The 114331-nt window shown below is 53.7% G+C and carries 123 protein-coding genes, 3 tRNA genes and 1 other RNA gene (1 of these 127 cut by a window edge); 86 read left to right on the top strand and 41 right to left on the bottom strand.

Annotation, left to right across the window (positions count from 1 at the left end):
* Positions 1–165: 165 nt before the first annotated feature.
* The 5 genes from PHN51_03055 to PHN51_03075 all read right to left on the bottom strand — a co-directional run bounded on the left by PHN51_03055 (position 166) and on the right by PHN51_03075 (position 3523).
* Complete coding sequence (locus tag PHN51_03055) at positions 166–1458, bottom strand: ABC transporter substrate-binding protein (GenBank protein ID MDD2817759.1); 1293 nt, start codon at positions 1456–1458, stop codon at positions 166–168.
* A gap of 169 nt (positions 1459–1627) precedes the next feature.
* Entirely contained in the window at positions 1628–1987 is a 360-nt protein-coding gene (locus tag PHN51_03060) for a hypothetical protein (GenBank protein MDD2817760.1), read from the bottom strand.
* Between the two features lie 94 nt (positions 1988–2081).
* Positions 2082–2157, bottom strand: a tRNA-Arg gene (locus PHN51_03065).
* 109 nt (positions 2158–2266) lie between these two features.
* The gene (locus tag PHN51_03070; protein ID MDD2817761.1) at positions 2267–2410 is read right to left on the bottom strand and encodes a hypothetical protein; all 144 of its coding nucleotides are present in this window, start codon (positions 2408–2410) and stop codon (positions 2267–2269) included.
* 255 nt (positions 2411–2665) lie between these two features.
* Positions 2666–3523 (bottom strand): 3-methyladenine DNA glycosylase, encoded by an 858-nt coding sequence (locus PHN51_03075; protein ID MDD2817762.1) that lies wholly within the window; start codon positions 3521–3523, stop codon positions 2666–2668.
* A gap of 64 nt (positions 3524–3587) precedes the next feature.
* On the opposite strand from PHN51_03075, the gene PHN51_03080 reads away from it, so the two are divergent.
* Together PHN51_03080 and PHN51_03085 are read left to right on the top strand one after the other, a co-directional pair.
* Positions 3588–4340, top strand: a complete 753-nt coding sequence (locus PHN51_03080) for a potassium channel family protein (protein MDD2817763.1) — start codon at positions 3588–3590, stop codon at positions 4338–4340.
* A 22-nt stretch (positions 4341–4362) separates the two neighbouring features.
* Positions 4363–4512 (top strand): hypothetical protein, encoded by a 150-nt coding sequence (locus PHN51_03085; GenBank protein MDD2817764.1) that lies wholly within the window; start codon positions 4363–4365, stop codon positions 4510–4512.
* Positions 4513–4521: 9 nt separating this feature from the next.
* Here the strand turns inward: PHN51_03085 and mscL are convergent, their stop codons facing one another.
* Positions 4522–4899: a large conductance mechanosensitive channel protein MscL gene (mscL, locus tag PHN51_03090; protein ID MDD2817765.1), complete on the bottom strand. Its 378-nt coding sequence runs from the start codon at positions 4897–4899 to the stop codon at positions 4522–4524.
* A 10-nt stretch (positions 4900–4909) separates the two neighbouring features.
* On the bottom strand, positions 4910–5368 hold the full coding sequence (locus PHN51_03095) for a hypothetical protein (protein MDD2817766.1): 459 nt from the start codon (positions 5366–5368) through the stop codon (positions 4910–4912).
* A gap of 461 nt (positions 5369–5829) precedes the next feature.
* Here PHN51_03095 and PHN51_03100 point away from each other — a divergent pair, with 461 nt between their 5' ends.
* Both PHN51_03100 and PHN51_03105 read left to right on the top strand, forming a co-directional pair.
* Positions 5830–6219 carry a CrcB family protein gene (locus PHN51_03100; protein MDD2817767.1) on the top strand — a complete coding sequence of 130 codons (390 nt, stop codon included), beginning with the start codon at positions 5830–5832 and terminating at the stop codon, positions 6217–6219.
* The gene (locus PHN51_03105) at positions 6216–6581 is read left to right on the top strand and encodes a CrcB family protein (GenBank protein MDD2817768.1); all 366 of its coding nucleotides are present in this window, start codon (positions 6216–6218) and stop codon (positions 6579–6581) included. Before PHN51_03100 ends, PHN51_03105 begins: the two co-directional genes overlap by 4 nt.
* On the opposite strand, the gene PHN51_03110 is transcribed toward PHN51_03105, so the two are convergent.
* Positions 6562–7158 carry a 5-formyltetrahydrofolate cyclo-ligase gene (locus tag PHN51_03110; protein MDD2817769.1) on the bottom strand — a complete coding sequence of 199 codons (597 nt, stop codon included), beginning with the start codon at positions 7156–7158 and terminating at the stop codon, positions 6562–6564. The two genes, PHN51_03105 and PHN51_03110, sit on opposite strands and share 20 nt — an antisense overlap.
* 41 nt (positions 7159–7199) lie before the next feature.
* Here PHN51_03110 and PHN51_03115 point away from each other — a divergent pair, with 41 nt between their 5' ends.
* The 3 genes from PHN51_03115 to PHN51_03125 all read left to right on the top strand — a co-directional run bounded on the left by PHN51_03115 (position 7200) and on the right by PHN51_03125 (position 9536).
* Positions 7200–8096: a UTP--glucose-1-phosphate uridylyltransferase gene (locus PHN51_03115; protein MDD2817770.1), complete on the top strand. Its 897-nt coding sequence runs from the start codon at positions 7200–7202 to the stop codon at positions 8094–8096.
* Positions 8093–8695: a GNAT family protein gene (locus PHN51_03120; GenBank protein ID MDD2817771.1), complete on the top strand. Its 603-nt coding sequence runs from the start codon at positions 8093–8095 to the stop codon at positions 8693–8695. Before PHN51_03115 ends, PHN51_03120 begins: the two co-directional genes overlap by 4 nt.
* A gap of 85 nt (positions 8696–8780) precedes the next feature.
* Positions 8781–9536 carry a hypothetical protein gene (locus tag PHN51_03125; protein ID MDD2817772.1) on the top strand — a complete coding sequence of 252 codons (756 nt, stop codon included), beginning with the start codon at positions 8781–8783 and terminating at the stop codon, positions 9534–9536.
* Positions 9537–9542: 6 nt separating this feature from the next.
* Here the strand turns inward: PHN51_03125 and PHN51_03130 are convergent, their stop codons facing one another.
* Entirely contained in the window at positions 9543–11087 is a 1545-nt protein-coding gene (locus tag PHN51_03130; GenBank protein MDD2817773.1) for a phospholipid carrier-dependent glycosyltransferase, read from the bottom strand.
* 33 nt (positions 11088–11120) lie between these two features.
* Here PHN51_03130 and rsmI point away from each other — a divergent pair, with 33 nt between their 5' ends.
* From rsmI to PHN51_03155, 5 genes are read left to right on the top strand one after another with little or no spacing between them, the layout of a single operon-like run.
* Entirely contained in the window at positions 11121–12002 is an 882-nt protein-coding gene (gene rsmI / locus PHN51_03135; protein MDD2817774.1) for a 16S rRNA (cytidine(1402)-2'-O)-methyltransferase, read from the top strand.
* 10 nt (positions 12003–12012) lie between these two features.
* Positions 12013–13620, top strand: a complete 1608-nt coding sequence (metG, locus tag PHN51_03140; GenBank protein MDD2817775.1) for a methionine--tRNA ligase — start codon at positions 12013–12015, stop codon at positions 13618–13620.
* Positions 13617–14459, top strand: coding sequence for a TatD family hydrolase (locus PHN51_03145; GenBank protein MDD2817776.1), 843 nt, complete (start codon positions 13617–13619; stop codon positions 14457–14459). Before metG ends, PHN51_03145 begins: the two co-directional genes overlap by 4 nt.
* Positions 14453–15301, top strand: a complete 849-nt coding sequence (gene rsmA / locus PHN51_03150) for a 16S rRNA (adenine(1518)-N(6)/adenine(1519)-N(6))-dimethyltransferase RsmA (protein ID MDD2817777.1) — start codon at positions 14453–14455, stop codon at positions 15299–15301. The genes PHN51_03145 and rsmA overlap by 7 nt, the downstream gene beginning before the upstream one ends.
* 37 nt (positions 15302–15338) lie before the next feature.
* Positions 15339–16250, top strand: a complete 912-nt coding sequence (locus tag PHN51_03155; GenBank protein MDD2817778.1) for a 4-(cytidine 5'-diphospho)-2-C-methyl-D-erythritol kinase — start codon at positions 15339–15341, stop codon at positions 16248–16250.
* On the opposite strand, the gene PHN51_03160 is transcribed toward PHN51_03155, so the two are convergent.
* Both PHN51_03160 and PHN51_03165 read right to left on the bottom strand, forming a co-directional pair.
* Positions 16247–16972 carry a TetR/AcrR family transcriptional regulator gene (locus PHN51_03160; GenBank protein MDD2817779.1) on the bottom strand — a complete coding sequence of 242 codons (726 nt, stop codon included), beginning with the start codon at positions 16970–16972 and terminating at the stop codon, positions 16247–16249. The genes PHN51_03155 and PHN51_03160 overlap by 4 nt on opposite strands.
* Before the next feature lie 2 nt (positions 16973–16974).
* Positions 16975–17967 carry an acyl-CoA desaturase gene (locus PHN51_03165; protein MDD2817780.1) on the bottom strand — a complete coding sequence of 331 codons (993 nt, stop codon included), beginning with the start codon at positions 17965–17967 and terminating at the stop codon, positions 16975–16977.
* 119 nt (positions 17968–18086) lie between these two features.
* Here PHN51_03165 and PHN51_03170 point away from each other — a divergent pair.
* The 20 genes from PHN51_03170 to PHN51_03265 all read left to right on the top strand — a co-directional run bounded on the left by PHN51_03170 (position 18087) and on the right by PHN51_03265 (position 39886).
* A tRNA-Gln gene (locus PHN51_03170) sits at positions 18087–18157 on the top strand.
* 26 nt (positions 18158–18183) lie between these two features.
* Complete coding sequence (locus tag PHN51_03175) at positions 18184–19005, top strand: alpha/beta hydrolase (GenBank protein MDD2817781.1); 822 nt, start codon at positions 18184–18186, stop codon at positions 19003–19005.
* A 51-nt stretch (positions 19006–19056) separates the two neighbouring features.
* The gene (gene glmU, locus PHN51_03180) at positions 19057–20511 is read left to right on the top strand and encodes a bifunctional UDP-N-acetylglucosamine diphosphorylase/glucosamine-1-phosphate N-acetyltransferase GlmU (GenBank protein MDD2817782.1); all 1455 of its coding nucleotides are present in this window, start codon (positions 19057–19059) and stop codon (positions 20509–20511) included.
* Entirely contained in the window at positions 20508–21509 is a 1002-nt protein-coding gene (locus PHN51_03185) for a ribose-phosphate diphosphokinase (protein MDD2817783.1), read from the top strand. Before glmU ends, PHN51_03185 begins: the two co-directional genes overlap by 4 nt.
* Positions 21510–21619: 110 nt before the next feature.
* Complete coding sequence (locus PHN51_03190; GenBank protein MDD2817784.1) at positions 21620–22036, top strand: 50S ribosomal protein L25; 417 nt, start codon at positions 21620–21622, stop codon at positions 22034–22036.
* Between the two features lie 12 nt (positions 22037–22048).
* Positions 22049–22630 carry an aminoacyl-tRNA hydrolase gene (gene pth, locus PHN51_03195; protein ID MDD2817785.1) on the top strand — a complete coding sequence of 194 codons (582 nt, stop codon included), beginning with the start codon at positions 22049–22051 and terminating at the stop codon, positions 22628–22630.
* A 1-nt stretch (position 22631) separates the two neighbouring features.
* Positions 22632–23450: a hypothetical protein gene (locus PHN51_03200; protein MDD2817786.1), complete on the top strand. Its 819-nt coding sequence runs from the start codon at positions 22632–22634 to the stop codon at positions 23448–23450.
* The gene (gene mfd / locus PHN51_03205; protein ID MDD2817787.1) at positions 23447–26995 is read left to right on the top strand and encodes a transcription-repair coupling factor; all 3549 of its coding nucleotides are present in this window, start codon (positions 23447–23449) and stop codon (positions 26993–26995) included. The genes PHN51_03200 and mfd overlap by 4 nt, the downstream gene beginning before the upstream one ends.
* A complete protein-coding gene (locus PHN51_03210; protein MDD2817788.1) occupies positions 26992–27591 on the top strand; it encodes a SurA N-terminal domain-containing protein in 600 nt (199 codons plus the stop codon). The genes mfd and PHN51_03210 overlap by 4 nt, the downstream gene beginning before the upstream one ends.
* Positions 27592–27651: 60 nt before the next feature.
* The gene (locus PHN51_03215) at positions 27652–28314 is read left to right on the top strand and encodes a MazG family protein (protein MDD2817789.1); all 663 of its coding nucleotides are present in this window, start codon (positions 27652–27654) and stop codon (positions 28312–28314) included.
* A complete protein-coding gene (locus tag PHN51_03220; protein MDD2817790.1) occupies positions 28311–29939 on the top strand; it encodes a DUF885 domain-containing protein in 1629 nt (542 codons plus the stop codon). Before PHN51_03215 ends, PHN51_03220 begins: the two co-directional genes overlap by 4 nt.
* 2 nt (positions 29940–29941) lie before the next feature.
* Positions 29942–31081 (top strand): exonuclease SbcCD subunit D, encoded by a 1140-nt coding sequence (locus tag PHN51_03225; GenBank protein ID MDD2817791.1) that lies wholly within the window; start codon positions 29942–29944, stop codon positions 31079–31081.
* 1 nt (position 31082) lies between these two features.
* Positions 31083–33818 (top strand): SMC family ATPase, encoded by a 2736-nt coding sequence (locus tag PHN51_03230; GenBank protein ID MDD2817792.1) that lies wholly within the window; start codon positions 31083–31085, stop codon positions 33816–33818.
* Positions 33819–33827: 9 nt separating this feature from the next.
* Positions 33828–35105: a phosphopyruvate hydratase gene (gene eno / locus PHN51_03235; GenBank protein ID MDD2817793.1), complete on the top strand. Its 1278-nt coding sequence runs from the start codon at positions 33828–33830 to the stop codon at positions 35103–35105.
* Positions 35106–35136: 31 nt separating this feature from the next.
* The gene (locus tag PHN51_03240) at positions 35137–35586 is read left to right on the top strand and encodes a septum formation initiator family protein (protein MDD2817794.1); all 450 of its coding nucleotides are present in this window, start codon (positions 35137–35139) and stop codon (positions 35584–35586) included.
* Positions 35576–36988, top strand: coding sequence for a DUF501 domain-containing protein (locus PHN51_03245; GenBank protein ID MDD2817795.1), 1413 nt, complete (start codon positions 35576–35578; stop codon positions 36986–36988). The genes PHN51_03240 and PHN51_03245 overlap by 11 nt, the downstream gene beginning before the upstream one ends.
* Positions 36989–37043: 55 nt before the next feature.
* A complete protein-coding gene (locus tag PHN51_03250) occupies positions 37044–38060 on the top strand; it encodes a LacI family DNA-binding transcriptional regulator (protein MDD2817796.1) in 1017 nt (338 codons plus the stop codon).
* Between the two features lie 35 nt (positions 38061–38095).
* Positions 38096–38169, top strand: a tRNA-Leu gene (locus PHN51_03255).
* A gap of 73 nt (positions 38170–38242) precedes the next feature.
* Complete coding sequence (locus PHN51_03260; GenBank protein ID MDD2817797.1) at positions 38243–38959, top strand: SDR family NAD(P)-dependent oxidoreductase; 717 nt, start codon at positions 38243–38245, stop codon at positions 38957–38959.
* A gap of 69 nt (positions 38960–39028) precedes the next feature.
* Positions 39029–39886, top strand: coding sequence for a Bax inhibitor-1/YccA family protein (locus tag PHN51_03265; protein ID MDD2817798.1), 858 nt, complete (start codon positions 39029–39031; stop codon positions 39884–39886).
* Between the two features lie 3 nt (positions 39887–39889).
* Here PHN51_03265 and PHN51_03270 read toward each other — a convergent pair whose 3' ends face one another.
* From PHN51_03270 to PHN51_03280, 3 genes are read right to left on the bottom strand one after another with little or no spacing between them, the layout of a single operon-like run.
* On the bottom strand, positions 39890–40198 hold the full coding sequence (locus PHN51_03270) for a hypothetical protein (GenBank protein MDD2817799.1): 309 nt from the start codon (positions 40196–40198) through the stop codon (positions 39890–39892).
* 2 nt (positions 40199–40200) lie between these two features.
* Positions 40201–40734, bottom strand: a complete 534-nt coding sequence (gene msrA, locus PHN51_03275) for a peptide-methionine (S)-S-oxide reductase MsrA (protein ID MDD2817800.1) — start codon at positions 40732–40734, stop codon at positions 40201–40203.
* 19 nt (positions 40735–40753) lie between these two features.
* Positions 40754–42040: an MFS transporter gene (locus tag PHN51_03280; GenBank protein ID MDD2817801.1), complete on the bottom strand. Its 1287-nt coding sequence runs from the start codon at positions 42038–42040 to the stop codon at positions 40754–40756.
* Between the two features lie 24 nt (positions 42041–42064).
* Between PHN51_03280 and PHN51_03285 the strand changes: the two genes are divergently transcribed.
* Positions 42065–42571 carry a TIGR04338 family metallohydrolase gene (locus PHN51_03285; protein MDD2817802.1) on the top strand — a complete coding sequence of 169 codons (507 nt, stop codon included), beginning with the start codon at positions 42065–42067 and terminating at the stop codon, positions 42569–42571.
* Positions 42561–43346 (top strand): DUF2786 domain-containing protein, encoded by a 786-nt coding sequence (locus PHN51_03290; GenBank protein MDD2817803.1) that lies wholly within the window; start codon positions 42561–42563, stop codon positions 43344–43346. The genes PHN51_03285 and PHN51_03290 overlap by 11 nt, the downstream gene beginning before the upstream one ends.
* Here the strand turns inward: PHN51_03290 and greA are convergent.
* Positions 43343–43834, bottom strand: coding sequence for a transcription elongation factor GreA (gene greA / locus PHN51_03295; protein ID MDD2817804.1), 492 nt, complete (start codon positions 43832–43834; stop codon positions 43343–43345). The two genes, PHN51_03290 and greA, sit on opposite strands and share 4 nt — an antisense overlap.
* A gap of 41 nt (positions 43835–43875) precedes the next feature.
* A complete protein-coding gene (locus PHN51_03300) occupies positions 43876–44340 on the bottom strand; it encodes a DUF4307 domain-containing protein (GenBank protein MDD2817805.1) in 465 nt (154 codons plus the stop codon).
* A 68-nt stretch (positions 44341–44408) separates the two neighbouring features.
* On the opposite strand from PHN51_03300, the gene mca reads away from it, so the two are divergent.
* From mca to PHN51_03325, 5 genes are read left to right on the top strand one after another with little or no spacing between them, the layout of a single operon-like run.
* Positions 44409–45272, top strand: coding sequence for a mycothiol conjugate amidase Mca (mca, locus tag PHN51_03305; GenBank protein ID MDD2817806.1), 864 nt, complete (start codon positions 44409–44411; stop codon positions 45270–45272).
* A complete protein-coding gene (locus PHN51_03310) occupies positions 45272–45490 on the top strand; it encodes a hypothetical protein (GenBank protein ID MDD2817807.1) in 219 nt (72 codons plus the stop codon). The genes mca and PHN51_03310 overlap by 1 nt, the downstream gene beginning before the upstream one ends.
* The gene (locus PHN51_03315) at positions 45450–46226 is read left to right on the top strand and encodes an SURF1 family protein (protein ID MDD2817808.1); all 777 of its coding nucleotides are present in this window, start codon (positions 45450–45452) and stop codon (positions 46224–46226) included. The genes PHN51_03310 and PHN51_03315 overlap by 41 nt, the downstream gene beginning before the upstream one ends.
* A gap of 10 nt (positions 46227–46236) precedes the next feature.
* A complete protein-coding gene (locus tag PHN51_03320; protein ID MDD2817809.1) occupies positions 46237–47151 on the top strand; it encodes a carbohydrate kinase in 915 nt (304 codons plus the stop codon).
* 9 nt (positions 47152–47160) lie between these two features.
* On the top strand, positions 47161–47532 hold the full coding sequence (locus PHN51_03325; protein ID MDD2817810.1) for a DUF3817 domain-containing protein: 372 nt from the start codon (positions 47161–47163) through the stop codon (positions 47530–47532).
* Here the strand turns inward: PHN51_03325 and PHN51_03330 are convergent.
* Positions 47525–48202 carry a uracil-DNA glycosylase gene (locus PHN51_03330; GenBank protein ID MDD2817811.1) on the bottom strand — a complete coding sequence of 226 codons (678 nt, stop codon included), beginning with the start codon at positions 48200–48202 and terminating at the stop codon, positions 47525–47527. The two genes, PHN51_03325 and PHN51_03330, sit on opposite strands and share 8 nt — an antisense overlap.
* Positions 48203–48322: 120 nt before the next feature.
* Between PHN51_03330 and PHN51_03335 the strand changes: the two genes are divergently transcribed.
* Positions 48323–49162 carry a MaoC/PaaZ C-terminal domain-containing protein gene (locus PHN51_03335; GenBank protein MDD2817812.1) on the top strand — a complete coding sequence of 280 codons (840 nt, stop codon included), beginning with the start codon at positions 48323–48325 and terminating at the stop codon, positions 49160–49162.
* A gap of 4 nt (positions 49163–49166) precedes the next feature.
* Here the strand turns inward: PHN51_03335 and PHN51_03340 are convergent, their stop codons facing one another.
* Positions 49167–49790, bottom strand: a complete 624-nt coding sequence (locus tag PHN51_03340; protein MDD2817813.1) for a LysE family transporter — start codon at positions 49788–49790, stop codon at positions 49167–49169.
* Positions 49791–49833: 43 nt separating this feature from the next.
* On the opposite strand from PHN51_03340, the gene PHN51_03345 reads away from it, so the two are divergent.
* The 4 genes from PHN51_03345 (at position 49834) to PHN51_03360 (ending at position 54840) form a co-directional block, all read left to right on the top strand.
* Positions 49834–51852 (top strand): thioredoxin domain-containing protein, encoded by a 2019-nt coding sequence (locus tag PHN51_03345; protein ID MDD2817814.1) that lies wholly within the window; start codon positions 49834–49836, stop codon positions 51850–51852.
* 9 nt (positions 51853–51861) lie between these two features.
* Positions 51862–52623 carry an isoprenyl transferase gene (locus tag PHN51_03350; GenBank protein ID MDD2817815.1) on the top strand — a complete coding sequence of 254 codons (762 nt, stop codon included), beginning with the start codon at positions 51862–51864 and terminating at the stop codon, positions 52621–52623.
* Positions 52624–52769: 146 nt separating this feature from the next.
* Positions 52770–54092, top strand: coding sequence for a PhoH family protein (locus PHN51_03355; GenBank protein MDD2817816.1), 1323 nt, complete (start codon positions 52770–52772; stop codon positions 54090–54092).
* Positions 54093–54291: 199 nt separating this feature from the next.
* The gene (locus PHN51_03360; protein MDD2817817.1) at positions 54292–54840 is read left to right on the top strand and encodes a hypothetical protein; all 549 of its coding nucleotides are present in this window, start codon (positions 54292–54294) and stop codon (positions 54838–54840) included.
* Here the strand turns inward: PHN51_03360 and PHN51_03365 are convergent.
* From PHN51_03365 to PHN51_03385, 5 genes are all read right to left on the bottom strand, one after another.
* Entirely contained in the window at positions 54837–56504 is a 1668-nt protein-coding gene (locus tag PHN51_03365; GenBank protein MDD2817818.1) for a fumarate hydratase, read from the bottom strand. The genes PHN51_03360 and PHN51_03365 overlap by 4 nt on opposite strands.
* A 31-nt stretch (positions 56505–56535) precedes the next feature.
* Positions 56536–58479: an alpha-amylase family protein gene (locus tag PHN51_03370; protein ID MDD2817819.1), complete on the bottom strand. Its 1944-nt coding sequence runs from the start codon at positions 58477–58479 to the stop codon at positions 56536–56538.
* 50 nt (positions 58480–58529) lie between these two features.
* Positions 58530–59561 (bottom strand): class II fructose-bisphosphatase, encoded by a 1032-nt coding sequence (gene glpX, locus PHN51_03375; protein MDD2817820.1) that lies wholly within the window; start codon positions 59559–59561, stop codon positions 58530–58532.
* 82 nt (positions 59562–59643) lie between these two features.
* Positions 59644–60420 (bottom strand): YhjD/YihY/BrkB family envelope integrity protein, encoded by a 777-nt coding sequence (locus tag PHN51_03380; protein MDD2817821.1) that lies wholly within the window; start codon positions 60418–60420, stop codon positions 59644–59646.
* Between the two features lie 4 nt (positions 60421–60424).
* Complete coding sequence (locus tag PHN51_03385; protein MDD2817822.1) at positions 60425–60682, bottom strand: TM2 domain-containing protein; 258 nt, start codon at positions 60680–60682, stop codon at positions 60425–60427.
* A 102-nt stretch (positions 60683–60784) separates the two neighbouring features.
* Between PHN51_03385 and PHN51_03390 the strand changes: the two genes are divergently transcribed.
* A complete protein-coding gene (locus tag PHN51_03390) occupies positions 60785–61339 on the top strand; it encodes a DUF4245 domain-containing protein (protein ID MDD2817823.1) in 555 nt (184 codons plus the stop codon).
* Here the strand turns inward: PHN51_03390 and PHN51_03395 are convergent.
* Complete coding sequence (locus PHN51_03395; GenBank protein MDD2817824.1) at positions 61314–61523, bottom strand: exodeoxyribonuclease VII small subunit; 210 nt, start codon at positions 61521–61523, stop codon at positions 61314–61316. The two genes, PHN51_03390 and PHN51_03395, sit on opposite strands and share 26 nt — an antisense overlap.
* Positions 61520–62677 (bottom strand): exodeoxyribonuclease VII large subunit, encoded by a 1158-nt coding sequence (xseA, locus tag PHN51_03400; protein MDD2817825.1) that lies wholly within the window; start codon positions 62675–62677, stop codon positions 61520–61522. The genes PHN51_03395 and xseA overlap by 4 nt, the downstream gene beginning before the upstream one ends.
* A 50-nt stretch (positions 62678–62727) precedes the next feature.
* On the opposite strand from xseA, the gene PHN51_03405 reads away from it, so the two are divergent.
* Positions 62728–63687 carry a 4-hydroxy-3-methylbut-2-enyl diphosphate reductase gene (locus PHN51_03405; GenBank protein ID MDD2817826.1) on the top strand — a complete coding sequence of 320 codons (960 nt, stop codon included), beginning with the start codon at positions 62728–62730 and terminating at the stop codon, positions 63685–63687.
* Between the two features lie 25 nt (positions 63688–63712).
* On the opposite strand, the gene PHN51_03410 is transcribed toward PHN51_03405, so the two are convergent.
* Together PHN51_03410 and PHN51_03415 are read right to left on the bottom strand one after the other, a co-directional pair.
* Positions 63713–64561: a hypothetical protein gene (locus tag PHN51_03410; protein ID MDD2817827.1), complete on the bottom strand. Its 849-nt coding sequence runs from the start codon at positions 64559–64561 to the stop codon at positions 63713–63715.
* 16 nt (positions 64562–64577) lie between these two features.
* Positions 64578–65675 carry a DNA recombination protein RmuC gene (locus PHN51_03415; GenBank protein MDD2817828.1) on the bottom strand — a complete coding sequence of 366 codons (1098 nt, stop codon included), beginning with the start codon at positions 65673–65675 and terminating at the stop codon, positions 64578–64580.
* Positions 65676–65730: 55 nt separating this feature from the next.
* On the opposite strand from PHN51_03415, the gene ychF reads away from it, so the two are divergent.
* The 7 genes from ychF to typA all read left to right on the top strand — a co-directional run bounded on the left by ychF (position 65731) and on the right by typA (position 72452).
* Positions 65731–66804 carry a redox-regulated ATPase YchF gene (ychF, locus tag PHN51_03420; GenBank protein MDD2817829.1) on the top strand — a complete coding sequence of 358 codons (1074 nt, stop codon included), beginning with the start codon at positions 65731–65733 and terminating at the stop codon, positions 66802–66804.
* A gap of 32 nt (positions 66805–66836) precedes the next feature.
* Positions 66837–67076, top strand: a complete 240-nt coding sequence (locus PHN51_03425) for a DUF5652 family protein (protein ID MDD2817830.1) — start codon at positions 66837–66839, stop codon at positions 67074–67076.
* A complete protein-coding gene (locus tag PHN51_03430; protein MDD2817831.1) occupies positions 67073–67477 on the top strand; it encodes an NUDIX domain-containing protein in 405 nt (134 codons plus the stop codon). Before PHN51_03425 ends, PHN51_03430 begins: the two co-directional genes overlap by 4 nt.
* 68 nt (positions 67478–67545) lie before the next feature.
* Positions 67546–67890 carry a DoxX family protein gene (locus tag PHN51_03435; GenBank protein ID MDD2817832.1) on the top strand — a complete coding sequence of 115 codons (345 nt, stop codon included), beginning with the start codon at positions 67546–67548 and terminating at the stop codon, positions 67888–67890.
* Between the two features lie 107 nt (positions 67891–67997).
* Positions 67998–70160: a catalase/peroxidase HPI gene (katG, locus tag PHN51_03440; GenBank protein MDD2817833.1), complete on the top strand. Its 2163-nt coding sequence runs from the start codon at positions 67998–68000 to the stop codon at positions 70158–70160.
* An 18-nt stretch (positions 70161–70178) separates the two neighbouring features.
* Entirely contained in the window at positions 70179–70541 is a 363-nt protein-coding gene (locus PHN51_03445; GenBank protein ID MDD2817834.1) for a DUF1801 domain-containing protein, read from the top strand.
* A 51-nt stretch (positions 70542–70592) separates the two neighbouring features.
* Positions 70593–72452 carry a translational GTPase TypA gene (gene typA / locus PHN51_03450; GenBank protein MDD2817835.1) on the top strand — a complete coding sequence of 620 codons (1860 nt, stop codon included), beginning with the start codon at positions 70593–70595 and terminating at the stop codon, positions 72450–72452.
* Positions 72453–72472: 20 nt separating this feature from the next.
* Here typA and PHN51_03455 read toward each other — a convergent pair whose 3' ends face one another.
* Positions 72473–74572 carry an alpha/beta fold hydrolase gene (locus tag PHN51_03455; GenBank protein ID MDD2817836.1) on the bottom strand — a complete coding sequence of 700 codons (2100 nt, stop codon included), beginning with the start codon at positions 74570–74572 and terminating at the stop codon, positions 72473–72475.
* 23 nt (positions 74573–74595) lie between these two features.
* Here PHN51_03455 and mshB point away from each other — a divergent pair, with 23 nt between their 5' ends.
* From mshB to PHN51_03490, 7 genes are all read left to right on the top strand, one after another.
* Positions 74596–75474 (top strand): N-acetyl-1-D-myo-inositol-2-amino-2-deoxy-alpha-D-glucopyranoside deacetylase, encoded by an 879-nt coding sequence (gene mshB / locus PHN51_03460; GenBank protein MDD2817837.1) that lies wholly within the window; start codon positions 74596–74598, stop codon positions 75472–75474.
* Positions 75471–75857, top strand: coding sequence for a DUF6113 family protein (locus tag PHN51_03465; protein ID MDD2817838.1), 387 nt, complete (start codon positions 75471–75473; stop codon positions 75855–75857). Before mshB ends, PHN51_03465 begins: the two co-directional genes overlap by 4 nt.
* Positions 75858–75963: 106 nt before the next feature.
* A complete protein-coding gene (locus tag PHN51_03470; protein ID MDD2817839.1) occupies positions 75964–77817 on the top strand; it encodes a VanW family protein in 1854 nt (617 codons plus the stop codon).
* A gap of 65 nt (positions 77818–77882) precedes the next feature.
* Complete coding sequence (locus PHN51_03475) at positions 77883–78209, top strand: ferredoxin family protein (GenBank protein MDD2817840.1); 327 nt, start codon at positions 77883–77885, stop codon at positions 78207–78209.
* A 2-nt stretch (positions 78210–78211) separates the two neighbouring features.
* On the top strand, positions 78212–79297 hold the full coding sequence (dapC, locus tag PHN51_03480) for a succinyldiaminopimelate transaminase (GenBank protein ID MDD2817841.1): 1086 nt from the start codon (positions 78212–78214) through the stop codon (positions 79295–79297).
* 74 nt (positions 79298–79371) lie between these two features.
* Positions 79372–80655, top strand: a complete 1284-nt coding sequence (locus tag PHN51_03485; protein ID MDD2817842.1) for a citrate synthase — start codon at positions 79372–79374, stop codon at positions 80653–80655.
* A gap of 195 nt (positions 80656–80850) precedes the next feature.
* Positions 80851–81330 (top strand): DUF1775 domain-containing protein, encoded by a 480-nt coding sequence (locus PHN51_03490; GenBank protein ID MDD2817843.1) that lies wholly within the window; start codon positions 80851–80853, stop codon positions 81328–81330.
* 1 nt (position 81331) lies between these two features.
* On the opposite strand, the gene dapD is transcribed toward PHN51_03490, so the two are convergent.
* The gene (gene dapD, locus PHN51_03495) at positions 81332–82300 is read right to left on the bottom strand and encodes a 2,3,4,5-tetrahydropyridine-2,6-dicarboxylate N-succinyltransferase (GenBank protein MDD2817844.1); all 969 of its coding nucleotides are present in this window, start codon (positions 82298–82300) and stop codon (positions 81332–81334) included.
* Here dapD and dapE point away from each other — a divergent pair, their 5' ends adjacent.
* Positions 82301–83368: a succinyl-diaminopimelate desuccinylase gene (gene dapE, locus PHN51_03500; GenBank protein MDD2817845.1), complete on the top strand. Its 1068-nt coding sequence runs from the start codon at positions 82301–82303 to the stop codon at positions 83366–83368.
* On the opposite strand, the gene PHN51_03505 is transcribed toward dapE, so the two are convergent.
* Positions 83369–83914, bottom strand: coding sequence for a YceI family protein (locus tag PHN51_03505; GenBank protein MDD2817846.1), 546 nt, complete (start codon positions 83912–83914; stop codon positions 83369–83371). It abuts the gene before it with no gap.
* A 97-nt stretch (positions 83915–84011) separates the two neighbouring features.
* Here PHN51_03505 and PHN51_03510 point away from each other — a divergent pair, with 97 nt between their 5' ends.
* Positions 84012–84557 (top strand): TIGR00730 family Rossman fold protein, encoded by a 546-nt coding sequence (locus PHN51_03510; GenBank protein ID MDD2817847.1) that lies wholly within the window; start codon positions 84012–84014, stop codon positions 84555–84557.
* Positions 84558–84623: 66 nt separating this feature from the next.
* Here PHN51_03510 and PHN51_03515 read toward each other — a convergent pair whose 3' ends face one another.
* Positions 84624–85163 carry a hypothetical protein gene (locus tag PHN51_03515; protein ID MDD2817848.1) on the bottom strand — a complete coding sequence of 180 codons (540 nt, stop codon included), beginning with the start codon at positions 85161–85163 and terminating at the stop codon, positions 84624–84626.
* Positions 85164–85275: 112 nt separating this feature from the next.
* Positions 85276–86154 carry a dihydropteroate synthase gene (folP, locus tag PHN51_03520; GenBank protein MDD2817849.1) on the bottom strand — a complete coding sequence of 293 codons (879 nt, stop codon included), beginning with the start codon at positions 86152–86154 and terminating at the stop codon, positions 85276–85278.
* A gap of 68 nt (positions 86155–86222) precedes the next feature.
* Here folP and PHN51_03525 point away from each other — a divergent pair, with 68 nt between their 5' ends.
* From PHN51_03525 to PHN51_03540, 4 genes are all read left to right on the top strand, one after another.
* Positions 86223–86450, top strand: coding sequence for a DivIVA domain-containing protein (locus tag PHN51_03525; protein MDD2817850.1), 228 nt, complete (start codon positions 86223–86225; stop codon positions 86448–86450).
* A complete protein-coding gene (locus PHN51_03530) occupies positions 86447–86911 on the top strand; it encodes an SRPBCC family protein (protein ID MDD2817851.1) in 465 nt (154 codons plus the stop codon). The genes PHN51_03525 and PHN51_03530 overlap by 4 nt, the downstream gene beginning before the upstream one ends.
* Before the next feature lie 72 nt (positions 86912–86983).
* Complete coding sequence (locus PHN51_03535) at positions 86984–87151, top strand: DUF3117 domain-containing protein (GenBank protein ID MDD2817852.1); 168 nt, start codon at positions 86984–86986, stop codon at positions 87149–87151.
* Between the two features lie 179 nt (positions 87152–87330).
* On the top strand, positions 87331–89274 hold the full coding sequence (locus tag PHN51_03540; protein MDD2817853.1) for an FAD-dependent oxidoreductase: 1944 nt from the start codon (positions 87331–87333) through the stop codon (positions 89272–89274).
* Between the two features lie 97 nt (positions 89275–89371).
* Here the strand turns inward: PHN51_03540 and PHN51_03545 are convergent, their stop codons facing one another.
* Entirely contained in the window at positions 89372–89947 is a 576-nt protein-coding gene (locus PHN51_03545; GenBank protein ID MDD2817854.1) for an O-methyltransferase, read from the bottom strand.
* Positions 89948–90106: 159 nt separating this feature from the next.
* Between PHN51_03545 and PHN51_03550 the strand changes: the two genes are divergently transcribed.
* Complete coding sequence (locus PHN51_03550; protein ID MDD2817855.1) at positions 90107–91264, top strand: trypsin-like peptidase domain-containing protein; 1158 nt, start codon at positions 90107–90109, stop codon at positions 91262–91264.
* Positions 91265–91282: 18 nt separating this feature from the next.
* Entirely contained in the window at positions 91283–91597 is a 315-nt protein-coding gene (locus tag PHN51_03555; protein MDD2817856.1) for a twin-arginine translocase TatA/TatE family subunit, read from the top strand.
* 18 nt (positions 91598–91615) lie between these two features.
* Here the strand turns inward: PHN51_03555 and PHN51_03560 are convergent, their stop codons facing one another.
* From PHN51_03560 to PHN51_03575, 4 genes are read right to left on the bottom strand one after another with little or no spacing between them, the layout of a single operon-like run.
* Positions 91616–92749, bottom strand: coding sequence for a P-loop NTPase (locus PHN51_03560; protein ID MDD2817857.1), 1134 nt, complete (start codon positions 92747–92749; stop codon positions 91616–91618).
* A gap of 24 nt (positions 92750–92773) precedes the next feature.
* The gene (locus tag PHN51_03565) at positions 92774–93313 is read right to left on the bottom strand and encodes a DUF1003 domain-containing protein (protein ID MDD2817858.1); all 540 of its coding nucleotides are present in this window, start codon (positions 93311–93313) and stop codon (positions 92774–92776) included.
* Positions 93306–94553 (bottom strand): CBS domain-containing protein, encoded by a 1248-nt coding sequence (locus tag PHN51_03570; protein ID MDD2817859.1) that lies wholly within the window; start codon positions 94551–94553, stop codon positions 93306–93308. The genes PHN51_03565 and PHN51_03570 overlap by 8 nt, the downstream gene beginning before the upstream one ends.
* A complete protein-coding gene (locus PHN51_03575; protein ID MDD2817860.1) occupies positions 94550–94930 on the bottom strand; it encodes an ATP-binding protein in 381 nt (126 codons plus the stop codon). The genes PHN51_03570 and PHN51_03575 overlap by 4 nt, the downstream gene beginning before the upstream one ends.
* Positions 94931–94967: 37 nt before the next feature.
* Between PHN51_03575 and PHN51_03580 the strand changes: the two genes are divergently transcribed.
* Complete coding sequence (locus tag PHN51_03580) at positions 94968–95720, top strand: ParA family protein (GenBank protein ID MDD2817861.1); 753 nt, start codon at positions 94968–94970, stop codon at positions 95718–95720.
* Here PHN51_03580 and PHN51_03585 read toward each other — a convergent pair whose 3' ends face one another.
* Both PHN51_03585 and PHN51_03590 read right to left on the bottom strand, forming a co-directional pair.
* Positions 95721–97298: a DEAD/DEAH box helicase gene (locus PHN51_03585; protein ID MDD2817862.1), complete on the bottom strand. Its 1578-nt coding sequence runs from the start codon at positions 97296–97298 to the stop codon at positions 95721–95723.
* A gap of 79 nt (positions 97299–97377) precedes the next feature.
* On the bottom strand, positions 97378–97599 hold the full coding sequence (locus tag PHN51_03590; protein MDD2817863.1) for a DUF3107 domain-containing protein: 222 nt from the start codon (positions 97597–97599) through the stop codon (positions 97378–97380).
* A gap of 68 nt (positions 97600–97667) precedes the next feature.
* Between PHN51_03590 and PHN51_03595 the strand changes: the two genes are divergently transcribed.
* The 13 genes from PHN51_03595 (at position 97668) to smpB (ending at position 107356) form a co-directional block, all read left to right on the top strand.
* Entirely contained in the window at positions 97668–98558 is an 891-nt protein-coding gene (locus PHN51_03595; protein ID MDD2817864.1) for an alpha/beta fold hydrolase, read from the top strand.
* A 102-nt stretch (positions 98559–98660) separates the two neighbouring features.
* On the top strand, positions 98661–99917 hold the full coding sequence (locus tag PHN51_03600; GenBank protein MDD2817865.1) for an ATPase, T2SS/T4P/T4SS family: 1257 nt from the start codon (positions 98661–98663) through the stop codon (positions 99915–99917).
* Positions 99917–100774, top strand: coding sequence for a type II secretion system F family protein (locus tag PHN51_03605; GenBank protein ID MDD2817866.1), 858 nt, complete (start codon positions 99917–99919; stop codon positions 100772–100774). The genes PHN51_03600 and PHN51_03605 overlap by 1 nt, the downstream gene beginning before the upstream one ends.
* A 2-nt stretch (positions 100775–100776) precedes the next feature.
* On the top strand, positions 100777–101673 hold the full coding sequence (locus PHN51_03610) for a type II secretion system F family protein (protein ID MDD2817867.1): 897 nt from the start codon (positions 100777–100779) through the stop codon (positions 101671–101673).
* A gap of 14 nt (positions 101674–101687) precedes the next feature.
* Entirely contained in the window at positions 101688–101909 is a 222-nt protein-coding gene (locus PHN51_03615; GenBank protein MDD2817868.1) for a hypothetical protein, read from the top strand.
* Entirely contained in the window at positions 101909–102292 is a 384-nt protein-coding gene (locus PHN51_03620) for a pilus assembly protein (GenBank protein ID MDD2817869.1), read from the top strand. Before PHN51_03615 ends, PHN51_03620 begins: the two co-directional genes overlap by 1 nt.
* Positions 102293–102297: 5 nt before the next feature.
* Positions 102298–102735: a hypothetical protein gene (locus PHN51_03625; GenBank protein ID MDD2817870.1), complete on the top strand. Its 438-nt coding sequence runs from the start codon at positions 102298–102300 to the stop codon at positions 102733–102735.
* Entirely contained in the window at positions 102732–103178 is a 447-nt protein-coding gene (locus PHN51_03630; GenBank protein MDD2817871.1) for a pilus assembly protein TadG-related protein, read from the top strand. Before PHN51_03625 ends, PHN51_03630 begins: the two co-directional genes overlap by 4 nt.
* 24 nt (positions 103179–103202) lie before the next feature.
* Complete coding sequence (prfB, locus tag PHN51_03635; GenBank protein MDD2817872.1) at positions 103203–104318, top strand: peptide chain release factor 2; 1116 nt, start codon at positions 103203–103205, stop codon at positions 104316–104318.
* A 24-nt stretch (positions 104319–104342) separates the two neighbouring features.
* Positions 104343–105032 (top strand): cell division ATP-binding protein FtsE, encoded by a 690-nt coding sequence (gene ftsE, locus PHN51_03640; protein ID MDD2817873.1) that lies wholly within the window; start codon positions 104343–104345, stop codon positions 105030–105032.
* Entirely contained in the window at positions 105032–105940 is a 909-nt protein-coding gene (ftsX, locus tag PHN51_03645) for a permease-like cell division protein FtsX (protein MDD2817874.1), read from the top strand. The genes ftsE and ftsX overlap by 1 nt, the downstream gene beginning before the upstream one ends.
* Before the next feature lie 8 nt (positions 105941–105948).
* Complete coding sequence (locus PHN51_03650; GenBank protein ID MDD2817875.1) at positions 105949–106887, top strand: DUF4436 family protein; 939 nt, start codon at positions 105949–105951, stop codon at positions 106885–106887.
* Positions 106877–107356, top strand: a complete 480-nt coding sequence (smpB, locus tag PHN51_03655; protein ID MDD2817876.1) for an SsrA-binding protein SmpB — start codon at positions 106877–106879, stop codon at positions 107354–107356. Before PHN51_03650 ends, smpB begins: the two co-directional genes overlap by 11 nt.
* On the opposite strand, the gene PHN51_03660 is transcribed toward smpB, so the two are convergent.
* Both PHN51_03660 and PHN51_03665 read right to left on the bottom strand, forming a co-directional pair.
* Complete coding sequence (locus tag PHN51_03660) at positions 107353–107769, bottom strand: type II toxin-antitoxin system VapC family toxin (GenBank protein MDD2817877.1); 417 nt, start codon at positions 107767–107769, stop codon at positions 107353–107355. The two genes, smpB and PHN51_03660, sit on opposite strands and share 4 nt — an antisense overlap.
* The gene (locus PHN51_03665) at positions 107766–107993 is read right to left on the bottom strand and encodes a type II toxin-antitoxin system prevent-host-death family antitoxin (protein ID MDD2817878.1); all 228 of its coding nucleotides are present in this window, start codon (positions 107991–107993) and stop codon (positions 107766–107768) included. Before PHN51_03665 ends, PHN51_03660 begins: the two co-directional genes overlap by 4 nt.
* A gap of 230 nt (positions 107994–108223) precedes the next feature.
* Between PHN51_03665 and ssrA the strand changes: the two genes are divergently transcribed.
* The 4 genes from ssrA to PHN51_03685 form a co-directional block, all read left to right on the top strand.
* Positions 108224–108591, top strand: a transfer-messenger RNA (tmRNA) gene (ssrA, locus tag PHN51_03670).
* A gap of 424 nt (positions 108592–109015) precedes the next feature.
* The gene (locus tag PHN51_03675) at positions 109016–110629 is read left to right on the top strand and encodes a class I SAM-dependent DNA methyltransferase (protein ID MDD2817879.1); all 1614 of its coding nucleotides are present in this window, start codon (positions 109016–109018) and stop codon (positions 110627–110629) included.
* Positions 110622–111752, top strand: coding sequence for a restriction endonuclease subunit S (locus tag PHN51_03680; protein ID MDD2817880.1), 1131 nt, complete (start codon positions 110622–110624; stop codon positions 111750–111752). The genes PHN51_03675 and PHN51_03680 overlap by 8 nt, the downstream gene beginning before the upstream one ends.
* A gap of 2 nt (positions 111753–111754) precedes the next feature.
* A protein-coding gene (locus PHN51_03685) for a type I restriction endonuclease subunit R (protein MDD2817881.1) crosses the window boundary here: on the top strand, positions 111755–114331 show its 5' portion. Its footprint extends 561 nt past the window's final position; only the first 2577 of its 3138 coding nucleotides appear in the window; it begins with the start codon at positions 111755–111757; its stop codon lies off the right edge, out of view.

Raw genomic sequence — 114331 nt, forward strand, 5'->3', positions numbered from 1 at the left:
TTGGCTCGAATCGGCTCTTTTCACTAGTAATAGCAACGAATGATACGCAATCGTTACCAGAATTCAGGATAAAATAGGACTTATGCGACGGCAATCGTTATCCAGAAATACAACTGTGGCGGGCCCCAATAAGGGACCCGCCACAGTTGTGACACTCAGTTGTGATTATCCGAAGACAACCTTGCCTGTTGTGGTGTCGATGATCTTTCCACCGCAGGTGGTCTTTGCGTCAGGCACGAGTTCAGTGCCCTTTGCAGTTGTGAACCAGTTACAGGTGATTGGGTTGCCGTTTGGCATGATGCCCTTTGGAACAAACGAGACCTTGCCTGGAAGCATGCCAGCACCGTCGTAGCTGGTGACCTTGCGAAGGTTGCTGATGAACGATGCGCGTGTTGGGCACTTGCCAGCAACCTTGAGACCCTTAATGAACAGGTCGGCACCGACGTAGCCAAGTGGAGCAGCTGGTGCGTAAGGGTTGATGCCAGCAGCCTTCATTGCTGATGCGAAGGTCTTCACCGCGCGGACGTTCACACCAACAGGTGCGGTGCCGTAGGTCTGACCAAGTGCGCCATCAAGAGCACCGTTTGCAGTCTTCAACACTGCTGGGTCTGAAAGACCAGCCACTGCGAATGACTTCAAGGTGACGCCCTGCTGCTTGAGAGCCTGTGCAAGAGAGATTGCGCCATCGATGTAACCCGAGTAGTTGACCGAGTCAGCACCTGAGTTCTTAATGCGCAGTGCTTCTGAAGTTGCATCGTGAGCGCCAGCTGGTGAGTCAGCAATACGAAGAGCAACAGTCATGCCGCCCATCAGCGGCACGAGGTTTGCAAGTGCATTCTGTGATGCTGCAGCGCTTGCTGTTGCGTGGTTGATGATTGCAATCTTTGTTGCACCCTGCTGCTTCTGCTTCTCGAGAACGAGGTTGGTAGCAAGCGTTGGTACAGCACTGGTGGTTGCGCCAGCGTCACCGAATGCGTTGATGTCGGTGCCGAAAGCTGCGTTTGAGAAACCAGTGATAGGAATGCCAGCTGACTTCAACGTTGGGTACATTGAAACAGTTGACGTAGTCGAGGTAAGGCCGAAGACACCTTCGCCGAGGGCCTTCTGGACCTGTGCGATTTGCTGTGAAGAGTTCGTGGCATCGTCATAAATGTTGAGCTTGATCTTGCGACCGTTGACGCCACCCTTGGCGTTTTCTTGGTCAACACGAAGCTGAGCACCCTGTGATGCACCCATGAACGTTGCAGCGGCTGGGCCTGACTTTGAACCAATCCAGCCCATGGTGATCTGGGTTGGGGTTACGCCAGGGGTAGCTGCGCAGGTTGCGTTGGTTGCAGCGGTTGGCTTTGGAGCTGGTGCAGCCATGGCAGAAGTTGCCACAACGCTCAGCAGCACTGAAGCGCTTGCGCCGGCAGCAAGTGCTGTCGATACGCGCGTTTTGTGCGAGTAGTTGAACATGAATCCTCCTTGAACCACCCACACCATGTGCGTGGGCTTATCGGTAATTTTCCGCGGATAACGCCCTAATTGCTAGTTATAGGGAAGAAAGATGCTAAATCGTTACAAATATCTGTTTACCGAATCAAACGGACATTTCCGGCGACCTTTAAGCCCAGGCCGAGCCCAATCAGGAAGGCGAGGTGAACCAACGCCGAGCAGAAGGCATGTGCGCGAGCAGTAGTAACGCAACGGTGGCAGCGACCAGCACGATCGCATGCCAATTCACGAAAATGGTAAGGACGCTGTCACCCACAAAGACGAACCACATGGCCCAAATGGCGTGAGTTGAGTGCAGCGAGGTCATTCGCCAGATCGCCACATGTGCTCCACCAAGGATCAGGCCTAGGCCCAGAGTGACCCAGACATGAGTCCCGTCAATGAGGGCGCTGACTATCTGCGAGAGCCAAAACACAATGCCTAGTCCAGCGAGTGCATGAATAATGACAATGGGTACAGGCCCAAAGCGGCTTGGCGTCTGGGAAGTCATGGACGCACCATAGGCGCCAAGGTGAAGAGCGCGCGTCTTCTTCACACATGTGAATGATGAAGCCGCTGAATCGAATCAAAGCGTGACGTAAACCTGGTGGCCCCGGGCAGAATCGAACTGCCGGCCAATGGTTTAGGAAACCACTGCTCTATCCCCTGAGCTACGGAGCCGTGAAACGGCCCCAAGTCTGGCAGAGTGCCGATCTGGCTGGCTGAGTGGTGGCACCGCCGTAACGGCTTTCCCCTCAGCCAGCGCAGATGTGCTCTAGCGGGGATTTATTTAGATTGCGCGAGAGAAAATTGCGTCGATCTCGGCTAGCTCACTTGAGCTCACAGCATTCGCGCGAAGGCGATCCCAATCGCGATACATCGCATCGGTCTTGCTGATGTGTGACTTACCAAATAGTGCATTAATGAACTTCATGGAGTTGTGCTCCTTTGAATTGCGCAAGTGATTGCTGCGGCTTGTGGCCTGCTCACACTTGCTATGTGTTGTGTTGACGTACAAATTCTCCCATGGCAAATGGGTATGTAACGAAGCGTGAAGTGGTCTAGGTCATAAACACTGTGTGAACAAAGGAATTTTGTGAGGAAATGCTGATCAAAGAATCAAGAATCTCGTTTGCGGAATGTCATTCTTATGAGTGTTTAATGTAATGCGAGATATTTACACGCTTTGTTACATCGCTTGCGAGCAAAGATTTCTCAAATGATCGAGCAACTGCAATCGCAGTTCAGATCCTGACTCGTGTAACGCTTTTTGGCGCGTGATGTATTCAGTGCGACCTTCGTTGGTTTCCATCAGAATTGGTTCGTAACCAAGTGCGCGTAAGTCATAGGGCGAAGCTTGCATGTCTAGAGTGCGCGCCTGACGAGCAAGTTCAAAGCAATCAGCCACAAATTCGCTTGGCAAGTATGGGTTGGCCCACATGGCATATTTGTAGAGATCCATCGTCGCGTGAACGCATCCGGGCTGCTCAAGTTCGGGTTGGGTTTCGCGTGTTGGTGTGATGATATTCAGCGGCTTTGAGTCTTGAGTAAAAAAGCGAAATGCATCGAAGTGTGTACACCGCAACCCAACTTCATCCACAAGGTCGGCAATTTTTTCAGTGCCCAATCGAAGGGCATAACTTTCATGTCGTACTTCATCTGGTTTGAGCTTGTAGACCATTGCCCACTCGTGCATTCCTAAGCAATTGAAAAGTGGTTGTTTAGTCGAAGTGTTGTTCAGGATGGTGATGGCAAGTTTGAGACGCGGTTTGCGCTTTGTGATCCCTGCTCGGTTGAGGGTGATCCCTGCGTCGGTACACAGATAGTCCTTGTGATCGAGAAACTCTTGCGCATCATCTTCAAGAACGACACCAAAACCTGGGTGCCAAGTCTGGAGTTTTCCAATTGAGTAGGGGTAGTAGTCAAAAAGAAAGTCATCAACGGGATGCTTTTCACCCACGTACTTTCGTTCCAGGCGAGGACGTACCCACGGTTCTACTCGAGCAGCGTGCGCAGCCTGCCGATCGCGCCACTCGTGTTCTTTCACAGATTGATCGTACGTTGCGCGTTTCGTCCTCGGTTTTTCTGTGTGCAATTCCTAGGCTCTTCCCATGAATTCACCACAAGCGCCTGTCACGCGTAGGCAAATGTGGATCGAAATCTATGAAAAGAAGACGTCGAACCTACTTTCGTTCCTCGCACTGATTTACCTGTTCACGTTTTCCGTCCAAACCATCTGGCATCGGCCAGGAACAACCTGGTGGACCTTGCTTGATGACTTCGGCAAGGTGCTCTGGCTGCTGTTCGCGCTTGATCTGTTATTCCGATTCATCATGGTGAAGCCAAAGAAACGGTTCTTCCGTACCAACTGGCTCGACACCATCACCGTCGTATTGCCACAGTTCCGCGCGCTTCGTGCACTCAGCGCATTCAACAGTGGGGGATTCCTGTCGAAGAAGGGATTCCTCTCCGGTAGCGCTATGACCACGGCGGCGATCGGCGTGGTGTTGGTCGTGTGGGTTGGCGGGCTCATGGTGCTCAACGCGGAGCGTGGAGCTGCTGGCGCGGAAATTACGTCGCTCGGTGATGCCTTGTGGTGGGGTTTTGAAACCATCACGACAGTTGGTTACGGCGATTTCGTGCCAGTGACAGCTCTGGGTCGGATCTATGCAGTCTTGGTGATGTTTGCAGGTATTAGCGTGCTGGGCGTGGTTTCTGCAGGTATGGCAGCAACGCTGGTCAAGAAGTCGACGAATCAAACCCCTCAGGAGACACCAGCCCAATCTGTGCTTGATCAGATCAATGAGCTCAAAGCAATGATTGAGAAGTTAGAGGCAAAGATTGATGGGAAAAACGGTTCGTAACTGTTCGACGTAGGCTTCTCCCATGTCCGTTGATCCAACACCTCCCGAAACAGAGACGCCAAAGAAGTTGGTTGTTGATTTACTTCCTGATGTCACGCGTGATGAAGAAGGCGGCTTTGAATCTCGCGATGATTTCTTGCGAGGAGAAGTTCCACCACATCATGGTGGCTAAAAAGCGAAGTTAAGAGGACTGTTGTTCTTTCAGTAAGTCGCGGATCTCCTGCAGAAGTTTGACGTCAGCAGGCGTTGCATCAACAGTGCCTTGGCCGGTTGCCTTGCGGTAGGCATTCATCGGCACAACAAAAACGAAATAGATCACCGTCAACGTAATAAAAAACGTGATGAGTGCGTTGATCAACATCGAGAAATCAATAATCTGACCGCGAATGGTGACGGTTCCGGCATCGATTCCACCGCCGAGGAATATCCCTACAACAGGGTCGATCAGGGCTTTAGTGAATGCGCCAACCAAGGTGGAAAACGCAGCACCGACGACAAAGGCGACGGCAAGATCAATGACATTGCCGCGAAGGACGAAAGTCTTGAAACCTTGAAACATGTGAATCCCCTCAAGAGCGTGCTGACGTAACGACAAGGGTAAGGGACGCGGATGCGCCAGCTGCTGCCACTTGCACTGAATCCTGTGAAGGTACGGCGACCACGATGAGTGATTCATCCCCGGAACTCAAGACACTTGATGGACTCCCCTTACTCATCACGCGCGCATGTTCAGTGATCACCACGGGTTCTCTGTCATCGAAGAGCTGAATGAGGCGAACGGTATTTCCAAGTTGGGCTGCGCCAGCAAGTTGTTTGTCAGCAAGCAGGATGGGCACTGCAACCTCATTGGTAGTGAGGGAAGTGACGATGGATTCAGGCGTACCTGTTACGGCGGCAGTATTTGCTCCGCCCGTGACCGTACCGAGAAATAGCAACGCGGCTAAGCCAGCGCATGCAGCAGCAACTAGGCGCCGATGTTGAGCTACAGCGATCCGAAGATTCGCGAGAATTGTGGAAAGTTCGCCCATTGAGGCAGCGTAAGTAGTTTCAGGGTTGAAGGAAAACGGTTATCCACAGCTCAACTTGAAGCTGGTGAGCTGGTACCACTGGAACTTGATGAGGTGCTAGGACTGCTCGCCGCTGGAGTTGATGCGGGGCTGCTTGTTGGAGCGGGTGCACTTGAAGATCCGGCATCTGAACTTCCAGAGCCTGACCGTGAATCAGTCCGGTAGAAGCCTGAACCTTTGAACATCACGCCAACGTTGTTGAACAATTTGCGAAGCGTGGGTTCCTTACATTCTGGGCAGTCCACGAGAGTGTCATCCGACATCTTTTGCACAACCTCAAGCTCAGCGCCGCAGTTGGAGCATGAGTATTCGTAGGTTGGCACTGATTCCTCCGGAGTTGACGCACAAGTTCTTCTTCTCCAATTGTGCCCGGTGACCCTGAACTAAACCAATTCAGGTGTGTGCCCCCTATGGTTTTGCAGGTGAGCACCCGATTCCCACTTCGTCTGCTTTCCGTGATTGCACTTGGAGGAATCGTCGGTGCTCTGGGCCGGGTAGCGATTGCAGAATTCTTCGGTAGCGGCTCAACACAGCAGCTTGCTGCAACCTTGTGTGTCAATATCTTGGGGGCTTTGGCCATTGGCGCGGCTTTGCCTTGGTTACGTGAGCGCACCGCAAGCCCCTGGATACAGCCATTTCTCATCACTGGAGTCCTCGGTGGCTTCACCACCTTCTCCACCTTCGCTGCTGATGTCGTACTCACCGCGGAATCTATGAGCGTGACGGTTCTCTATATAGCGGTGACCCTGGTTGTTGGTCTCCTGGCTGTTCCAATTGGAACTTGGGCGTATCGAAGTGTGCGTGTCAGATGAACCTTTCAACGATGGGCTGGGTTGTTTTAGGTGCTGGAGTTGGCGCACCTACGCGATATGTCATTGACCGATTTGTTACGGAACGCACGGCGGTCAGTCGCATTCCATTAGGTCTCCTCGTAGTGAATGTTGTTGGCTCTGTGCTGTTAGGAATTGTGCTTGGGCTTCATAACCCGACCTTGGCAATTGTTGCGGGAAGCGGTTTCTGCGGAGCTCTCACAACATTTTCTGGATTCGCATGGGAAAGCAATGCGTTGTGGTGTGAACGTAGGTCAGCATTCTGGGGATTCGTGGTGTTGATGACGGTGTTATGTGTTGCCAGCTTCTGGTTAGCGTGGTCGATCACTTCTGCGTTGGCGTGATGTAACGAACGCGCGCGTTGGTGACAACAACGTCAACGCGAGCATCGTGTGATTCAACAGGAATATCTTCTTGGTCTTCTGAGTCATTGACCACTGCAATTAACAGCGGGGGAGACTCAAATTGCGCTAGCGCTCGGTCATAAAATCCACCACCCTGACCTAGGCGATGTCCCATCGGATCAATTGCGAGTGCAGGTAACACGATCACCTGTGCCTCTCCAAGATCAACAATTGCGTTGCCCTGCGCTTCACGGATACCAAAAGCACCGATCTGTGTTGGCGTAGTTCGTTCAGTGTCCACCCAGGTCAGGGCTTCACCCACAACGCGAGGAGTGAGCACCTGAATATCGCGGGACCAGAGCTCATCGAGTAATTCATCGGTGCTTGGCTCACTTGCAGTTGAGAAATACAGCGCAATACAGGTCGGCCGAAGGGGATTGATAACTTCGAGCACCCCATGGGCGAAGGCTCGACCAGCTTCAGCGCGTTCGAAGGGGGCCTGCACTGCGCGGGCGGCACGAATCCTTCTTCTCGCGATCGCTTTTTGTTGCGAGGTTTCCGAAGAATTGGCAGTCACGAATCCATCGTGCCCCATCTTGGCCGGCTAGGGTCTTACTTATGTCGAAAGTCGTCCGTAAAGCCGTGGTGCCTGCAGCAGGCCTTGGGACCCGCTTTCTTCCAGCCACTAAAGCCACGCCAAAGGAAATGCTTCCTGTCGTAGATAAGCCAGCTATTCAGTACGTGGTGGAAGAAGCCGTAGCTGCCGGACTCGAAGATGTCCTCTTTATTACTGGTCGCAGCAAGCGCCCGCTTGAAGATCACTTTGACCGCAATTTTGAGTTAGAAGAAGCCTTAGAGCGCAAAGGTGATGAAGAACGCCTTGGCTTGGTTACTGAACCAACAGAGCTCGCTCGCATTCACTACGTGCGTCAGGGCGATCCATTGGGCCTAGGTCATGCGGTGCTTGTCGCGGAAAACCATGTCGGTGACGAGCCGTTTGCCGTTCTTCTTGGCGATGACCTCATTGATCCACGCGATCCGATCCTGCCGCGCATGATGCAGATACGCGAAGAACATGGCGGATCAGTGATCTGCTTGATGGAAGTTCCGGCTGAATCAATTTCGCTCTATGGCTGTGCTGCGGTTGAAGTCACGAGCGAGAACGATGTGGTTCGAGTCACTGATCTCGTTGAGAAACCAGAAGCAGCACAGGCGCCAAGTTCTTATGCAGTCATTGGCCGCTATCTCCTTGACCCAGCAGTGTTCGAAGTGCTGCGCAATACGGCCCCAGGTCGAGCGGGAGAGATTCAACTCACGGATGCGCTTCGCGTGCTGGCAACGATGCCTGCCACTGAAGGTGGTGGAGTGCGTGGCGTGATCTTCGGAGGCCGTCGTTATGACACAGGCGATCGTCTTTCGTATCTCCAAGCCAACATCATGTTGGCTGCTGAACGTGAAGATCTTGGGCCAGACCTTCGCGCTTGGCTGCGCGATTACGTCGCAAAGCTCTCGTGAGCTGGCAAACAACCCTGATTGAAGGCGAAGTAGGGCTTCGCCCGATTCGCTTGCGCGATGCCAAAGCTTGGCGCGAAGTGCGCATGCGCAACTTGCACTGGTTAGAGCAGTGGGAGGCCACGGTTCCAGAAGAAGGCCGTATTGCAGGCGAAATTCCAGCTTCATTCGGTGTCATGGTGCGCACGTTGCATCGCCAAGCCCGGATGCGTCGGGTCATGCCCTGGGTGGTGACCTTCAATGGAAAGCTCGTTGGCCAATTAACCGTCGGTGGAATCGCCTTTGGGTCCCTTCGCTCTGCATATATCGGCTATTGGATCGATGAGAGGGTTGCTGGTCGGGGGATTATGCCCACTGCAGTAGCGATGGCATTGGACTATTGCTTCGAAGAACTTGAACTCCATCGCATAGAAATTCAGATTCGGCCCGAAAATGCTGCATCGCGACGAGTAGTGGAAAAATTAGAGATTCCAGAAGAAGGATTGCGTCGATCTTTCTTACACATCAACGGTGATTGGCGCGATCACATTTGTTACGCGGTGATTGCAGGTGAACGTCCGCAAGGATTTGTGAGCCATTGGCGCGCATCGCAATCGCATTGACGTATACCGGTACTTTTGCGACACGCCAAATGTCGTAATCGTCACATCCAACTTGTCCCGCGCTTAGGGGCTTAACGTACGCATCGTGACGGGATTGATCTATCTAGTGATCATCGCGCTTTGGGCTGCCGTTCTCATCCCAATTTGGCTGCGTCGTCACGATCAGGTCAGCGAAGTACGGTCAACAACTCGCTTCAGCACTGCAATGCGTTCGCTGGGTAGCCAGCGCTCTGGGGAAACTGTGGAAAATCGTCGTTCAGCTGCCAATCAATACCGCCAATCAGCGCATGAGCGGGCTGCGCAGCGTCGCACGATCGTTCTTGGTTCACTCGCGGGCCTGCTTGCAATCACCTTATTCATGGCGGTTGCTGGAGTTGTGCCAAAGATTCTGCCGATCCTCATGGCTGTACTCGTGGCTGCCTTTGTTGCAGCCACCGCAATGACTGCATCGCAGCGCACCTCCTCGAACACTTCACGCAACTCATCACGAAATGCCTATGTTGAGCCAACCCGCACTCGTCGCCCGATGACGCAGCCAGTAGCTCCCGCTGCTCCAGTTGCGCCCGCTGTTGACGATGACTGGGAAAACTGGAATGCCTGGGATGAAGAAGAGTCATGGGAAGCGGTTCCATCAACACTTCCTACCTACGTGAACTCACCGCGTGCTTCAGTGATTCCGCGACCAATCGATCGCAACCGCCCAAATGAATGGGATGGCGCAGCAATGGTGAATGCCGCGAACACGATGCGTCGTCGTGTTGACACCGCGAACGCTCCAGTTGTGGTGAATCATCAAGACGAAACGGCTGAACTGCCGATCGTTCGCGTTGCCAACGGCTGACATCCGCTAGATCCAGGTCGGCATCCACATGCGTAGATTCCACTGGTCATAAGGAATCACCTCACCTGTCCACACTGGATAGAACCACCATGCAGCAAGCACCACGGCTGCAACAAGTACGCCGATCGCAATTGCTCCGCGCTTCCTGCGTTCTGGTGTTGCATCCTGTGGTCCAAGTAATGCAGCGGCAGACATCGCCAGCGCAATTGCAAGAAACGGCATGAACACCACGGTGTAAAACGTGAAGATTGTTCGGTTGAGATACATCATCCATGGCAACCAACCTGCAGCGATGCCAACGAGCACAGCAGCAGAACGCCAATCGCGTTTACCTAGCCAACGCCACACTTGATAGACCACTGCGAGGATTCCAGCCCACCAAATAATTGGATTGCCGAGAGCTAAAACTTCAGAAGAGCAATAGTCAACCTCGCAGCCTTTGCTGTGATCCTTAATGTCAGCCCAGTAGAACGAAGTAGGGCGAGATTGCAGTAGCCAAGACCAAGGGTTGCTTGCATATGAATGCTCGGTTGTCAGCCCAACATGGAAGTTCCACATTTCTGAGTGATAGTGGAGAAGGGAACTGAGCGCTGCAAGCGCTCCCGTTCCTACTGCCCAGTTGCGATCCCAGCCTTCATCGCTCAGGAACCAACCCGACCACGTCGCAACATAAGTAATGAGCATGATCGCGAAACTGATTGCAACAGTTGGTGGGGCTGAGCGCAGAAGAGTTGCGCGCCAAGGCCGTTCAACACCAATGACTTTTCGCGTTGACACGTCCCACACCAATGACATCGCGATAAATGCCAGAGCGAAATAAATGCCCGACCATTTCACTCCGCATGCAAGACCAAGTGAAAAGGCAGCAGCCCAACGCAGTGGTCGCATGCCGAACTTTGGTCCCCACAAAGTTGCGGTGCTCGCGATGCCATGTTCTTGGATTTGTTTTGCCATGCGCTGGCGTACTTGATCGCGATCTAAGAGGTACAAGCCAAAGGCAATGAGTACGAAGAAGCCAAGAATGATGTCCAGGAGACCAGTGCGGCTCATCACAAGATGAACACCGTCTAGTGCAACGAAAAGACCGGCAAGTGCCCCAATGAGATTTGATCGGGTGAGCCGGCGGGCAATTCGTGCCGTGAGAAGCACGGAAAGGATCCCGATAATGGCAACGCTGACACGCCAGCCGGTCGGATTTGGTCCGAGGGCTAGTTCACCTAACGCGATGATCCATTTACCCAATGGCGGGTGCGCGATGAACGAACCGACATCAGTGAAGATATTGAGGTTGGCAATAGATCCGGTGTAGTCGAGAAGTTTTTGATCAGAACCGTCAACAGTTCCGTGCTCAACACCGAACTTGATCAGTGAAAGCGCATCTTTGGGGTAGTAGGTCTCATCAAAAATAATTGCATGAGGCTGCCCAAGATTGATCAGGCGAAGACCTGCACCGATTGCTGTGACGATCAGGGCACTCATCCAGCCTGAGGATCGTGGCATTGCAGGCACGAGCCGACTCGGAAGCGATTCGGTGTCGCGGGCCACAAGCACGCTGCCATCGTAGGTGGATGACAAGATGGCTACGTGACTGAATCGACGCAAAGCCCGATGGGTCGCATAGTTTTAGCGGCCACCCCTTTAGGGAATAAGGACGATGCATCTGCGCGACTGGTGAACTTGCTGCAGACCGCCGACATCGTGGCTGCTGAAGACACTCGCCGCTTGCGCCGCTTGGCCTCAGATCTCGGCATCGAAATCGGCGGCAAGGTGGTGTCGTATTTCGACGCCAACGAGCAGGCTCGCGCCATTGAGTTAGTCGACGCAGCGCTCACCGGCGCGGTCATTGTTGTGGTCACTGATGCGGGCATGCCATCCGTGAGTGATCCGGGATATCGCATTGTTGCGCAAGCCGTTGTTCGAGGAGTTCCGGTTACCGCTGCCCCTGGCCCTTCAGCAGTATTAATGGCGTTAGCGGTTTCTGGATTGCCCGTTGATCGCTTTTGCTTTGAGGGCTTCTTGCCGCGTAAGGGCGGTGAGCGCTTGGCTCGGATCGCCGATCTCGCAGCAGAAGCACGCACCATGGTCTTTTTCGAGGCCCCACATCGCATTGAAGCCATGCTGAGCGCTTTGGCTGAAGGTCTAGGCCAAGATCGCCTCGGCGCAGTCTGTCGTGAACTCACCAAAACCTATGAAGAGGTAAAGCGAGGCACCCTGGCGGAACTGGTGATCTGGGCTGGCGAAGGTGTGCGGGGAGAGTGCACAGTTGTGATTACTGGCGCATCAATGGATGAGCGCCGCAGTGTTCAAGGGCTGGTCACCCCAGCTGATTGGGTGAAATCAGTGCACGCCCGTGAGGCAGCCGGAACCGATCGGAAAGCTGCGATTGCCGAAGTGGCTCAGGAGGCCGGAGTTCCGCGCCGCGAGGTCTACGACGCTGTGGTCCAAGCCAAGGCGGCCAAACCGTAGGATCTGGCCCATGGCCTCGACGAATACATCGGCATCTTTCTATGTCACCACGCCGATTTATTACGTCAACGATGCTCCACATATTGGGCACGCCTATACGACCGTTGCCGGTGACTTTCTCACTCGCTGGCATCGTCAGCGTGGGGAAAATGTCTGGTTCCTGACCGGAGTCGACGAGCATGGCACCAAGGTGCAGCGAGCAGCTGATGCCGGCGGCGTCACCCCGCAAGCATGGGTTGACCGCTTAGTCACTGCCGACTGGCTCCCCGTGCTTGAAACTGTGAATGCCAAGAACGACGACTTCATTCGCACGACTGAAGAGCGTCACATTGAAGCGGTGCAGCGCTTTTGGGAAGCAGTGCGCGAAAACGGTTACGTCTACGCAGCGCCTTACGAAGGTCCGTACTGCGTGGGTTGCGAAGAGTTCAAACTTCCAGGTGATCTCGTTGCTGGCGCCGGTGAATTTGAAGGGCAGCAAGTGTGCCCCGTTCACGGCCGCCCAGCTGAGCAATTGCAGGAAGAAAACTGGTTCTTTAAGCTCTCGGCTTTCGCAGATCAATTGATCGCGCATTACCAAGCACATCCGGAAGCTATACAACCGCCAAGTGCATACAACGAAGTCATGAGCTTCTTGCGCAGTGGCTTGGTTGATATCTCAATGTCGCGATCAAGCGTGGGCTGGGGAATTCCACTTCCTTGGGATGAAAAACAAACGGTGTACGTCTGGTTTGACGCACTCTTGAACTACATCACCGCAATCGGATACGGCCAACCAGCGGATAGCGATGCAGGAAAGCGCTTTGCTGAAATTTGGCCAGCAAATGTTCACCTCGTCGGTAAAGACATTCTGCGTTTCCACGCGGTCTACTGGCCGGCGATGCTGATGGCGGCAAACCTTCCGTTGCCAGGCAAGGTATTTGCCCACGGTTGGTTGCTCGTCGGTGGCGAGAAGATGTCAAAGACCAAACTCACCGGCATCGCCCCTTCGCAGATCATTGATCACTTTGGTTCGGATGCATTCCGTTATTACTTCTTGCGTGCAATTTCCTTTGGTAGTGATGGCTCTTTCTCATGGGAAGACATGAGTGCGCGCTACGTTGCTGAATTGGCAAACGGACTTGGCAACTTGGCATCACGTGGCACTGCGATGGTTAACCGCTATTGCGAGGGCAAGTTGCCAGCAGCCGGAGTTGCAACGGCAGCAGAAACAGCGCTGTCAGATCAACTCGCAACTGTTGTTGCGGATGCAGAAGCTGCGATGGATCAGCTGGATTTCTCAACAGCCATTGTTGCCGTTAAGGGTTTTGTTGATGCGGTGAATATGTATGTCACAGAGCAAGAGCCCTGGGTTCTGGCGAAAGACGAAGCACAAACAGAGCGTCTTCATACCGTGCTGTACACAATCTGTGAATCGCTGCGGGCAATGTCAGTGCTCTATTACCCATTGATGCCAAACACCATGGGCGAACTATGGAATGACCTGGGTGCAGCAGCGACCCTTGGCGCGATTGATGATCAGCGCATTGGAGATGTTGCCCGGTGGGGTCAATTGCCTGTTGGCGCACCAGTTACTAAGGGGGCGGGCTTGTTCCCACGCCTGGAGGAAGTTGCCGAATGAGCATTGCGTCGCCCGTGGCATTAGTTGCACCGGTTATTGATACGCATTGCCATTTAGATATTCATGACCGCCATCTTCATGGCGGGTCAATGCCCGACCCTGACACGTTGATTGCACTGGCTGCTTCGGTTGGTGTCACACGAATCGTGCAAATCGGTTGCGATCTTGAAGCAGCACGCCTTTCTATCGAGCTTGCAAAAACACGACCAGCACTCGTGGTGGGTGTTGGACTGCATCCAAATGAAGCACCGCGTATTTTTGAAAAAGAAGGCCGCGTGGGGCTCGAGGCTGCATACGAGGCCATCGCATCCATGGCTCGCGAAGATGTAGTACGAGCTGTTGGTGAAACGGGGCTCGACTACTTCCGTAGCTCAGAAGAGTTGCGCCCAATTCAGCAAGAGTCATTCCGTCGACACATTGCGATTGCCAAAGAAGTAGGAAAAACCTTGGTGATTCACGATCGCGAATCACACCAAGACGTCATGGACATCTTGATTGAAGAAGGTGCGCCAGAACGAGTGATCTTCCATTGTTTTAGTGGCGATGCAGCCATGGCGAAGTTCTGTGCTGATCAAGGTTGGTATCTCTCCTTTGCTGGCGTGGTGACGTTCAAGAATGCGACTGATCTCCATGAAGCAGCAACCGTGGTGCCGGATGAGTTGATCCTGGTAGAAACAGATGCTCCGTATCTGACTCCCGTACCAAACCGCGGCAAACCAAACGCCTCGTATCTCATGCCATTCACAGTGCGCGCGCTTGCTTCGTTGCGCGGCGTATCTGAAGAAGTGATGGCTGGGCATTTGTGGGCTAATGCGCAACGTGTGTTCGGTGAATGGTGAGCGGCTTGCTTGGCGCTCGCGAAATTCGAGAATTGGCGCAGGCCCTAGATATTCGGCCAACAAAAAAACGTGGGCAGAACTTTGTTATTGATCCCAACACGGTTGAACGCATTGTGCGACGTGCGCAACTTCCTGATGGTTGTCGGGTTCTTGAGATTGGCCCCGGGTTGGGAAGCTTGACTTTGGCACTTCTCCAAGCCGACCACGATGTGGTTGCTGTAGAGATTGAAACGCAATTTGCTGAGCAATTGCCAAAGACTGTTGCCGCGCATCTACCTGAATCCGCATCACGGATCACGGTTATTGAAGCTGATGCGCTCACTGTGACGTCGCTTCCTAGTGAAGTTACGGCCCTTGTTGCCAACCTTCCCTACAACATTTCAGTTCCAGTGCTCCTTCACTTCTTGGAGCTTTTCCCCAAGATTGAAAGCATGCTGGTGATGGTGCAAAAGGAAGTGGCCGATCGACTGGCCGCGGGCCCGGGCAGTCGGGTTTATGGAGTACCAAGCGTGAAGGCTCGCTGGTTTGGTGACGTTGAGTTGGTCGGAACAGTTGGACGAACAGTGTTTTGGCCAGAACCCAATATTGATTCTGGGTTAGTGCGACTGGTGCGTACTGCGCCACCTCAGTGCCAAGCCCCACGCGAGTATGTGTTTTCGGTTGTCGACGCAGCCTTTAGTCAGCGCCGCAAAGCACTGCGTGGAGCTCTGGCGCAATTTGCCGGTGGGCCAGATCGATCCGAAACGGCATTGCGTGCAGCAGGAATTGATCCTGGCGCTCGGGGTGAAACATTGACCGTTGTTGAATTCGCCCGCCTGGCAGATGCACTGGCGCGCGGCTGACTGCGCGTCAGTATCGCCGAGGACTTAGCCTTCACATATGCCAGCACATGAAGTAACTGTTCGCGTTCCCGCGAAAGTGAACCTGCAGCTTTCTGTAGGGCCGCGTCGTGAAGACGGCTTTCACGAACTGGCAACGGTTTTCCACTCTGTTGCGCTCCATGACGACGTCACAGCAGTGCGCATGCCAGCAGGTTCTGGAATTTCCTTGACCTGTGATGGGGAAGGCCAGGGCGATGTTCCACTGGACTCATCTAATTTGGCATGGCGGGCAGCTCAATTACTCGCTGAGGCGTCAGGTGTGAGCGCTGATGTTGCGATTCGTATTCACAAGCAGATCCCGGTCGCAGGTGGCATGGCCGGTGGGAGCGCGGATGCAGCGGGTGCTCTCGTTGCTTGCGATGCATTGTGGGGGTTACACACACCAAAGGCCGAACTTCACGAACTTGCAGCGGTGCTCGGCAGTGATGTGCCGTTCTCTCTTCATGGTGGTACGGCGATTGGTAGTGGTCGAGGCGAGCAGCTCACTCCGGTGTTGGCTAAGGGTTCATTTCATTGGGTTTTTGCCCTTGCGTCCGAGGGTCTCTCGACTGCTGCCGTGTACCAAGAGTGCGATCGTTTGCGTGAAGGAAAGCACGTGCCGGATCCGTACGTGTCAGACAACCTGATGCATGCGTTGCGAGTGGGTGACCCAGTGTTACTGGGCAAGTCATTAGATAACGATCTCCAGCAAGCTGCGTTTTCGTTGCGCCCATCACTTCAGCGGGTGATCGAAGCAGGGGATGAAGCAGGAGCACTCGGAGGAATTGTGTCGGGGAGTGGACCAACGTGCGCTTTTGTTGCACGTGACGGCGACCATGCACTCGACATAGCCGTAGCGCTGACATCAAGTGGACTCGTGCGATCAGTGAAACGATCCTTCGGGCCAGCGCATGGAGCGCGAATTATTTAGCGCGATTTACTGATGAGCTTGGGCTTGGAATCCATATTGCCCAAACCATTCCAGGCCAAGTTAATCAAGTTAGCAACCACTTCGTCCTTTTTCGGCTTGCGCTCTTCCAGCCACCATTGCCCAGTGAGCGCAACCATGCCAACCAACATTTGCGCATACATCGGTGCAAGTTTGGTGTTGATCTTGTGTGCCTTGAATTGCACAGCAAGTAATTCTTGAACATGCGCTGCAATGTCACTGATCACGCTGGCAAAAGATGGTGAGTGCTGGAAGCCAACGATGGCAGAGTCTGAATCACTCATAGTTGGAGCATCGCGAACCAAAATACGGAAACCATCTGGGTCGGCGTCGATGTAATCGAATAACGCCATTGCTGCGCGCTCTAATAAAATTCGTGCACTAGAAATTTCTTCCGGTTGCACAGTAAGAGCCTTGGTAATCGCAAGCAGGAGGTCATTCATTTCGCGATCAACGATCACTGCATAAAGGCCTTCCTTGCCTCCAAAGTGTTCGTACACCACAGGTTTTGAAACGTCGGCCTTTGCCGCGATTTCTTCAACGCTGACAGATTCAAAACCCTTAGCGGCAAAGAGCTTGCGTCCAATAGTGATGAGTTGTTCGCGTCGTTCATGCCCTGTCATACGTACGCGCTCACGCGGCACTGATTTAGGAACAGGATGTAACTGAGTTACGGAGTCGCGCGTAATTTCAGAAGTAGTCATGCTTATGCGGCCTTCTTGTACCCACGAATCCGTGGCGCCATAGAGGGATCAACGAGTTTGCGTTCAAGGCGTTCTACTTTTGGCCAGCGCACGTCATTTGCAAGGTGCAGCACTTCAAGGGTGCGAATAAATACCGCACTGAGATCAATTTGGCCTTTGAGAACACCATGCCGAGCTGAGGTTGGTTCCGCGTGATGCAGGCTGTGCCAAGACTCGCCAAAGGATGGAATTGCCAGCCACCACACGTTGGTTGACTTATCGCGCGACTTAAACGTGCGCTTTCCCCAGATGTGACAAACAGAGTTAATTGACCAAGTTACGTGGTGAATAAATGCAGCGCGGAATAGGCCTGCCCAGAAAAAGGCAGTTACAGCTCCCCAAAATGACCAGGTAATCAGTCCGCCAAGGATCGCTGGGATCAAGAGTGAACCTACGACGAGTGCTGGGTACCACTTGCTTAACAGGCGTAGGTCATCGTCTGCATCAATATCTGGCGCGTATTGCGTGACAGGTGTTTGTTGTTCATCAAACAACCATCCAGTGTGCGCATGCCAAAAACCCTTAAGCAATGGGAACTTCACATCACCTTCTAGCCAAGGTGAATGTGGGTCGCCTGGTGCATCAGAAAACTTGTGGTGCTTGCGGTGGTCAGCAACCCATTGTGCAACTGAACCTTCAAGTGCGTAGGAGCCCATGACGGCAAGAGCGATCTTTACACCGCGCCCAGCTTTGAATGATCCATGTGTGAAAAAGCGGTGATAGCCAACAGTGATGCCTAAGCCGGTGATTGCCCAGAACAAGACAAACAGAGCGATGTCGACCCATGAAAGGAATCCACCCCACGCAACCGGAATCGCTGCAAGCACCGCAAGGAAGGGAATGACGACAAAAACACCGACCGTGATCCGCATGGACAGCGGCTGGAGTTGAATTTGATCAGGCGCACCTTCGGGCGGCAACTGGTCAATGGGATCGACAGCGGGGGAAATGGTCACAAATACTCCTTAGCGCCAGTCGTAAATCTCAAGACCTACGGTTGCGTAACTTACGGTAGCGTAACCAAGTCGCTTTCGCAACGCGAGGGCCTAGCCAATATCGTTTGCTGCTCAAACAATCCCGGGTCGTCTAGCGGCAGGACAGCGGACTTTGAATCCGTCAACGGAGGTTCGATCCCTCCCCCGGGAGCTCTCGCTCTAGCGAAGGGTGTCCATATGGACCAGCACGATCATGTTGTTGAAGTGGCTGGGGCGCCAATTCATTACTCGGTCACCGGCAACGGCGATACTGCGGTGGTCCTTACCCACGGCTTCAGAGCTCACCATGTGTGGTGGGCCAAGGTAGTTCCGCTTCTTGCTGAGAAATACACGGTCGTGGCCTTGGATCTCAGCGGTAGTGGCGATAGCGGGCACCGTGATGCCTATGGCATCGATATCTGGGGCCAGGAAGTCAACGCAGTGCTCGACGATGCTGGCATTGACAAGGCACTGATGGTTGGGCACAGCTTGGGTGGAACCTCAGTGGTGATGGCGGCAACCCAAGCTCCGGAGCGGGCCCTTGGAGTGATTGCCATGGATACCTTCATTCAAGGTGAAGGACGCATGCGACCAATTGGTGCCGCCGCGGCCAGCCCTGTTCGGTATTACGAAACCAAGGAAGACGCTGTGGGTCGCTTTCGGTTGATGCCACCACAAGAGGGTGACGATCCAGCATTGCTCGAACGCTTGGCCCATTACGGGGTCAAAGCTGTTGATGAGCGATGGACCTGGAAGTTCGACCAGGTGGTCGCTCCTCAAATCGACGAAGAGCGACTCAATGCCAGCATCGCGGCGCTCCAAGTGCCGTTCCACTATGTGCACGCAATGGAAAGCACCGTTGTCGTCCCAGAAGTTGTGACGTTCATCTTGAGTTTTGCCCCAGAAGGAACATCTGTCACTTATGTTCCAGAAGCCAAGCATCATTTGACCGTCTCGCACCCTGAAATCTGCGCTGAAGTGATTGATCGTTTTGCTCAGGAGTGGAGCGCTGCGCGCTGATCTTTGGGGGAATCACGCTTCACGGTTCCCGAGCCGATAGTCTCAGTTCTCGTGACGCGACCTGCAGCCGTAGTGATTCTTGCTGCTGGCGAGGGCAAGCGGATGCGCTCGGCCACTCCGAAGGTTTTGCACCATGTTGCTGGACGTTCACTACTTGGCCACGTCCTTGAAGCTGCGGCCACCCTTGAACCTGAGCATGTGATCGTTGTTGTGGGCCATGGACGCGAACTGGTCGCGGCTCATGTGGAAGAAATCGCACCGTGGGCCTCAACTGTTGTGCAAGAAGAACAACGAGGCACGGGGCATGCAGTGCGCATTGCTCTGACAGAGATGCAGGCTCGAGGAGTTTCACTTGATGGCGGGCCAGTTGTTGTACTGACTGGTGACACTCCATTGCTCACAGGCGCGTCATTGGTTGCGCTCGTCAATGAACATGATGCAACGCAGGCACATGCAACCGTGTTGACGGCGAAGCTTGACGACGCGTCTGGTTACGGTCGCATTGTTCGCGATGCGGCAGGTGGCGTACTTCGCATAGTGGAGCACAAAGATGCTTCGTCAGATGAATTGTTCATTGATGAAATCAATTCAGGCATGTACTGCTTTGCTGCAAGTGACCTGACTCGACTCCTTGCAAACATCACTACTGACAACTCGCAAGGTGAGGAGTACCTCACCGACGTGATTGGTTTCCTTCGCGATGAGAACGCTGTAGTTGCTGGATCTATGTGCGCTGACTCAAGCGAAATTCTTGGTGTGAACGATCGGTACCAGCTCGCCGAAGCAGCAGCCATCATGCGCGATCGCATTAATGCGCAGTGGATGCGTAGCGGTGTAGCAATTCTTGATTCAGCCACAACGTGGCTTGATGTTGACGTTGAACTTGAGCCCGATGTAACAATCCTTCCGAACTGCACTTTGCTTGGCCCAACATCAGTTGCTGCTGGCGCAAAAATTGGCCCGGGCACAACCTTGAATTCATGTGAAGTGGGCGCGAATGCTTCAGTCATTCACACGTGGGCCCAGCTCGCAGTGATTGGCGATGAAGCAACTGTTGGTCCGTTCTCGTACTTGCGCCCAGGAACAGTGATGGGCACCCATAGCAAGGCTGGGGCCTTCGTAGAAATCAAAAACTCAAACATTGGCGACGATGCCAAAGTGCCGCACCTGAGTTATGTCGGCGACGGCGATATCGGTGAAGGTTCAAATATCGGTGCCTCCACCGTATTTGTGAACTACGACGGCGTTGCCAAGCACCGCACTACCGTGGGAAAGCACGTACGTATCGGCAGCGACACCATGTTGGTAGCCCCAGTCACCGTGGGTGACGGGGCCTACACCGCAGCGGGATCAGTCATCACCGAAGATGTACCACCAGGGTCGATTGCTATTGCTCGAGGACAACAACGAAATGTGTTGGACTGGGTATTGCGTCGACGCCCTGGAACACCAGCAGCACAAGCAGCACAAGAAGCACAAAAAGCCAATGCACAGGAGGAAAAGTGAACCTGCAAGAGTTTCCAAACCGCAAGCGGATGGTGTTGCTTGCGGGCAGGTCACATCCCGAGCTCGCACAAGAGGTAGCTGAGCAACTCGGTATTCCACTGTCACGCACCCTGGCCTATGACTTCGCCAACGGTGAGATCTTCGTGCGCTTCCAGGAATCTGTTCGTGGTGCTGATGTGTTTGTGCTGCAAAGTCACACCACGCCAATCAATAAGTGGATCATGGAGCACCTGATCATGGTGGATGCGTTGAAGCGTGCATCCGCAAAGCGCATCACGGTGATCATGCCCTTCTACGGATATGCCCGCCAAGACAAGAAGCACCGCGGACGTGAGCCAATCTCGGCACGCCTCATTGCTGATCTCTTCAAGACAGCTGGTGCGGATCGCCTCATGACTGTGGACCTGCACACCTCGCAGATTCAAGGTTTCTTTGATGGCCCTGTTGATCACCTATTCTCACTGCCACTGCTGGCCAAGTACGTGGGCAATCACATTGACCGCGATCGCATCACGGTGGTGTCACCAGATGCTGGTCGTGTGCGCGTAGCCGAGCGCTGGACCGACGAGCTCGGCGCACCGCTTGCCATCATTCACAAGCGCCGCGACCCAGACGTACCAAACCAGGTCAAGGTCTTCGAAGTCGTGGGTGACGTGAAGGGCCGCGTGTGCGTGGTCGTCGACGACATGATCGACACAGGTGGAACCATCGTGAAGGCTGCAGAAACCCTCTTTGAGAATGGCGCAACTGAAGTCATCGTGGCGGCAACCCACGCGATTTTGAGTGATCCGGCCCGTGAGCGTTTGCAGAATTCGAATATCACCGAAGTCGTGGTCACCGACACCTTGCCGATCCCTGAAGATCGTAAGTTCCCCAAGCTCAAGGTGCTCTCAATTGCGCCGATATTGGCTCAGGCAATTAATGAGGTCTTTACCGACGGATCGGTCACCAGCCTGTTTGAGGGAAGCCCTGATTCGGAAGATGCCTCCTCTCACTGATAGTGTCCTCATCTCTCCTCGGCGAGGGTTCGCATGAACCGTGATCGACGAAGGTCAGCGCTATCCGCGCTCTGCCGAGGCTGACTTACGAGTAAACGAGGAGTTTCACAGTGTCAACGATCGCCATTTCTGCCCAAGAGCGTTCCGACTTCGGCAAGGGTGCAGCACGTCGCCTGCGCCGCGAAGGCTTGGTCCCTGCAGTGATCTACGGCCACGGCACTGAACTTCTGCACGTTTCACTTCCAAACCATGATCTTGATCTTGCACTTCGCAAGTCATACATCGTGTTGTCAGTGTCGTTGAACGGCAAGACCATTTTGGCTATGCCACGTGACATTCAGCGCGAACCGGTCAAGCGCTACCTCGAGCATGTTGACCTCATCGTCATCACGCCAGAAGAAGCAACCGCTCGTACCGCATTCGGTGTCAAGGCAACTGCTGATGCAGCCGAAGCGCTTGCAGCAAATGAAGCAGCACGCGCTGCTGAAGCACCTGCAGCTCCAGCAGCTGAGGCCGAAGCTCAGTAAGGCCTGTTGCCGATGACCTGGATGATCGTTGGGCTCGGCAACCCTGGTCCGGAGTACGCAACCACCCGCCACAACGTTGGCTTCATGGTTGTCGATGAACTTGCTGCGCGAATGCGTGGCACGCTGAGTCGTCATAAGCGCGCTGTTGCTGGTGTAGTTGAAGGTCGAATCGGAAACCCGGGTGCAGATGCGCGGGTAGTTCTCGTAGAGCCGTGGTCATTCATGAACACCTCTGGTGGACCAGTCAAGGCACTCATGCAGTTCTACGACGTTGCAGAAGATCATCTTGTGGTGATTCATGATGAGCTTGACCTTCCGCTCGACACCGTGCGTATCAAAATAGGTGGCGGCGACAACGGTCACAATGGTTTGAAGAGCATTCGTAAATCTCTTGGCAATGGTGATTACGCACGCGTGCGAATTGGGATTGGCCGCCCAGTTGGTCGCCAAGATCCCGCTGACTTCGTATTGAAGTCTTTTGCTGGAACTGAACGCGATGTCATCCCGAATGTGATTCAACGAAGTGCTGACGCAGTTGAAACGCTTGTACTACATGGAATTGAACGAGCTCAAAACGAATTCAACGGAGGCTGAGATGTCCACCCGCACAGATCAAGAACTCTCGAGTCATATCGCCAAACTTGCTGGCCAGTTGTTACTTGAATTGCGTGAATCCTATGGAGATCCCACAACCTGGGATAAAGAAAAGGCCACGCAATTGCGCAAGCAGGGCGATCGACTTGCACATGAGCTGTTGGCCAAAGAGCTGGCAACGCATCGTCCCGCTGACGCACTCTTGAGCGAAGAAGGCGCGGACAACGCAGATCGTCTTGATGCGGATCGACTGTGGATTGTTGATCCACTTGATGGAACCTGGGAGTACGGTCAGGGCCGCATCGACTTCGCAGTGCATGTTGCTCTGTGGGAGCCGAAACTAAAGAGGCTTTCTGCGTGCACTGTGGACCTTCCGGCACAAAAGCTTGCACGATCGATGGGCGACAAAGTTCCAAGTGCACCAGCCTTCCCAACAGATCGACCAGTGCGTGTAGTGGCATCACGCACACGTCCACCCGTATTCCTTGGCCCGGCTTTGGAAATTCTGGGAGCGAAGATGAAAGCCGCCGGCATTAGCGAGCATGGTTGCGAACTGATCGATGTTGGTTCTGTGGGCGCGAAGGTAAATGAGCTGGTTTCTGGTCGCGCTGAGTTGTACGTCCATGAGAGCGGCTTTTATGAGTGGGATGTTGCCGCCCCGTATGGCGTTGCTCGTCACTACGGATTTATTCCGGGGCACATTGACGGCGAAGAAATTGAGTTCAACCACATGCCGCCTTGGGTTCAAAACCTCATGGTTGCGCATCCATTGATTGTCGATCTGGCGCGCGATGCGCTTGCGGAGGCGGCACGAGGGTGAACCTCAGCGGATTGCTTGATGTCGTAGGGAAAGCCGATTCATTTCGGGTTGCCCGCGATCAGGCATTCTCCGGTGGACGAATTGCGTCACCGAGGGCAGTGCAGTCACTGATCACCTCTTTACTTGCAGCACCAACGGAGCTTGGCTCCGGGCGGCAACTGCTAGTGGTAACCGCGACTGGGCAAGAGGCTGAAGACCTTGCATCAGCAGTTCATAGTTATTGCCCGAGCCTGCGCATCGCGGTGCTGCCTTCGTGGGAGACCTTGCCGCATGAACGGCTCTCGCCATCGTCAGACACCATTGGTCGGCGCGTCAGTGTGATTCGTCGCCTGGCTCACCCTGATGTCAACGATGCACTGCTGCAGCCGATCGATGTTTTGGTGGCCTCAGTGCGCGCCGTTGTCCAACCAATTGCGGGAGGTCTTGGCGAGATTGAACCGGTGCGTTTGCGAGTTGGCGACACCTACGACCTATCGCAGTTAGTCAATCGCCTAGTTGAACTGGGTTATGAGCGTCTAGACCTTGTCGAACGCAGAGGCCAAATCGCTGTGCGTGGCGGCATCTTGGATGTGTTTCCACCGAATGCCGAGCATCCATTGCGCGTTGAATTCTGGGGCGACGCTGTTGAAGAGATTCGTTCCTTCACGGTTACTGATCAGCGCTCACTTGAAAATGTTCCTGATGGTTTATTTGCGCCAGCTGTTCGAGAACTGTTACTTACTCCGGAAGTGCGTGCCCGTGCTGCGAAACTTGCAGCTGAAAATCCCGTCGTGGAAGAGATCTGCGCAAAACTTGCCGAAGGCATTCCGGTCGAGGGCATGGAAGCGCTCATTCCCGTGCTGGTCCAATCCGTCGACCCACTCGTATCCTTCTTGCCAAAGGAAACGTCGGTGCTGGTTATTGATCCAGAACGCGTACGTACGCGTGCTTATGACCTCACCCGAACTGCAGACGAGTTCCTTGCTGCTTCATGGCACAACGCATCTGTCGGCAATAAAGCACCGATTGATCTTTCAGGATCGAATTTCTTTTCGCTTGAAGAAGTCAAAGATCAGTGTGAGGCACGCGGTTTACCGTGGTGTGAACTTAATCCACTGTACGCAGATGAAAGCATTGATCCCAATGCAGGTGTGGCGGTTGATGCGATTGGAATTGATGCATATCGCGGTGACATTGCGCAGGCGATTGAACACATGCGCGCTTGGGCAGCGGATAACCGCGCCGTGGTGTTGGTCAGTGAGGGCCATGGATCCGCTGAGCGTTTAGCGGAGTCACTCAGAAATGAGGGAGTACCTACGGCCTTTGTCGAGTCATTGAACGAAGCGCCGCGCGCAGGCGTGGTGACTGTTGCCGTGGGATCTATTGAACACGGTTTTGTGTTGAATGAATGTGCACTAGCGGTGATTACTGAACGCGATCTCCTTGGGCAACGAGCGTCCACGAAAGACATGCGCAAGCTTCCTTCACGTCGAAAGCGTGCAATTGATCCGCTGACTTTGAAAACTGGCGACTTTGTTGTGCATGAACAGCATGGTGTTGGGCGCTATGTAGAAATGGTGCAGCGAGATATCGCGGGCGCAACGCGCGAATACTTGGTATTGGAATATGCAGCAAGCAAGCGCGGCCAACCTGCTGATCGATTGTTCGTCCCAACGGATCAGTTGGATCTTGTGACGAAATATGTTGGTGGCGAAATGCCAAGTGTGCATCGTCTCGGCGGTGCTGATTGGCAGAAGGCTAAAGGCAAAGCACGCAAAGCAGTCAAAGAAATTGCTGGCGAACTCATCAAGCTCTATGCCGCGCGTAAAGCAACCAAGGGCTACGCCTTTGGTCCAGACACACCTTGGCAACATGAGCTTGAAGATGCCTTCGCTTATGTTGAAACGCCTGACCAAATGATGTGCATCGATGAAGTCAAGCGCGATATGGAAAGCACCATTCCGATGGATCGCTTGATTTGTGGCGACGTTGGCTACGGCAAGACTGAAATCGCAGTGCGCGCAGCCTTCAAGGCTGTTCAAGATGGCAAGCAAGTTGCGGTGCTTGTGCCCACCACGCTGCTCGTGCAGCAGCACGCCTCAACCTTTGCTGAACGCTATGGCTCATTCCCGATCAAGATCGGTTCACTCTCACGCTTCAACACCGATAAAGAAGCCAAAGCAGTGTTGGCTGGTGTTGCTGAAGGATCTGTTGATGTGGTGATTGGCACGCATCGCCTACTAACACCTGATGTGCGCTTCAAGGATCTTGGTTTAGTGATCCTCGACGAAGAGCAGCGTTTTGGTGTTGAACATAAAGAGCATTTGAAGGCACTACGCACCAACGTTGATGTGCTGGCAATGTCAGCCACGCCAATTCCGCGCACCCTAGAAATGGCTGTCACGGGTATTCGCGAGATGTCTGTGATTCAAACGCCACCTGAAGAACGCCATCCAGTGCTGACTTTTGTCGGGCCTTATGAAGACAAGCAGATTGGCGCAGCAATTCGTCGAGAGTTGCTTCGCGATGGTCAAGTCTTCTTTGTCCACAACCGTGTTGAATCTATTGAGCGTGTTGCTTCACGGTTGCGTGATCTTGTTCCTGAAGCGCGCATTGCTATCGCCCACGGGCAAATGGGCGAGCAAGCTCTTGAAAGCGTGATCGTTGACTTCTGGGAAAAAAACGTTGATGTACTGGTGTGCACCACAATTGTTGAGTCGGGAATCGATATTGCCAACGCAAACACCTTGATTGTGGATCGTGCCGACATGTTCGGGCTGTCGCAGTTGCATCAATTGCGTGGGCGAGTGGGTCGTGGTCGCGAGCGTGCCTACGCGTATTTCTTGTACAACCCTGAAAAGCCACTGACTGAAACTGCGCATGAACGCCTTGCCACGATTGCTCAGCACACTGACTTAGGTTCGGGCATGCAGATTGCAATGAAAGATTTGGAAATTCGCGGAGCCGGCAACCTTCTGGGCGGTGAGCAAAGTGGCCATATCGCTGATGTGGGTTTTGACCTCTATGTGCGTCTGGTGGGCGAGGCGCTTGCTGAATTCAAGGGTGACGAGGGTGAAACCCATGCGGAAATGAAAGTGGAGCTTCCTGTTGAAGCCCATATTCCACATGAGTACATCCCGCATGAACGTTTGCGACTCGAGGCTTATAAGCGATTGGCGGATGCCTCAACTGAAGGTGCGGTGGACGAGGTCTATGCCGAGCTCACCGACAGGTACGGACCAGTGCCCGCTCCGGTGGAGACTCTGCTGGCAGTTGCTCGGCTGAGGGTCTTGGCTCGTCGAGCTGGATTGACCGAAATTGTGGCTACTGGCCCAGGGATCCGATTCCAGCCCGTCAATCTGCCCGAATCTGCCCAGATGCGCCTGACGCGGCTGTACCCACGCACGCTGATCAAGGCTGCAGTCAATACGATCGTGGTACCGAGGCCGACGACCTCCCTGGTGGGTGGCGCGCCGGTTGTTGGGAACGACCTGCTTGATTGGGTAACGGAGTTCATTCATGCTTCGCTGCCCGTGACACCTGAACTGATGGAGAGCAATTCATGACCACTGCACGCCGCGCCCTCATTCCTGCAGCAGTCCTTGCGCTAGGTCTCGCGCTGACTGCCTGCACAGGCTCAGCTGGCGATGCCGCAGTTGTAGGTGAAAGCCAGGTCACCGAGGCTTCACTTAATTCCAATGTCAGTGAAGTACTCGTCGCACAAGGTTTTGCGACAGACAAGTCCGACCCCCAATTGGTAAAGAACACCTTGAACTGGCTTGTAGTGATGAATCTGCTTGATCAAGTTGCGGCCGATAACAATGTTGCGGTGACTCAGGGTGAGATTGATCGCGAGCATGCAGCTGAAGTGAAGTCGGCAGGCAGCGAAGAAGCACTTGAAGCCGCGTACCTCAAGCAATCAGTGGCCCCAAGTCAGATTTCAGAACGCATTCGTTTCGCGTTAACTGCGCAAAAGGTAGCCAAGGCGGTTGCTCCAAACGCAACGCCAGAACAAGCAACTGCTGCACTTGTTGCCGCAGTTGTTGCCAAAAGCAAGGCGGTGAATCCAGAAGTGAACCCACGTTTTGGAACCTGGGATTCACAAAACCTGCAGCTGGGCGCTGATTCATCCGATCTTTCAACTGTGCTTCCTGCGCAGTAGTTCAAGAATCGAAGCCACCTAAACGCAAGCTGCCTGAACCCACAGTGAGAGGGGAGCGTTGTGAGTACTGAAAGTTATTTACTTCAACTTGTTGCCGTCATGGATCAGTTGCGTTCACCGGGCGGGTGCGCGTGGGATGCTGAGCAAACGCATGAGTCATTACTTGAATATCTAGTTGAAGAAACTTACGAAACAGTTGAGGCTATTGAGTTAGCAGATCGTGCCGGGCTGCGCGAAGAACTGGGCGATGTTCTACTTCAGGTTGTCTTTCATTCACGCATCGCGCAAGAAGACCCCATCGATCCATGGAATATTGAAGATGTTGCCCAAGGCATCGTAGAAAAGCTCATTCGTCGACACCCACATGTATTCCTAGAAGGCGACAACCCAGATGCCAATCTGAATTGGCATGAGAGTAAGGCTAAAGAAAAAGGTCGAGAGTCGGTCACCGACGGTATCCCTGCTCAACTTCCTGCACTGCTCTATGCGGCGAAAGTTATTGCTCGATCAAAGCGTTACAAGGAAGTTGTTGCCCCGACCGCTCAACGCGAGCGCGCTGAGCAGCTTGCCGCACATCTTTCAAGCGAAGAGCAACTTGGTGATTTCTTACTAGAGCTCACGTCACTGATGCGCGACCGCAAATGGGATTCAGAAGCAGCCCTTCGCCAATCGGCGCGGCGACGAGTCACTGAAGTTCGCTCCCTTGAAGGATTGACCTCATGAAGCGAACATTTGATCGGATCGCACAAAGCGTGATGACCACGATGCTCAGTGCTGAACCAATTCGAGCCACGGGCATGGGCGAACATGCTTTTGATCAGTTCCTGCCTGACTACACGCGGGCAGGCCGCGAGTCGTTGGCGTTAACTTTGGATGAGTTTTTAACCGATCTCGATGCTGTTGATGATCTGGAGTTAGATCTCGAAGATCAAGTTGATTTAGAAATTCTGCGGGCAGCAATTACCCGAACGCTTTTTGAACTTCGCGAAGTGAAGTCAGTGACCTGGAATCCGATGATGTGGAATCCAGGCACTGGGCTACACCTGCTGCTCTCGCGTGATTTCGCTCCGCTTTCGGATCGCTTGATCTGCGTCAGCGCACGGCTGGAAGCGATTCCGCGCTTCTTAGCTGATGCACAAGCTGAACTTGGTGAGATGCCTCGGGTACATGTAGAAACGGCCATCGGTCAGTTTCATGGAACTTTGGCACTTGTTCAAGGTGAGATTTCAGAGCAATTGGGATCGAATTCACCAGTAGTGATGGCCGCGCAAGCATCTCTCACTACTTTCATTAACTGGCTTCAGGAGCAGCTACCGATCGCTAATCGAGATCCTCGGTTAGGTGCGCATGTCTATTCATCCCTGTTATGGCACGCTCTTGATTCAGATACCCAAGCTGGGGATCTACTCGCATCAGCGAATACACATCTGATGAAGACTGAACAGGCATTGATCCAAGCCGCCGCTTCATATCTCGATGAATCCATCGATGCACCGAACCTTGTTGCTCGAGCCCTTGATGATGTTGCATTGAAATTTCCCGTCACGAATGACGATGTGCTGCAGCAAGTTTCGAATGCGCTGGCTCGTTCAATCGCCTTTCTTGAAGAAGTGCCGCTGGTCTCCATTCCAGTGACCGAAGTCCAGGTGATTGAAATGCCAGAGATCCATCGCGGCGTTGCCGTTGCATACTGTGATTCACCGGGACCATTGGAAACAACAGTGTTACCAACATTTGTCGCTGTTGCACCAACGCCAGCATCTTGGGATCCGGAACGCATTGATTCGTTCTTCCGTGAGTACAACGGTGTGCAGTTACACGACCTCACTATCCATGAAGCCTTCCCTGGGCATGTCCTTCAACTGGCTCATTCCCGGGTAGCTGAAAAGGCCACACGGGTGCGGGCCTTTGGGCGCAGCAGTGTGTTTATCGAAGGCTGGGCGGTCTACGCCGAGGAGTTGATGATCAACTCTGGGTATCTTCCAGTAGATGACCAGCGGTCTGCATATGCATTGCGGTTACAGCAATTGAAGATGCAAGCACGAATGATTATCAACGCCATACTTGATGTGCGCGTGCACACACATGACATAGAAGAAGATGAAGCACTCGATTTGATGATGCGCCGCGGATTCCAAGAAGAAGGCGAAGCCGTTGGAAAATGGCGTAGAGCTCTGCTGACGGCTGGTCAGCTACCTACCTATTTTGTGGGTTACCTCGCGGTGAGCGAGATCGCGGCAGACCTCATGGTGCTGCATCCTCAATGGTCACCGCTAGAACTCCATGACTTTATGCTCGCGCATGGATCACCTGCTCCACGGCATCTGCGCACCTTGCTTGGGTTGTAGCGATGCGATTGCTCCACACATCTGATTGGCATCTTGGACGCACATTGTTCTCAGTGCCACTAATCGATCATCAACGAGTATTTCTTGAATGGCTTGTAGGGCAAGTTGATGAGCGGAACATTGACGCCGTACTTATCAGTGGCGACGTGTACGACCGATCAGTGCCATCGGTTGAATCAATTGCCCTGTTTGAGTGGGTACTTATTGAGTTGGCAAAACGAACTGCTGTCGTACTGATTCCCGGTAATCATGATTCGGCGACCAGGCTGGGATTTGCTGGGCCGTTACTTGAATCGGCCAATGTGCATGTGCGTGCAAGTATCAATGAGGTCGATCGACCAATCGTCATTGCGGCTAAGGGCCAGTCCGTTCAAATTTTCGGTATTCCGTATCTGGAACCGATGTTCCATGCTGATCGCCTGGATTGCGATCGCACGCATGCGGCGGTATTGAAAGCGGCAATGGGAAGGATTCGTCAGGCGGCGATTCCTGATCTCCCAATTGTGGTTGTTGCACATGCTTTTGTTACGGGTGGCGTTGCAAGTGATTCCGAGCGTGATGTACGCGTCGGCGGCGTACCTGATGCTCCGGTCTCGGTATTTGACGGAGCTCATTACGTGGCACTTGGGCATCTGCACCGGCCTCAGGAGCTGAAAACGAATGAAGGAATGCAGGCACGTTACTCGGGGTCACCTATCGCCTATTCATTCTCCGAAGAAGGTCAAGAAAAATCAGTTGTGCTCCTTGAGGTCACTGAAAATGAAATAGACGTCACCCTGATCTCAACTCCGCAACCGCGTCCATTGGCCACTATTCAAGGGCAACTCGATCATTTATTGACCAGTGAAGTGTTCACTGGCGTCGAAGAGCACTGGATTCGCGCGGTAATCACGGATGAACGGCGCCCTGAACGTCCGATGGAACGATTGCGTGAACGGTTTCCGCACGCCTTGCAGCTTGATTTCATGCCAGCTTCAGGCGGCATTAACCCAGCAATCCGAGCAGTTGATATTTCTCGGTTGAATCCAGTCGAGGTTACACACGCCTTTATTGAATATGTATCTGGCAGTGAACCCAATGAAAAAGAAGCAGCGCTCATCGAAGAGGCTGTGGAGCGCGTTCGCCAAAGTGCGGTGAAGTAACGTGCGCGTTCACACACTTGAGTTTGAAGGCATCGGCCCTTTTCGAGATCGACAGATCATTGATTTCGATTCCTTAGGTCAGTCCGGAATCTTCCTGATTGATGGACCCACAGGTGCAGGCAAAACCACGATCATCGACGCGATCGTGTTTGCACTCTATGGCGATGTTTCAGGTAGGGAAGCCGATAGTTCACGTTTGCGCAGTGCCTTTTCGTTGCCACAAGAACCAAGCGAAGTCGCGATTGAATTTTCCGTCGGCGGTCGAAAAGTTTGGCTGAAACGTACGCCGAGATACCAGCGGGCCAAGAAGAGTGGTGAAGGAACAACGGATGCTGCAGCTACTCAACTCCTTCGCGAAATGGCACAGGATGGCTCAGTTACAGCAGAGTTGACTACAGCTCATGAAATTGGCATCCACATCAATCAACTGCTTGGGATGAATGCGCAGCAATTCCGACAGCTTGTGGTGCTCCCTCAGGGAGAATTTGCGGAACTCTTAAGAATGAAACCGTCAGAGCGTTTTGCGGCGTTGGGCCCACTGCTCGGGGATGTGTTTTATAAGCAGCTTCAAGACGATTTGGATAGCCAAGGCGCCTTGGCCAAAGGGCAGCGAAGCGCTGCGGATCTCGCTGTCGCTAATGCAATTCAACAAATCATGGGGGCCTTAGGTGATTTGTCTCTCGATCCAGAGTTGATTGAGGCAACCGAATTGCTCATGAGCGGCACCCCGACAACTGAAATCATGGGTGGATGCCTTGTGCGCATCGAGGAATGGCTCGCTACGCGCAATAAGCAACTAAAAAAGGAACTTGCTGTTGCAAAGAAGAAAGCCACAGAAGCACAAGTTCAGGCGCAGAGAGCCAATGAATACCAGGCAGGTGTGCTCGCTGTCATTGCGGCAACTCAAGCGTGCGCGGCGGCACTAGAAAAACTGGAAACGATCCAAGACCACTTCACTCGCGAGGATGCACAATCAGAGCAAGAAGAACTCATTCAATTGCTCGCACGACTTGAACCGATTCTGGAACGCGAACTCAATCTCGAAACCTGGATAACTCAGGTACAAGAATTGAATGACCAGATCGATGTTCAGCAATCAAAGTTGAAGGAATTCTCGGAATTAACGCAGAATGCACCAGCAGAGCGTTCGCGGTTAGAGCAAACAATTGCTGCGTATGAGGTTCTTGCTGCAATGGTTAATCAGCGAGAAAGCGACGTACTCATCCTTCAGGGGAAGGCGGCATCCCTGAAGAAACTCGAGATACTTGAACTCGAACTCGCCGGTATTGCACGTGATGCAGTGAATGCTCATGAACAAGTAGGCCAACTTGAGCAGGGATTACTCGATTCCCGTTCCGAGCTGGATGCGCTCTTGCGTCAGCAGTTGCATGACCGAGCCGCATTTCTCGCTAGCGCCCTTAACGATGATCAACGTTGCCCTGTGTGTGGATCCCACGAACATCCAAACCCTGCTGTGTTCAGCGGTGAGCCTGTCAGTGATGAATCCATTGAAGAATTGCGAATATCTTTGGAAACTCTTCAGGAGCAATTGGATGCAGCAAAGGCGCAATCTGCGAAGGTGGCAACTGATGAGCAAGCATTGGTTGTTAACGTTGCAGAGCTACGCGGCTCAGTGATGGGCGAAACTTCCGAGTCAATCACTGAGGCCCTTGAGGCGGCTCAAATTGCGCTCAACCAAACCAAGACCGCATCGGATGCATTGCCTGCATTGCGCGAAGAAATTGAGGAGTTAAAGACGCGCGAAGAAACCATTGATGAATCCATGCAGCAGGTGCGTAACGAGATCACCAAACTGACCACACAACTTGAGCAATTAGTGGCAAGCCATCAACAGCAGGAACAGGCCGATCGCGAGGTCTTAGGCAGTGCAGCAACTGCCGCTGATTTGTCCCGGTCAACTCAAGATCGCATAGAAGCCCTGGGCGCATTCCGCAAGGCCGATGAGCAATTGGCTTTAGCCAAAGCAGGTTTGCCGGCACTGGATGAGAATTTAGATGTTGAATTTTGGCTCGAGCAGGTTGCGATCACGGACAAAGAGGCGACGAGTGCGCTCAGTGCAGTTGAACAAAAATCCGGCCTCGTTCTTCACGCCGCTGCGCTATTCACCAATCCAAAGAATCAATTGTTGACCGCAATGAGTGAGCACCAGGAACTTTTTGACCGCACTTCGCCTGCAATTGCTTTGGCCGAAGCCGTAACCGCGGGAAAAACATCGTTCAATCTCAGACGTATAACTCTTCAAAGTTATGCAGTTCAGCGACGCTTTGAGTCCGTTCTTGATGCCGCGAGTATTCATTTGAGCCGGATGAGCGGGGGAAAGTACTCATTGGAGTTGGACGACGTTGCGAAAGGAAATGCCCAGTCGGGTTTAGGGATCAAAGTGAGCGATGCCTGGAGTGGGCAATCACGAGATCCACGATCCCTCTCGGGTGGCGAAACCTTTTATACGGCGCTTTCCCTGGCCTTGGGCTTGGCTGATGTCGTGCGCGATGAGGCAGGCGGGTCGCAATTGGAGACCCTTTTTGTCGATGAAGGCTTTGGCTCATTGGACCAGGAATCCCTGCAGTTGGTGCTCGAACAGTTGGACGCTTTGCGCTCTGGTGGGCGAATTGTCGGTGTGGTGAGCCATGTAACAGAGATGAAGGATTGGGTGCACGATCGCATCGAGGTCCAAGTGACTGCGGACCGGACGAGCAAGGTCAAAACTTTGCTCTAGGCTGTGCCCATGGCTTCTATCGAATCAGTCATTGCCCGCGAAATTCTTGATTCCCGTGGTAACCCCACGGTCGAGGTTGAGATTCTTCTGGAAGACGACACTGTTGCTCGTGCAGCTGTGCCATCAGGTGCGTCCACCGGTGCGTTTGAAGCCGCTGAACGTCGCGATGGCGAAAAGCGCTATGGCGGCAAGGGCGTGCAACAAGCTGTTGACGCTATTGAAGATGAAATTGCGCCAGCAATTATTGGCATGGATGCTGACGACCAGCGCCTCATCGATCAGGTGATGATCGATCTTGACGGAACTGCGAATAAGTCTCGCTTGGGTGCTAATGCAATTCTCGGCGTCTCACTTGCTGCCGCTCGAGCAGCTGCACAGTCAGCAGAGCTGCCGCTGTTCCGTTACGTCGGTGGTCCAAACGCACACGTACTCCCAGTGCCAATGATGAACATTCTCAACGGTGGCGCACATGCTGACACTGGCGTTGACATCCAAGAGTTCATGATCGCGCCAATTGGTGCAGCAAGCTTCAAGGAAGCATTGCGTGAAGGCACTGAGGTGTATCACGCATTGAAGAGTGTGTTGAAGAAGGCCGGTTACTCAACTGGTCTTGGTGACGAAGGCGGCTTTGCCCCTGACCTTCCAAATAACCGTGCAGCACTTGAGCTCATTGCTCAAGCAGTTGAACTTGCCGGTTTGAAGCTTGGCAAGGATGTTGCGTTGGCACTTGACGTGGCATCAACTGAATTCTTCGAGAATGGCGCGTACCAATTCGAAGGTAAGTCACGCACCGCTGAAGAAATGACGGACTACTACGCAGCCCTTCTTGCTGACTTCCCAATGGTGTCGATTGAAGATCCTTTGGCTGAAGATGACTGGGCTGGTTACCGTCACATCACCGAAGCAATTGGCAGCAAGGTGCAGTTGGTTGGCGATGATCTCTTCGTGACCAACCCAGAGCGCCTTGCTCGCGGTATCAAGGAAAACGTTGCCAACGCACTTCTGGTGAAGGTGAATCAAATTGGTTCGCTTACCGAAACCCTTGATGCAGTTACCTTGGCTCAAACCAATGGTTACCGCTGCATGATGAGCCATCGTTCAGGTGAAACTGAAGACACCACCATTGCTGACTTGGCAGTTGCCACCAACTGTGGGCAGATCAAGACGGGTGCTCCAGCCCGCTCTGAGCGCGTTGCGAAGTACAACCAGTTGCTTCGAATCGAAGAAGAGCTTGACGATGCAGCACGCTACGCAGGTGCAGCAGCCTTCCCGCGTTTCGCTCGCTAATTCTGCTCTCAAAGTCTGCGACGATCGAGAGGTGAGTGCTCCCCTCCTCGCGCCTCGGCGTCGTGCTGCCTTAACAGGCCGTGCGTTGATCTTGGCTCTTGTGCTGGGAGCGCTGATTTTCACGCTCATCGTCCCGGTGAAATCCTGGCTGGCTCAGCGGGCTGAACTTTCAAGCCTTGATGCGCAAGTGCAAGCTGCACAACAGCGCGTTGCCGATCTGACCATTCAAGCCCAACGCTGGCAAGACCCAGCCTTTGTTGCGGCTGAGGCTCGTCGCCGTTTGCACTTTGTTCGCCCTGGCGAAATTGGTTACACAACCTTGGGCGCGGATGGTCGCCCAGCAGCAGAATCCCTGGCCGAGGCCGCGGCCCACCGCACTTGGGTAGACAAGATGTGGGGCACCTTGCAAGAAGCCGATAACGGCGCCCCGGAACCTGGCTCCCTGAGTGTGCTGACCCCTGGAGCCAAGGTTGCTTCCTGACGATCTGCTCATCATTGAAAGTCAGCTCGGTCGCGTGCCTCGCGGTGTCGTGGAGATTGCGCATCGGTGTGCCTGCGGCGCACCAGACGTTGTGCGCACAGAACCTCGACTGCCTGATGGCACACCCTTTCCCACTTCGTACTACCTGACCTGCCCACGTCTTGCATCAGCCATTGGCACACTGGAAAGTCAAGGTGTGATGCGCGAGATGGAAGCCAGACTGCACACAGACGAAGATCTCGCTACTCGTTATCGCCAAGCACATGAACACTATTTAGCAAAGCGTGCAGAGTTAGGTGATGTTGCAGAGATCGCAGGCATTAGTGCTGGCGGTATGCCCGACCGCGTGAAGTGTCTGCATGTTCTTGCTGGTCACGCCTTAGCGGCTGGACCAGGAGTGAATCCCTTTGGCGATGAAGTTCTTGAACTTGTTGGCCAGTATTGGAAGGGTAATTCTTGCGCGCCCGGCCCGGTTGCGGCCATTGACTGCGGAACAAATTCCATTCGTATATTGATTGCAGATGTCGATGCGAATGGCGCGCTCATAGAGCACGCCCGTGAAATGCGCATCGTTCGCCTAGGCGAAGGCGTTGATAGCACCGGTGAATTCTCACAAGCTGCGCTAGATCGAACATTCGCAGCATGTGAGGAATACAAAACTCTGATCGATGCTTACGGTGTGAAATCTGTTCGATTTGTTGCTACATCCGCGAGTCGCGATGTGAAAAATCGCGCTGCCTTTGTGCAAGGAGTGCATCAGCGCCTTGGTGTTACGCCCGAAGTCATTACTGGCAATGAAGAAGCTGAGCTCTCATTTCTCGGTGCTGTCCGTGGCCTAAAGAATCTTGAATCTCCGGTTCTCGTCGTTGACATTGGCGGCGGATCAACTGAGTTTGTACTGGGCGATGTTTCTCATGGCGTGCACATTGCCGCTTCTGTCAGTACGAATGTGGGCTGTGTACGCATGACAGAACGCCATCTGGTGACTGACCCGCCAACCCCAGCCCAGATTGCGGCCGTGGAATTAGACGTCGCGACAGCCTTCAATGATGCTGCGCAGGTGGTCGACTTCAGCCAGGCTAAGTCGGTCGTAGGAGTGGCCGGCACCGTCACCACAGTTTCGGCCATGGCCCTTGGGCTAGAGGCCTATGAGCCCGATGTGATCCACGGTTCCAGTCTGGATGTAGAACAGGTCGAAGCCTTGACCTCGGCCTTGCTACAGATGACCCGAGCCGAGCGTGCTGCTCTGCCATTTATGCACGAGGGCAGGGTTGATGTGATCGGCGGGGGAGCCCTGGTCTTGAGGGAATTGGCCCGTAGAACCAGCCCGGTTTCCATCCAAGTCTCTGAATATGACATCCTCGATGGCATCGTTTACAGGTTGGCAGGCACGGGTTCTTGACCCATAACCTCGCATAGCGTGTAATCGCTTTAGTTCGGCAACGAGGGGAGGGCACGTGGGCATCACGATTCGCGATGTTGCGCAAGCCGCTGGGGTGTCAACAGCGACAGTGTCGCGCGCTTTGCGTGGCCTAGCCAACGTCGATGAGCAAACGCGTACTCGAGTTGAACGAGCCGCAGCCGAGCTCGATTATGTGATTTCACCAAGTGCTTCGCGGCTGGCAAGTGGACGCACTGGCAGCGTTGCCGTGATTACGCCATATATCGCCCGCTGGTTCTTTTCCACCGTTCTTTCAGGTGTTGAGTCAACCTTGCAAGGTGCCGGCATGGACTTGCTGCTCATGACAGTCAGTAATCCTGATGCTCAGCATCGCCTTCCTCCTGCACCGCGCCTTCGCCGCCGTGTTGATGGGACCTTGGTGATTGCAATTCCACCCGATGATCCACAACTCAATGATGTGCTGAAGCTCGACATGCCTACCTCACTTATCGGTGTCTCCGTTGGCGATGTTCCAAGTGTCACTATCGACGATGTGCACGCTGCGCGAATGGCTACCCAGCATTTGATCAATCTTGGGCATCAGCGCATCGGTCTCATTTCAGGTTCTTTCGCGGGCAGATCTCATTACACCGCCGAGTATGACCGGCACCGTGGATACGTTGAAGCAATGAATGAAGCAAAGCTGCCTATTCATTCGGATTTTGAAGCACATGGCTACTTCACCTCGCCTGGCGGAGAACAAGCGATGACCGAACTTCTGGCTCAGCGCGAACGGCCAACAGCAGTGTTTTGCATGTCAGATGAAATGGCCTTTGGTGCGATGCGTGCACTTCGCAGCCATGGCCTACAGCCAGGTCGCGATGTTTCACTTATTGGCGTCGATGGCCACGATATGTCTGAGTTGCTTGAACTCACCACAGTTGAACAGCCAGTTCACGATATGGGCCGCATTGCCGCAGAGGCACTTCTTGTGCAATTGAATTCCGAGGTTCAGGCACAAGCGCATTCCATCGTGCTGCCAACCCGCTTGGTTGTTCGGTCATCGACGGCACCAGTAGGTGGTGGCGAGTAAGCAGGCCTAGAGCCCCCGTAGGCTTAGGCCGCTTCGCCCCTGTAGTCCAACCGGCAGAGACACCCGGCTTAAACCCGGCACAGTATGGGTTCAAATCCCATTGGGGGCACTGAGTACGTTGATGTGTTACTGAATCTGAGCCCATCGTGACAACTTCGCCGTAGGTTGCCACACTTAGATGTATGGCGCTCGCAGTAGTTACAGGTGGATCTCGAGGACTTGGTTTTGAATGCGCAAGAGCGCTTCGAAGGTTGGGACATAACGTCGTATTAGTTGCTCAAGACCACGATCGTTTGGCCGCGGCCGCGGCTGCGTTGAATTGTGATTTTCGATCAGTGGATCTTGAAGACATTGACGCTGCAAAACATTGCTTTGATGAAATTTTACAAAGTTTTGGTGTTCCGCAAATACTGATCCTTGCCCACGGTGTCATGAGCGCAAGAGACGCAAAGACGTTGAGAACAGATAACTCAGAGTGGCGTCGAGTAATGGCCATCAATCTTGACTCTGTTTTTTGCGCCGTAAACACCTTGGCAGCTCCAATGGCGAAAGCACGAGACGGTCGGGTAGTCATATTTTCAGCTTGCCTTGGCCGTATGTCTGGACCTGGGAATGCTGGGGGCTTGGCGCCATATCGCATTAGTAAGGCTGGTGTTAATGCGCTAGTTCGAAACTTGGCCCATGAAACTGGATTAGGCAGCCGAGGGTTCTTTGTTGATGCGGTCTGCCCGGGCCATTCGCGCACGGATATGGGTGGGCCTAGTGCGCCTCTATCCGTGGAGGAGGGTGCTGCAACCGCAATCTGGTTAGCGACCCGCACTATCGATCCCACAGGGATCACTGTGCAAGAGAAATCAACCGGATTGTTGTGGGAAAACATGCAAGTAGTTGAATGGTGATCCAGAGTCTTCGACACGCATGTGGATTCAGGTTTGCGAGAATCGGCACACTTCGCTTACCGTTTCTCCATGGCTGAAAACTCGCGCTTCAATTCCTCAAATAACCCTGTGCTGTCTCGCTATGAGAAGCCAGAAACCCCAGGTCAACCAGGGTTTGCCTATCAAGAGGGGCAGAACGCACTCGCCACAGCATCAGGTGGCACCGCCACCCCAGATCAGCAATTTGACCAGGTCATTGCAGGCGGTGGTGCTCGCATCACGATCGCTGACGTGATCATCAAGACCACCTTCATTTTCGCCATAGTCGTGGTGTTCGCCATTGTTGGCTGGAACACCTATGAAGCCAATCCATGGATGCTGTTCGTTTCACTCTTTGCAGGTTTAGGGCTTGGTTTTGCCAATGCACTCAAGAAGAAGGTTTCGCCGCTGCTCGTGATGTTGTATGCAGTGTTCGAGGGCTACCTCCTTGGCGCAATCAGTTTTGCCTACAACGACTACGCCGAATCAATTGAGTACTACGGATTGATTCAACAGGCTGTACTTGGCACGTTCACGGCTTTTGCGGTGATGCTGTTCCTGTACGGAACGGGAATCGTCAAGGTCACGGGCAAGTTCATGCGCGTGATGATGATTGCGCTCATTAGCTACGCACTCATTGGCTTGGTTTCACTCTTCGGTGCAATCTTTGGCCTGGGCGATGGCTGGGGCTTCTACGGCGTTGGCACGTTGGGTCTGATCCTTTGCCTCGTCGGTGTGGCACTTGCTGCGCTGACTTTGATGCTGGACTTTGAAGCGATCAAGCAAGGCATCGCAATGGGTGCTCCTGAGCGCGAATCTTGGCGCATGGCCTTTGGTCTTCTGGTGACCTTGATCTGGTTGTACTTGGAGATTCTGCGCTTCCTTGCGATTTTTGCTGGTCGCGACTAATCGCTAGGGCAGCGCTCGTCGCGCAGCGGTGAGTGCAGAAGTTGCTGGCACCAGTAGGTTTTCGTCGGTCGCTGCTTTGCGAACATCCTGTGCCAGAACTGTAATTACATCTGCGTAAGCACGCGGTTCAATCGCAGGAAGCGCTACGGGGGCAGCGTCCCCAAGTGCTGCCGAACATGCCAAGAGGGCTTCAGTGAGGGCGATGAATGTTTCTTGAACATCGCCAATCTTGTCTATAGGTAATGAACGCAATCGAATGACAACGCGGTTGAGCTCAGCATCGAATTCTTCAATGGGAGTTTGTGGCAGCATCGTTATACGAGTTCAGGCAACGGCACACCTGTGAGGGCGTGGCACCGGTAACCATTTGGATGTACTTCTAGATAGCGCTGATGATGAGGCTCGGCTGGGTAGTAAGTGAAGTCGTCAGCTGGGAAAATCTCGGTGGTAATTTCTTCGTATCCCTTGGCAATTAGTACATCGTTATATAGCGAACGTGTGCGCTTTGCGAGATCAAGTTGCTCGGCATTCGTAGTGAAAATAGCGCTGCGATATTGAGTACCGATGTCATTTCCTTGACGCATACCTTGAGTTGGGTCGTGACGCTCCCAAAAGATTCGCAAAATTTCGAGCGTTGAAATTTCGGCGGGGTCATACTCCACTCGAACAGTTTCGGTGTGACCTGTGCGCCCAGTGCACACTTCCTCGTAACTTGGATTGGGGTATATCCCGCCCATGTAGCCAACATTGGTGCTTTGAACCCCAGGTGTGAGCCAGTAAATTTCTTCAGCACCCCAGAAGCAACCCATTGCAACGTAAAGGGTTTCTGAGTTTGTTGTTGTGGTCATTGGCTAAGCGTACGTGTAATTAGGCAGTTGCTGGTGCGCTCTGGCGAACGCGACCCAAGGTTTCTGGCATAACCCAGACCACCATTAAAGCAATGAGGGAAAGCAGCGTTCCGACGCCGAAGGCCCAGTCGTAATCGAGCATATCTACGAGTAAACCAGCTGCGAGTGGGCCAAGAATCATGCCAAGGTCGGAAGTCATCTGGAAGGTAGCAACCACGATGCCCCCGCGTTTGCCCCCAACAATGTCGCCAACAACCGCAGCTGGTGCTGAACCAAGGAATGCAGCTGAGACACCTTGAATTGCCATTGAGGCGAAGAAGAGTGCTGGTCCAATCAGTGATGCCGTACCAAAACCATTGGTGAGGATGTCCGATGCAGTGAGCACCAACATGCCAAGAGTGAGCGTGGCAGTGCCGATGCGCATGGCCTTGCGTCGGCCAACGGTGTCCGCCATTCGGCCTGCAGGCATCAACAAAAAGGCTTGAACCACGGCTGCGATCAAGAACCCGAAGCCAGCAAGGGAGGCACCTCGATCGAGGGCTTCCGTGATGAACAACGGAACGATGGAAATCCGCAGACCAAAAGAGACAAAACCAGTCACGAGGTTGACCATTAGCGCTGCTCGATAGGCGCCATCGCCGAGCGCATCGCGTAACGATTCCTTTTTCTCCTCTTGACCATTGGAAACTGCCGTTTCCAATGCTTCAAGTTTTGCTTTTGCGAGGAATACCCAGCTGACGATCGCGGCAACAAGCAAGCTCGCTGCGTACACAAAGAATGGGGCACGGATCGACCAGGCGACGATGATGCCGCCAAAGGCTGGACCGGCGACGCCACCCAGAAGGAAGCCGCCTTGGAAGGCACTTGCAGCCCTGCCGCGTTGGTCGGGCTTGGACACTCGAAGCAGCAATGCGAGTGCGGAAACGGTGAACATCGATGAACCCACACCGGTGATGCCTCGCCAAAACAGCAGTTGCCAGTAGTCCTGGCTCATGCCTGCTGCCAAGCTCGTCAGCGCTACGAGGAATAAGCCTGTGGTCAAAATGACGCGTTCACCAAAGCGGTTACCCAACATGCCCGAAAACGGAGACATGATGAGTCGGGCTAGGGCCATGCCGGAAATCACGGCACTTGCTTCGAGCGCAGTGACACCAAAGGAGCGGGCGAATACAGGTATTGAGGGTGCCAGGATGCCAAAGCCGATAGATACGCAAAAAGCAATGGCTGACAGCACCGCAACTTCAGGAGGGAGATCTCGAAGCCACGGCGATCGTTGCACCATATGGTGCGGGCGCCAGGAAGTCATCGGGATGGACTCTATCCTCGTTGGGTGGCTGCTCGTGGAGGTTCAAAGATCAAAGATCGCGATCGATCGTTGGTCTATGGCGCAGAGGATCTTTGGTCCAAGGCTTTGGATCGAGGCGGTGTTGTGAATTTCTTTGGTTCTACCTTCACGTTGCCGCAACAGAAAGTCTTCGGCGATCTCACCGCGATGCAACGAACCGTTGATTTCTGGCTACAGGCCAAGCCCTTGCAATCTCAGTATCCAAATCTGGCTCCACTTGTGGTGCGAGGGCGTCAAGGTGAACGCAAGGCGCACTACGAACCTGATGGCGTCATTGCAATCCCACTTGAACAATCTTGGGCCTGTCGGGAGGCAGTGCTCGCACATGAATTCGCGCATCACTGTTCGTGGGATGCACGTACTCCCGCGCATGGACCAGCATTTCGTCGCGCGCTTGTTGGTGTCGCTGAGTTTGCCTTTGGTGTTGAAGCCGCCCTGCTGCTGAGAGCCGCCTATGACGGTGTGGGTCTTGAGGTAACCGATGCCCCTTGAGCGTATTAGTGCACTGCTAGCAAAAGCTGAACGCACGGATAACGAACATGAAGCTGATGCGTACTTGATGAAAGCTCAGGCGCTTGCAACAGCAGCGAGCATTGATCTCGCGCTTGCTCAGGCACACATCAAGCAGAAAGAAGAGCGTACAAATCCAGAGATGCGTACGGTGATTATTGGTGAAAAAGGTAAGCGCGCGAATCAGCATTTAATCGCACTTTTTGTTGCTGCTGCGCATGCAAACGATGCTCAAGTTGATATTGCCTCGAATTCAACTTTCGTCATTGCTTATGGCATGCCTAGTGATTTAGATGTTATTGAAACGTTGTTCACTTCGCTTGCAATACAGATGGTTACTGCGGGCCAACGCTGGGTGAAAAACGATTCATGGCGCGGTGAAACCTATGTTGCGGTTACTCGTGAGCGTGGTCGGTCAGTACGTAAAGTCAAACCACACACGGCGCACACCGTTCGTGTTGCGTTTTATAAGGCTTACATCGAGCGCATCGCTGAGCGCCTACAAGAAGCGCGCGCAACAGTGGTGCAAGAGGTGCAGGTGACTTCCACCCAAGGCGCGTTGGTGTTGCGTGCTAAATCAAAGGAAGTGTCAGAGTTTCATCGAGGTCAAAGTAAAGCTCGAGGTTCTTGGCAAGGCTATTCAGGTCAAATGCGAAGCGACCGCGGGAGTGCATCTAGCGCAGGTCGGACTGCCGCAAATAGTGCGAGGCTAGGTCAGCAATCAGGTATTGCGGGCAAGGGCGAACTTAACGCTTAGTGGGCGTACGTCTCGACCTTGCGAATCTCCACCGACATTTCCTTGCCGTTTGCTAATTCGTAGGTCGCAGTTTGGCCAACGCGCTTACCCAGCACTGCTGCTCCAAGTGGCGAAGTCGGTGAGTACACCTCAACTGATGCCAATGCAGCTTCTTCGCGAGAGCCCAACAGGAAGGTTTCCTCGTCGCCAAAGGCTGTGAACAAGATTGTGACGACTTTGCCAGGGGCTACTTCGTCTTCTTCGGACTCTGGGGCGCCGATCTTGGAATTCTCAAGTAACTGCTTGAGCTGGCGAACGCGAGCTTCGTTCTTGCCCTGTTCTTCTCGGGCTGCGTGATAGCCACCGTTTTCCTTGAGGTCACCTTCTTCACGCGCCAACTCGATGCGCTTGGTGATTTCCGTGCGCTTTGGCCCGGTCAGGTGGTCGTATTCCTCCTGAAGGCGGTCAAAGGCAGCTTGGGTTAACCAGGTGGTCGGGATGGCGCTCATGATGGTCAAGGGTAGTGGCCACATGACGATCTGCGAAGTGGCTAGGGAGTCCAGGGCTGGCTTGGTGGTGCTACGCCATATGGAAATTGCGGCCCGGGAATCGTCGCATCTCCACATCCCAGCACCTCAGCGGTGTAGGCGGGGATTGCTGTGCGCAGTGAGTACGTCGTGGCAAGTTCGCCATTAATGGGCTTGATTTGGACACTGGCATAGCCCACATCCGCTCGTGATTGATCCTGAGCTCGCAGGATGCAGGTCAGTGGATCGTCATTTCCAGTTTTGACTTGGAAGGTGATGTCAGTGCGGTCAGGTGCCATGACCTTCCAAGAAATGAGTGCAACTTCAGCGCTTGGCCGGGTGATCTGGAACGCGACAAAACCCAACACAAGTGCGAAGCACAGAGCCAAGGTGTAAGTGACAATCCGAGAAATGACGGATTTCTGATTGAGGCCGTAACGCTCCACCATCTCTGGAGAGAGGTGACTTGGCTGAAATGGCGTTGGCATGGTGACTCCATTGTGCCCGGGTGGTAGCCGCTCATTGCGCTGGGTAGGCCAGTTGGGACAATAGGGAGGTGAGTTCCTCCCTGCGCCTGATGGCCGTCCACGCACATCCAGACGATGAGGCGAGTAAGGGAGCAGCAACCACCGCCAAATATGTGGCCGAAGGCGTTGAAGTCATGGTCGTTACCTGCACCGGTGGAGAACGCGGCGACGTCCTCCACAGCGCGGCTGATGAAGATGTTGCCAAGTGGGGGATTGCTGAAGTACGCCGTCGCGAAATGGCTGACGCTGCACGGATTTTAGGTGTAAAGCATGAGTGGTTGGGGTTTGAGGATTCAGGTTTTCCAGATCCCGAATCTCCGCAACCACTACCTGTGGGCTGTTTCGCTGATTTGCCATTAGAGCTCGCAACGGCGCCCTTAGTGAAACTTATCCGCGCATTTCGCCCACAGGTGATCACGACGTACGACGAAGAGGGTGGTTATCCGCATCCTGATCACATTCGTACGCATGAAATCACGATGGCTGCTGTCACTGCAGCCGCCGATCCTGATTACCCATGTGAAGGTGCACCGTGGGAAGTATCAAAGATTTACTACAACATGCAATTCATTCGTGCGCGTGTATACGCATTGCATGAAGCAATGTTGGAAGCTGGCCTCGAATCTCCTTATCTTGATTGGATTGAACGTATGGAGAAACGTCCTGATGTTTCAAATCGAGTAACCACCAGTATTGAATGCGCTGACTTCCTACATATCCGCGATGCGGCACTCATCGCGCATCGCACTCAAATTGATCCTGATGGATTCTTCTTTAAAGTGCCTTTGGAAATGCAAAAGCAAGTGTGGCCAACGGAAGAATTTGAATTGGCCAAATCCCTTGTGCCAAAAGAACTTCCGGAGACTGACCTATTTGCAGGATTGAGGAACTGATGTTTTTGCTGGCTGCAGAAGAACAAATGAAGAGCGTTATCGATAAGGCAGGCCCTATTGCGCTGCTTTTCGTGCTGGCGCTCGGGGTTGCGTTGTATTTCTTGATTCGCTCAATGAACAAGCAACTCAAGCGAGCTGATGCCAACCTCGCAGATCACCCAGTTGAAGCAGTTGCTGATGAAACAACTCAGGCAGATGGCCAAACCAACAGCGAATGATTTGGTACGCCTAGCGTTCACGCCACAGTGGTTGTTACGCGCGGGATTAGGCGTACTCATCATCGTTGGCTTTACATTTCTTGGGCGATGGCAGTGGGATCGTTCACAAGATGTGCTCGCGCAAGAACAAGCAGCACTTGCGCAACCCGTTGCTATTGATTCGCTGAATCCAATTGGCTCTGACGTCACGAGTGACACTGTTGGTCGCGCAGTTACCGCGCGAGGCACGTACGTCAGCGATCAACAACGTTTTGTGTTGCACCGCGAATCAGATGGAAAAGCTGGTGTCTGGGTTGTCACGCCATTGCGACTTTCTGATGGGTCACTCATTGCCGTGATGCGAGGGTGGCTGCCGAGTGAAACTTCATTAGGAGTAGATGCACCTACAGGGCCAGTGGCTTTGCGGGGCACCCTGCAAGCAGATGAGTCCTTTTATAAGGGTGCTGTCGGCAGTGGAAATTCGATTCCCGCCATTTCCCAAGACACGCTGAAATTTGGGCCGACGGCTCGCTGGGGCTATCTGCGCCTGACAAGCCAGCAACCTGAAGTTGCACCGGCACCCATTCCCGTGCCAGTTCCGCCAGTGCAAGGACAGGCGCCTTTCCCGCTACAGAATTTCTTCTACGCCATTCAATGGTGGGTATTTGCACTGTTTGTCGTAGGCGCCTACCTGCGATGGCTCTGGTTGACGGCCAAGGAGTCAGCGGATTCTGTGCCTGATAGCGCGGTCGGCTAGGTTTTCGCTCATGATTACCGTGATGGGTGAAAACCTCATCGACATCATCGTGTCGCCGGCAGGCGAGGTGGCGTCGGTTGTGGGCGGTGCGCCGCTGAATACCGCTCGCACCTTGGCCCGCCTTGGGCACCAGGTGACCTTCTTGGGCGGCGTTTCACACGACTCCTTCGGGAAACGCATCAAGCGCCAGCTGGATGCCGATGGCGTTGGTTATGCACTTGGTGAACTCACTGCTCAATCGACAACGTTGGCCATCGCAGAACTTGATGATGGTGGCGCTGCGACCTATCGCTTCATGTTCGAAGGCACTGCTGCAGCATCCATGACTCCAGAAGTTGCCGTTGCTGCACTAGATAGGGACACCACAGTTCTCCACGTTGGCACACTTGCTCTTGTCTTTAATCCATTAGCGCACGCAACTCAGGCAGTGGTTCAGGCAGTGTCCACTGATTGCACCGTGATGGTTGATCCAAACTGTCGACCATCGGTGATGACCGATTCAACATTGTTTAACGAAACTCTCAAGATTGCACTTGATCGAGCCGACCTCGTGAAAGTCAGTGGCGACGATCTTGAATTCCTGTGGCCCGAAATTCCTGCGATTGATGCGGCCAAGAATTTGCAGCGCGAGTCGGGTGCAGTGGTGCTCTTTACTGATGGCGCGCAGGCCGTTCGTGTGATTACGGGTAATGGTGAAGTTGTTCTCGAAGTTCCTAAGGTCAGTGTTGTTGACACGGTTGGCGCGGGTGATTCATTTAGCGGAGGTTTCTTGGCCGCATGGCTTGACGCCGGGCGCACTCGTGCAGATTTACAGAACATTGATGCCATTGTTGAAGCAGCGAAGTTCGGCATTCGCGTTGCAGGTTTAACCTGCCAGCGCGCTGGAGCAGAGCCACCATTTCCAGCAGATCTTGAGATTGGCTAGGTTGATCACGTGAATTCAATTGCAGGCGCCGCAGTTCGTTACCGGATCATGGCCTACGTCACAGGTGTAGTGCTCGCAACCGCCTTCACTTGGATGGTGGTGCTGCTTATTGCTTGGATGGCAGACGGGAATTCGTTCTCAACATACTTCTCCGGAGACAGCAGTAAGCCAGGTCTTTATGGAGCACTGTGGATCATTCACGGCTGGGCGTATTTCCTCTACCTCATCGTGGGCGTAGATCTGGCATTCCGTTTGCGTTACTCAATCGGCCGAACTGTATTAATTCTGCTTGCGGGCACGATTCCGTTTATGTCATTTGTCGCAGAGCGTTATGTGCATCAGGATCTCGCCAAGCGTGCAGAGCCAACGTCAATTAGCTAGGTAATTCCCAGCGAATTGGTTTTGCCCCACGTTCTTCGAGTAATGCATTTGCTCGGCTAAATGGCCGCGACCCAAAAAACCCACGCGATGCTGACAATGGGCTTGGGTGCGCCGATGAGATCACAGGCACGTCGCCTAGAAAAGGCGCAATGGTCTGCGCATCGTTACCCCATAAAATTGCAACCAGCGGTTGCTTTCTTGATGCCAGCGCGCGTATCGCAACTTCAGTTACGCGTTCCCAGCCTTTACCTCGATGGCTTCCGGCGTTACCGGCTTCAACGGTGAGTACCCGATTGAGTAGCAGCACGCCTTGGTCAGCCCAAGGTTGTAAGTCGCCATTGCGAGGAGTTGGGCAACCGATATCACTGCAAAGTTCCTTATAAATATTTGCCAGGCTTCGCGGTAGAGGCGTGACATCCGAAGCGACACTAAAAGACAGGCCGACGGCATGCCCAGGCGTTGGGTATGGATCCTGGCCCATGATCAACACGTGAAATGAATCAAAGGGCTGTGAAAATGCGCGCAGGACTACTGGCTGGCTTGGTAGCCAGGAGCGCCCAGATTCAATTTCTTGATTTAAGAATTCTTCAAGGTTGGTAAGCGTCGCTTGTTCCGAGGCAAGAACAGCCATCCAACTGGGATGCACGTGTTCGAGCAGGTGAGTCAGCACATGCAAAGCCTATGAGCCTTGTTCGGCGTGAAAGACTTCGGAGAAGTAATTGCTGTGTTCCTCATCGCATTCGGCATGATTCGCATGCGCCGCCGCGATGTCCAAGAGTAGTTTGGGCAAGTGACGAACCCCGTAATTGATGCGTATGACGCTTATGTTGATGCAGATGCCGTATTGGCATATGCGTTAGCGACCAATGATCCAAATGAGCTGTGCTTTACCGGAGTAAAGGCTTCGCCTCTGGTGACTGCTCCTCACGTCGTACGCGCGTTTATTGAAACGAACACCAAAGCAGTTCCCGAGGGAACGATTACGGGCACTCGTGCTGGCGTACATGCAATGCATGATGTTCACTACTTCCGACCAATTGAACTTGGGTCGATGGTGCGTGTTGAAGGTCGCAATCACGCGGTGAAGCAAACGTCTGCAGGTGTTTCCATCACCTCGGATTTGCGGGTCTTGAATCTTGAAGGTGAACTGCTGTTGCAGCATTTCTGGACCACGATGATGGTTGGTGGAACAACCTCAATGGAATATGGGGAAGCATCTCCTGCGCATTCTTTTCCAGACGAAGCTCGAAATTCTCCGGTTGGATCCTTCACTTTCGATGTTACGCGCGATCAAGCCTTTCGTTATGGCGGCGCATCCGGTGACCGCAATGGCCACGCGATCGACGACATGATTGCCAAGTCTGAAGGATTCCCTGGAAAAATCGTGCAAGGTCTGTGCACATTTGCAATGTGCAGTGGTGCTTCGGTCAATCTCGTTGGTGCTGGGGATCCGGATAACCTCACCAGGGTTGCTGGACGTTTCTCAAGCCCTGTTTTTCCGGGGAGCAAACTGACTGTTGATTTATTTGATGCAGGAGTTAATGAAACTGGCGGCCGAGTTATCGCATTTGAAGCGACGTCTAATGGCGTCACTGTCGTCAAGCACGGTCGAGCTGAATTTAAGGCGTAACTGATTAATGCAGATCGCCAAAGATGAGGCGCGCTGCGATCAGAAGCATGACCACGCCGATCACGGTATCGAGTACGCGCCAAGTGCTTGTACGCGACATTAATGGAGCCAGAGCGCGCGACCCAAAACCCAAACTTGTAAACCAGGCTGCACTAGCAAGCACTGCGCCTAACGCAAACCACCACCGGTCTGGCCCGTATTGATTTCCAATCGAACCAACGAGCAATACGGTGTCGAGGTACACATGTGGGTTCAGAAATGTGAATGCCAAGGTTGCGGCGATCACTGCAGAAAGTTTGCGCGAGGTTTGCTCAGATGGCACTAATGAATCAGGAAACCGAGCCTTCCAAAACGATCGGAGGGCAAAAATCACGAGATACGTCACTCCGACCCATTTCACGATTTCCAAGGCGAGATCGGACTGCTCAACGAGGACGCCCAAACCGCCGATGCCCAAGATGATCAGCAAAGCATCACTTATGGCGCAGATGGCAACCGCGGTAAAAATATGATTACGCGCAAGGCCAAGGCGAAGAAGAAAGGCGTTTTGCGCTCCGATTGCCACGATCAAACTCAGTCCTGTAAAGAAACCAGGGATCGCTGCATGCACTGCTCGACGGTAGGCCATGACCGATGAAAACCATTGATGCGACGTGCAGGAAGATGGCTGTGTGGCAAATCAGCTGATTAATTCAACCTCGCCCTATCTTCGCCAGCATGCCGATAATCCAGTGCATTGGCAGGAATGGTCGCAGGCTGCTTTCGCAGAAGCTCGTGAACGCAATGTTCCAATTTTTCTTTCGATCGGCTACTCGGCGTGCCACTGGTGCCATGTCATGGCCCACGAATCCTTCGAAGATTTAGAAGTTGCCGAACTCATCAATGCCAATTACGTCGCAATCAAGCTAGATCGTGAAGAGCGTCCAGACATTGATGCGGTTTACATGCAGGCAACTTTGGCGTTAACAGGTCACGGTGGTTGGCCAATGTCGGTCTTCCTTGATCATGATGCGCAGCCGTTCTACGCGGGCACGTATTTTCCTAAGACATCAAGAAATGGAATGCCAGGATTCATCGAGATTCTGAACGCACTGACGCAGGCGTGGAATGAACGACCTGATGAAGTTTCCTCGGTGGGCAGCCGTGTCGTTAAGGCAATGAGTGAACGGGCCGCATTCATCCTTGGTGATGCACCTACGGGTGAGATCCTTGAACGTGCAGTTGAGCGCTTGCAATTGGATTTTGATGAAGTGCACGCTGGGTTTGGTGGGGCTCCGAAATTTCCTCCATCAATGGTCTTGGAATTCCTACTTCGAGAAGCGGCTCGCACAAATAATTCGACGGCACTGTTCATGGCGGAGCGCACGCTCACTGCGATGGCTCGCGGTGGAATGTATGACCAGTTAGGCGGCGGGTTCGCCCGCTACTGCGTCGATACCTCATGGACGGTCCCGCATTTTGAAAAAATGTTGTATGACAACGCTTTGTTATTGCGTGTGTATCTTCATTGGTATCGGTTAACAGGTTCGGAACTAGGAGAACGTGTCGTTCGAGAAACTTCTACTTTCCTGATCAACGAGATGCGTACGCCAGAAGGCGGTTTTGCATCAGCCCTTGATGCAGACACCGATGGAGTTGAAGGAAAGTTCTACGCATGGACACCAGCAGAAATTATCGAAGCCCTTGGTGCCGCTGATGGGCAATGGGCAGTCGCCTTACTGGGTGTTACGGAGCAGGGCACATTCGAACATGGGTCCTCTGTTTTGCAATTACTCGCTGATCCAGATGACGCCGCTCGCTGGTTCGTGGTTCGCGAGCGTTTGTATGCATTCCGTGCTCGACGCACGCAACCCGGCCGCGACGACAAGGTTGTTGCATCGTGGAATGGTTTGGTTATCGCTGCGCTTGCAGAAGCGGGGGCGTTACTGAACGAGCCTGAATGGGTTGAATGTGCGCTGATCGCAGCGGATCTTCTCGTCGCACTTCACTTGGGTCTAAATGGTGATGATCGACTTTGTCGCACCTCGCGCGATGGTATTCCTGGAAATAACGCGGGAGTCTTGGATGACTACGGCAGCGTTGCTGAAGGCTTCCTCGCACTTTTCCAAGTGACCGGTGATGATTCCTGGTTAGCACTCAGCGGAGTGCTCATAGATGTAGCACTTTCGCATTTCAGCGATCCCAAAGGTGGATTTTTTGACACTGCCGACGATGCACCGGCGCTTGTTCAGCGCCCACAAGATCCGTCAGATAACGCGGAACCATCTGGTTGGTTTGCGATCACCAATGCTTGCGTGAGTTATAGCGCGCTCACTGGAGTCCAGGACTATCGAGTCATAGCAGAACGCGCACTTGGAGTGGTTTCAGAGCTGGGCCCACGTGCACCACGTGCTTGCGGCTGGGGATTAGCCACGGCATCCGCATTGATTGATGGACCAATGGAAATAGCAGTGATTGGTGAATTCCAGGATCCAGCAACGAGCCGATTGCGGGCAGTTGCTCTGGCGGCAACGGCCCCAGGTGCAGTGATTGCCGTAGGTGAGCCGGGAAGCGACGTTCCACTGCTCCGCGACCGGCCCCTCGTGAACGGAGCCGCTACGGCCTATGTCTGTAGGGGTTTTACCTGCCAAGCCCCGGTCATCGATCAGTTTGTCTTGGCATCTCAGGTGGGTGCGCGAAGCGGGGAGTAACCTGCGCATGTGGGCCTTGCAGACATCATCTATGGGATTTATGAGCGCAGGCTCGCCGCTCAAATCCCTCCTGATCAGATGCCACGGCACATCGGTGTCATTCTTGATGGCAATCGACGTTGGGCAGAGGCCCAAGGTTCAAGTTCTTCAGCTGGGCACCGTGCAGGTGCCGCCAAGATTGAAGAATTCCTGGGCTGGTGCGATGACGCAGGTGTCGATCATGTGACCCTGTGGCTGCTGTCAACTGACAATCTCAACCGCCCGGCAGATGAGTTGGGCCCGTTAATGGCCATCATCGAAGAGACGGTCGTTGATATGCAGGAACAAGGCCGATGGCGCTTACATGCAGTGGGTGCTTTGGACCTCCTGCCTGATCACACTTCCCGTATTTTAAAAGAAGCGGAAGCGGCAACAGCGGATGCACCAGGCGCCTTCGTCAATATTGCTGTGGGTTACGGCGGTCGACGTGAAGTAGTGGATGCGGTGCGTTCACTGATGCAAGAGCATGCAGATCAAGGCACCTCACTCGATGAGCTTGCGCAGTTCATTGATGTTGAACATATTGCGGAGCATCTTTACACCAAGGGTCAGCCGGACCCTGATCTTGTGATTCGAACATCCGGTGAACAGCGTTTGTCGGGCTTCTTGCTATGGCAAAGCGCGCACTCAGAGTTCTACTTCTGTGAGGCTTACTGGCCTGACTTCCGACATGTGGATTTTTTGCGAGCTTTGCGAGCCTATGGCGCTCGTCATCGCCGATTCGGCGCCTGAAGTTAACCAATACGCAACGTTCCGCGAACGGCGTGGCGCACTTGAATTCCAGGATTGCGTTCTACCGTCACGTTTATGCACAAGCATCCGCTTATGTAAATCCGCACCGGGCCACGGTGGTGGCCCCAACTGGAGGCCGAGCGCCCGTGTCATCTCGCCCAGCAGTCAATGCCGATATTCGTACCTACGTCCTTGATACGTCAGTTCTTCTTTCCGATCCAACTGCGCTGAAGTCTTTCGCGGAACATTCTGTTGTACTTCCGCTTGTTGTCATTAAGGAACTTGAAGCCAAACGACACGATCCGACGCTGGGATTCAACGCTCGCACGGTGCTGAGAAACCTGGAAGCCTTACGGCAGGAACCAGGCGCTGATTTACGTAAAGGCATTGAAATCAATGAACAGGGTGGCACTGTTCGAATTGAAATCAATCACGTTGACACCTCACATCTACCTGACGCAATTAAGGCTGAGCGCAGCAATGACACGCGCATCCTTTCGGTGGCAGAAGGGCTGCGTCGCGATGGCCACGATGTCGTGGTCGTCTCCAAAGACCTTCCAATGCGTCTCCTCGCTGCTGGAGCGTTGGGAATTCCAGCTGAGGAATATCGCCGCGAGCAGGTTGAAGATTCCGGGTACATGGGTCTGGTGGAAATCGAAGCCCCACGTGAAGATGTTGATGATCTCTACACACATGGATTCATTGATCTCTTCGATCATGACTTGCCAGTGAACACTGGCGTTGTTTTAGTATCGCCATCTTCATCAGGCCTGGCTCGAGTCAATGTTGATAAGCAACTTGAACAAGTGCGTGGAGATCTTGAAGCCTTTGGCATTCATGGCCGGTCTGCTGAGCAGCGCATTGCTCTTGCACATTTACTTGACTCAGAAATCGGTGTCGTGTCACTTGGCGGATCCGCAGGCACGGGTAAATCTGTGCTCGCACTTGCTGCTGCGCTTGAATTAGTACTTGAACGTCGCGAAGCAAAGAGAATCGTTGTGTTTCGACCAGTGTTTGCTGTGGGTGGTCAAGAGATTGGCTTCTTACCCGGAACGGAAGCCGAGAAAATGTCGCCATTCTCGGCAGCGACCAAAGATGCCCTGGAAGCAATTGCAAGTGAACATGTCATTGACGAAATCATGGATCGAGGACTACTCGAGGTGCTCCCACTGACGTATGTGCGTGGTCGCACGTTGGTCGACACGATCGTGATTTTGGATGAGGCACAAAACCTTGAACGCTCGACGATTCTCACGGCAATCTCACGCCTAGGTAAGAACAGTCGCGTATTCCTGACCCACGATGTTGCGCAACGCGACAATCTGCGCGTGGGCCGTCACGATGGCATCGCTGCTGTGGTGGAACGGCTCAAAGGAGAGTCACTCTTCGCCCATGTAACTCTGACGAAGTCTGAACGCAGCCCAATCGCTGCCCTGGCTACTCGCCTGATTGATGATGGAATCCTCTAGTTCTACTTGAGGGTTTGCTTCTCATCGTGTGATTCAAGCCACCTCATGGGGGATTCCTCGCCACTTTTCGGCACGATTTTGTGAGGGATTTAGGTTGTCTGGCGTATACGTGACCTGATCCACGTCTGCCAAAGATGACAGAACTCGATTCACAAGGCACGGTATTCCGAGGCTTCTAGCCAAGGAGGAGGTGTTTGTGATGCGTAAGTGCGTTGTGCTGTTGGTTGCAGCTGGACTCAGCCTTGGCCTAGCCGTGCCCGCTCATGGCGCCGAGGCTGTGACCCCTGCCCCGAGTGCGACTGCCGCGCCCGCATCATCGCCAACGCCGAACGCGCCAACGTTGACCAATCGGCTCGCCGTTGAGTCCACGTATGCCAAAGGTGCAGGCAAAGCCACCGATAAGCATGGTGTGGCCCAAAGCCTATACACCGGCAAGTGGTACTCAAAGAAAGCTGAACGCAAGCGTCGTTGCATTGTGCGTAAAGAAACCGGCGGCAACTACAACTCAGTGAGTTCCAATGGTCGGTACCGCGGCGCTTACCAAATGAGCAGGCCGCTTGCCGTAGGTGCAACATGGATGATGCAGCCGGAAGTAAAGAAAGAGCTCGGCGCCAAGGCTGCTGCTGTTGTAGCAAAGTTGCGCAAGGTACCCACGCAAAAATGGAATCGTTACTGGCAAGACCGGGCTTTTTGGACCATCTGGCGCAATGGCAGTGGTAGAAGTCATTGGCCAATCCGGGGCTGTTAGCTCTTTGGTGGTCCGACCGGAATCTTGGTCACCATTGGCTTCATTGTTTCAGCGAAAAAGTCATTGCCCTTGTCATCAACAACAACAAATGCAGGGAAGTTCACGACTTCAATCTTCCACACGGCTTCCATGCCAAGTTCAGGGAAATCCAGCACTTCAACCTTGGTGATGTTGTCTTGAGCCAAGCGAGCAGCCGGACCGCCAATTGAACCCAAGTAGAAACCGCCGTTGTCCTTGCAGGCATTTGTAACAGCCATGCTGCGGTTACCTTTAGCCAGCATCACATGTGAGCCGCCTGCTTTCTGGAATGCATCAACGTAGCCATCCATGCGTCCTGCAGTTGTTGGGCCAAATGATCCCGATGCGTAACCTTCTGGGGTTTTTGCTGGGCCTGCGTAATACACCGCGTGATTTTTAAAGTATTCAGGCATTGGCTCACCGCGATCTAGCATTGCCTTAATCCGAGCGTGAGCCAGATCGCGTGCCACGATCAATGAACCTGTCAGGGATACGCGAGTTTTCACTGGAAGCTTCGATAGTTGTTCGCGAATATTGCTCATTGGCTGGTTCAAATCGATTGAGACAACATCGTCGTCAAGGTGTTCGTCCGTGACGTCTGGGAGGTAATGCGCAGGCTCGCGCTCTAGCTGCTCCAAGAACACGCCCTCGGCGGTGATCTTTGCCTTGGCTTGGCGATCAGCTGAACATGACACAGCGATTGCTACTGGCAAAGAAGCGCCGTGACGTGGCAAGCGGATCACGCGAACGTCATGGCAGAAGTACTTGCCTCCGAATTGGGCACCGATGCCAAATTCCTGGGTCATCTTCCAGATCTCTTGTTCCATTTCAAGATCACGGAAGGCATGGCCACCTGCGGAGCCGTGTACGGGTAGTGAGTCCAGGTAGCGAGCGCTTGCGTACTTCGCCATTTTCAATGCGTACTCAGCGCTAGTGCCACCAACGACAACAGCCAAGTGGTACGGCGGGCAGGCTGCGGTACCAAGACTGCGCAAACTTTCATCAAGGAAGTTGCGAAATGCTGTGGGATTCAACAGGGCTGCCGTTTGTTGGTAGAGATAACTCTTGTTTGCACTGCCCCCACCCTTTGCCATGAAGAGGAATTCGTATTCGGCTTCGTGACCCTCATGAGTATTTGCATACAACTCAATTTGAGCAGGCAGGTTCGTTCCGGTGTTGCGTTCTTCCCACATGCTGATGGGTGCCATTTGTGAGTAACGCAAATTTAGGTTTTGATACGCATCGAAAATTCCGCGGGAGAGATGTTCTTCATCCGAACCAGTGGTCCAGACATGCTGACCCTTCTTAGCGCTGATGATTGCGGTGCCGGTGTCTTGGCACATAGGCAATACGCCGCCTGCGGCAATGTTTGCGTTTTTCAACAGGTCAAGTGCAACAAAGCGATCATTCGGGCTAGCTTCTGGGTCTTCCAGAATCTTTGCGAGCTGGGCAAGGTGACCTGGGCGCAGCAGATGTGAAATATCGCGAAGGGCCTCGTAAGCCAAGGTGCTCAGTGCAGATGGTTCAACCTTCAAAATCGTGCGACCGTCGACGACCGTGGTGCTCACACCTTCAGTGGTGACCAGTCGATATGGAGTGTCATCTGAGCCAAGGGGAAGCATTTCTTGATATTGAAAATCAACCATGTAGGCAGCGTAAGGCTCTATGGGCGACTCGTTAAGAGGGTTGGGCTGTGAGCCACCACACGGCATATGGAGCCAAGGTGATGGTTGGTTCAGTGAGGTCAACAGTGGCACCGGTAATAGCCTCACCCGCAAGTGCGCCATTGAGAGGCCAAGCACTGTGGGTTGGAACTATCTGAGGTTGGGCTGACACGTTGTAGAGCTCAACAAGATCTCCTGCAGGGTGGCGGCGACGGAATGCAACAACCGCAGGATTGTCGGTAGCAAACACCACAGGTGGCGTCGCGGCATGCAATGAAGCCAATGACTTGCGAGCAGAGATCAGCGCGCTCATGCGAGTGAATACGGTGCCCGCAACTGTTGCTCGCGAATTGCGTTGTGCGACAACCTCCCAAGGCATGTGTGGGCGATGCATCCAGCGGTTATCGCCAGCTTGTGCAGGATTCTTCAAGTATTTCTCGTCATTGAGGAGCGCAATTTCATCGCCCATGTACAGCAGTGGCAAACCGCCGAATCCAAAGATCATTGAGTAACCACACATCAAGCGATTGATCGCTAGTTCGAGGGCATGCTCGTCATTTGCTTCAATTGCCGACTCAATGCCAGCAAGTGAAGCAGCACTTCCTGAGGTGCGTCGATCACCCGTTACGGGATTGACTTGAAAGTGTGCGCCGCGCGCGGGGCTCTGTGGAAGTTCTCCGCCGTAGTAACCACTGACGTAGGCACGATGGTCGTAGCCACTCACGCCAATTGCGCCTGCGTCTGCATCGTCAATGGCCCAACCAATGTCATCGTGGCAACGCAAATAGGTTGCCCAGGCGGTCGTGGTTGGAATGGGAGCGAAGCGTTGAAGTGCTTGCGCCATAAGGCGTCCTTCGCCGGTTGCCAGAGTTGACCACGCCTGAACCATAAGCGAGTTGTGGTAGGCAAGATCGGAAACCTTTCCGGCATGTTCACCGGTGCCGAGGTACGCAACGAGATCCGTTGGGGCGACAATTGCTTCTGCCTTGAAGATGACCGAAGGTGCGGCAATCCGAAGCGCCGCGCGTAAGCCCTGGGTGAGGGCGTGCACTTCAGGTTGGTTTTGTGAGTTGGTTCCAAGACGCTTCCACAGGAACGCGATTGCATCAAGGCGGAAACAATCCACGCCTTTGTTCGCTAAGAAGGTCAAGATGTCGATGAACTCACAGAACACATCAGGATTTGCCCAGTTGAGATCCCATTGCCATGAGTTGAAGGTTGTCCAAACCCAACGCTGTGATGGTTCATCCCAGGTGAAGTTGCCAGGGGCAAAATCAGGAAAGACCTCAGGAAGGGTTGCCTCGAACTCATCGGGAATCGTGCGATCGGGATACATCAAAAAGTAGTTGCGGTATTTCTCGTCACCGCCCCGAGCTTTGACTGCCCATTCATGTTGCTCGGCAACGTGGTTGAGTACTAAGTCCAGTGTCAATGAAATGCCGTTGGCATGCAGTGATGTCGCGAGGGATTCGAGATCATCAATTGAGCCAAGGTCTGGGCGCACTGACTTGTAGTCAGCAACGGCGTATCCACCGTCGTTTTCGCCAGTGCGAGGTCGAAGGAGCGGCATGAGGTGCAAATAAGTGATGCCAAGATCGTTCAAGTAATCGATTTTGGTTGCGATGCCGTTGAGGTCGCCAGCGAAGTGATCGGTGTAGGCCACGTATCCAACAGTCTCGGGCAGCTGGAACCAATCTGGCTGCAAGAGCCGATTACGGTCCCGCTCGACGAGTGCAGTTGGGCGAGCAGTGATCGCGCTTGCAATCACGTCAATGACAGCTGGCCAGACGATTTCCACGTCATAAACAGTGGCAAGCCCATCCCAGAGATCGGGGGCATAGCGATCAAAGCGAGCAAGTGCATCAACGGCTTGTGGAGATTTCTTCAGAGCAGCAGCCAGTTGCATTCGGCCACGCTGATAGGTGGAGGCCTGTTGCCCCCCAAGCAGGAAATGCATGGACAGAATGTAAACGATTCCATGCTTAGTTGACTAGGGGGGAGGTGAAGTTAGTCAAGATCTGGCTGACCAGCTCCTGGGCTATGGAAATCAATGGCTGAGTATTGGCCGAGCTTTGCCAAGCGATGTTCGCTGGCGACCTCGCGAATCGTTCCACTCTTGCCTCGCATCACGATTGAGTGGGTGGTTGGGCCCTCGGGGCGGTAGCGGACGCCTCGTAGGAGCTCGCCATCGGTAATTCCTGTCGCGCAGAAGAAGATGTTCTCGCCCTTGACGAGGTCGTGGGTGTGGAGCACGCGGTCTAGATCGTGGCCAGCGTCGAGTGCCTTGCGGCGTTCAGCCTCGTCTTGTGGCCAGAGTTTTGCTTGAATTGCACCACCCATGCAGACCATGGCCGCCGCCGCGATGATGCCCTCAGGTGTGCCACCGATACCTGCAAGCAGGTCAACGCCGGTGCCTGCGCGAGCAGCCATGATGGCGCCAGCGACGTCACCGTCTGAAATGAACTTAATGCGAGCGCCTGCATCGCGAACTTCCTTCACGAGATCTTTGTGACGAGGTCGATCAAGGATGCAAACGGTCAGGTCAGCAATGCTTTCGCCCTTGGCCTTTGCCAATTGCGCAAGGTTCCAGGCGATCGGGAAGTTGATGTCGATCACGTCAGCACCCTCAGCACCAACGACCAGCTTCTCCATGTAAAACACGGCGCTTGGGTCATACATCGCGCCACGTTCAGCAACGGCAATCACCGCAATGGCATTAGGCATGCCTTTTGCGGCAAGAGTGGTGCCGTCAATGGGGTCAACAGCAACGTCGGCTTCGGCTCCAGTGCCATCACCAACGCGTTCACCGTTGAAAAGCATCGGGGCGTCGTCTTTTTCGCCTTCACCGATCACCACAACGCCGTTCATGCTGACACTGCCAATGAGGGAACGCATGGCATTCACCGCGGCACCGTCGGCGCCGTTCTTGTCACCTCGACCCACCCAGCGAGCAGCAGCCATTGCTGCGGCTTCCGTTACTCGAACCAGCTCAAGGGCAAGGTTGCGGTCAGGAACTTCAATGGTGCCGGGCGTTGTCATCGTGTTGCCTCCTGTCCAGAGCCTAGGTCTGCAAACGGATACACGGCCTGCGTCACGCGAGGTGTTTTGGTCACACTCGGGTTTAGCTCGATTGACGATCGGTTACTAGCGAAGTGATGAAAGGGCCTAACAAGACAACGAATGCCGCAATCCAAACGCTCATAAACGAAGTGATGAGCCCAGCAACGGTTCCGTAGGTGAGCGTGAGACTAGGCGAAACTTGTGAAAACCGTTCCCACAGCAGTTCGATGGCAATCAGGCCAAGGGATGCAAAGAGAGCACCAGGCCACAACTGATGGAAACTGCGGCTTCGCCCAACGGCGATGCGATACAGAGCAAGGACCAGAGCAAAACAGACGGAAGCTGCAACCAAGCTGGCTACGGTCCGTGCAAATGTGGAACGCGCGTCAACGCTCAGGGCCACCGCGCCAAGGAAAAGAATTGCACCGAGCCCTATTGCACCGGCTGCAATGCGAACGATTGCAAATGAAGCCGTTGGTAGACCAAACCCTCGACGTAGTCCTCGTAGCAGCATCGCAACTGCGGTTGAGACCGTCCAGAGTGAAGCAGCCACAAGCAACACATCGCGCCACCAGCTACCCGGAGTGGGCTGAGCTACCGCGAGAAATGGCGCGATGAGCATGTCGCCAAAGGTTCCAGGAGCGGCCTGAGCCACGATCGCAAGTTGCTGAGCGACATCGTGTTGTTCAAAGCCCAGGCCTAAAACGTTGATAGCAACAACGCCGGCAGGGCCAAAGGAAAGAATGAGCCAGAACGCAACGGCTGACGCTGCTTCAGTAACCCTAGATTCGTGATGCCATTGGTGATACTCGAGTAAGCGAAGGCGCAAAGTCGCCAACCGTTTAGTTCCAGTTGAGAACGAGTTGACCCAGCTTGTCGCGGAAGGCGCCGACAATGATCATGATCAAATCCACGAGAACCCAAATGCCAAGCCCGCCCAGTGTCACGATCATCAAGATGCCGGTACCGACCTTGCCAACATAAAAGCGGTGGATGCGTAGGCCTCCTAGGAAGAAGCAGAGCAGGAGTGCTGCGAGCCGTGACTTGGGAGACACTTCACCAAGAACGGACTGAGGCGCATTGTTAACAGGCTGAGTCATACCCATGACCATGGTTGGTCAATTGGGTAGAAAGAACCTCTCTTCACACGTGTGTTCAGGCCACTTCGCCGAAGTGGGTACCTGATGCGTCATCATGATCTCGTGAGTTCAACGATGCCCGAGCCAACGGGGCGCCCAAATGCCCGATTAGCGCAAACCATCGGAGATATGGGTCGTTCGTTAGCGGTGGTGATTGCGGCAATCGCAGTGATCATGTTGATAACCCATCGTGCAGAGCCAGATCCTGTGCGCGTGGTCAGTATGAATACACCTCTGATGCTGGCAAACATGCAGGCAACATTCCCGATTGAAGTGCCACAAAAGAGCGATGGCTACCGTCTCACGAGTGCTCGTTTTTCAGGTAACCCAATCCCTGTCTGGCATCTGGGGTATGTCACGCCGCAGACTCAATACGTAGAAGTTGAACAGTCAGCGACGATGAAGCTCGACTTTCTGGAATCACAATTAGCAACGACTCGCGCTGTAGGCAAGGTAGAAATTAACGGTGCGGAGTGGCGCGTCTACGACGGTAATTCACAGCGCGCTCTCGTGCGGCAAATACAGGGCGTGACCACAGCAGTGAGTGGCACAGTCTCACTCAATGAGTTGAAAGCTGTCGCTGGATCGCTTGCTACTCAGAAACCGACTCAGCTGTAACAATGTGTTCGCGCGCTGCTTCTAACCATTGCTGACAATGGGCAGCGAGCAATTCCCCGCGTTCCCACAGTGCAAGTGAAGCCTCAAGGGTGTGGCCACCTGATTCAAGATTCGCTACGACTCCGGCGAGTTCATCGCGAGCCTCTTCGAAGGTCAACTTTGTTATGTCTGTGGGCTTGCTCATGTTTCCTCCGTTGAATCGTCAACTCGTTGGGTTTCAAAGGCACCTTGGGCAACTCGGACGCGAATGAAATCTCCAGGTGCAGTTGTGGCTGCATCGCGAATGATTTCTCCATCCGCATTGGTCACAATGGCGTAGCCGCGTTCCAGTGTTGCTGCTGGAGAAAGTGCTCGCACACGAGCAGTGAGATGTTCAAGATCACGAAGTCCGGCTTCAATTAAATGGTTCACACGTGTGCGAATGCGACGCAAGTTTTCCGAGGCGCTTTGTGATTCTCGATCAAGGCGATTCTTTAAAACCGAGGTTGAACGATGACGAAAAGCTTGAACAATGCCGAATTGTTCTTGCCAGGAAGGCACGATGCGCTTTGCGGCATCGGTTGGAGTTGAGGCGCGCAAGTCAGCCACAAGATCAAGTAATGGTGTGTCTTGTTCATGGCCGATGGCAGAAACTATGGGGGTACGTGCTGCCGAAGCTGCGCGTACTAATGCTTCGTTACTAAAGGGCAAGAGATCTTCAACGCTTCCACCGCCACGGGCAATCACAATCACATCAACATCGTCGATCGCATCAAGTTCAACGAGTGCGTCGGTAACAGCGGTGACTGCTTGGACTCCTTGCACCGCAACCTCGCGCACTTCGAATGGAATTCCAGGCCAGCGGTCATCCACGTTGACTAATACATCGTGCATCGCGGCGCTGTTGCGTCCGCAAATTAATCCGATGCGACGTGGAAGGAAAGGCAGTGTTTGCTTACGGTCGGGCGAGAACAGGCCCTCTGCAGTTAATAGGTGCTTCAAGCGTTCAAGTTGCTCAAGCAGCGCGCCTAGGCCCACGGGGCGAATTTCTTTGGCGCGAAATTGCAGGCTGCCTCTGCCGGTCCAATACTCAGGCTTGGCATAGACAACAATGCGTTGGCCTTGGGCAAGCGGTGGCTCAACGCTCCCAACCAGTGCGGCATCGGCCACGATCGTGAGAGACATATCAACATCGGGGTCGCGCAGGGTCAGATAGATATTGCGAGCACCCGGGCGCGGGCGAAATTCGGCAACTTGGCCATCTATCCAGATCGGGCCAAGACGCCCAACCCATTCACCAACCAGCCGGGAGACCGTGCGAACCGGTGCCGGGTGTTCAGCGGAGGAGTCAAGGGCCACGGGTGCAGCGTATGTGTTGTGACCGACGTCGGGCACCTACGATGAGTGCTATGTCGAGCACAAAGCGCGTTCTTTTGGCGGCCCCACGCGGATACTGCGCTGGCGTTGACCGGGCGGTGACCACTGTTGAAAACGCCCTCGATACCTATGGCGCTCCTGTATATGTGCGCAAAGAAATTGTTCATAACAAATATGTAGTGAAGTCACTTGAAAATCGTGGCGCGATTTTCGTTGACGAACTCGATGAAGTTCCTGAAGGCGCCAATGTCGTGTTCTCAGCGCACGGAGTATCGCCTACTGTGCATGTTGAAGCATCGGATAGAAACCTCAATGCGATTGATGCAACATGCCCGCTGGTCACCAAAGTGCATGCGGAAGCGCGACGCTTCGCTGCAGAGGGCTACCAAATCATTTTGATCGGTCATGAAGGTCATGAAGAAGTTGTCGGGACTACTGGCGAAGCTCCTGACGTCATCACACTTGTGCAAGATCCCAAAGAAGCTGCGGTCGTAAACTTGAGTGCAGATGACAAGTTGATTTGGTTGTCGCAAACAACTCTTTCCGTTGACGAGACGATTGCAACTGTCGATGTATTGCAGAATCGCTTTCCTAACTTGGTGAGCCCACCAAGCGATGACATTTGCTATGCGACACAAAATCGCCAAGCGGCCGTAAAAGCCATTGCGCCAAAGTGTGAAGTGGTGATTGTTGTTGGCTCGGGTAACTCGTCAAATTCTGTTCGTCTTGCTGAGGTTGCCGTCGAAGCAGGCGCAAAAAGCTCATATCGAGTCGATGGTGCTGATGAGCTTGATGAATCGTGGTTTACCAATGCGACAACGGTTGGTCTCACAAGTGGAGCATCCGTTCCAGAAATCTTGGTTCAAGATGTCATTGCCTGGCTTGCCGAACGTGGGTTTGGTGAGCTTGAAGAAGTCACAACCACGGTGGAGAAGTTGGTGTTTGCGTTACCGCCAGAGTTGCGTCGGGATATGAAAGCCCAAGCGAACTAACGCATCAGCTAAGACTATAAAAAAATTAGCGGCGCGAGCGCACAACAACTACAGCAAGGGCTGCAAGCGTGGTGCCAATAATCCAGAACCAGTTGTCAGCCAATGTGGTGAACGCATTGACGAATGCAGAAATGACAGCGCCGCCTGCGCGACTTTGACCTAATTGACCAACAGTCAAAGCAGCAATGCCGTATGCAATTGGTGGAGCAATAACAGCGACGCTGGCATCACTGACTCGCACCTTCACTGCGCAATAGATCGATGCCACGACAAACACAATGCCGGTGAGCCAGCCAAGGCCAGTGCCGCTGATGAATGAATCAAGGAATCCGGCGATCACCGTTGAACCGATCACCAGCACATAGACGCCAAGTGGGTTCAGGCCTGGATCGTTGCGGCGCGACTTGCTCATCGGCGCTTCCTTCATTTGGTCACTGCGCTGGCTGGTGACCTGCTCGGGTTCGCTCGTAATTGGGGAAGCAAACATTGCTTCTGAAGTATGAATGACGGCATCAGCAGGAGCCACAGGCGCATCAGCGGATTCTCGTTCGATTTCTTCGGCAATGACTGGCAGAGCAGCAGTGCCCTGCGCTCCGACAGTGCGCAGGTGTGCGGCTTCGGATCGGCTCAGTGCTGGAAGAGCAGTAGTTGCCGTTTCAGCGCCCACACTTCGAAATAGACGCCCGGTGTCAGCCTTTGGGCTACTGATTACTGGTGGGGCTGCGGGTGGAGTTACGGGAACAAATGGCGCTTCTTCAACGATGACGATGACTTCTTCTTCATCGGGCGCTACCGCAGGTGCGGGCGTAGATGGGCGAAAGAGCGCGCTGTAGGCGTCGTCTTCAGCGGGATCGCTGAATTGGCTTTCGTCCATCACCCCTTCAGGGTACTCAACTCACATCCGCAATGAGCTCAGGCGCGGTGAGCGGCCGGGTCGTGGTGTGCAGCAATGTTGGGGCCTGGAGCTCTGCATCTCCTGTGCCAAGTTCACCAAACTGGCGCGCGGTGACAAGTACGCGGGATTCCAGTGATCCGATGGCCTTGTTGTACTGGGCCACCGCTGAGTCCAATGAGTTGCCGACCTTGGCGAAGTGTGAAGCCATCGTGACTAAACGACGATGCAGTTCAACGCCGAGCACTCGAATTTCTTCAGCATGTTCAGCGAGTTGTTCTTGGCGCCATGTGAGTGAGACAGTGCGCAGAAGTGCGAACAAGGTAGTTGGTGTTGCCGGAACGATGTTGCGCTCAAATGCATAGTCCAATAAATCTGGACGCATCTGCAATGCGGTTTCGAGCAAAGCTTCTGAAGGTAAGAACATCACGACAAATTCAGCGTTGTTGGGAACCAAGCGTTGATAGTCACGTGCTTTCAAGGCATCGATGTGACGAATCACTGCAGCAGCATGTTGTTGCAGTCGCAATTGCAAGCTTGCTTCGTCAGTTGTCTGCTCTGCTTCAAGAAAAGCAGCAAGCGGAACTTTCGCGTCGATGACCACACTTCGATCCCCTGCAAGACGAATGATCATGTCCGGGCGACCCACGCCATCGTGAGAATCAAAGGAGGCTTGCTCAACAAAGTCGACGCGATCAAGTAAGCCAGAGGCTTCGACAAGGCGACGTAATTGCATTTCACCCCAACGTCCACGAGCACCTGAGCGACTCAACACTTCAGCAAGGCGCGAAGCTTCACGGCGAACATCATCTGTTGAGCGCTGCAACACCTGCACCTGGCTTTCCCATGTGGTGGTCAACGTGGTGCGCAGTTCGGTCTGAGCCGCAATATTTGTGCGCTCATGGCGCTCAACTTGGGCAGCCAAAGCCTGGAGGGATTCGGCGACTGGAGTGAGCGCCTCGACGACAGCTGCATCAGCCAGCGCGTCGTTGCGACGGCGCATGAGGAAGAAGACTGCCGTAGCGCTGGCACCCACGAGGGCACCGATTGCCAGGAGTAACAGCACGGATTCAAGGGGAAGATTGCTCGTAGCCATGGCTTCACGATGGCACGGGGGCCTGACAATTTGGCGCTCTGAGAGGATGGCCGGCGTGGCCCTAACTATCGGAATCGTCGGACTCCCCAACGTAGGCAAGTCGACGATGTTCAACGCACTGACCAAGAACAACGTGCTCGCAGCGAATTACCCCTTCGCAACGATCGAGCCCAACACCGGTGTGGTGGGTGTTCCTGACCCTCGGCTTGAGGATCTGGCCCGCATTTTCGGCTCCGAGAAGATCCTTCCGGCAACCGTGATGTTCGTGGATATCGCGGGCATCGTGAAGGGCGCATCCGAAGGCGCAGGCCTTGGCAACAAGTTCCTTGCCAACATTCGTGAATCAGATGCCATCTGTCAGGTGCTTCGCGCATTCGTTGACGACGATGTCGTGCACGTTGAAGGTCGCGTTTCTCCAGAAGAAGACATGGCAACAATCAACACCGAATTGATCCTCGCTGATCTTCAGTCACTTGAAAAAGCCATTCCACGTCTTGAAAAGGAAATACGCACCGATAAGTCAAAGGTCGCAGTACTTGAAGCTGCTAAGGCTGCTGAGGTGATTTTGAATGAGGGCAGCACGCTCTTCCAAGCTGGTGTTGATGTTGAGCCCCTACGCGAGTTGTTCTTGCTCACTGCAAAGCCTTTTGTCTACGTGATCAACGTTGATGAAAATGAACTTGGCGATGCAGAATTCAAAGAGCGGATGAATCGTTTGGTTTCTCCTGCCGAAGCGGTGTTCCTTGATGCCAAGTTGGAATCAGAACTCGGTGAACTCGATGATGAAGAAGCGATGGAACTTCTGCAGTCGGTTGGGCAAACAGAGTCAGGCTTGAATGCGCTTGCTCGCGTTGGATTCGCTGCCCTTGGTTTGCAGACCTACCTGACCGCTGGTCCAAAGGAAGCACGCGCATGGACCATCCCCGTTGGTGCAACAGCACCAGAAGCTGCAGGTGTTATCCACACTGACTTCCAGAAGGGATTCATTAAGGCAGAAATCGTTTCCTTTGCTGACCTTCTTGAAAATGGATCAATGGCTGAAGCGAAAGCTAAAGGCAAGGTTCGTATGGAAGGCAAGGACTACGTGATGGTGGACGGCGACGTTGTGGAATTCCGTTTCAACGTCTAAACCACAAGATGTTTCGCTGCTAGCCTTGAACCATGACTGAAACAAGCACCGACGACTTCATGAACTCAGGATTTCTCTGGGTATTCATCGTGTTGCTCATCTGGTCATTTGTCTGGAAGGCGTTCGCGCTGTATCGCGCTGGCGCGAATCGAAGCCCAGTGTGGTTTGTCGTGTTGTTAGTAGTGAACACCATCGGCATCCTCGACATTCTTTACTTATTCGTCTGGGGCAAAAAGAAGAACGCCCCGGTCAGCAACGTTGTGGGTCAATGACCAATTCCGCCGACTTTGTTGTCTCGGCAGTCGTTATTCGCGATCTCGACGGGCGAGTGTTGCTCGTTCGCAAGCGAGGAACCACTCGATACATGTTGCCTGGTGGAAAAATTGAAGCAGGGGAGTCACCTGCGCAAGCTGCAATCCGTGAGCTGAACGAAGAAGTGGGCGCTGTGCTTGACGATGCATCACTCAGATTTCTTGGCGACTGGATTACCGCAGCCGCGAATGAACCTGACCATTCAGTGCACGGCTACATCTTTGAACATCCATGGGTGAGTGGGCTTTCCGTACGAGCAGAGATTGATGATCTGATCTGGCTTCATCCAGATGAGATGAATGAACGAAGTGACTTGGCGCCGTTGCTTATTGAGCGTGTCTTACCTGCGTTGCAACCCTGAGTGCTGCAACTTCGGTAGCGTTCAGGGCATCGAGGTTTCCTCAGCCCTATGAATAGGACCCCATCACCATGGCACTCATCATTCTTGCTGCACTACTTGGACTCATGACCGCATTCTCGGCCTTCGGAAAATTCTCGATGAACGAGAAGGCCGTTGAGATGTTGGTACATGTTGGCTTGCGTGAGCGTCAGATTCGTTTGCTTGGCACTGTTGAAATCCTTGGCGCGCTCGGGCTGCTTGTTGGTATTTGGATTCCACTTCTCGGACAGCTGGCAGCTCTTGGCTTTGTTCTCTATTTCGCGGGTGCAGTCATTGCGCACATTCGAGTGCGCGATGGCGTCAAAGACATGGGCCCAGCCATTTTGCTCACCGTTCTCTCGATCATTGTCACCGTTCTTCAATTCTCTCGCTAGGAGAGGCACCTTTGCCTCTTGAATTTCTCAGAAGCCAGTGATTGACTGAGCAAGTCTCTGAAGGAACGCATCAATTCATTTATCTGACAATGTATTAGGAGAGATTCATGACTGATCAAGGCGGAAAGTGCCCAGTAGCTCACGGCGCAGTAACCACGTCAGAGGGTTCAAATGAAATGTGGTGGCCTAACAGTTTGAAGTTAGAGATCTTGAGTCAGCATGACACGAAAGTTAATCCCCTCGGCGCCAACTTTGACTATCACGAGGAGCTCAAGAAGTTAGATGTTGATGCACTGAAGAAGGATCTTCATGACTTTATGACAGATAGCCAGTCTTGGTGGCCAGCAGATTGGGGTCACTACGGCGGACTGATGATTCGTATGGCATGGCACTCAGCGGGTACTTACAGAATTGCAGACGGACGTGGCGGCGGTGCTACGGGTAATCAACGCTTTGCACCACTGAACTCTTGGCCCGATAACGTTAACCTCGATAAAGCGCGTCGATTACTTTGGCCAATCAAGAAGAAGTATGGCAACAAACTCAGCTGGGCAGATCTTATGATTCTTGCCGGAACAATTGCCTACGAGTCAATGGGTCTTAAAACATTTGGTTTTTCTTTTGGACGAGAAGATATTTGGGCGCCTGAAATTGATACATATTGGGGCTCAGAGAAAGAGTGGCTAGCTCCAAGTGATTCACGTTATGGCGATTTAGTCGATGCAACAACAATGGAAAATCCACTAGCTGCAGTTCAGATGGGATTGATTTACGTTAACCCAGAAGGTGTTAACGGAGTCCCAGATCCAGTGAAGACCGCACAGCAGGTGCGCGAAACTTTCGCCAGAATGGCGATGAACGATGAAGAGACTGTTGCTCTCACTGCAGGCGGCCACACCGTGGGTAAGGCTCACGGAAATGGTAGCGCTGCGAATCTTGGTCCAGAGCCCGAAGCTGCAGATATCGCAGAACAAGGTCTTGGTTGGATCAATCATAAAACTCGTGGCATTGGGCGCGATACCGTGACAAGCGGAATTGAAGGTGCTTGGACCACTCATCCAACTCAATGGGACAACGGTTACTTCGAACTATTATTCAAGTATGACTGGGAACTAAAGAAGTCTCCAGCCGGAGCGCATCAGTGGGAACCAAAGAATCTCGTAGAAAAAGACGCGCCTGTTGATGTTGAGAATTCATCATTGCGTCTCAATCTCATGATGACTGATGCCGATATGGCAATGATCAAGGACCCTATTTATCGCGGAATATCAGAGCACTTCTACAAGAACCCTAAATATTTCGATGAGGTTTTTGCGCGCGCTTGGTTTAAGTTAACGCACCGCGATTTAGGCCCTAAAGCCCGCTACTTTGGTCCAGATGTTCCAAAAGAGGATCTCATTTGGCAAGATCCAATTCCTGCTGGCTCAACTGCTTATAAAGTCGAAGATCTCAAGACAGCGATTGCGGCTACAGATTTAACCGTTGCAGAGTTAGTAACAACTGCGTGGGATAGCGCTCGAACATTTCGCGGTTCAGATAAGCGTGGTGGAGCAAATGGTGCTCGTATTCGTTTAGAACCACAGAAGAGCTGGAAGGGCAATGAGCCAACTCGTTTAGCGAAAGTTCTTGCTGTGCTCGAGCCACTGGCTCAGAAGCATGGTGCGAGCCTTGCTGATGCAATAGTTCTTGCGGGCAACGTAGGTATTGAAAAGGCAGCAGTAGCAGCTGGTGTCGAAGTGAGTGTTCCATTTATGGCTGGGCGCGGAGACGCACTTGTGGAACAAACAGATGCTGATTCATTTGCACCGTTAGAACCAATGCATGATGGTTTTAGAAATTGGCTGAAGGAGGATTACATCGTCTCTCCAGAAGAGCTTCTCCTTGATCGCGCTCAATTAATGGGGCTTACGGCACCAGAGATGACAGTGCTCATTGGTGGACTTCGAGTTATTGGAGCGAACTATGCAGGATCAGGGCATGGAGTCTTTACAGACAACGTCGGAGTTCTATCGAATGACTTCTTCGTGACATTAACCGATATGGGATATGTCTGGGAACCTGCAGGAGAAAATCTCTACAACTTGAGAAGTCGCAAGACTGGCGAGGTGAAGTACACAGCCACGCGCGCGGATCTCGTCTTTGGTTCAAACTCAATTCTTCGTGCTTACGCCGAGGTATATGCCCAAGACGACAATAAAAGGAAGATGGTGGATGACTTTATCGCTGCGTGGGTAAAGGTGATGAACGCCGATAGATTTGATGCGAAGTAAGGAAGAGTTTGAGTTCAAATGTCAGCCAAAGAAATTGATGCGTATTTGAAGAGCGTCACGGAACCGCAACGTTCCACTTTGCAAGAAGTGCGCACCAGAATCCTGGCGCTATTGCCCGATTGCGAAGAATGTATTTCGTACGGCATGCCGGCCTTTAAGGTGCGTGGCAAAGTGATGGCGGGGTTTGCGGCGGCGAAGAATTTCAATTCCTATTACCCGCATAGTGGGTCGATCTTGAATCAGTTTGAATCCGAGCTTGCGGGCTATACGGGCACCAAGAGCGCTTTGCACTTCCCCAAGGACAAGCCGTTACCCAAAGCGCTACTCAAAAAGCTGATAGATGCGAAATATGAGCTGGCCTTTGGCAAGGATTCCCTCTAGGGGCATTCGGGCGATTCGTCGGTATAGGTGCCGACCCCGTAAGGTCAGCGGGTGCCAAGCAGAGAAGATCTTCGTAACGTAGCCATTATCGCCCACGTCGACCACGGCAAAACCACGCTTGTGGATGCCATGTTGTGGCAGTCGGGTGCCTTCCGTGAGAACCAAGACGTGAATGACCGCGTCATGGACTCCATGGACCTCGAGCGCGAAAAGGGCATCACGATCCTCGCGAAGAACACCTCGGTGCACTACACCGGTCCGGGTGCTCCAGAGGGCGGCGTCACCTTCAACATCATCGACACCCCAGGTCACGCTGACTTCGGTGGCGAAGTTGAGCGCGGTCTTGAAATGGTCGATGGCGTGGTGCTGCTCGTTGACGCATCTGAAGGTCCACTTCCTCAGACCCGCTTCGTGCTTCGCAAGGCCTTGCAAAAAGGCCTGCCTGTTGTGCTCGTGATCAACAAGGTTGACCGTCCCGACTCCCGCATTGGCGCAGTCGTCGATGAGGCCTATGAACTCTTCCTTGATCTTGATGCAACGGAAGCTCAGATCGAATTCCCAATCATTTACACCAGCGCTAAGGCTGGTCGCGCTTCATTGACGCGCCCAGCAGATGGCGGCATGCCAGAAGAAGAAAACCTCGAGCCGCTGTTCAAGGTGCTTCTTGAAACAGTGCCAGCTCCTCAATACATCGAAGGTGCGCCACTTCAGGCACATGTCACCAACCTTGACGCATCCCCTTATCTCGGTCGCTTGGCTCTTTGCCGCGTTCACCAGGGCAATATCAAAAAGGGTCAGCAAGTGTCTTGGATGAAGACCGACGGCACCATTGAGCGTGCCAAGGTTGTTGAACTCATGATGACCGAGAACCTTTCTCGCGTTGTCGTTGAAAGCGCAGGCCCAGGCGACATCATCGCCGTGGCTGGTATTCCTGAAATCACCATTGGCGAGACCCTTGGTGATCCAGAAAACCCAATCCCACTTCCCGTGATCACTGTTGATGAGCCATCAATCTCGATGACCATCGGTATCAACACATCACCGCTTGCTGGCAAGAGCGGCAAGAAGCTCACAGCAAGCATGGTCAAGCAGCGTCTTGAGCAAGAACTTGTCGGCAACGTTTCGATCCGCATGAACAACACCGAGCGTCCAGATACTTGGGAAATTCAAGGTCGTGGCGAACTTCAGCTCGCGATCCTTGTTGAAATGATGCGTCGCGAAGACTTCGAACTCACGGTTGGTAAGCCACAGGTCGTTACCCGCATCATCGACGGCAAGAAGTGCGAACCAATGGAGAAGTTGTCCATTGACATTCCTGAGGATTACCTCGGTGTTGTCACCCAGCTCATGGCGCTTCGTAAGGGTCGCATGGAGCAAATGGTGAACCACGGCACTGGCTGGGTTCGCATGGATTACATCGTTCCTGCACGTGGCTTGATTGGTTTCCGTACCGAGTTCCTAACCGAAACTCGCGGCACCGGATTGCTGCACCATGTGTTTGATCGTTACGAGCCATGGCACGGTGAATTGCGTACCCGGCCAACCGGTTCGCTCATCGCGGACCGCACGGGCCCAACAACGGCCTTCGCACTTGCAAACTTGCAGGAGCGCGGCACGATGTTTATCGGACCAGGCACCGATGTTTACGAAGGCATGATTGTTGGTGAAAACTCACGTCAAGACGATATGGATGTGAACCCAACGAAGGAAAAGAAGCTCACCAACATGCGTTCATCTGCAGGTGACATTCTCGTTCCGCTCATTCCTCATAAGCAGCTTTCACTTGAGCAGGCACTTGAGTTCTGTCGCGAAGATGAGTGTGTAGAAATCACGCCATCAAGCGTGCGTATTCGCAAGGTGCTGTTGACTCAGGTTGATCGCGCTCGCGCTGGACGCAAGCCAAAGAACTAACGCTTCACCAAAAGCACGAACTAGTCGCCGAGATGGCTGCGAAAGAATTCAACTTCTAGTCGCAGCAAGTTCTCGGCGACTATTTCTTGTGGGGTCATGTGTGTGACACCGCTCAGTGGGACTACTGAATGTGATTTGCCTGCAGCGAGCAATGCGCTGGAGAGCTGCAAGGTGTGCGCTGCAAAGACGTTGTCATCAGCTAATCCATGAATAAGGAGTAGTGGTTTCTCAAGCGTGTCTGCCTTATTTAACAAGGATGTACTTGCATAGGCGCTCGGGTTTCCTTGCGGTGTACCTAGGTAGCGCTCGGTATATGCCGTGTCATAGAGAGCCCAGTCGGTCACAGGTGCGCCTGCAACAGCAGCACTGAAAATATCTGGACGTTCCATCAAAGCAAGGGCTGCCAAGTAACCGCCGAAGGACCAGCCGCGAATACCAACGCGCGTGATGTCGAGGTCACGTTGTTCCTGCGCTAGTGCCAGTAATGCATCAACTTGGTCGGCAACTGGAAACGTCGCAAGATCGTTGTGCACGGCGCGTTCCCAAGCGGGCCCGCGACCTGGAGTGCCTCGGTTATCAGTGACGATCACCGCAAAACCTTGATCAGCAAACCATTGCTCGGTAGTGAATGCAGCGGCGTTACGCATCACGCGTTGACCATGTGGCCCGCCATAAGGCGAGAGGATCACTGGAAGTTTCTTTGACCCAGCAACATGGCCTGTCGGCCACAACACACAGGTTTCCAGCGATCGCTCACCTGCTTGCACGTAGTGCGGGCGCACGTTGATGTTTGGGGTTTCTGCGTGATTGGCAATCACGTGCGGCTTATCCACATTGAGCGCAGTAAAGGTGGTGTGAGGTTTTAATGCATCAGCTTGAACGATGACAGATGTATCCCCGCTCACGACACCTGTTGACCATGACTGCTCATCAGTCAGCGCAGTCATCACACCGGATTCAAAGTTGACTCGATACAGCGCCTGAGTTGTTGCTTCGCGTGACGCGGCGACAACTGCGCTTGTTGTGTCGTGATCGATGAGTGCGCGCACCTGTAGTCCAGCGGGCGTCACGAACTCATCGGCGCGCGTTAAACGGTAGGTATCCGATGAGACGTCATTCACGATTTCGATGAGTTGTTGTTCACGATCAAGGCAAGGAACACCTGACATCACGTCAACCCAGGCAGCATCACTTCGCCTTTGAAGTTCCGTCAGTTCGCCTGTCTGGCTATTGAGTAGTTGAATGCTCACAAGATTTTGTTCGCGGTTCAGCAACTCGAGAACAGTTCCAAATTTTGATGGAGTAACAGTTGCCAGATAAGGAAATGCGTCAAGATCCCATATGACTTGCTTGCGTTCGCCATTGGCGTTGATCACCCAAAGTTCCACAACTGCATTTGCTGTTCCGGCAGCGGGGTAGCGACGTGATTGCGGCTCGTTGCCAGGTTGCGCAGGATCGGCTATCCACCACTCATTGACATTACTTTCATCAAAGCATTCGACTAGGAGTGAACCTTCAGATTCCGGTAACCACCAAAACCCGCGATAGCGAGCCAGTTCTTCGGCCGCGACAAAATCTGCAAGGCCCCACGTTTCATGTTCATGCGTCGCAGCGGCAATGCAGGTGGCACAGTCCGTTGCAATATCCGTGACATACAAAGAACGCTCGATCACATAAGCAACAGCTGTGCCTGCGTGATTGATTCTTGGATCAACGACTGGTCCGGGCGCAGCAATTGCGCGAACGGAATTGTTCGCAAGGTCAACGATGAATGGAATGCCGTTAACCGCAAAGGCCGCGAATGTCCCGGCTGAATCAACGCTATAGGCAGTGATGCCACCGGTGACCTCGCGCATGCGTTCACGGCGAGCTTTTTCAGCTGCGGGAAGCTCATCGCCGTCACTGCTCGGGATATCGGTACGCACATCAACGAGGCAGGTTTCGGCACCTGAATTGAGGTCAAGTGCCCACAGTGAGCCAGCCGCATCATTTCCCGATGCGCTCCGGATAAACAGGACTCGATCGCTGATCAGATGGAAATTGCGCGGACGGCCAAGCTGGAAGCCGCGCGTGCGGGCGCGCTGGCGTGGATAAGTCTCGGCAGTCGCGTCGGTGCTCACAGGAAGCAAGGTACCTTCTACTGGTGACCCAGCGACTCCTCCTTGTCCATGCGCATCCAGATGACGAATCAATTGCCACCGGAATCACGATGGCCAAGTACGCCTCTGCTGGTACCCAGGTGACCTTGGTGACCTGCACCTTGGGCGAGGAAGGCGAAATCCTCCTGCCTGACGTGGCTCATTTAGCGGCGGATAAAGATGACCGGCTAGGTGAGCATCGCCAACAAGAACTTGCCGCAGCAATGAAGGAATTGGGTATCACCGATTGGCGTTTGCTCGGCGGGCCTGGGCGCTTCCGTGACTCAGGAATGATCGGCACGCCTCCAAACGAAAAGCCAGAATGTTTTTGGCGAGCAGACCTTCTTGACGCCTCCATTGAACTGGTGAAAGTTATTCGGGAGACGCAGCCCCAGGTTGCCATCACCTACGACGATTTCGGCTCCTATGGGCACCCTGATCATTTGCAGGCGCATCGCGTGACTCATTACGCAGCGATGCTCGCTGCTGTTCCTGGATTCAAGCCGGAACTCGGTGAGCCATGGAAGGTCCAGAAGATCTACTGGACTGCGATGTCCAAGCAGGTGTTGAGAGATGGCATCACTGCCCTTCGTGCAGCAGGCGAGACGACAGGCTTTGCAGAGCTAGATCCTGATGATCTTCCGTTCGCGACGGATGATGCTTTGATCACTACGGAAATATCAGCACCTGAATTCTTGAAAGCGAAGATGGATGCGCTGCGTGCGCATGCCACACAGGTCGCCGTCGACGGTGGCTTTTTTGCCCTGTCAAATAACCTGGGATCTCAAGTGTTTGGCACTGAGTACTACCGCCTGGCAGAAGGAACACTCGGAGAACTCGTTGATGGACGTGAGCATGACCTGTTTTCTGGTGTCACCGAGTGAAGCAGTTTCTGCGCTACCTCGCTGTGATCGCGGCGGGGTTACTCATCGGCTTGATCGGTGCCTTTATTCAGGCTGATCGCTTGGTTATCAATGTTCCTTGGGGATTACTCGTTGTGCCCTGGGGCATGGTGGTCGTGATCGTCGTTCTTGCCTTGGCGATTCGCGGTGGGGCATGGCTGGTAATGAGCCGTTGGGGTGCAATGACGCTCTTTATGGGTTGGATTCTTGCCACCATAGTGATGGCAGGAGAAAGCCCGTCCGGTGATTTAGCCCTGTCAGGTGGCGGTCGTCAGTGGGTCTACCTACTGAGCGGTGTTGTGATTGGTGCAGCTGCAACAACGTTTCCGGTGTTGATCCCTCACCAACCAGAACCAGCCCACTAACGCCACACAAACGCCCACGCGCCGGCGAACTGATTCATGCGCGCACTTTGTTCTCACGTCGCTTACGATCTAAGAACACTTTGCGAATTTTCTGGGGGTTTGACCTGTGACTCAAGAGCGCCACTGGCATTGGTCGGTGCTGAAGTCTCGTCGGTCCCTCATTATTGGTGGCTCTGTCATCGGTGCATTGGTGCTGTTGTACGTCATCGCATTGATTTCTGTTGGATCAGGTATTCCTCGGGGCACCACAGTGATGGGTACTTCGATTGGTGGCATGTCAGAGGCCGACGCCCGATCAGTGCTCGAAAAGGAATTCGCAACTCAATCCAAGAAGCCGATCACTGTCACAAGTGGCCGTAAGACTTTCGACATCGTCCCTGCGGAAGCCGGTCTGGCCTTCGATGTCGATGCCACATTGACTCAAGCGGCAGAGCACACGTACAACCCATTCGCATTGGTAGGAAACTTTTTCACGCGCCGCGCACTTGATCCAGTGGTGCTCGTTGATAGCGATTCTTTGAAGGCTCAGGTTGATGGCATCGCAACAGTTGTTGACCATCCTGCAGTTGAACCAACGATTGACATGAAGGGCTTGGAAGCCGTTGAAGTCGCTGGTCAGTCCGGTAAAGAAATTGATCGCAACGCTGCAGCCGCCGCAATTACTCAAGCTTTCGCCACGGGTAATGACCAGGTGCGCGTGGTTCCAGCCGAATCAAAGCCAACGGTCAGTGATGCTGCGCTCGCTGCAGCGAAGTCACAAGCTCAACAAGCAGTGAGCGGTCCTGTTTATGTCACGACTGGTGCGATCAGAGCCAAGGTCGGCAAGCGCGTGATTGCTCGTTCGTTGAGTTTCGGTGCTGAAAATGGTGCTCTCGTACCCGTTCTCGATGGAGCGATCTTGCACAAGGCGGTTGCAAGTGCACTAGAACCTGTTGAAACAGCTGGACGATCGGCGTACTTCACTGAAGCCAACGGCAAAGTCTCGGTAGTTCCTGGAAAAGTTGGCAAAGGCGTTTCGGATGAAGATCTCGCAGCAGCTGTTGGGAGCGTGCTTGATAAGAATCCACCTGCACGCGTTGCTCCAGTAACTGTTGGCGTTCGCGAACCAGCGCTATCTACGCAAGCAGCTCAAGACCTTGGAGTCACTGCACGGCTTTCGTCTTTCACTCAAAACTTCCCATATGCCGCGTACCGCAAACAAAACATCGGTGAGGCCGCGCGACGAGTAAATGGCACGGTAGTGATGCCAGGCGAAACCTATTCAATGAACGACACCATGAAAGAGCGCACGGTTGCCAATGGTTACACCGTTGGTTTCGTGATTGGCCAGGGCGGAATCTTCGCTCAAGAACTCGGGGGTGGTGTTTCAACTGCAACCACCACCACCTGGACTGCTGCGTTTTACGCAGGCATGGAGCCGGTGCAAGTGATTGCGCATTCGATCTATATTTCGCGTTACAAGGCAGGTTTGGAAGCAACGGTTGCCTGGGGAATCTTCGATATGAAGTTCAAGAATCCATATGACACACCTGTGTATCTCCAGGCTTCCGCCACAAGCACTTCCGTCACTGTTTCGTTCTGGGGTGTACCTGTCTACAGCGATATCAAGGCCGATTTCGGTCCGCGTCGAGATATCAAGCCGTTCAAGACCATTTATGACGAGTCAAAAACCTGTCTCGGGCAAGGTGGGATGGAGGGCTTCACGATCGATGTTGATCGTGTCTTTTATAAGGATGGCGTTGAAGTCAAACGCCAAACCATCACCACCAGGTACAAGCCATCTCCTGAAGTGATCTGTGGCAAAGAAAAGCCAAAGAAGCCTGGAACGCAATTCGGGCCGACTCCGGCACCTTCAGGTACCGGGGCAACTCCAGCACCTTCAAAGTCACCAACCAAGAGTCCATCGAAGGCACCAACAGTCACTCCAGGTGGCGGCGATGCGGCTCCTGCGAGGTCTTAGCAGCAAGTTCCACCCTGCTTGTGTAAGTTTGCCCTTGCTCATCCCCGTAACCGCTGGAGGAAAAGATGACCTACGTCATCGCGTTGCCATGTGTTGATCTCAAAGACAAGGCCTGCATTGAAGAATGCCCGGTCGACTGTATTTACGAGGGCGACCGCATGCTCTACATCCAGCCAGATGAGTGCGTGGACTGTGGCGCCTGCGAGCCAGTGTGTCCAGTAGAAGCTATCTATTACGAAGACGACGTCCCTGAAGAGTGGACCGCCTACACCGCTGCGAACGCAGAGTTCTTCAACGAGCTCGGCAGCCCAGGTGGCGCAGCAAAGCTTGGTGCTCAGACCTTCGACGTGCCTGTTGTTGCAGCATTGCCTAAGCAGGAGCACGAACACTAAATATGGGCAAGGCCCATCAACTTCCAGATTTCCCTTGGGATCTTCTGGCGCCTTACGCGCAGCATGCGGCAACGCACCCAAGCGGAGTCGTTGATCTTTCCGTTGGAACTCCCGTTGATCCAACGCCGCAGATCATTCAAGATGCCTTGATTGAAGCAGCCAATGCACCCGGTTACCCGACCACTGTTGGCACTTTAGATTTGCGTGAATCTTGCGCGGCTTGGATGACTCGCATTTTGGGTGCAACCGTTGAGCCAACTGCAATTTTGCCGACCATTGGCTCAAAAGAGTTCGTTGCTTGGTTGCCGACCTTGCTTGGCCTTGGTCCTGATGATCACATTGTGATTCCGAAAGTTGCATACCCAACGTATGCAGTTGGTGCAGCGCTTTGTGGAGCTCGCGTCACTGCAACTGACGAGCCAGAGCTCATTGATGACGCAACCTTGATTTGGTTGAACACGCCAGGTAATCCCACGGGCCACGTGCTTTCTGCTGAGCGGATGCGAACCATCGTTGAGCATGCTCGCAAGATTGGCGCGATTGTTGCCAGTGACGAGTGTTACTACGAATTGGCATGGACCCAAGAGCCTGTTTCGATCTTGAATCCATCGGTGTGCGATGACAACACCCAAGGCTTACTTGCCGTGCATTCACTTTCTAAGCGTTCTAACTTCGCCGGATATCGCTTTGGTTTCACGGCAGGGGATCCAGCGATCATCAAGCAGCTGCTGGAAGTGCGTAAGCACGGCGGATTGATGGTGCCAGCTCCGGTGCAGCATGCCGCAGCAGTGGCTTATGCCGACGATGCTCATGTAGCGGTTCAGCGCGAGCGTTACCGAGCCCGTCGGGAACTCTTGAAGAATGCCCTGGAATCAGCTGGCTTCACCATTGACGACAGCGCTGCCGGGCTGTACCTCTGGGCAACTCGAGGGGAACCCTGCTGGGACACCGTTGCTTGGTTTGCAGATCGGGGCGTGGTGGTGACTCCTGGCGACTTTTATGGAGTAGCTGGGGCAAACCACGTGCGTATTGCACTGACCGGAACGGATGAGGCTATTGGCCAAGTTCCGTCCCGCCTAGCTATGTGACCCTCCCCATACCACTCTCGGGTAGTGCGGCCCCTCAGGACTCGGTAGGGTCAGCGTGCTGAGAAGGAGCGAACGTGTCTGAATACGCAGTCAAATACCCTGGTGGCGAACTTGATCTCCCTGAGGTCCCGTCCACTGTTGGCGAGCCTGGTCTCAATATTGCGCCATTTATGAAGACCACCGGGCACGTGACGCTCGACTATGGATTCATGAACACCGCAGCGTGCTCATCAGCCATCACCTACATCGACGGTGACGCTGGCATCCTTCGTTACCGCGGCTACCCAATTGAGCAGTTGGCGGCGCAGTCAACGTTCTTGGAGTCGGCCTACCTGCTCATCAACGGTGAACTTCCAACCGCGGCTCAATTGTCAGCGTTCGAAGCTGAGATTGATAAGCATCGCGAAGTTCCTGCCGAACTTAAGAACCTGTTCAAGGGTTTCCCAACGAGTGCGCACCCAATGCCAATGTTGTCGGCAGCCGTGTCAGCACTCTCGACGTACTACCAAAATGAACTTGATCCAGCAGACAAGGCTGGCGTTGAGCTTTCAACCTTCCGTTTGCTCGGTGCATTGCCAACCTTGGCTGCATACGCCTACAAGCACACTCAGGGTGAAGCCTTCGTTGATCCAGATGCTTCCCTTGGTTACGTTGCAAACTTCCTCAACATGACCTTCGGCAAGGCTGGCGTTGCTCCTTCTTTGAATCCAGCAGTTGTCAGCGCAGTCGACACCTTGTTGCTTCTTCATGCTGATCACGAGCAGAACTGTTCAACCTCAACTGTTCGCATGGTCGGTTCAGCAGATGCCAATGTTTACGGCTCAGTTGCTGCAGGCATTCAGGCACTCTTTGGCCCACTGCACGGTGGCGCGAACCAAGCAGTGATGGAAATGCTTCAGGAGATTTCTGATGCAGGCGGCGACGTCGCGGAGTTCGTCACGAAGGTGAAGAACAAAGAAGATGGCGTCAAGCTCATGGGCTTTGGTCACCGCGTCTACAAGAGCTACGACCCACGCGCAGCAATTGTGAAGGGTCACGTCGACAACGTGCTTGATGCACTTGGCGTTGAAGATCCACTTCTTGAAATTGCACGCACCCTTGAAGCAACTGCTTTGAGCGATGACTTCTTTGTGTCCCGCAAGCTGTATCCAAACGTGGACTTCTACACCGGCATCATCTACAAGGCCATGGGTTTCTCAACCGACATGTTCACCGTGCTGTTCGCGCTTGGCCGTTTGCCAGGTTGGGTTGCTCAGTGGCGTGAAATGGTGGAAGACCCAACCACAAAGATTGGTCGACCACGTCAGGTGTACGTCGGTGCAGATAAGCGCGACTACGTAGCTATTGCTGGACGTTAATTCGCACAAGCATTTAACGCAAAGAAGCCCACCTCTGTGAGGTGGGCTTCTTTCATGATTGGCCTGCGTTGTCGGTTCTGTTAGGTTCGCGCGCATGGCGACATCGATACGAGTGGCAGGCTCAGCCTTGGGGCTCGCGTCAGCGTTGGTTTTGGGGCATCAATATCAGATGCCAATGCTCATGCAATTATCGCGTTGAATGGCGTCAGCGCTGTTGCGGGGAAGTCCAGCGTGATGACTTTGGAAGTTCAACATGGATGTCTTCCTTCTGAGCCAACCGTGCAAGTTGAAGCCTTTGTTGGCTCGCCGTGGCGTGCAGTGAAGCCACAAAAAGTTTCTGGGTGGACCAGTTCCGTGACCAAGCAGCCAAAGGGTGGGTGGCACATCACTTGGGTGAATCAAGGCACGCCAATTCCTTTCGGAACAGCAACGTTCTTTCCAATATCGGTGGCGTGGCCTTCACAGCCAGGTACGTATGGGATGAGTGTGATGCAGCTATGTCCCGGATCGTCGTACTACTGGAATGACAAGGTCACGCCAGCAACGGCGGATGTTCCATCGCCACCGTTAACACCTCGTCCAGAAGTGCTGGTGGTTGCCGCGAAAAATGCTGTTGCGTCCACAGCCACACCAAAGGCGTCAGTTGCGCCGTCGACTTCAGCGCACGTCCACTGAGTTAGTCGTTGGCGTGTAACGCTGCGTTCAACCCGCCCCATGAACCTGTGCGCGACACGACTTCAATCGCACCTGTTTGTGAATTACGGCGGAACAGCAGGTTGTCGTGGCCTGATACTTCTTTGGCCTTAGCAACAGTGCCATCGGGCATGGTCACCTTTGAGCCTGCAGTGACGTAGCAACCAGCTTCAACAATGCAGTTATCGCCAAGGCTCAAGCCCACGCCGGCATTTGCGCCGATGAGTGAACCGGCACCGATGGTCACTACTTCTTTGCCGCCACCTGAAAGCGTGCCCATGATTGATGCGCCGCCACCGATGTCTGAACCATCACCCACAACCACGCCAGCCGAAATGCGACCTTCAACCATCGAAGCGCCGAGCGTGCCGGCGTTGAAGTTAATGAAACCTTCATGCATCACTGTGGTGCCACTTGCCACATGAGCGCCAAGGCGCACGCGATCAGCGTCAGCGATACGCACGCCGGTGGGTACGACGTAATCGACCATGCGCGGGAACTTGTCGACGCTGAACACCGTGACATTCAGGCCCTTGGCGCGAGCACGCAGGCGAACTTCACTGAGTTGGTCGATGGCCACGGGGCCCAAGTTGGTCCAGGCAACATTGGCCAGCAAACCGAAGATGCCATCCAGGTTGATCGTGCGTGGCTTCACTAAACGGTGGGAGAGCAGGTGGAGGCGCAGGTAGGCGTCAGCTGCATCTAGGGGTGGAGCCGCAAGGTCAGCAATCGTGGTGACCACTGTTTCCACGCGAACCATGCGAACCGCATCGCTGTCGATGGCGTTACTCAGGCCGCTGACATCAGTCGGGGTTGCGCTCAAGGCTGGGCTCGGATACCAGACATCCAAAATGGTGTCGCCAGCAATCGTGGCAAGGCCCATGGCAGATGCCGGGCCAGAAACAGCGGACAGATCAACAGGTGAAGAAGACATGACGACTACCGTAGTCATGTGCCTGCCCTAGACCTATCAACAGATGTCGCCTTATTGACGGCTGCTGTCATCGATGTGCCCTCTGAATCACATCACGAGGGCCATCTTGCAGATCTCGTTGAACGAGCACTCGAAGGCTGTGCCCACCTGCAGCTCGTACGCCATGGCAACACCTTGGTTGCTCGCACGAATACAGGGAAGTCAGAGCGCGTCTTGATCGGTGGGCACCTTGACACTGTTCCTGGCGCGAGCAACCTGCCACATCGCTTTGAAGGTGATCGACTGTATGGATTAGGCGCCTGCGACATGAAGGGCGGATTGTCGATTGCGTTGTCGCTCGCAGCAACAGTGACCAACCCTGTTCGCGATGTTACCTATGTGTTTTATGAAGGCGAAGAAGTTGCATCACAGTTCAATGGTTTGCAACACATTGTTGATCGTGAGCCCGAACTCCTTGAAGCATCACTTGCGATTTTGATGGAACCGTCGAATGCGGGTATTGAAGCGGGTTGCCAGGGCACGTTACGTGCAGAAATTCGACTGAGCGGTGTTCGCTCGCACAGCGCGCGCTCGTGGATGGGTGTCAACGCTGTGCATGCAGCTGGGGAAATTCTTGCTCGACTTGCAGCGTATGAGCCGCGCAATCCGGTGGTTGATGGATTGACCTATCGCGAAGGTTTGAATGCCGTCGGAATTAAGGGCGGCGTTGCCGGCAATGTGATTCCTGATGAATGTGTTGTCACGGTGAATTATCGTTTCGCACCTGATCGCACTCTTGCTGAAGCAAAAGCACATGTTGAAGAGGTTTTCGCGGGCTACGCGATTGTGTTTGTTGATGAATCTGATGCTGCACGCCCGGGATTAGATCAACCGGCAGCGGCTGCTTTCGTGAAAACAATTGGTGTTGAGCCACAACCGAAATTTGGTTGGACCGATGTTGCAAGGTTTACCGCACTTGGAACCCCGGCCCTAAATTACGGACCGGGGGATCCAAGCATCGCTCATCAAGTTGATGAGTGGGTGTCAGTTGCGCAGGTGCGCAGCTGTCACGAGCGTTTGCTCGCGTGGCTGACTACCGCGGAGTAATTACTGCTTGACTGCTTCGACATCGAGAGAAATCTTGATTGCGTCGCCAACCATCACGCCGCCAGTTTCAAGTGCTGCGTTCCAGGTGAGGCCGAAATCCTTACGGCTGATTTCTGTTTCGCCTTCGAAACCAATGCGTGCATTGCCCCATGGATCGGTGCTGGTGCCAACGAGTTCGAATGCAATCTCGATGCTCTTGGTGTGCTCGCCGAGGGTGAGGTCACCGGTGACAACGAAGTGGCTGTCGTTCTTCTGTGCAACCGAGGTTGACTTGAAGGTAAGGAGTTGAGTGTTTTCGACATTGAAGAAGTCGGCACTCTTCAAGTGAGCGTCACGATCAGCGTTCGCGGTGTCGATGCTTGCGGTCTGGATGACGATTTCAGCGGATGACGCTGATGGGTTCGCGCCATCGAGAACGAAGGTGCCTGCGAAGTCGGTGAAGCGTCCACGGACCTTGGCAACCATTGCGTGGCGCACTGAGAATCCGATGGTGGTGTGGGTTGGGTCAATTGCCCAGGTGCCGGTGGTGCCGCTGAGGTCAGCCATGAGTTGCGTCCTTTACAAAGTTGAATGTTCAATTACTTTGTTGAATCTACAACTATCTAGGTTTCAGTGCAACTCTGACCCGGCCTAGGCTGCGCCCGTGCCCTTTCTTTGTGTGTACTGTGCCTCAAGCCCATATATCCCAGAGCGCTACCTCGAGCTGGCAGCTGAAGTGGGATCTACGATCGCCGAACGCGGCTGGGGCTTAGTTTCCGGTGGCGGGACCCAATCGATGATGGGCGCAGTGGCTCGAGCCACGCGCGCTGGTGGGGCACACACCATCGGTGTCATTCCCCAGGCCCTCGTTGATTATGAAGTGGCTGACCACGACGCACAGGAATTGATCGTCACATCGGACATGCGCGAACGCAAAGGCATCATGGATGAGCGGGCGGATGCATTCCTGTGTCTGCCCGGCGGCATTGGCACCCTGGAAGAGCTCATGGAAGTGTGGACTTCACGCCACCTTCGCATGCATGACAAGCCAGTAGTGGTGCTTGATCCGTGGGATGACTTCGCTTTGTTGCGCGAACAAGTCAAGCATTGGCGCGATATGGGCTTTGTTCATGAACATGCTGTTGAACAACTCGTATGGACGAAAACGATTGACGAAGCTTTTGCTGCACTTGGGATTCCCGTTCAGTGAGCAATGCGTGCGAAAACCCCGCTTCTCATTCCTGGTGAGAGGCGGGGTCTTCGGTTTTTGGGGAAGTTACGCAGCTGGCTTGGTCTGTGGCTTGCCTGGCATTCCTGCGTGCACATCGTTAGCTGTCAACGTGCTGCCGGACTTGGTGCCATCAACGTGAACGGTGTCGCCAACCTTGATGTCTGTGATTGCTCCGCCAGTTGCTGAAGTGCGCACCTCGGTCGTGCTGTTAATAGTAAACGTTGCGGTGAAACCGTCATCCGCCTTCACAGTGATTGATGAAGCGCTTACTGCGGTTGCTGCGCCATTGACATCAACATGAGTTGAGTACGTGCCATCTGCGTTCTTCACCACCATTTCACCGTGCACCGGTGTCCCACGATTGACGCCTTGCTGATGGCCTGGGCCACCTGGCATGCCGTGGCCGCGACCCATGCCCTTGCCCTTGCCTTGCGGCATCGTGGTTTTGCTTGAAGTACTGGAACTTGAGGTGGTGTTCTGATCAGCTGCATTTGCCGTTGTTGCAATGGTCGCAGCGCCGATTGTGAGTAGTGCGCCTGCAGTAATGCCTGTTGCGATGCGAGTGAACTTCTTATTGCGGGTCATAGTGCTCCTTAGGTCGTGAACAGCGGGGGATCGCTGATGTGACTCAAGGAAAACAAGCAGATGTTGGAGAAGCGTCGCTTCTGTGTATGCGTAACGTAAAGAAAATTGCGCGTTATGCCAGACCGCGTCTGGCCATCACAGGGCGAGTGATTCCAGCGATTGCACGCTCCATGTCCAAGGTCTGTTTCGTTGCCGCGACATCGTGGACTCGATACATTCGAGCGCCAAGGTGCGAGGAAATTGACGTAGCAGCCAAGGTGCCAAGTAAGCGTTCATTCGGATCAGTAATGCCGATTGCTTCACCGACAAAATCCTTACGGGAAAGAGATACCAATACAGGCCAACCTGTTGCCACCATTTCCTGTAAACGGCGAGTAGCATCGAGTGAATGCGCGGTGTTCTTGCCGAAGTCATGGCCCGGATCAATGATGATGTGATCTGGTTGCACGCCAAGGCTGACTGCGCGCTCTGCTAATCCAACGGTGTAATCGACGATGCTTGCCATCACGTCTTGGTATTCAACGCGGTGTGGTCGAGTGCGTGGCTCTTGCCCTCCAGCATGTGTACACACCAGCCCTACCTGAAATTCAGCAGCAACTTCAGCGAGCTCTGGGTCAACTCCACCCCAAGCGTCGTTCAGTAAGTTGGCGCCTTCTTTGCACACTGCCCGCCCAACTTCAGCTCGCCAAGTGTCAACGCTGATCACAATATTTGGGAATGAGGATCGCACTTGGGCAACAAATGATGCAGTGCGTTTGATTTCTTCTTGTGGGTCAATTTCGACGCCTGGTCCAGCCTTGACGCCACCAATATCGATGACATGTGCGCCTGCTTCAACAGCTGTTTTGACTGCAGCCATGGCGTCATCATCACTAAAAGTTGACCCACCTTTAAAGAATGAATCTTGGGTTCGATTGACGATTGCCATGATGGCTCGATCTTCAATTCCAAATTCTTGAGCTCCAAGAACGAGCGACCCTGGGGTTGGCATGGACACAGCCTTGCAGGTTTATGTGTGGGGGTGATTCTTGGGTGTGCACCTCATGGTGAGATAGATACATGACCGTGATGTTCATCGTGATAGCGCTGATCACTCTGGCGTTGTTGTTGACCGTTGGAAAGCGCGACGGTGTGTCTGACGCAGTGCCTGATCTGCGTCCGGAAATTGATCCGCAGCATCCACGTTTTGACGTGGTCTTTCGTGGATACCGAATGGATGAAGTCGACGCCGTTATCGATGCTTTGCGCGCCGAAAACGCACACTTGAAAGGTAAGCAGGTCTCATGACTGAAGTGCGCGCAAGTGTTGATGTGGATGCCTCAGTTGAAGAAGTGTTTGCCGCCTTCACGGACTGGAGTGCTCAGGGTGAATGGATGGTGGGCACCACGGTTGACGTCACTAAGGGGGATGGGCGTTCTGTGGGCTCCGAACTCAGTGCCTTTACCGGAGCGCACCTAGGGTTCAAGGTGGGGTTCTTAGACACCATGACCATCACCTTGTGGCAGGAGCCATATCGCGTCGACGTCCTTCATACGGGTCGAGTTGTGCGAGGCACAGGTGTCATGGAGGTCGTACAACTTGCTGACGGCCGATCCCGATTCCTGTGGAGCGAAGACCTAGATCTGCCCCTTGGGGCCGTGGGTCGCCTCGGGTGGCCATTGGTTCGCCCGGCCTTCGTGGCTGGAGTGAACCACTCCTTGAAGAAATTAGCCCGATTTATTGAAGAAACCCGTGGGGAAAAGGGCTAAAAAGCGCACCCTGTGGTCAAAAGCACTTCGTGGGTCCGGAATAATAGGGATCCATACGAAAGGGGACACGCGATGGCCGCGATGAAGCCACGAACGGGAGATGGCCCGCTCGAGTGCACCAAAGAGGGACGTGGCTATGTCATGCGCGTACCACTGGAAGGCGGTGGCCGGCTCGTAGTTGAGCTCAATGCCGAAGAAGCAAAGAATCTCGGCGAAGCGTTGCTCGCTGTATTTGCTTAACACTTAACGTCAAGAAGGGCCAAGGAGCAATCCTTGGCCCTTCTTCGTTGTCGGGGCTCTCCGACCATGCTCAGCCAAAGAATCTATTTGTCATAGAAAAATATCGTTTCCTCTATCCCTTGGGTGCAGATCCGATTACCATCGCCAAGCACACTGAACGTGGTCTTGAGGAGTTTTGGATGTACGACGCACTGTTTAACCCGATTCAGCTCGCCGGGGTTACTGTCCCCAACCGCGTGGCCCGCTCGGCTCACTTGTTGTCCCTGTCGCTGGACGATTTGATCTCCTACACCCGGGTTCGTGCCGCCGGTGGCGTTGGACTTTCGGTCATCGGTGCTGCAGGCGTGCACTCCACCTCAGCTCGCCTTCCGGTAGTTGCCGCAACTGACGCGATCATCCCTTGGTACGAGCAGCTCGTTGAGGCGTGTTCGCCATATGACATGCGCTTGTTTCAACAGATCAATCACTTCGGTGCAGCAATGCCGTCAGCTCCTGGTGTTCAGAACTGGTCGACAGGTCCAACTCCGAACCCAACCGTGAACATCGTTCCGCGCACACTCACAAAAGACATGATTGACGAGATCGTGGGCAGCTACGGACAAGCAGCGGGTCGCGTCAAGCGCGGAGGTATGCATGGCGTGGAACTCAATGGCGCTCACGGATATCTGATTGCGCAATTCCTCTCAACGGCCCTGAACTTCCGCGACGATGAATACGGCGGCTCATTGGAAAACCGCATGCGCTTCGTTAACGAAGTCATTGACGCGGTACGCGCTGAAGTTGGGCCTGAGTACCCACTTGGCTTGCGTCTAGTCGCTGACGATGTGTTGCCAGGTGGTCTAGGCCCAGATGCGTATGCAGAGATCGCAAAGCTGCTGCAGCACAAGGTTGACTACATCAGCGTTTCCCTAGGCACCTACTGGAAGTTCGCAAAAATCTTCTCAACTATGGAATCACCACTTGGTTATGAAATGCCAACCAGTGAAGTGGTGACTCGCGCACTTGATATCCCAACCATGGTCACAGGACGCATCATGACCCTTGACCACGCGAACCACATTGTGGAAAGCGGTGCTGCGGACATGGTCTCGATGGTTCGCGCAACCATCGCTGATCCAGAAATCGTGAATAAGTCTCGTGCTGGCAATGCACATCGCGTTCGCCCGTGCACAGGAACAAGTATTGGTTGCACGGGCGGTTCTGCAACGGGCAACTTCGGCTGTGTCGTGAATGCAACTGCTGGTCAGGAATCTCGGATGAGCCTTGAGCCAGAAGCAGCTGTAGTGAAAAAGAAAGTGCTCATCGTTGGCGGCGGCCCAGCAGGACTTGAAGCAGCACGCACACTTGCTCTTCGTGGTCACGAGGTTGAACTCCATGACATGCGTAAAGAACTTGGCGGTCAAGCATCAATGGTTGCGGGAGTTCGCGCACGTGCAGACCTCACCTCGATCACTCAGTGGCTTGAAGCTGAAATCAAGGAACTTGGTGTCACGATTAAGTTGAACTCATTCGTTGATCCGGACATGTTGGTTGATTCAGGTTTCGATGAAATCATTTTGGCAACAGGTGGTACGGCTGATACTTCAGTTCCACAAACCATGGTTCCTGGAGTTTCAATTCCCGGATCAGACCTTCCACATGTGTTCACTGCCTGGGATGTTCTTGGATACGGCGGTCGCGCAAACATTGGCAAGAATGTCGTGGTCTTTGACGACACTGGCAACTTTGAAGCGATCACCGCGGTGTTGAAGTTAGTTGACGAGGGCGCGAAGATCACCTTGGTAAGTCGAACAGATATGCCAGGTGCTCGTGTTCCGTTCCCTGCAGTAACCACCGCAGTGTCACGCGAGATCATGCTTGCTGGCGATGTTGAACTTGTGCCTGCTTCTCAGATGGTCAAAATCACCCCTGAGTCAGTGACGGTTCGTTGGGTTGATGTTGACAAAGAGCGAGTGATTCCAGCTGACACTGTGATCCTGGTGAACTGGCATCATCCAAATCGCGAACTGTCCGAAATCCTTCATGATGAAGGCATTGCCCACCACACCATTGGTGATGTCAATGGTTCGCAAGATATGCAGCGCGCAATCAAAGAAGCGGCGTTGGTGGCACGCGCCATTTAAATCCGAGCAATCTCAAAACAAGCAACGTCAATAAAGCAAATAAAAAGACCCCGCTACGTGAGTAGTGGGGTCTTTTTAAATGATTACGTATGGGTTGCTAGCCGCCTACCTTGATTGCAACGAGCAAACCTGAGCCAACGGTGAGCAGTGCTGGGATCCAGTGATCGTCATCGCGAAGTGCATGAGCAACATCGCGAAGTGCAACTGCTTCTGGATTGCGGCTTGCTGGATCAGCGATGCTGCCGTCTGTGAGCAGGTTGTCGAACGCGATCATGCCGCCGTTGCGCAGTAGGCGCTTCGCGAGCGTGAGGGCGGCTGGGTACTCAGTGCGGTCACCGTCGATGAATACAAGGTCGTAGGCACTCTCAGTCAGTCGTGGGAGCACCTCGAGGGCGCGTCCGGTGATCAGACGAGCGCGAATGTGGTCGTAGCCAAGGTCGTTTAGGGTCTCGCGAGCAAGGCGCGCAATTTCAGCTTCGTTGTCGATTGAGGTCAGCACGCCGGTCTCGGACATGCCAGACAGAAGCGCTGCACCGGAAACTCCCGCTCCGGTGCCAACTTCAACCACAGATTCGGCGTTGATCGCACGAGCCAGCACCCGCAGGGTGTGGGCAGTTGATGGAGCCACCGGGGTGCAACCCAGTTCCTTGGCCTTAGCTCGGGCTGTCCGGATGGTTTCGGACTCGTCGAGCCATTCGTCGGCAAAGTTCCAAGCTGCCTTCGAAGGTAATGAGGATGATGAAATGACGCACCTCCGCGGATGTGAGAATTACCTGCAGCCTAATGGGTCTACGCTCAAAGCAGCTGTGCCCATCCATCTGTGAGGAGTTCCATGACCAGCGAGTTTGATTCGGACCCGTTTGCGAGCCCGGTCAACCCCACTGCCACCTTTGTGCCCATCGTTGCCAAGCAGCGGGGTTTGGGTGTGGGTGGAACGATGCTTATTGCCGCACTCACGGCCGCAGTCGTAGGTGTGGGCGCTGGCTTTGGTGGATACCTCATTGGTCAGCAGTCAGACTCCTCGACCGCAAGTGCTCCCGCACCTATTAACCAGGCACCGGCAAATCAAGTGCCGGCAGCGCAAGGCAGTATCGCAGCGATGGTGCAGCAGGTTTTGCCGTCTGTGGTGTACATCGAAGCCGAAGGAAAGACTCAATCGGGCAGCGGATCAGGTTTCGTACTGCGTTCTGATGGTTACATCATCACCAACAATCACGTCGTTGACCTGGCTACCGATGGAGGAAAGATCAACGTAGTACTCACCGATGGCACAAAACTCAAAGGCGAGATTGTCGGAACAAACCCTGCCTATGACCTTGCTGTCGTCAAGGTTGATCAGGGTTCTTTGCCTGCTGTCACACTCGGCAATTCAGAGACATTAAATGTTGGTGAAGCAGTGGTCGCCATTGGTGCGCCCCTTGGTTTGGCAGGCACAGTGACGTCGGGAATTATTAGCGCTTTGAATCGTCCCGTGACTACGGGAGACACGAATAGCACGTCGTTCATTGATGCCATTCAAACCGATGCGGCTATCAACCCAGGTAACTCTGGCGGACCGCTCCTGAATTCGTCTGGTCAGGTCATTGGCATTAACTCGGCGATCGCTTCGATGGCGAACGGAAATAGCGAAGCAGGGAGCATTGGTTTGGGCTTTGCCATACCGGTGAATTCAGCAAAACGCATCGCTGAAGAAATCATCGCAACCGGAACCTCACAAACGCCTGTGATTGGTGTGTCTCTTGACATGAACTTCGCAGGCCCTGGCGCGAAGGTCATCAAAATCACGGGCAATGGTCCAGCCGATTCGGCAGGAATCAAACTCAACGACATCATCACTAAAATCGAAGAACGAGTCATCGATGATTCAACAGAACTTGTGGTTGCTATTCGTGAGCATGCGCCTGGTGACCAGATCAAGGTGACTTTTACTCGCGGTGGCACCCCTCGCACTGCGACCGTCACGCTTGGCTCTTCGGCAGCCAAGCAGTAGTGCGCGTAGGGTTGAGTCATGTTTGATATCGGGATTGGCGAGATCATGGCGCTTGCTGTGATCGGGCTGCTGATCTTTGGCCCAGATAAGTTACCGAAAGCAGCAGCTGACGGTGCCCGATTCCTCAAGCAAATTCGTGGAATGGCAGCAGGAGCCAAGCAGGATCTCGCTGATTCAGCGGGTTTAGATCTCAATGAAGCGATGGACACCATGAAGGGTCTTGCCGATCTTCATCCAAAGCGCATTGCGACGAGCATGCTCAAAGATGAACCAACGGCTACGCCGCGCAAGCCTTCAATCGATACACCGCTGTTTGATCCGGACGCCACCTAAGAACTGTGGCTCGATCGGTTACTTGCGTGTTGGTGAAATGTTGAGTGACATTCCTGCAAGTCCGCGAGGGCGCTTGCCTAGGCGTTCGGCAATTGCGCGCAAGGCAAGCGAAGCAGGTGCGTCTGGATTGCTGATCACGAGCGGCTTACCGTCATCTCCGCCTTCGCGTAATGCAACATCAAATGGGATCTGACCAAGCAATGGTGTTTCAGTTCCAAGAACCTTGGCAATTTGATCAGCAACGAGCTTGCCGCCACCAGTGCCAAATAGGTCCATTGGCTCACCGCAGTGTGGGCAAGGGAAGCTGCTCATGTTTTCGATTACGCCAGCAACCTTTTGATGGGTTTGTTCGGCAAGTGTGCCTGCACGAACAGCAACATCTGCTGCAGCCATTTGTGGTGTTGTGACGATTACGAGTTCTGCAGTTGGAAGTAGTTGCGCTGCTGAAATTGCAATGTCGCCAGTGCCTGGTGGTAGGTCAAGGAGGAGAACGTCTAAATCGCCCCACCACACATCGGTAATGAATTGCTCAAGAGCGCGATGCAGCATTGGTCCGCGGAAGGCAACTGGTTGCGTGACACCACCTGGCTTGAAAGCGAGCATGGAAATCACGCGCACACCAAAGCCTGTAGGCGGCATGATCATGCCCTCGACCATGGTTGGTGCATCTAGAGCATCAAGCATGCGAGGAATTGAGTGACCGTAAATGTCGGCATCAATCAAGCCAACACTCAAGCCCATGTCAGCCATTGCTGCTGCGAGGTTTGCCGTTACTGATGATTTGCCAACGCCGCCCTTGCCTGAAGCAATTGCGTAAATGCGAGTGGTGTTGCCTGGCTTATTGAAAGGGTTTTCCTTTTCATCACCACGGAGCGTCTTCTTCATTGCTGCGCGTTGTTCGTCGCTCATCACGTCGAGTTCAACTTCAACCTTGGTGACGCCAGCAACGGTAGAGACTGCTGCGGTCACGCGATCGGTGATGGTGTCGCGCATGGGGCAACCTGAAACGGTGAGATACACGCCAATCTTGACCACGCCTTGGTCGTTTGCCTCAACTGATTTGAGCATGCCCAGCTCTGTGATGGGGCGATGAATTTCAGGGTCATTTACTGTCGCGAGGGCAGCATTGAGAGCGTCAAGATTGGGTTGCATAACCCTGATGTTAGGCGAACCTAACTAGCGATCGTTCGTGCGGTCCCGCTCATCAGGCTCATCGTCAAGATTCATGGCGTCAATATGCTCACGAAGGTCAGTGACCATGTCTCGGAGTTCACCACGTATGTAGTCACGAGTAGCAACTTCACCAAGTGCCAAGCGCAAGGCCGCAATTTCTCGAGCCAGGTAGTCGCTGTCGGCCAGCAAGCGCTCAGTGCGCAGGCGGTCTTCTTGATATTGCACGCGATCGCGGTCGGATTGACGATTCTGGGCCAGCAAAATCAGTGGTGCTGCATACGACGCCTGCAATGACAACAGCAGTGTTAAAAAGATGAATGGGAATGGATCCACATGCCAGTCTTCAGGCCCCACGGTGTTCACAAGCACCCATGCGCCGACGACCACGGTCATCCACGCAATGAAGGCCCATGAACCGATATAGCGCGCTACCTTTTCTGAGATGCGACCAAAGCGTTCTGGGTCGTAACTGCCACGCATCGAGCGACTGCGCTCATACGGCTGGTCCAAACGCGCTTCGCGACGCGTTGGGCGGCTAGCCACGATCTTCTCCGTCGTTTTCGCGCCAATCTTCAGGCAGCATGTGGTCGATAACGTCGTCAACGGAAATCGCACCAAGCAAGTGACCATGCTCGTCAACGACTGGAAGAGCCGCAAGGTTGTAGGCAGCAAACGTTCGAGTGACTTGGCTCAACGGAGCATTTGGGCGCACTGGAACTAAATCGGTATCAACGAGTGACGACACCAATGTTGCAGGTGGTTCGCGCAGTAAACGCTGGAAGTGACAGGTGCCCAAATACTTGCCCGTAGGTGTTTCTGTCGGGTTACGTGTGACATATACCTGGGACGCAAGTGCCGGTGAAAGTTCCGGGTTACGAATCTGTGCAAGTGCGTCCGCAACTGTTGCATCCGTTGACATCACGATTGGTTCGGTTGTCATCATGCCGCCAGCGCTGAGTTCGTCATATGAGAGCAAGCGACGAATATCTTCAGCTTCTTCTGGCTCCATGCGATCAAGCAAATCGGCTGCGCGCTCAGGTGGAAGCTCGGAGATTAGGTCGGCAGCATCGTCAGGGTCCATCTCTTCAATAACATCTGCTGCACGCTCAACTTCAAGTAACTGCACAATTTCAACGCGATCATCTTCAGGAAGTTCTTCAAGAACGTCTGCTAGGCGATCGTCTTTCAATTGGCGAGCAATTTCCATCTGACGCTTAATCGGAAGTTCCTGTAGCAAATCTGCAATGTCAGCAGCGCGCAAGCTATCAATGGATTCGAGCATTGTTGTGGCTGATTGATCGCTTGTGCTTGGTAGTGCAAGACCGCTGACTTCATCCCAATCGACAACGATGCGCTCACCTCGCCGGCGGAAACCGCCATTGCCTTTTTGAATAAAGAGCTGCGTGACTATCCAGTCTTGGGTGCGATCACGTTCAACACCAACGTCGATCACTGACACCTCTTCGCCTGTTTCCAGGAATTGCACAGTTCGATCGAGAAGTTCGGCAGTGAGCAAGGTTTCATTTGGGCGCTTGGCAAAGCGGCGCAGGTTCACTACACCGGTCACAATGATCTGGTTGGCGTCAACCGAGGTGACCTTGGACATTGGTACGAAGATGCGGCGGCGCGCTTGAACTTCTACCACCAAGCCAGTCAGGCGAGGGTTTGAGGAGCGCATCACGATGATGCTGTCGCGCACTTTGCCCAGCTGCTCACCGTTGGGATCAAAGACGCGGACCCCGGCAAGTCGGGCAAGGAATACCCGTGTGGCTGCTGTGGTCATTGTGAAAGGTTACCGGGGAGGGCCAAAACCGCCCAAACAACGAGGCTTGGGCCACTTTGGAGCCAGCCCCACTCACTGCTGAGGGCATTGACGAGGACCAGGCCTCGGCCTCGTAGCCCGGGTTCCTTTGCGAGTTCTGGAACCTGGTTCGAGCCTGAGAAGTTCTGAGTGACCTGGATTCGAATCTGGGCCCTGGAGGCAACCACAGTGACCTGTATTGGCGGCAAGCCGTAGGCCAAGGCATTGCTGGCCAACTCATTGGCGACGATGAGGAGGTCATCACTCAAAGCAGGAATCACATGCGGCCAGACTTCCAAGGCTTGACGAAATTCACGTAACTGAAGCAGGTCGCCATCGAGTTGATAGTTGAACCGCATGCGTCCAAGGGTAAATCTCAAGGAGCACAATGGCGGGGTGGCCCACGTCCTTGCGTTCGCAAATCAAAAGGGTGGTGTGGGTAAAACCACCACAGTGGTCAGTGTTGCCGCTGCACTTGTTGAACTGGGCCAACGCGTGCTGGTCGTTGACCTTGATGCGCAAGCCTGTGCAACCTTCAGTCTGGGTATTGACCCTGAAGATGTGCAGCTGTGTACACGTGAACTCATCGTTGAAGGTAAGGCAGCACAACGAGCAATCATCACAACCAGTGAAGGTGTGGATCTTTTGCCCGCAACTATTCGCCTTGCGGATGCTGATGCAGCACTTGCAACATCCAAAGGTCGAGAATTTGCAGTACGCGAAGCGTTGAAACCCTTGCAGGGTTCATATGACTGGATCCTGCTTGATTGCGCACCATCGCTCGGCATCGTCACTGTTGGTGCACTAATCGCAGCAAACTCTGTTGCCATTCCTCTGCAATGCGAAACTTTGTCGCACCGAGGCGTCGGACAGTTAATGCAAACCATTAGCGATGTGCGTACCTATGCAAATCCGGAACTCAAAGTTGCAGGCATCATCCCAACGCAATTTGATGGACGCACTACCCATGCACGTTCGGTGTTAGCGGATTTACCAATGACCTACGGCGTTCACGTGTTGCCAGCAATTGCGCGGTCAATTCGCTTTGCTGAGGCGCCCGCTGTCGGTCAAACAGTGCTCGCTACGGCGCCAACAAGTGTTGGCGCTCGTAACTATCGAGAGCTTGCGCAAGCATTGCTTGCGTTGTAGTTATTCAGCTGCAGGTGTTGCAGGCTTGCCACTACGGGTGCGACGACGCTGACGAGCGCCTTCAGTTTTCAAAGCAGCTGCATCTTTTTGGTCAGCATCAGACTTAGGCGCATCCGACTTTTGCTTGTCGTTGCGAGGGCGATCAGTTCGTGGCTTGTCATTACGCGGACGGTCGCCGCGTGGCCGATCACCCTTTGGCTTGTCGCCATGTGACTTGCCATGATGCTTGTCGTTATTGCCGGCAGGCTTCTTCTTGCCGGTTTCCCCAAGATCTTCAACGCCTTCTGCCTTCAGGCCTTCTCGGGTTTGGCCTGACTTTGGCAATGAACCAGTAGTACCAGCGGGAATGTTCAAGCCGGTGTACAAGTGATCGCTAGTTGAGTAGGTCTCGATTGGATCCTTGAACGGAAGCTTCAAAGCGCGATCAATCATTTGCCAACGCGCAATGTCTTCCCAGTCAACAAGAGTGACGGCAACACCTGAGTTACCAGCGCGACCCGTGCGACCAATGCGGTGCACATAAGTTTTCTCATCATCAGGGCATTCGTAGTTGATTACATGCGTGACGTTGTCAACATCGATACCGCGAGCTGCGACGTCGGTGCAGACGAGAACGTCAACCTTGCCGTTGCGGAATGCGCGGAGAGCTTGCTCGCGTGCACCTTGACCAAGGTCACCATGTACTGAACCCACAGCGAAACCGCGCTCGGTGAGATCGTCAGCAATCTTTTGAGCCTTGCGCTTTGTGCGTGTAAAGATCATTGCCAGTTGACGGCCTTCAGCCTGAAGAACGCGTGCAACTACTTCAACTTTGTCGAGTGGGTGCGCACGCCACACATGCTGCTCAATGGCATCAACCGTTTGCGTGTCATTGCCTGGCTCACTTGCACGGATGTGAGTTGGGGTAGTCATATAACGACGAGCGAGATTCAGGATCTGACCCGGCATTGTTGCTGAGAACAACATGGTCTGACGTTTTGCTGGAACAGCGGAAACAATCCGCTCAACATCAGGCAAGAAGCCCATGTCGAGCATTTCGTCTGCTTCGTCAAGAACGAGCACGCGAATATTGCTGAGATCAAGATCCTTGCGATTAGAAAGGTCAATGATTCGCCCCGGCGTGCCAACAACAACGTCGACGCCGTTTTGCAAGGCTTCGATCTGTGGTTCATAAGCACGACCGCCGTACACAGCAAGAACCTTGACTCCACGCAAACGACCAGCGCGTTCAAGGTCGGTGGCAACCTGAAGGCCAAGTTCGCGGGTTGGGCAGATCACGATGGCCTGAGGCTTATCGCGGTCACCTTCCAGATCAATGCGCTGCAGTAGCGGAATGCCAAAGCCCAGGGTCTTTCCGGTGCCGGTCTTCGCCTGGCCAATGATGTCGCGGCCTTCGAGCGCCATCGAAAGGCACATTTCCTGAATAGGAAAGGCGCGTTCGATGCCATCTTCGAGAAGGGCAGCGGCAATGCGTGGGTCGGTGCCCAATTCAGCGAACGTAGGTGCGCTCGTTGGGTCAACGGTGCTTGAAGTGCTCAGGGTGACTCCCCAGTAACGACTCGTGGGGCGGAGGGCCAAAGGCCGGTACCAACACGATGAGAGTTCAAGTGTACCCAGAGACGCATTTTCGGGCTCACAGTTACGTGGCCCTCACGGTTTAGTGGCCGAAACCAACCTTGCGTGACGAAGCAGGTCCAAGCTCAACGTAGGTGATCTTGTCGCCAGGAATGATCACAGTGCGACCGCGATCGTCGGTGAGCTTGAGCAGTGAGCCTGCAGAGATCGCTGCATCGACGGCCTTGGAGATGGTTTCTGGCTTCTCTTCGCTCTCAAGGGAGATCTCGCGTGGTGAGTACTGAACGCCAATCTTGATTTCCATGATGCTTTCCCTTGCTCGTTGCGTAACACCCATAGTTGCAGTGACTTAAATATATGTAGCCTTGAGGGGTGTCAGGACAAATTCAGCCGTGGCCGCGTGAGGAAGTTTTCTTCCCTGCGCGAACGTTGGCCTATCGGCACGCTCAATCCACAACATCTGACGCTGAACCAGCGTTGATGTTGCATGGTCTTGGCGGATCCTCGTTGAACTGGACTGACCTCATGGGTCAGTTGCAACCTGAGGTGAATTCCTGGGCCTTGGACCTTCCCGGTTTTGGGATGTCGCCACCGCCACGCGATGGCAACTTTGCACCCCTTGGGCATGCGCGAGCCGCTGTTGATTTCATTGAGCGTCATCTCGATGGATCGCCTGTGCATCTTTTTGGAAACTCAATGGGTGGAGCAGTTGCGCTGCAAGTCGCAGCACGCCGACCCGATCTCGTGAAAACCCTGACACTGATTTCGCCTGCGCTTCCTGACGTGAGTCCGAATAAAGCCAACTTCATCTTGCCGGTCATGGCTATTCCAGGATTTGGTGAAGCCGCAATGAAGAAATCCAGCGAACTTCCAGTTGCAACACGAGTGCAGTCAACAATTGACACGGTGTTTGCCAATCCAAGCGTGGTGACCGCGCAACGATTTGCTGAGTCACTTACTGAAGCGCAAATGCGCGATGAGTTGTCGTATGCAAATGATGCGTTCCTGCAGTCACTACGAGGTTTACTCGGAACGTACTTCGAACGCGGACGCCACCGTCCATGGAAACTTGCGGAAATGGTGCAAGCACAAAGTCTTTTGATTTATGGACTACAGGATCCTTTGGTTGATGCGCGAGTAGCGCACAAGAGCACGAAGTATTTCAAGGATGCACAAGTAATGGTGCTGCCTGATTCAGCACATGTTTCGCAAATGGAAAAGCCTGATGTTGTTGCGCAAGCATGGATTGCGCGTTTTCGCTAGTCGTTATCCCCAACCCTGGAGTTATGCACAGGCAAAATATTCAGGGTTCCAATAGTCGTAGGACTCGTCTTAACGTTGAAGCAATTCAACTTTGGGGGAGCCATGAGCACTGCAACGCGAGTACGTGAACTTGTAGAGCAACAAGCGCGTGCTGCTATTCGCAACGATGGCTTGGACCCGCTTTCGCAACCAGAAAAATTTCGGGCTCTGGTCGAGCAATGCGCAATGGACACGTGGATTGCCCAAGGTGCTCGTTCGGTTGATGGCGATCCAGCAGTCGTTGCCAAGGAAGTGTTGCGAGTGATCTCGGGTTTTGGTGCGCTCCAGCAATTTTTCGATGACCCAACTATCGAGGAAATCTGGCTCAATGAACCCGGGCGAGTGTTTATTGCGCGTCACGGCAAACCAGAACTCACTTCCGTAGTGCTCGGTGATCGTGAAGTGCGCGATCTCGTTGAACGCATGCTGCGGGTTTCTGGGCGCCGTTTGGACACCTCAAGTCCATTTGTTGATGCGGTACTTCCCGATGGAAGCCGTTTGCATGTCGTGATTCCGGACATCACTCGCAATCATTGGGCGGTCAATATTCGCCGATTCGTTGTTCGACCCAAATCAGTCGAGGCGCTTGTGCCACTTGGGACGTTGACGCATCAGGCAGCTGCTTTTCTTCGTGCTGCAGTGATGAGTGGTCTCAATATTGTGATTGCAGGAGGAACACAAGCGGGAAAAACAACACTGCTCAATTCATTGCTCGGTTCGGTTGCCAGCGACGAACGCATTGTGAGTTGCGAGGAAGTTTTTGAGATCCAGCTCGTACACCCTGACTGGGTAGCCATGCAAACAAGGGATGCCACTCTTGAAGGTGTTGGCGAAATCCCACTGCGTCGCCTCATTCGTGAGGCCCTGCGAATGCGCCCAACGCGGCTCGTTGTCGGTGAGGTTAGGCAAGCTGAGGCGCTTGACCTGCTGATTGCGATGAACAGCGGCATGCCGGCTATGGCAACCCTGCACGCAAACAGTGCGCGCGAGGCTGTCACCAAGTTGTGCACGCTGCCATTACTCGCGGGTCAAAACATTCCCGGCGATTTTGTTGTTCCCACCGTGGCGGGCTGCGTTGATTTAGTCATTCACACCACGACCACAGCTTCTGGCCACCGACGTATTTCGGAAATTTGTGCGTTACCTGGCCGAGTTGAAAACGGTGTGATCGAGATGGCCGAACTCTTCATCGATCGTGGCCAGGGGCTGGTGCGCATGAGTGGATGGCCACCACGTCAGGAGCGATTTGCACAGGCTGGTTTTGATCTCAGTGCTTTGCTGACGCTTACACATCAAGAATCCCAAAGCTGGGCTGCGTAATGGGTGCACTCGTCGGGTTACTTCTTGGGGCCGGCGCCCTGCTCATTCTTTTTGGGTTCACAGCTCAACGCAGTGCGATGAATGTTCGCGTGCATTCATATTTCTTTACGCGATTAGCGCAGCAGTCAGGGATTCCTCGTTTAACAGGTATTTCACTCTTCGGCATTTGTGTTGCATTTGCGGCAATTGCTGCAGTACTAGCGCTCTTCATTACAGCTGTTCCGATGGTTGCGCTTATCGCGGCTATTGCCAGCGGATGGATACCAATCCTGCTAATTCGGCGGCGTGGTCGTCTGCATCACAAGGCAGTGCGTAAAGCCTGGCCTGATGTTGTTGATTCACTCTTGAGTGCTGTTCGAGCTGGCTTGTCTCTTCCCGAGGCGGTGTGCGAGTTGGGGAGTAAGGGCCCCGTTGCTCTGCGCAGGCAATTCGCGGACTTCGCAGCGGATTACCGGGCCAGTGGTTCGTTTGTTGAGTCGCTGAATGGATTGGGTGAGCAACTTGCTGACCCAGTAGCCGATCGAGTGATCGCTGCATTGCGCATCGCTCGTGAAGTTGGTGGCAATGATCTGGGATCAGTGCTGCGTACCTTGAGCTTGTTGCTTCGCGAGGATGCGCGGGTTCGGGGCGAAATTGAAGCGCGGCAGAGTTGGACAATTAACGCAGCTCGCCTGGCGGTGGCGGCTCCCTGGATAACTCTTGCTTTGCTCTCAACGCGGCCTGAGGCAATGCGTGCGTACAACAGCAGTTCTGGAGCGTTAGTGCTGATTGCCGCAACGGCACTTTCATTCGTTGCCTACCGCTCGATGATGTTTGTGAGTCGCTTACCGGTTGAACCCAGGCTGGTGAAGGCATGAGCATGAGTGGCGGGGGAGCCTTCATTGGATTTCTCTGCGCAATTGGTGTGCTCATTGTAATTTCTGGGTGGTCACGTTCTCGAAAGCCCGCTGTACTAGACCAGATTTCTCCATACATCCCCGTATCTCGTGCGTTGGGTGTCCTGCAGCGAAAGCAGCCAGGGCCGTTCGACATCGTTGCGGCTTTGCTCGCACCGTTGTTGATTGAGCGATCTTCAACGCGCAAAATTGAAGAGCGATTGTCGCGCGCCGGAAAATCTGGAGTTGAGGCCTTTCGCCTTGAGCAAGCAATGGCTGCTGGCGTAGGTGCAGCGGCCGGATTGTTGATGAGCTTCTTGGCTCTTGCCTCAGGCTCCTCACCGTTGGTGTTTTTCATATTCATCGCATTAGGCGCAGCAATGGGTGCGCTGATGTGGGATCGAAAGCTGAGTAGGGAAATTTCCCAACGAAGCAAACGCATTGCTCAAGAGTTACCAGCGGTTGCGGAATTACTTGCTTTTGCAGTGGCGGCAGGTGAGTCGCCGGTTGTAGCGATTGAACGTATCTCGCACACGATGGGTGGAGAGTTGGCTGCCGAATTTTCGTTAGCGCTTGCAGAGATTCGTGGTGGGCAGTCGATAGAACAAGCTCTGCGTGGTGTTTCTCAGCGAGCCAATAGTGCAGATGTTGAACGGTTCGTTGACGGCGTACTCCTTGCGATCGATCGAGGAACACCACTTGCTGAAGTGTTGCGATCCCAAGCCGCGGATGCTCGTGCAGCTGATCGCAGGCAGTTACTTGAAATTGCTGGAAAGAAAGACGTAGCGATGTTAATCCCAGTGGTTTTCTTCATATTGCCAACAGTGGTGCTGGTGGCGCTATTTCCTGGAATTCAAGGATTAAAACTCATGGTTTCGTAAACAAAGGAGATGAAATGTTAGAAAAAATCAATCATGCGCTGATCACAATGCACTTTGTGTTGCGTACGCGAACTCATGCGCTTGCTTCGCAGCGTAATGATCGCGGTGATGTGCCTGGCTGGGTCTTGGTGGCGGTGATGACTGCCGGTTTAGTAACCGCAATCTGGTTAGTAGCTGATGATGCGTTGACCTCTGTATTTGATCGTGCGATGACCTCTGTATCCGTGCGCAACTAATGATCAAAATATTGGAGTCTGATCGCGGTAGTGCAGTCGTTGACTTCGTACTGGTTGGCCCTCTACTTATTGGGCTTGCACTTGTAGTTGTGCAAATCGGCCTAGCGCTGCATGTGCGCACGACGTTAACCGCAGCTGCTGCCGAAGGTGCACGCGTTGCGGCAATGGCTGGGTCCAACCTTCGCATTGGTGAAGCGCGCGCTCGTGAAGTGTTACGGGGCAACCTTGCTGAATCCACCATCGATTCAGTGGGTGTGGCAACCCTCATGGATTCGGGTGTGGGGTTTACCGAAGTGACGATCCAGGCTCATTTGCCGTTGATTGGGTTGCTTGGACCTGCAGTGATGAGTGTTCACGGCAGAGCGATTAAGGAACACGTGTGATTTCCATGCGTGAACGGTGTAAGCGCGATGATGGAACAGCTGTTGTGGAGTTCATCTTTGTTGGTGTGCTGTTACTCATTCCCGTGCTTTACGCCACATTGATGGTGATGCGAATTGAAGCTGCAGCGATGGCTTCGACACAAGCGGTTCGTGAGGCTGCTCGTGCGTTCATGATGGCTGACTCACGGATCCAAGGAATTCAGCAAGCACGCCTTGCGACAACCACGGCACTTGGGGATCAAGGGTTCTCGGTAAGTAGCGATGCGTTACGTATTGATTGTTCGACCAGATGTTTAGAACCCGGAACGCAAATACGAGTGACCCTTGATTGGGCGGTTGATCTTCCCTGGCTACCAGCGCCGATGGCCGAAAGAATTCACGGCTTTCCAATTTCGGCCGAACAATTACTCACGGTTGATTCATATCGGGACTCAGTAGCATGAATTTCAGACGCATCGCACTCAATGATCAGGGCAGTGTGCTGATACTGGGAATCGGACTGCTCGGAGTGTGCCTGCTTGCTCTTGTTGTGGTGACAGATGCAGGAAGTGCATTTCTACAACGTAAGAATCTGTATTCAATTGCTGATGCAGCGGCCCTTGCTGGTGCTCAAATCATTGATCTGCCCAGTTATTACCAACATGGTGCGACCACGGCCACGCACCTCGATGGTCAAGGAGCAGTGATGAAAGCCAGGGTCTACTTGAATAACCCGGAACTCTTGGCTGCGCATCCGGGGCTGGTCATAGATTCGGTCAGCACTGATGGAGTCAACCTTCAGGTGGATTTGAGTATTCCGGTGCGGGTTCCCTTCTTGCAGCCCTTGCATGACTCAATGGCTCGGGTGAGGGCAACTGCACGATTGGACTACCGAGCAGGCGCCTAGGCCTTGCCCGTAGTCTTGGCTCTTGTGACATCCATCGAAGCCGCCGAGCGCCTTGCTGAATTGGCAAACACGCTCAGCAGCATCGAGACCGTTCTTGATATCCCAGCGATGCGGGCAAGCATTGCCGATCTTGAGGAGCAGGCCTCTGCTCCGGATCTGTGGGATGACCAAGCCAAGGCTCAAGCGGTCACTTCAAAACTGTCATTCCAATTGGGTGATCTGCGTCGGGTTGAAGGTTTGCGTCGTCGACTCGATGATGTGCCAATTCTCCTCGAGCTGGCTGAGGCTGAAGGTGATGAAGCCTCTACTGCTGAAGCAATGAAAGAACTTGATTCACTCAAGATCGCAATTGATGAACTTGAAGTTCGCACGTTGCTTTCCGGTGAATATGACGCACGTGAAGCACTCGTCACCATTCGTTCCGAAGCCGGTGGCGTTGATGCTGCTGACTGGGCCGAAATGTTGCTACGCATGTATACGCGCTACTGCGAGCGCCACGGTTGGCCCGTTGATGTGTATGAAACGTCCTACGCTGAAGAAGCAGGCATTAAGTCTGCAACCTTTGCAGTGAAAGCTCCCTACGCCTACGGAACCTTGTCCGTTGAGCAAGGCACGCATCGTTTGGTGCGCATTTCACCATTCGATAACCAAGGCCGTCGTCAAACATCATTTGCAGGCGTTGAAGTTATTCCTGTGGTCGAACAAGCTGAAACAGCAGACATTCCTGATGATGACCTTCGCGTTGACGTCTACCGGTCAAGCGGTCCGGGTGGCCAAGGCGTGAACACCACTGACTCTGCTGTGCGTCTGACTCACATCCCCACGGGCATCGTGGTGTCCTGCCAAAACGAGCGTTCCCAGATCCAAAACAAGGCCACAGCCATGGTGGTGCTGCAGGCCAAGCTGCTGGAAAAGCAGCGTCAAGAGGACCGGGCCAAGATGGATGCCCTCAAGGGCGATAACTCTGGTTCTTGGGGTAATCAAATGCGCTCTTACGTGCTGCACCCCTATCAAATGGTCAAGGATTTACGCACCGAGACCGAAACCGGGAACACCTCAGGTGTGCTTGACGGTGAGATCGACGAGTTCGTGGAGTCCGGTATCCGGTGGCGTAAGCAGCAAGCATCGGCGAGTTCTTAAGGCCCAAGCACCTACACTTCATAGGTGATTCTCTTTGACCACATAACGAAGCTGTACGCCAATCAGGAGCGTCCAGCCCTCGATGACGTCTCCCTGGAGATCGAAAAAGGGGAGTTTGTGTTCCTTGTGGGGCCTTCAGGCTCCGGCAAGTCCACCTTCCTTCGACTCATCTTGCGCGAAGAGCGCCCCACGAAGGGCGCGGTCTGGGTCGCGGGCAAGGAACTTGGCCACCTCTCGAACTGGAAGATTCCGTACTTCCGCCGCCAAATTGGCACCGTGTTCCAGGACTTCCGCTTGCTTCCCAATAAGACTGTCGCCGAAAACGTGGCGTTTGCTCTTGAAGTCATCGGCAAACCAAAGGCTCATATCAACAAGGTCGTTCCTGAAGTGCTCGAAGTCGTGGGGCTCGAAGGCAAAGAGCATCGCCGCCCAGATGAACTTTCCGGTGGCGAGCAGCAGCGTGTAGCGATTGCTCGCGCTTTCGTAAACCGTCCGATGTTGCTCATCGCTGACGAACCAACGGGAAACCTGGACCCAGGAACCTCGGTTGGCATCATGCAGCTGCTTGATCGATTGAATCGTTTAGGCACCACAGTGGTGATGTCCACGCACGACAGCAACATCGTGGATCAGATGCGCCGTCGAGTGATTGAACTTGAGGGTGGCCATGTAGTTCGCGACCAGTCGCGCGGTGTGTACGGATACGCCCAGTAATGCGCGCGCAATTCGTAGCCCGCGAGGTCAGTCATGGCCTGCGCCGCAATCTCACGATGACTCTTGCGGTGATCATCACTGTTGCAGTTTCCCTCGGTCTGTTTGGCGGTGCGCTACTCCTTCGCGCTCAGGTATCGACCATGAAGGATTTTTGGTACGACAAGGTTGAAGTCAGTCTTTTCTTGTGTAGCAAGGGCAGTGATGCTGCTTCGTGTGCTGGTGGCGCAGTCACTAAAGCGCAGCGCGACCAAATCAAGAGCGACCTTGAGGGCTTGAAGCCACTGGTCGAAGAGATCTACTACGAATCACAAGCTGAGGCGTACCAGCACTTCCAAGAGCAGTTCAAGAATTCACCAATTGCTGACAACGTGCGTGAAAGTGCGTTGCCTGAGTCTTTCCGAGTGAAGCTTTCAGACCCAACAAAGTATGAAGTTGTTGCTTCCGCTTTTGCTGGCCGACCAGGCGTTGAGCAAGTCAATGATCAGCGACAGATCTTGGACAAGTTCTTTAAGTTGTTGGGTAGTTTGCAGGCCATTGCTTTAGCTATTGCGTTGACGATGCTTGTGGTGACTGTGCTCCTGATCGTGAACACCATGCGTGTGGCTGCCTTTAGTCGCCGCCGCGAAACGAGCATTATGCGTTTGGTTGGTGCATCGAACTTCTATATTCAATTGCCGTTCTTGCTCGAAGCGGCATTTGCAGCAGGCGTTGGTGCGCTCGTGGCCATTGGTGCTTTGGTATTGACCAAGGGCGTGCTGGTGGACTCCATCGTCGCGCCTTCATTCCAGTTCACTTCGTTCGTTGGCTGGGATGCAGTCATCACAATCGCACCAATCTTGCTCATCACTGGCATTGTGTTGGCGGGCCTTGCTTCGTTCTTCACGCTGCGTAAGTATTTGCGAGTCTAAGAAGTCTCATGTCAGATCTTGACCCACAACTCATACCTCAACCTCGACCATTGACGCGTCGAGGTGGCTGGGTGCTTGGTGTGATTGGCGTTGTCATCGTTGTTCTCTATGCGCTTGTCGTTCATTTCTATAACGCAGAAGGCGGCAATGTTTCGTCGAGTGAGCTTGGCACCACAAAAACTCCAGGAATCATCGCAACTATTGATCCAGTAGACGTCAATGCGGAAAAAGACCGTGTCACGCTGAACATTTCCCTTGGAGCTCAAGGCGCAGACATTCTTGATTCCAATGGCAAATTAATAAATGCAACGCGTATTTTGGTTTCCAGTTCCCTTGGCACCCAAGAAGTGAAGTACGCAGCTGGCGAACCGCTTGGTCGTTTTGAATCCTTAGTCGGAGTCGATGGTGAGCAAGCTTTGTATCCCTTCGACACCCATGTTGGTGACTTCCAAATCTCTGCTGAGACTTATAGGTCTGACGGTGCGGGTGGTTTAGAAACCCTGGGCTTCACCAAAGTCGGTTTGCAACAAGGTGGCGGTGTGAGCGGATGGGACACCGTCGACATGTTCCCAACTCAAATGCTGGAGCAATCGGGTGGCGAGATTGCATTCACGCGATCCTTCTCCACAAAAGTTTTTGCGATCTTGATGTTGTTCTTAGTTGCACTTCTTTCTGGCACAACCTTGATCGTGGCAGCTCTTGTCTTTACAAATCGACGCAAGGCTGAAGTCGGATTGATGGCTTGGGCTGGCGGTGTGCTCTTTGCTTTGCCACTGCTGCGTAACTACTTGCCATATGGCCCACCAGTTGGTGCGGCAATTGATATTTATATTTACCTCTGGGCGATTGTTGCCGCGGTGAGCGCAGTGACCTTGTTTGTGATTGGTTGGGTGCGACAAAATCGCGCAGTTCTAGAAGCGGCGCGGGAGAAGCAAAATGGCGCGTGAACAAGGGCGGAAATTAATCGCCCAAAACCGTAAAGCTCGCCACGACTACTCAATCGAAGATGTATTCGAAGCTGGCATGGTGCTCACTGGCACCGAAGTAAAATCACTTCGTGCAGGGCGCGCAACGCTCACTGATGGTTACGCCAGTGTTGATGATGGTGAAATTTGGATGCGCGGTGTTCATATTCCCGAATACGACCTTGGCACCTGGACGAACCATGAACCACGTCGTGCGCGCAAGCTCTTGTTGAAGAAAGACGAGATTCGTCGCATCATGAAGGCGACAAAGGAATCAGGCCTGACGCTTATTCCGCTGTCGATGTATTTCAATGATGGTTACGCCAAGGTTGAGATTGCATTGGCCAGAGGCAGGAAGTCGTATGACAAGCGCCATGCCATTGCTGAGCGGGAATCCAAGCGCGAGGCCTCGAAGGCAATCGGTCGGGCATCCAAGGGATTGCGTGACTAGAACTTGCCGTTGATGGCAACGACTTCGAGGCCTTGAATGTCTTGGAAATCTTGAGGGTTCTTCGTAAACAAAGGTAACTCGTGCTGAATCGCGACTGATGCAATCAACGCGTCAAAGGCTCGGGCTTTAGTTTTCCTGCCACTGTTTCGAAGTTGCGCGGCAACTCGACCGAAAACTCGAGCTGTTGTTTCATCGAATGGCAACGGATCAAAACTCGCCTCCACAAGTTGGAGTACTGACTGGCGGGCACTTTGTTCTTGCGGCGTTTTTGCTACGAGTGGTCCAACGGAAAGCTCAGCGAGTGTGATCGATGAGATATCAGACTCAAGCGGAAGTTGGCCGGAACTTATGAAGTCGGTGAGCTCCACTACAACGCTGGTGTCGAGTAAGCCGTGGAGATATCGCGGTTTCATAGCGACAAGTCCATGAACTCATCCATGTCAGCAAGGAGGTCTTCGTATTTGTACGTAGGACATCCTTGAAACACCCGTTCCAAGGTTTCGACACGGACGCCTGGTTTGCGAAGAGGGCGCAATTCCGCAATCGCTCTACCCTGGCGAGTCACAGTCATGCCTTCACCGCGCATCACGGCATCAAGAATCTCTCCGCCGTTATTTCGTAAGTCTCGAATCGTCACTTCTTTCACCCCTCAATTGTCTCACCAGTGAGACAATTTCTCAATGCTGAACGGTTGAAGTTTTTGGTGCCAGAGCGCCAGATTCAAGATTGCGGCGACAAACTGTGGATGAGAACCCACTTCAAGACAGCCTGTGGATAGATAGGTAATCCCTCATATTTCGTGATTAGCCGTGGGGGATTTACGATGGCCAAGAGCCACAAGCTCAATGCAGCTAGAAAATTCCATATGGGGGTGACAGGTTTCGACGGACAGATGTTTTGACCGGAGAAGCGTGTCGAGAATCAAGGTGATCTCGTTAAGAATCCTTGAAACTAATAACTGCCAACAAAACGCAGTCTGCAGACGCTTACGCCCTCGCGGCATAAGTAAATATCTGCCGTCAGCCCAATGCGTCCCCGAGTTGGGGTCTGACGTCGCTAGGGGACTCACCAAAGGCACCGGTCACGGGTGCTGGAGGAAAACCAAACAGTGACTGGACCGTCCAGTGCAGTGCCGCACGAAGCACAGGGGTCGAGAAAACGATAGCGCGGCTACACACGTAGAAGTACGGAAGAAGCCTGCACGGACCCGGGTTCGATTCCCGGCACCTCCACAACGGGTAGTTGACGTAATCTGTTGATATAACCCACTACAAAAGTCCCAGCGGAGCGATCTGTTGGGACTTTTGCATGTTCTAATGCATTTTGTCGTGAAAGTGGTCAGAACTAAAGGTGCGACGAAGTCATCTCGGCTTTTCGGTTTGCCTGTGATCAGTTTCCGGCCATGCGGCCGCTGGGTATGTGGGTGAGGTGAGGTGGGCAATCCAGTGGATTGAGTTAGCTGCGGGGTGGCGCGTTGCTGCGGTTGGTCATTCGCTTGGGCGTAAGGACTCGGGCTAGAGCTGGGGTGAAGACATTGGGGTCGAGTGCGGAGTGATACCCCGGTACAGTCACTTGCTAGGGCTGCTTGACCGTTGCGTCAGTTCGGCTGGGTGCCGATGTAAGCAGTTCGCGAAAGAGAAGTAGGAATACGGGGAAGCAATGCCACCAAAGAGTAAGAAGCAGGCAGCAAGTCAGGGCCTTGAAGCTTCACTATGGGAGGCTGCTGATCGGCTTCGCTCCAACATGGATGCCGCTGAGTACAAGCATGTCGTGCTTGGTCTGATCTTCTTGAAATACGTCTCTGATGTATTCGCTCAGCGTCAAAATCAACTCGCCACCCTCGTTGAAGATCCAAACTCGGACTACTTCATGCCCACTGAGGAGGCCCGCCACTCAATCTTGGAATCCCGCGACGAGTACACATCGGAAGGTGTTTTCTGGGTTCCAGAAGGTCACCGTTGGGATGACCTGCGAAAAGCTGCAAAGCAGGCGGACATCGGCGCACGGATCGATAGTGCGATGGACGCCATTGAAAAGGAAAACCCGTCGCTTAAAGGTGTGCTCCCGAAGAGTTACGCGCGACGCGAGCTCACCCCAGCCACTCTCGGCGGGTTGATAGACAACTTCTCTCGCGAGGATCTCACCGCAGCCGAACACGAGAACCTTGACGTCCTCGGTCGCGTCTTCGAATACATGGTCAGCCAGTTCGCATCAGCCGAAGGCAAACTCGGCGGCGAGTTCTACACCCCACGTTCCGTTGTGAAACTCATGGTCGACATGCTCCAACCGTTTAACGGCCGCGTCTTCGACCCGGCATGCGGCTCCGGCGGCATGTTCGTGCAAGCCGACAACTTCATCAAGGCCCACGGCGGTGTCCGTAACGACATCTCCGTGTTCGGCCAGGAGCAGAACCCCACCACGTGGCGTCTGGCGAAGATGAACCTCGCCCTTCGGGGCATCGACGCGAACCTGGGGTCACAGTGGGGGGATTCGTTCGGTAGCGATCAGCACCCAGACTTGCGTGCCGACTTCATCATCGCGAACCCACCGTTCAACATCAAAGAATGGGGCGGAGAGCACCTCCGGGACGACCCGCGCTGGCAATATGGGACACCCCCGGCAGGCAACGCAAACTATGCATGGATTCAACACATGGTCCATCACCTGTCGCCGACAGGAACGATGGCAACGGTCCTTGCAAACGGGTCCCTTTCATCCAAGACATCTGGCGAGGGAGAGATCCGCAAGAACTTGGTTGAAGCAGACCTAGTCGAATGCATCGTCGCCATGCCGGACAAGTTGTTCTACACAACCGGCATCCCGGTCTCGATTTGGTTCCTGACAAAGGACAAAACGGCACAGGGAGTGAAGTCTGAACGCCCACAGCGCGATCGCCGTGGCGAGATCCTCTTTATCGATGCGCGTTCAATGGGTTCTATGGTCACGCGCACGGTGAAGGAACTTTCAGACGCCGAAATCGAGAAAATCGCTTCCACCTACAACGCTTGGCGCGGTGAACCTGACCTCGAGCCTTACGAAGACATCGCCGGCTTCTGCTCATCGGTCAAGTTAGAGGACGTTCGTACTCACGACCATATTTTGACGCCGGGACGATTTGTCGGCTCCGAAGTTGCGACCAAAGATGACGAGCCGCTTGGTTCGAAGATCGCGCGATTAACTGAATCAGTTCAAATGGGATTTGAATCTAGAGACGGCCTTCACCGCATAGTGATTCAAGCCCTTTCTAGCCTCGAGGTTGCCGCCGATGAGTAGCGAGTGGCCAACGGTGCGGTTGGGGGATCTAGCGTCGAAGATAACCAAAGGCACTACGCCGAAGTCATTTATCTCAGGTGCGGGACCTGACCGTATCAACTTCATTAAAGTGGAAACGATTAGCCAAGACGGACGCCTCATTCCATCCAAGTTCGCTTATATTGACGCCGCGACCAACGCCATTCTGTCCAGGTCCGTAGTCCAAGAAGATGATCTCCTATTCACAATCGCAGGGACGATTGGACGTGTTGCGCGCGTGCGCCAACACCACCTTCCTGCGAACACAAATCAAGCGGTAGCCATCGTTCGGGCTAACAAAAGTTTGGTCGACATCGGGTACCTTTCCTGTGTCCTAGGAGATCGCGTGCGAGTCCAACAGGCTCAATCTCGAGTTGTGCAGTCTGTCCAGGCAAACTTCAGTCTCGCGGAACTGGCAGATCTCGAAATCCCGCTGCCTCCGCTCAACGAGCAGCGCCGTATCGCTGGAGTTTTGGGTGCCCTGGATGACCTCATCGAAGTGAACCGAGGGCTCATGGCGGACCTCGACGAGATGGCGGCGGCCCAAGCGAGCCGCTGGATTCAGTCGTCGGATCTCAAGGTCCGCCTATCAGAGGTGGCCGATCACCTTGCGGGTAAGTATCTCGCCAAAGACAAATACGAGGCTGGCGGTCAGTACGTTGTCCATGGTTCGAACAGCATCATGGGAACTCACTCTGAGTTCCTGCATCGCGGACCCCTGACGGTACTTGCTCGCATCGGTTCGTTCTGTGGAGCGCTTGCCTTTTCCGAAGATAGTGCGTGGATCAACAACAATGCGTCAGCGATTCGAGCGAAGCGGCCTTCAGATGCATATTGGCTTCACAGGTCCTTACTGTCCGTGGATATGGACATGCATCGGGCGGGTAGTGGACAACCGTTCGTGAGAATCGAAAGCCTCATGAACACAGAGATCCCTTGGTTATCGCCGGAAGAGTTGGATAGTGCGAACCGCGCGCTTGGAACTCTGGAAAAGGCTATTGCTGCGCTACATGCGGAGAACTCACAACTTGCATCGACCCGCGATGAACTCCTGCCGCTTCTGATGTCTGGTCGTGTGCGCGTGGTTGAGGAGGTGGCCGCGTGAGCATGATTCCAACTGAGTCTGATCTCGAGTTCTTGGTTCTCGAGTTCTTGAAGAACGAGGGCTGGGGTGTCGTATACGGCCCGGATCTTGCGCCGGGTGAGCCGAATGAGGAGCGCACGGATTACCGAGATGTGGTGTTGGTCGGTCGTCTTCGGACGGCTGTGGCGGAGTTGAGTCCGTTCTTGTCGCAGGATGCGGTTGAGGATGTGGTGAAGACGGTACTGCGGGCTGAGTCCCAGGTTGCGATGACGGAGAACTGGCGCGCTTATCAACTCCTGACCGAGGGTGTGCCGGTCCAGTACCGGGATTCCTCTGGTGCGATCAAGGATGCGCGTGCGCGGATTGTCGACTGGGATGATCCGGCGAATAACAATCTTGTGGCGATCAACCAGTTCACGATCAAGGGCAAGTCCGAGCGCCGCCCGGATGTGCTGCTGTTCGTCAACGGCCTGCCGCTGGTGCTGTTCGAGTTGAAGCGCGCGGGTGCGAAGAACGCGACCCTGCGCGGGGCGTTCAACCAGATCGCCACCTACCGCAACCAGATCCCTGACGTGTTCACGTGGAACCAGGTCACGGTGATCTCCGATGGGGTGAATGCCCGCGCGGGCACGTTCACTGCGGGGTGGGAGCACTACGCCCCGTGGAAGACCATCGACGGATCGAGTGTGCCGAAGGGAGTCTCGGAGATCGAGGTTCTCACCAAGGGCATGTGCACCCCTGAGCGTCTGCTGGACCTGGTGCGCAACTTTGTCGTCTACACCGGTGATGGCGCGGGCATGGTGAAGAAGACCGCGAAGTATCACCAGTTCTGGGCGGTGAACAAGGCCGTCATCTCCACCGTGGAAGCGGTCGAGGGCGATGGCCGTGCTGGTGTCGTGTGGCACACCCAAGGCTCAGGCAAATCCCTGGAGATGGAGTGGTACGCGGGCAAGATCATGCGTCACCCTGCGATGGAGAATCCGACCATCGTTGTCCTGACGGACCGTAACGATCTTGATGATCAGTTGTTTGATGACACGTTCGCAGCTTCTAAGCCTGGTGCGCCTTTGCCGGAAGCACCGGTGCAGGCTGACTCGCGTGAGCATTTGAAAGAGTTACTGAACAAGCGGCAGTCCGGTGGCATTATTTTCTCCACGTTGCAGAAGTTCGGGTTATCTAAGGATGAGAGGGACGCTGGAACGAGTTTCCCGACTCTGTCGGAGCGGATCAACATTGTTGTCATGGTTGATGAGGCTCACCGCTCCAACTATGACTTTATTGACGGTTTCGCCCGCCACTTGCGCGATGGCCTGCCGAACGCGACTTACATCGGTTTCACTGGCACGCCCATTGAGGCTAAAGACAAATCCACTCGTCAGGTGTTCGGTGAATACATTGACGTGTATGACCTGACCCAGGCTGTTGCTGATGGCGCGACGGTGAAAGTTTTGTACGAACCTCGTCTTGCAAAGGTGGAACTTCCCAAGGACGCGTTGGGCGTCCTTGATGAGGAGTTCGCGAAAGCGACCTCGGGTACGGAGGAAGAGGCTAAGGAACGACTGAAGTCCCGTTGGGCTCAGGTTGAAGCGATCGTCGGGTCAGATAAACGCATCAAAGAACTTGCTACCGACATCGTCTCGCATTGGGAAGCACGTAAAGAAGCAATGACAGGCAAGGCGATCATTGTTGCGATGTCCCGCCGTATCGCAGTAGCGCTGTATGACGAAATCGCGAAACTGCGCCCTGACTGGGCAAGCGATGACAACACCACAGGGAAACTGAAAGTTGTTATCACTGGTTCCGCCGCTGATGATGCAACACTTCAACCCCACATTCGTTCCAAAGAAGCTCTTCGCGCATTGAAGTCCCGCGCGAAAGACCCAAATGATGAACTTGACATCGTCATTGTGCGCGACATGTGGCTCACCGGATTTGATTCACCTTCCATGCACACCATGTATGTGGATAAGCCGATGAAGGGCGCGAACCTCATGCAGGCCATTGCGCGCGTGAACCGCACTTTCAAGGACAAGCCCGCAGGTCTAGTTGTGGACTATTTAGGTATCGCTGAAGACCTTAAAAGCGCCCTCGCGGACTACACATCTCGTGATCAAAAAAGTCAGGAACTTGGCCAAGATATCTCGATCAAAGCGATCCCCGCGATGGTCTCCAAACACGAAGTGGTGTGCAACATTCTTCATGGATGCGAGTGGCGCAACGGTTTAGCTTCTGGCGGCCCGAAGGCATTCATAGACACCCTCACCTCCACAGTGGAATATCTGTTGGCTCAACATGTTGAAGCCCCATCCCTAGATGCCTGCACCAAGGAAGCCCCGTGCCTTAAACACAGGTTCATGTCTCAGACCCGCGACCTGATTGCCCTGTACGTCATGTGTGTACCCAGCGACAAAGCGCTAGCAATCCGAGATGACGTCGCATTCTTTGAAGCCATCCGCTCACAAATCGCCAAAATCGAAGGCGTTGACCGTGAAGGCGGCGACCCCAACGCCGCGATGGACACCGCCATCCAGCAAATCATCTCTGGCGCTATGGCTGGAACCGGTGTCATCGACATTTACGAGGAAGCCGGCATCGCCAAA

It is taken from the genome of Candidatus Nanopelagicales bacterium (assembly GCA_028687755.1).
GTDB lineage: Bacteria > Actinomycetota > Actinomycetes > S36-B12 > S36-B12 > UBA11398.

Excerpts from the sequence above, each read along its gene's own strand:
- PHN51_03055 (MDD2817759.1), bottom strand. The coding sequence starts at position 1,458 with ATGTTCAACTACTCGCACAAAACGCGCGTATCGACAGCACTTGCTGCC.
- PHN51_03060 (MDD2817760.1), bottom strand. The coding sequence starts at position 1,987 with ATGACTTCCCAGACGCCAAGCCGCTTTGGGCCTGTACCCATTGTCATT.
- PHN51_03070 (MDD2817761.1), bottom strand. The coding sequence starts at position 2,410 with ATGAAGTTCATTAATGCACTATTTGGTAAGTCACACATCAGCAAGACC.
- PHN51_03080 (MDD2817763.1), top strand. The coding sequence starts at position 3,588 with ATGAATTCACCACAAGCGCCTGTCACGCGTAGGCAAATGTGGATCGAA.
- PHN51_03085 (MDD2817764.1), top strand. The coding sequence starts at position 4,363 with ATGTCCGTTGATCCAACACCTCCCGAAACAGAGACGCCAAAGAAGTTG.
- mscL (MDD2817765.1), bottom strand. The coding sequence starts at position 4,899 with ATGTTTCAAGGTTTCAAGACTTTCGTCCTTCGCGGCAATGTCATTGAT.
- PHN51_03095 (MDD2817766.1), bottom strand. The coding sequence starts at position 5,368 with ATGGGCGAACTTTCCACAATTCTCGCGAATCTTCGGATCGCTGTAGCT.
- PHN51_03105 (MDD2817768.1), top strand. The coding sequence starts at position 6,216 with ATGAACCTTTCAACGATGGGCTGGGTTGTTTTAGGTGCTGGAGTTGGC.
- PHN51_03115 (MDD2817770.1), top strand. The coding sequence starts at position 7,200 with ATGTCGAAAGTCGTCCGTAAAGCCGTGGTGCCTGCAGCAGGCCTTGGG.
- metG (MDD2817775.1), top strand. The coding sequence starts at position 12,013 with ATGGCCTCGACGAATACATCGGCATCTTTCTATGTCACCACGCCGATT.
- PHN51_03145 (MDD2817776.1), top strand. The coding sequence starts at position 13,617 with ATGAGCATTGCGTCGCCCGTGGCATTAGTTGCACCGGTTATTGATACG.
- rsmA (MDD2817777.1), top strand. The coding sequence starts at position 14,453 with ATGGTGAGCGGCTTGCTTGGCGCTCGCGAAATTCGAGAATTGGCGCAG.
- PHN51_03155 (MDD2817778.1), top strand. The coding sequence starts at position 15,339 with ATGCCAGCACATGAAGTAACTGTTCGCGTTCCCGCGAAAGTGAACCTG.
- PHN51_03160 (MDD2817779.1), bottom strand. The coding sequence starts at position 16,972 with ATGACTACTTCTGAAATTACGCGCGACTCCGTAACTCAGTTACATCCT.
- PHN51_03175 (MDD2817781.1), top strand. The coding sequence starts at position 18,184 with ATGGACCAGCACGATCATGTTGTTGAAGTGGCTGGGGCGCCAATTCAT.
- pth (MDD2817785.1), top strand. The coding sequence starts at position 22,049 with ATGACCTGGATGATCGTTGGGCTCGGCAACCCTGGTCCGGAGTACGCA.
- PHN51_03200 (MDD2817786.1), top strand. The coding sequence starts at position 22,632 with ATGTCCACCCGCACAGATCAAGAACTCTCGAGTCATATCGCCAAACTT.
- PHN51_03210 (MDD2817788.1), top strand. The coding sequence starts at position 26,992 with ATGACCACTGCACGCCGCGCCCTCATTCCTGCAGCAGTCCTTGCGCTA.
- PHN51_03220 (MDD2817790.1), top strand. The coding sequence starts at position 28,311 with ATGAAGCGAACATTTGATCGGATCGCACAAAGCGTGATGACCACGATG.
- PHN51_03225 (MDD2817791.1), top strand. The coding sequence starts at position 29,942 with ATGCGATTGCTCCACACATCTGATTGGCATCTTGGACGCACATTGTTC.
- eno (MDD2817793.1), top strand. The coding sequence starts at position 33,828 with ATGGCTTCTATCGAATCAGTCATTGCCCGCGAAATTCTTGATTCCCGT.
- PHN51_03260 (MDD2817797.1), top strand. The coding sequence starts at position 38,243 with ATGGCGCTCGCAGTAGTTACAGGTGGATCTCGAGGACTTGGTTTTGAA.
- PHN51_03265 (MDD2817798.1), top strand. The coding sequence starts at position 39,029 with ATGGCTGAAAACTCGCGCTTCAATTCCTCAAATAACCCTGTGCTGTCT.
- PHN51_03270 (MDD2817799.1), bottom strand. The coding sequence starts at position 40,198 with ATGCTGCCACAAACTCCCATTGAAGAATTCGATGCTGAGCTCAACCGC.
- msrA (MDD2817800.1), bottom strand. The coding sequence starts at position 40,734 with ATGACCACAACAACAAACTCAGAAACCCTTTACGTTGCAATGGGTTGC.
- PHN51_03280 (MDD2817801.1), bottom strand. The coding sequence starts at position 42,040 with ATGACTTCCTGGCGCCCGCACCATATGGTGCAACGATCGCCGTGGCTT.
- PHN51_03290 (MDD2817803.1), top strand. The coding sequence starts at position 42,561 with ATGCCCCTTGAGCGTATTAGTGCACTGCTAGCAAAAGCTGAACGCACG.
- greA (MDD2817804.1), bottom strand. The coding sequence starts at position 43,834 with ATGAGCGCCATCCCGACCACCTGGTTAACCCAAGCTGCCTTTGACCGC.
- PHN51_03300 (MDD2817805.1), bottom strand. The coding sequence starts at position 44,340 with ATGCCAACGCCATTTCAGCCAAGTCACCTCTCTCCAGAGATGGTGGAG.
- PHN51_03310 (MDD2817807.1), top strand. The coding sequence starts at position 45,272 with ATGTTTTTGCTGGCTGCAGAAGAACAAATGAAGAGCGTTATCGATAAG.
- PHN51_03315 (MDD2817808.1), top strand. The coding sequence starts at position 45,450 with ATGAAACAACTCAGGCAGATGGCCAAACCAACAGCGAATGATTTGGTA.
- PHN51_03320 (MDD2817809.1), top strand. The coding sequence starts at position 46,237 with ATGATTACCGTGATGGGTGAAAACCTCATCGACATCATCGTGTCGCCG.
- PHN51_03340 (MDD2817813.1), bottom strand. The coding sequence starts at position 49,790 with ATGGCCTACCGTCGAGCAGTGCATGCAGCGATCCCTGGTTTCTTTACA.
- PHN51_03360 (MDD2817817.1), top strand. The coding sequence starts at position 54,292 with ATGCGTAAGTGCGTTGTGCTGTTGGTTGCAGCTGGACTCAGCCTTGGC.
- PHN51_03365 (MDD2817818.1), bottom strand. The coding sequence starts at position 56,504 with ATGGTTGATTTTCAATATCAAGAAATGCTTCCCCTTGGCTCAGATGAC.
- PHN51_03370 (MDD2817819.1), bottom strand. The coding sequence starts at position 58,479 with ATGCATTTCCTGCTTGGGGGGCAACAGGCCTCCACCTATCAGCGTGGC.
- glpX (MDD2817820.1), bottom strand. The coding sequence starts at position 59,561 with ATGACAACGCCCGGCACCATTGAAGTTCCTGACCGCAACCTTGCCCTT.
- PHN51_03385 (MDD2817822.1), bottom strand. The coding sequence starts at position 60,682 with ATGACTCAGCCTGTTAACAATGCGCCTCAGTCCGTTCTTGGTGAAGTG.
- PHN51_03395 (MDD2817824.1), bottom strand. The coding sequence starts at position 61,523 with ATGAGCAAGCCCACAGACATAACAAAGTTGACCTTCGAAGAGGCTCGC.
- PHN51_03405 (MDD2817826.1), top strand. The coding sequence starts at position 62,728 with ATGTCGAGCACAAAGCGCGTTCTTTTGGCGGCCCCACGCGGATACTGC.
- PHN51_03410 (MDD2817827.1), bottom strand. The coding sequence starts at position 64,561 with ATGGACGAAAGCCAATTCAGCGATCCCGCTGAAGACGACGCCTACAGC.
- PHN51_03415 (MDD2817828.1), bottom strand. The coding sequence starts at position 65,675 with ATGGCTACGAGCAATCTTCCCCTTGAATCCGTGCTGTTACTCCTGGCA.
- PHN51_03425 (MDD2817830.1), top strand. The coding sequence starts at position 66,837 with ATGACTGAAACAAGCACCGACGACTTCATGAACTCAGGATTTCTCTGG.
- PHN51_03430 (MDD2817831.1), top strand. The coding sequence starts at position 67,073 with ATGACCAATTCCGCCGACTTTGTTGTCTCGGCAGTCGTTATTCGCGAT.
- PHN51_03435 (MDD2817832.1), top strand. The coding sequence starts at position 67,546 with ATGGCACTCATCATTCTTGCTGCACTACTTGGACTCATGACCGCATTC.
- katG (MDD2817833.1), top strand. The coding sequence starts at position 67,998 with ATGACTGATCAAGGCGGAAAGTGCCCAGTAGCTCACGGCGCAGTAACC.
- PHN51_03445 (MDD2817834.1), top strand. The coding sequence starts at position 70,179 with ATGTCAGCCAAAGAAATTGATGCGTATTTGAAGAGCGTCACGGAACCG.
- PHN51_03475 (MDD2817840.1), top strand. The coding sequence starts at position 77,883 with ATGACCTACGTCATCGCGTTGCCATGTGTTGATCTCAAAGACAAGGCC.
- dapC (MDD2817841.1), top strand. The coding sequence starts at position 78,212 with ATGGGCAAGGCCCATCAACTTCCAGATTTCCCTTGGGATCTTCTGGCG.
- dapD (MDD2817844.1), bottom strand. The coding sequence starts at position 82,300 with ATGACTACGGTAGTCGTCATGTCTTCTTCACCTGTTGATCTGTCCGCT.
- PHN51_03505 (MDD2817846.1), bottom strand. The coding sequence starts at position 83,914 with ATGGCTGACCTCAGCGGCACCACCGGCACCTGGGCAATTGACCCAACC.
- PHN51_03515 (MDD2817848.1), bottom strand. The coding sequence starts at position 85,163 with ATGACCCGCAATAAGAAGTTCACTCGCATCGCAACAGGCATTACTGCA.
- folP (MDD2817849.1), bottom strand. The coding sequence starts at position 86,154 with ATGCCAACCCCAGGGTCGCTCGTTCTTGGAGCTCAAGAATTTGGAATT.
- PHN51_03525 (MDD2817850.1), top strand. The coding sequence starts at position 86,223 with ATGACCGTGATGTTCATCGTGATAGCGCTGATCACTCTGGCGTTGTTG.
- PHN51_03530 (MDD2817851.1), top strand. The coding sequence starts at position 86,447 with ATGACTGAAGTGCGCGCAAGTGTTGATGTGGATGCCTCAGTTGAAGAA.
- PHN51_03535 (MDD2817852.1), top strand. The coding sequence starts at position 86,984 with ATGGCCGCGATGAAGCCACGAACGGGAGATGGCCCGCTCGAGTGCACC.
- PHN51_03540 (MDD2817853.1), top strand. The coding sequence starts at position 87,331 with ATGTACGACGCACTGTTTAACCCGATTCAGCTCGCCGGGGTTACTGTC.
- PHN51_03550 (MDD2817855.1), top strand. The coding sequence starts at position 90,107 with ATGACCAGCGAGTTTGATTCGGACCCGTTTGCGAGCCCGGTCAACCCC.
- PHN51_03555 (MDD2817856.1), top strand. The coding sequence starts at position 91,283 with ATGTTTGATATCGGGATTGGCGAGATCATGGCGCTTGCTGTGATCGGG.
- PHN51_03560 (MDD2817857.1), bottom strand. The coding sequence starts at position 92,749 with ATGCAACCCAATCTTGACGCTCTCAATGCTGCCCTCGCGACAGTAAAT.
- PHN51_03570 (MDD2817859.1), bottom strand. The coding sequence starts at position 94,553 with ATGACCACAGCAGCCACACGGGTATTCCTTGCCCGACTTGCCGGGGTC.
- PHN51_03575 (MDD2817860.1), bottom strand. The coding sequence starts at position 94,930 with ATGCGGTTCAACTATCAACTCGATGGCGACCTGCTTCAGTTACGTGAA.
- PHN51_03590 (MDD2817863.1), bottom strand. The coding sequence starts at position 97,599 with ATGGAAATCAAGATTGGCGTTCAGTACTCACCACGCGAGATCTCCCTT.
- PHN51_03600 (MDD2817865.1), top strand. The coding sequence starts at position 98,661 with ATGAGCACTGCAACGCGAGTACGTGAACTTGTAGAGCAACAAGCGCGT.
- PHN51_03605 (MDD2817866.1), top strand. The coding sequence starts at position 99,917 with ATGGGTGCACTCGTCGGGTTACTTCTTGGGGCCGGCGCCCTGCTCATT.
- PHN51_03610 (MDD2817867.1), top strand. The coding sequence starts at position 100,777 with ATGAGTGGCGGGGGAGCCTTCATTGGATTTCTCTGCGCAATTGGTGTG.
- PHN51_03615 (MDD2817868.1), top strand. The coding sequence starts at position 101,688 with ATGTTAGAAAAAATCAATCATGCGCTGATCACAATGCACTTTGTGTTG.
- PHN51_03620 (MDD2817869.1), top strand. The coding sequence starts at position 101,909 with ATGATCAAAATATTGGAGTCTGATCGCGGTAGTGCAGTCGTTGACTTC.
- PHN51_03625 (MDD2817870.1), top strand. The coding sequence starts at position 102,298 with ATGCGTGAACGGTGTAAGCGCGATGATGGAACAGCTGTTGTGGAGTTC.
- PHN51_03630 (MDD2817871.1), top strand. The coding sequence starts at position 102,732 with ATGAATTTCAGACGCATCGCACTCAATGATCAGGGCAGTGTGCTGATA.
- ftsX (MDD2817874.1), top strand. The coding sequence starts at position 105,032 with ATGCGCGCGCAATTCGTAGCCCGCGAGGTCAGTCATGGCCTGCGCCGC.
- PHN51_03650 (MDD2817875.1), top strand. The coding sequence starts at position 105,949 with ATGTCAGATCTTGACCCACAACTCATACCTCAACCTCGACCATTGACG.
- smpB (MDD2817876.1), top strand. The coding sequence starts at position 106,877 with ATGGCGCGTGAACAAGGGCGGAAATTAATCGCCCAAAACCGTAAAGCT.
- PHN51_03660 (MDD2817877.1), bottom strand. The coding sequence starts at position 107,769 with ATGAAACCGCGATATCTCCACGGCTTACTCGACACCAGCGTTGTAGTG.
- PHN51_03675 (MDD2817879.1), top strand. The coding sequence starts at position 109,016 with ATGCCACCAAAGAGTAAGAAGCAGGCAGCAAGTCAGGGCCTTGAAGCT.
- PHN51_03680 (MDD2817880.1), top strand. The coding sequence starts at position 110,622 with ATGAGTAGCGAGTGGCCAACGGTGCGGTTGGGGGATCTAGCGTCGAAG.